Source organism: Actinophytocola algeriensis (assembly GCF_014203735.1).
Classification (GTDB): Bacteria; Actinomycetota; Actinomycetes; order Mycobacteriales; family Pseudonocardiaceae; genus Actinophytocola; species Actinophytocola algeriensis.
Map to the genome: position 1 here is coordinate 168241 of NZ_JACHJQ010000004.1, position 114239 is coordinate 282479.

Genomic DNA, 114239 nt, shown 5'->3' on the forward strand with positions numbered 1-114239 from the left:
CTCGGAGACCAGTTCTGCGGCGGTCTGGATGGACAGGCGGTCGAGTTCCTCGGTGGTGGCGCCGTCGTACAGCCCGTTGATCGTCTTGGTGGCGACCCGCCGCGGCTCCACCGTCGGCAGCCCGGTGGCGCAGCGCGCGACCGCACGAATGATCTTGCCGACGTCGACCGGTTCGGTGTCCCCACTGCGTTTCCGGACGCGCATGGTGTCCTGGATCGTGGTCAAGAGTTCTCCTCGCTCTTTGGGCGCGCGAGAGAACCCCGATCCGGTGGGGTTGTCCCCGCGCGCCCTCCCTCGGGGCAAGCGCATGGCACCCGGCCGCGGCGCGGCCAGGGGAGCGGGCAGGTCTTCGGACTCACGGGCAGACTCCTACTGACCGTCGCTTCCCAGACTCGCGTCCAGTGCTTCGTGACGGCGTTCGTTCCCGTTCACCGCTGCGGGGCAGTCCCGGACTCCCACCGGGTTCCCTCTTGCGACGACCACCATGGCGCGGTGGCCGAACCAGCTCGCGATCACTATACATAGGGCCTTGATCGATAGTGGTGCCCATATGTTGTGTCGGCGTGTCGCGTCGTCGAAGTTGTCCACAGCCCACCCGGTTATCCACAGGCAAGATCGACAACCCCAGGACCGTCGGCCCCACCCGGTAGACTGGCTAGCGGGGTGCCCCCGGGATCGGGTGGGGGCTGCTCAGGTGACTGTCCTGGGGGAGACGAACCGTTTCGTGATCGCGCGGCGGTAGTCGTTCGGCAGGTTCAGGGTTGGGATTTCCCTTTCCAGGAACGGGTTTGCCGCCGTGTGCTCCTCCGGCCGGGTCGCTCGTCGTGCAGCGGTACGTGGCGATGAAGACGTGACGGTGCACCGCACTCCTCCGGTGTCTCGCCGATCTCCAGGCGCCCGCCCGGCAGTTCCCACTCGTCGCGATCGTTCCTCAGCAGCAGTACCTTGTCCGCGTGGATCACCACGCCCTTGATCGAGACGGGGAACGTCATGGCCGGATGCTGTGCGGCCTCTACGTGATGGAACCCCGCTGGTTCGACGACGTCTACGGGCCCGCCGAGCGCGCCTCGATCGAACGGCACCTCGACATCGCCACCCCGCCGCTCGCCGCCGCCGGCCTCACGCCCGACCTGCTCGCCGACGTCAACGTGCTCGTCACCGGCTGGGGTGCGCCTCGGCTCGACGCCGAACTCCTCGCCGCCGCGCCGAAGCTGCGTCTCGTCCTCTACGGGGCCGGGTCCGTTCGGCCCGTGGTCACGGCCGACTCCTGGGCGCGTGGTGTGCGCATCACCTGCGGCGCCGTCGCCAACGCCGAAGCCGTCGCCGAGTTCGCGCTCAGCCAGATCCTCTACGCGCTCAAGCACGGCTGGCGCTACGTCCTCGAGTCGCGGCGGGCCGGGCGTGCCGTGCCCCGCCGGGACGGGGAAGGTGTTGCCGGGGCACTCGTCGGGCTCACCTCGCTGGGTGCTGCCGGGCGGGCCACCGCGGTCCTGCTCGCCCGCCACGGCGTGCGACTCCAGGCCTACGACCCGCACGTCGATCCCGCTGTCGCCGCCGCACTCGGCGTCCGGCTCGTCGACGAACGCGCACTCGTCGACGTGCTGCGCCGCCGACCCGACCTCTTCGCGGTCCTCGACGTCACCGATCCCGAACCACCGCCGCCCGGGTCGCCGCTGTTCTCGCTCCCGAACGTCGTCGTCACGCCACACCTCGCGGGCAGCCTCGGGCTCGAGTGCCGCCGGATGGGGCAGGCCATGGCCGACGAACTCGACCGGTACGTCCGGGGCGAACCGCTGCGGTACGAGGTCTTCGAGTCCGCGATGGACACCACCGCCTGAGGCGTACATTCGATCCCGTGCGTGCGGTGGTGCTGAGCGAACCCGGTCCCGTGACCAACCTGTCCATCGAGGACCGCCCGGTGCCCGAACCGCCGGAGGGCTGGGTGCGCATCCGGGTGCGGGCCTTCGGGTTGAACCGATCCGAACTGCACACGCGCCTCGGGCTCGCCGAGGGCGTCACCTTCCCCCGCGTGCCGGGCATCGAATGCGTCGGCGAGATCGACTCGCCCTGCGACCTGCCGCCGGGGCAGCAGGTCGCCACCATGATGGGCAACATGGGCCGCACCTACGACGGCGGCTACGCCGAGTACACCGTCGTCCCGCGCGGCCAGGTCATCCCGTTCACGTCCGACCTGCCGTGGCCGGTTCTCGGGGCCGTGCCGGAAACCCTGCAGACCGCGTACGGGTCGCTCACCATCGGCGTCGGGCTCTCCTCGGGAGGCACAGTGCTGATCCGCGGCGGCACGTCGTCGGTCGGGCTCGCCGCGGCCGCGCTCGCCGTGGGCATGGGCGCGACTGTCCTGTCGACCACCCGCAGCGCGGACCGGCTGCCGGCCCTGGAAGCCGTCGGCGTGGCGCATCCGCTGGTCGACGACGGGAACGTGGCCGCGCAGGTGCGTGCGCGGTATCCGTCCGGTGTGGACGGTGCGGTCGAACTGGTCGGCACGCCGACCCTGCCGGACACGCTCGCCGCCGTGCGCGTGCGGGGCACCGTGTGTTTCACCGGGATGCTGTCCAACGAATGGATCGTGCGGGACTTCTACCCGATCGGGTACCTGCCGAAGGGTGTGCGACTGACCGGGTACGGCGGCGAGGCCGGCGACCTGCCCGCACCTGTCCTGCAGAAGGCGCTCGACGACATCGCCGCCGGACGGCTGACGCTCGGCGTGCCCACCGTGTACGCGCTGGACGACATCCGGCAGGCCCACGACGACATGGAGCACAACCGCGTCTACGGCAAGCAGGTCGTCAGCCTCGCGTGAGCCGGTGCACCGGCTTCGGGTACGACGGCTGGAACGCCGTGGGTGGCCCGGCCGCCGTGCTCGTCGTCCCGCATGCCTCGTCTGCCGCCCGGATGGCCTCGGCGCACGCCGCGTCCAACGTCGAGGGCGGTCACGCGATCCGCAGGTTGAACACCGCCCGGCCGCCTGACGCCGACAGCGGGCCGGGAAGGTCCAGCGCCGGCGCCGCACCCGCGGTCGTCACGCTGCCCTTCGCCAGGCCTTCCCCGGTTTCGACGGTCACCTTCGCGTGTCCCACCAGCGTGCCTGCCGCCGCGCGGGACAGGGAGGCGAGCGCCACCCGCGTCCACCGGCCCGGGCTGAACGGGCCGCTCACCGTGACCTCGTGGTTCAGCCACGCCAGTGCCGCCTCGGCCGCCGCGTACCGGTCGTAGTCCAGCGCCTCGTCGGCACGGTCCTCGACATCTCCCGCAGCCAGCCACATGTCGACAAGTCGTCCCACCGAGCCCGACCGCGCCGAGTACGGGACGACCCGCGCCGACGGGTTGCGCCGACCCAGGTCCGACAGCAGCGGTGTGAGGCCCGCGCCAAGCAGGTCCACCTTGTTCAGCGCCAGGACATCGGCCTCCGCCACCTGGTGCGCGTACAGGTATGCCGTGTCGTCGTCGTGTCCCGCCGCCCAGGAACGCGCGAACGCGCGGTACCGCAACGGGTCCACGACCGTCGTCAGCGGCGCGACCCGCAACGTGTCGCCGTGGTACTCGCGCAGCGGGCGCACCACGGTCGCACGCAGGTCGGTGCAACTGCCCACCGCCTCCGCCAGCACGACGTCCGCGCCGTCCGCGACCAGTGCCGTCGTCACGTCCGCGAGATCGGTGAAGCGGCAGCAGAAGCAGCCGTCGAGCACCTCGCCGACCGCGTCCGTCACCGTCCGCGCCAGCCGGGTGTCGACCAGGTCGCGGCCCTGGTCGTTGGTGACGATCGCGGGCCGGTGGCCGCGTGCACGCAGCTCACGCGCCGCGGCCAGGAGTGTCGTCGTCTTCCCCGCGCCGAGGAAACCGCTCACCGGAACGAAAGTGATCATGTAATCGATTACCCGGTGATGGTGATCGACAGGGTCGAACCGGCCCGCACGGTCGTCTCGGCCGCCAACGTGACCAGCACCCGCGAGCCGGTCACCTGGAACGGCACCCGTTTGCCGTGCGCGGTCACCGAGTGCACCGCACCGTCGACTTCGAACGACAGCGTCTTCAGCCGGACCTCGCCGAAGCGCACCTCGATGTCGCACGTCTGCTTGCCGGGACCGCGTTTCTGCCGGTACAGACCCCAGCCCTCGGCGGCCGTGAACGCCGCGCGGAAGTCCTCCGGTGTCACCTTCGGCGCGAACCCGAGGTGGCCGCGCGGGCCGTGGTACTCGTAACCGCACACCGCGAGGTACACGCCGTGGCTCATCATCGCCCGCGCGTAGTGGTCGCTGCACTCGATCTCGTTGTACGGGTTGCGCTTCGCCGCGTGGTGCCGGTCGTGCACAGCCCTGGTCACCGCCAGGCCCTCGGCCACCATGCCCGCCGCGATCAGCCCGGCCGCGAACTGGTACTCCTGCCCGGTCCACACCTCGTTGAAGTAGCCGACGACGCCGCCAACACCCGCCTCGGTCGAGCCGCCGTAGGGCCACGTGCACATCAGCGTGCCCGCCTCACCCGGCATCGCGTACACGCGTGGTGCGGGGATGCCCGGCGGCCGGTACGACGCCGCGTCCGGCACGAAGTTGTTCCGGAACACGTTCTCCAACGCCGTCCTCGCCTTGTCCTGGGAGAACACGCGCGGCAGGCCGAGCTGGTCGGTGTAGGTCTGCGCGTACAGCTGGTCGATGTGGCAGCCGCGGTTGGAGTTCGGTGCGGTCGCGTGCGCCGGGTCGACGCGCTGGAAGTAGTAGCCGTACTCGTCGCTCCACAGAGCGCTCTCCAGGTGGGCGGAGCCGCGCTGGGCGAGCTGCGAGTACCGGGCGGCCGACGCGGGGTCGCCCATCTCCTGTGCCATCGCGGCACCCGCGTGCAGTGCCGCGACGTACAGCCCGCTGATCCACGGGATCTCGCCCCACCACTGGGCGTCGAGGGTGTTCCACTGGCTGCCCTCGAGGATGCCGTCGGCATCACCGTCCTGCGTGATCACCCACTCGAGGGCCTTCTTGGCCGACGGCCAGACCCGTCGCAGGAACGCGGTGTCCGGTGACATCTGGTGCTCGCGGTAGACGCGCAGGATGGTGCCGCACTGACCGTCGGCGAACCAGCCCTCACCCGCCTCACCCCGGTTGCCGATCTCACCGTTGGCGCGCAACGCGATGCCGAGGTCGACGCGTTCGCGCGTGTCGCGTTCGAGGTCGGGGAACAGGCGCGCGACGGTCTGGGCGTAGTTCCACACGTGCCCGCAGGTGCCCGCGCAGCAGTAGATGCCCTCCCACGCGTAGAAGCGGCCGTTGTCGAAGCGGAAGCACGTGCTGGTGGCCAGAGTGGACGCCGGCGCCAGGGTGCGCTCCAGGAACCAGTGCGGCAGCGAGGAGTCCGCGTACCAGGTGCGCACCCAGTCACGGGTCTGCCCGCCGAGCCGGGACAAGTTCCCGATCGTGTACTCGACGACCGCGCGTGCGTCGCGGAACCGTGTCGCGTAGTGGTGGCGCAGCCGCGGGCCGTCCTGCAGCCAGCCGAACGCGGTCGGCTGCGGGGTGGGGAAGTGCCACGCCAGCACGAACTGCGCGGACCGTGACTGTCCTGGTGGGACGGTCAACGGCACGGTGACGGTCGCCGAGGCGCCGCCGTCGGTGGCCACCCGCGCGTGGTTCCCCGCCGCGGCCAGCGCGAACGTGCCGAACTCGGGGAGCTGCTCGATCGGGATCGAGCGCACCGGCCGGTCGCTGAACGCGATCCGGCCGACGTTGACGTGGCCCCAGCCCGCGGCGATCGAGTCGACGACCTCGATGTGCGCGGTCTGGCCGTGCCAGCGGCTCACGTCCACCGACATCGCGGTCAGCGGCTCGATCTCGCGACCGGTCAGACTCGCGACGATGTCGTTCCCCACCACCACGTTCACGCAGGTGCGGCCGAGGTGCGCGCCGCCGCCGACCCACGCCGTCACGTACCGTCTGTCCACCTGGAACGGCTGGCTCGTCAGCTTGCCCTGGTAGGCGTCGGCGTCGCCGGTGGCGCGGAAGTTGTACGAGGTCGCGAACCGGCCGTCGACCGCGTTCAGGTCGTTGATCTCACCGAACGGGCGGCGGAAGTCCGGCGGGCACTCGGCCGGGGTGACGTTGAGGAACGCGTCGCCCTCGACGGTCCAGCCGTCGAACGAGGCCCAGTCCTCGAAGACGATGTCCGGGCGGTCGGTGAACACGATCGCGTCGCAGTTCACGTGCGCCCACGCGCCGGTGGCCCGGTCGACGATCCGGATGCGGGCCGTCTTTCCCCGGTGCGCGCTGACATCCAGCATCGCGGCGACCATCGGCTCGCTGTCCCGGCCGGTCGCGCTCGCGACGACCTCGCCGCCGAGCACCACCTCGACACCGGTCTCGCCCGGCCGGTTGCCGCCGCCGACACCGACCGCGATGTGGCTGCGTTCGATGGTGAACTCGGCGCTGGTGAGCGTGCCGAGGTAGCCGTCGGGGTCGCCTGCCGCGCGGAAGTTGTGGGAGGTGACGAACGTGGTGCCGTGCACGAGGAGATCGCCGAAGCGGCGCATGTGCGCCGGTAGCTCGGCCTGGGTCGCGATGGTGAACGCGTCGCCGTCGACGGTCCAGTTGTCGAGGGATTCCCAGTTCTCGAACAGGATGTCGGTGCTGCCGGGTTCGTCGCCCGCGCGGGCGGCGAACTGGACACCGCCCCGGAACGGGGTCGCGAGCAGCTCGGTCGGCTGCTGGTCGCGGGAGGTGAGGCAGACGGGGTTGTCGGACGAGCCGATGAGCTCGACGGCGACCGCGCGGCGGCTGGTGTTGCGCACGGTGAAGCGGACGGTCGTGGCGGGGATGGTCGAGTCGGCGGTGTTGAGCGGGATGAACGGGGAGAACGCTTCGGCGGTGACGACGACCGGGCAGTCGGGCGCGCGGTAGGTGATCGTGCCGATGGGGTACTGGCCGACGAACCGGATGTCGGGGAAGCTGTCGAGGGTGCGGACCGTTCCGTTGACACGTAAGGAAAATTCCTGCGCGAACGGAGAGGTGGCGGTGAGCGGTCGCGCGTAGTGCGGGCCGCCGCCGGTGGCGCCGCCGAGGGGGAAGGTCGACGGGTTGAGGATGTCCCACGCCCAGAGCTTGCCGTCGCCCGCGAGGTAGACCTGGCCGCTGCACCCGCCGCCGACGGGCATGCCGATGTGCTGGAGCGCGGCACCGGTGTACTCGGTGGGGGTACCGCGGCTGAGGAGGCTGCCGGGATCGAGGTCCTTGTCCGGCGGGACGGCGACGAGCCCGTCCGGGTCGAGACCGAGCTCGGCCGCGGCGGCGGTGGGGGCGGCCAGCATGCCGACGCCTGCCATGCTCATGGCGAGGAACGACCGCCGGGAGTGGCCTGTGGGTTCGCAGCAGCTGCCGTCGGCACAACAATCGAACGCAGTCGCCATCGAACGCCTCCGGTAATCGATTACTCGACGACAGCCTAGGCGTAGGTGTGGCGGGGAATCCAGCCTTGACTCAGAACCGGAAGTCCCGTAACGGGGTGAGTCCCGCTGTGGACGACCGGCTCAGCTGGGGCCCGGGTGGGTGGGCATCTGGCCGGTGCTCACGAACTCGATGCGCTTCGCCGCCGAGACCGCCTGGTCCGCGTAGCGTTCGTAGAAGCGGGCCACCAGGGCGAGGGTCGTCGCCGTCGGGACGCCGTGGGGCCACGTCGGCGCGGTGATCGTGTGGAGTACCTCCGCGTGCAGGTCGTCGACCTCGTGGTCGGTGGCGTTGAGTTCGGCGAAGGCGCCCACGCGTGGCTCCGTGACGTGCGACACCAGCTGCGTGGCCATGGTCGTGGTGACCGTGCCCAGCCGGGCGAACACCTCGCGGAGCGAGTCCGGGACCACCGGATCCGGATGCACCCGGCACGTCGCGTTCGCGATGTGCTCGGCCAGGTCGCCCATGCGCTCGAACTTCTCGGCGCAGTAGATCGCCGACAGCACCACGCGCAGGTCGGTCGCCACCGGGGCCTGCAGGGCCAGCATCTGCTGGGCCATGTCCTCGCACTCGTCGCGCATCCGGTCTAGCTCGGCGTCCGCCGCCAGGACCTGTTTCGCCGCGTCGAGGTCGGCTGACAGCAGCGCCTCCGACGCGTGCCGCATCGCGGTCGCCGCCTGTTCGCACATCCTGGCCAGCAGTTCGCGCAACGCCGCCAACTCGCTGTGGAACGTCTCCCGCATCGAAGCCACCTTTCCCACGGAGCGGACATACCCCGGCGACATGATCGTCATGCAGGCGGGGAAGCCCGCTACCAGACTTGAAACATGCGCGTGATCACACAGAACCTGCTCGGCCACCACCAGGACTGGCCACGCCGCCTGCCCGCGGCGGCGAGCATGTTCCGGCGCCTGGACCCGGACGTGGTGACGCTGCAGGAAACGATCGCGACCGACGGCGATGACCAGGCTATCGAGGTGCTCGGAGACGGCTACCACGTCACCCACCACCCGCTGCGCGAACCGGACGGCTCCGGCATCACGATCGCGAGCCGCTGGCCGATCGGTGCGGTCCGGGAGCTGGACCTGCAGGTCGGGCCGCGCACGGCCGACTTCCGAGCGAGCGCCCAGATCGCCGACATCCACTGGCCCCACAGCGACGTGCCACTGCTGCTCGTGAACCACAAGCCGTCGTGGGCCACCAACCTCGAGTACGAGCGTGGCAGGCAGGCGGTCCTCACCGCGGGCTTCATCGAGGAGCTGGTCGAGCGCACCGGGCAGCACGTGATCGTCGCGGGCGACATGGACGCGGTGCCGGACGCCGACAGCATCCGGTTCTGGCGCGGCCTGCGGGCGCTCGACGGCACCAGCGTCAGCTACCGCGACGCGTGGGAACTGGTGCACGGCGCCGAGCCGGGACCGACGTTCGCGCCGTCGCTGACGCCGATCATCGAGGACCACTGGCGGACCGATCTCGACCGCCGGATCGACTACGTCTTCGTCCGTTGCGGCCGGGCGGGACCGTCACTGCGCGTGACAAACTGTTGTCGCACGTTTGAGGGACCCTTGGACGGGGTATGGCCTAGTGACCACTGCGGGGTGGTCGCAGACCTCGATCCTGGCCGGGCGACGTGAACGGCGGTAACAGTAATGCTCGAAAAGGCGACGTACGGGTTCGTGGAGCCGACAGAATCCCAGCTCATCGCCATTTTCGAGGCGTGGCGCCAGGACATCGACTCCGAGCCGTTCGCCCACGAACACGAATGGGCCGGCTTGGACGCACCTCGGTTTCGCACGTTCCCCGCCTGGGCACACAAGGATCATGGACCACAGTCGTGCGCCTGTCCTGGAGGCGCTCCAGGCGTTCCGTGACCGTGGTTTCACGCCGTTCAACCCGCCGGGACACCGGCAGGGCCGGGGTGTGGACCCGAAGGTCCTCGACATCGTCGGCCGTGCGGTCTTCGAGAGCGACGTCATCTCGATCAACGGACTCGACGACCGGACCGTCTCGCAGGGAGTGCCGGCGCAGGCCTGTCGCACCCGACGGCCGCCGACGAGGTGCGGCGGCGGTTCGCCGAGGAGCCTGACGCGAAGGGCATGCTGCTCGTCACCCCGACCGACTACGGCACGTGCGGGGACATCGAGGCGGTCGCCGAGGTGTGCCACGAGTTCGGCAAGCCGCTGATCGTCGACGAGGCGTGGGGCGCGCACCTGCCGTTCCACCCCCAGCTGCCGCCGTGGGCCGTGGACGCGACTGCTGGGCACGCCCTGGCGCTCGCGCGCGCGACCCGCGCGCTGACCTGCCCAACCGCGGCCGGTGGACCTGCCGTCGCCGGACGACCTCGCGCTCGAGACGGCGATGCTGCCGTGGGACGCGTTCTTCGGCGAGACCGAGCAGGTCGGGGTCGCGGACGCGCCGGGCGGATCAGCGCGGAGATGATCACGCCCTACCCGCCCGGCGCGCCCGCGGCGCTGCCCGGTGAGGTGCTCACCAGGGAGGTGCTGGACTACGTGCGCAGCGGGCTCGCCGCGGGCATGCAGATCCCGGACCCGGTGGACCCCGAGCTGAAGTCGGTGCGGGTTGTCGTCAGGTGAACAGGGGCGCGTGCTCCTTCGCCCACTCGTCGAACGTCCGCGGTGGGCGGCCCAGGATCTCCGCGACGGTGTTCGTGACCGTGTAGGCGTGCGGCGGCGGGCTGCCCTGCCACGCGACGAGCGTGTCGATCATGTCGTCGGCCAGGCCCTGGTCACGCCACCGGTCCCGGGCCTGCGCCTCGGTCAGCTCGACGAACGTCAGCTCCCTGCCGAGCGCCGCGCTCACCCGGGCCACGCGCTGCCGCGCGGTCAGCGCTTCCGGGCCGGTCAGGGTGTACGCCTTGCCCGCGTGCCCGTCGCTCGTCAGCACGGCCGCCGACACCGCGCCCACGTCGGCCTCGTGGACCGGTGCGGCGGGGACGTCGGAGAACGGTTCCCGCACCTGTCCCTCCGCGCGGATCGACGGCGCCAGGTGCAGCGTGTTGCCCATGAAGTCGGTCGGCTGCAGGCGTGTCCACGCCAGCTCGCTCGCCGCCACCGCCTCCTCCACCGGGCCGACGTCCCCGTTCCACAGCACCGCGATCCGCCGGACGCCGGCGTCCTGTGCGCGCTTCACCAGCTCCGGGCCGGTGGTCAGCGTCGCGTAGTCGTCCCCGCCGATGGTCAGCAGGTGGACGCCGGTGACGCCGTCGAACGGGACCGTGGCCGGGTCGGTCAGGTCGCCCGCGACCACCTCGACCTCCGGCGGGAGAGCGCTCTCCGCCGGGTTGCGGGTCAGTGCGCGCACACGCTCTCCCGCGGCCAGTAGCGCGGACACCACGTGCCTTCCTGCTTTGCCGGTTGCTCCGGTCACCAGATACGTCATGGTCACGACGCTAGAAGCTCGACAATTGTCGAGGTCAAGCCCGATCGTGGCTCAGTGGGTATCCGCTCTCCGCCTCACGCTCAGGATCAGCAGTGCGATCGGGAGCAGTACGGCCAGGGCCAGTGCGATCGTCTGGGCTGTCGCCGAGCCGGTCGGGTAGTGGTCGAGGTGGGTGGCGTGGAAGATGAAGTGCGGCACGGTGAACATCAGGTTCGCCGCCAGCGCCACCCGGACCAGCTTGGGTTCCGGCCAGATCGCCGCCGCGGTCAGCACCAGTACGTACGCGAGCGTCAGTGCGCCGACGTCGCGCATGAGGTGTTCGTTGTACGGCGGCAGCAGCGACACCCAGGGGGTGGCCGAGGTGGGGAAGTCGTCGTAGAAGAACTTCGGGGCGAACAGTTGGATCAGGCCTGCGGCGCCCTGGGTCACGGCAAGGAAGATCAGTCCGGCACGGATCATGACGTGAGGAACCTTTCGAACGTGATGGTGCCCGCCGGGTTGCCCGGGACGAGGTTGCCGCCTTCTCGACAGGCGCGGAAAGCCTTGCCTGGCAGCGAGAACTCCACCGTACGGCGACGTTTTCCGTTGGCGCGCAGGTACTCTGCGGCCAGCGCTCGCAGCGGTTTGACTTCTGGCCCGCCGATGTCCGCCACCCTGCCTCGCGGGTCGCCGGTCGCCAGTTCGGTCAGGCGGGCCGCCACGTCGCGGACGTCGATGGGCTGTGCTCGCAGCCGGGGGATCGGCATGAGCGGCAGCATCGCCGCGCCTGCCAGGACGGTGCGGATCAGGTCGTGGAACTGGGTGGCGCGCAGGATCGTGTGCGGTCGCTCGGCGACGATGCGTTCCGCGGCCAGCTTGCCCCGGTAGTACCCGATGGGGATGCGGTCGATGCCGACGATCGAGATGAACACCAGGTGCCGGATGCTCGTGCCGGCGTTGACGAGGTTGCGGGTGGCGGTCACGTCGCGGCGGCCGCGGAGTGTGGTGGCGAGGTGGACGACGGTCTCGACGTCGGCCACGGCCGCGGCAACGCCGCGGCCGGTGACCAGGTCGCCGCCGGTGCCGCGGCTCAGCACCCGCACGTCGCGGCCCGTCGCGGTCAGCTCCCGCACCACGGCGCGGCCGAGCGTGCCCGTGCCGCCGGTGACAAGAATCGGTGTCATGCACTCATGAACCGGCGAGCCCCTGCATGTGTGACAACTTGGCCGGGTTGGCGACGATCCGCACACCCGCGATCGTGGCGCCGTCGAACTCGAGCGCCACGACGCCCATCGTCGTGCCGTGCACCGTCGCGATGATCGCGGTACCACCGTTGACCTCGGCGAACGTGAAGTCGACGCCGTCGGGCAGCTTGCGCCACGCGCCGGCGAAGTACCGCGCGACCCGGTCGCGGCCGGTGACCGGCCTGCGTGCCATGGGGAGGCGGCCGCCGCTGTCGGCCCACGAGGTGATGTCCTCGGCGAGCAGTTCCTCCAGCGCACGCAGGTCGCCGTGCTGGGCGGCGGCCATGAACCGGCCTGCGAGGCGTTCGCGCTCCTCGCGGGACGGCTGGAAGCGGGGCTTGTGGTCGGCGAGGTGCTGGGCGGCGCGGCGGTACAGCTGGCGGCAGTTGGCCTCGGAGAGCTCCATGACGTCGGCGATCTCGCGGTGCCCGTAGCCGAAGGCCTCCCGCAGGACGAAGACGGCGCGTTCGGCGGGAGTCAGGCGTTCGAGCAGCACCAGCACGGCGAGTGACACGGAGTCGCGTTGCTCGGCGGTCTCGAGCGGACCGAGCAGGTCGGTCGGCACCGGGTCGGGCAGCCACTCGCCGACGTACTGCTCGCGGGTGGCGCGGGCCGAGGTCAGGCGGTTGAGGCAGAGGTTGGTGACGACCTTCGCGAGCCACGCGCCGGGGTGGGTGATGGCGGCGCGGTCGGCCCGGTCCCAGCGGAGGTAGGCGTCCTGGACGGCGTCCTCCGCTTCGGCAGAGGAGCCGAGCAGCTGGTAGGCGAGTCCGAACAACCATCCTCGCCGCGTTTCGAACTCGGCCACCGGTGCCATGCCCGCCAGTGTCTCAACTCGACCCCCGGAGCTGGGACGGGGTCGGCCGTGGACGACTCAGCACGTGGTCGGCAGCAAGGTGAAGGCGCTGCACACGTCCTGCTGGTACGGGTCGCCCTGCCACTCCGGCGGCTGCAGTACGCGTGACCGGTCGTACGGGGTGAAGGTCCACGGGCCCACGTAGACGTTGTCGCGCCACGTGTTCTCCTGCTCGAACGTGATCGCCTGCTGTACGGCCTGGCCCATGTACGGGGACCACTCCGGGTACGTGCCCCAGTTCGACAGGACCGCCATCCGGCCGCACAGCGTGTCGCAGTTCAGGGCGGCCGGATCGAACGTGAATCGGTTGTCGTGGATGTCCACGCGCTGGGTTTTCCAGCGGCAGTCGTCCAGTAGCGGCTTCTGCGCTATCGCGGGCTGGGTGCACTGGCCCGGCTCAGCCACCAGTTTCGTGCAGTGGCCCGTGGACGTGTTCGCCGGGCTGTTGCAGAAGCGGTCGGCGTTCTCCCACAGCGTGATCCCCGACCAGTTGTGTTCGAACGTGTTGTGCTGGATTTCCAGGCGGTCGGTGCGGGCAGGCACCCTCGGGTCGCCGCCTGATTCCGACACGTACACCGTGCCGACCGGGAAGTCGTCGCCGCGGCCGGCGAAGGCCCTGCCCTGGACGATGGTGTTGCCGCGGAAGACGTTGTCGCGGATCACCGCGTTGTAGCTCGTCTCGTAGAAGAAGGCTTCCGCGTCGTTGTTCTCGAACAGGTTGCGTTCGACGAGGAAGTCGTTGTTGTTGGTGTCGGCCCACAGGCCGGCGCCGCGGTTGTCGTGGACCCAGTTGTCGCGGATGTCGGCGCCGTCCACCGCCCAGAACTTCGCACCGCCCGTGCAGCCGCAGCCGGGGGTCTGCGACTCCCAGTCGTCCGTGTTGTTGCCCGTGATCTCGTTGCCCTCGACCACGAGGGAGGCCAGGCCGCCCGGCTTGTAGGCGTTGATGCCGTACTGGCCGTTGTCCCGCAGGCAGTTTCCGCGCACAACCTGCCCCACGCCCGCCATGAGCGCCGCACCGCCGTTGTTCTGGATCGTGTTGTGCTCGATCACCCAGCCGTCGCCGGAGTCGTGGTTCACCACGCCTTCGTCTCGTGGGGCCACGAAGTTCACGACGGTCAGGTTCCGGAGCACGACGTCGTCCGCGTCACCGGTGAACGCGTACCGGTTGCGGTCGCGGCCGTCCAGGATCGCGTCCCGCGCACCGAGGTACACGTTGCCGTCCTTTGGCATCACCTGGCCGAACTCGTCCTCGCCCAGCGTGTGCGTGCCGGGGGCGAGCCAGAACGTCGTACCTGCCGGGTGTTCGGCCGTCGCTCCCTGCACACCGCCGTCGACGGGCTCCACCACCACCGCGCCCGCCGGTGGGGTCGGGTGGTCCGTGGTTATCCGGTCGCACACGGCCCACTGGTCGTCGGCCACGTCCGTTCGGGACATCTGCGCTCCGGCCACCTGCGCTCCGGCCGCGGTCGCCGCGACCACAGAGGACAGTTCAACCAGGACGACAGCAGCCGTCAGTGCGAGGGCAGAACGAGCCATGCGGTCAAGCTAGGCACCGGGTGGGTCCGTGTCGTCACCCGGAAGCGTTGTCCTTCGGGCGAATCTCGGCGAACAGGGCCATGATGTTCGCGCACCCGACAAGATCGACTGTGGAGAACCATGCTGAAGATCGACCGTGACCGCTCCGGAGCCGTGCGCATCACCTTCGTCCTGCGACCGAACACGCCACGCGGGCGGGTGAGCGTCGTCGGCGACTTCAACGACTGGCGGCCTGGCGAGCACGAACTGCGCCCCCGCAGCAACGGCATGCGCTCGGTGGCGGTGACCGTGCCCGACGGCGCCCAGGTGCGCTTCCGCTACCTCGGCGAGGGCGGGCACTGGTGCAACGAGACCGAGCACCCTGACGTGCGTCAGGTAGGTGAGGACAGCTTCCTCGTCGCGATCCCGCCCACACGGAAATCTCGCTGACCCTGTCGAGATCGGGCATGCTGGTTCGTCATCCTCTGTGTGCACACGTGAGGAGGAGACGTGCAGTACCTGCTGCTGATCTACAACTGCGATCGTCCGGAGCCGGGTGACCCGGGCTTCGAGGACGCCCTGGCCAGGGTGAACGCGTTCGCCGACGAGTGCCGTCGGCGGGGCGCTTTCGTGGCGGGCGACCCGCTGACCAGGGAGGGTGCCGCCACGACCGTGGCCGTCCGCGACGGGAAGACCTTGATCACCGACGGGCCGTTCGCGGAGACCCACGAGCACCTGGGCGGCTACTACGTCCTCGACTGCCGCGACCTGGACGAGGCGCTCGAGCTGGCCGCGCTGTGCCCGCTGGCGGCGGTCGGGTCGATCGAGGTCCGGCCGGTCGTGCGCGTGCCAGGTGTCGACCACGTCCGCTGAGGTCGAGCGGGTCTACCGCGAGCACCGCGCACGCATGCTGGCGGCACTCCTGCGTGCGGTCGGTGACTTCGAGCTGGCCGAGGACGTGCTGCAGGACGCGTGCGCCCTCGCGCTGCGCCGGTGGGCGGACGGCGTGCCCGACGACCCGGTCGCGTGGTTGCTGACCGTGGCCCGCAACCGGGCCGTCGACCGGCTGCGCCGTGCGCGGCTCGGCCGGGAGAAGGAGGCGGTGGCCCCGGTGCCCGACTTCCCCGCCGAGGAACGGCTGGTCAGCGTCGGTGACGAGCGGCTGAGCCTGATCTTCACCTGCTGCCACCCGGCGCTCGCGGAGGAGGCACGGGTGGCGCTGACGCTGCAGGCCGTCGTCGGGCTGACCGCCGCGCAGATCGCCCGGGTGTTCCTCGTCGGCGAGGCCACGCTCGCGCAGCGGCTGGTGCGGGCGAAGCGCAAGATCCGCGACGCCGGCATCTCGCTCGCCGTACCGCCCGACCACCTGCTGACCGACCGGCTGGCCGGGGTGCTCGCGGTCGTCTACCTGATCTACACGCACGGCTACCCCGCCGACGACGACCTGCGCGGCGAGGCCGTCCGGCTGGCGAAGCTGGTCGCGGCGCTCATGCCGGACGAGCCGGAGGCGATGGGGCTCGTCGCGTTGTTGTCGCTGCACGAGTCGCGGTCCGCGGCGCGCCGGTCGCCGGCCGGTGACGTCGTGCTGCTCGCCGACCAGGACCGGTCGCGGTGGGACGGTGCGCTGGTCGCCGAGGCGGTCGGGGTGCTGGACCGGGCGCTGCGGCACGGCACGGTCGGCCAGTACCAGCTGCAGGCGATGATCGCGGTGCAGCACACGCGGCAACCGTCCGACTGGGCGCGGATCGCGGCCCTGTACGAGGCGCTGCTGACGGTGGCGCCGACGCCGGTGGTGGCGCTGAACCACGCGGTCGCGGTGGCCGAGACGGCCGGGCCGGCGGCGGGGCTGGCGCTGGTCGACCGCATCGACGGCCTGACCCGGTACCACCTGTGGCACGCGACCCGGGCGGACCTGTTGCGCCGCCTCGGCCGCCGGGCCGAAGCCGCCTCGGCGTACCGGCAGGCACATGACCTGGCGACGGACCCGGCCGACCGCCGGTTCCTCGCCGGCCGACTACTGGAGACCACATGAGACTGTCCTGTCTGGACGGCGGGCACCGGGCGCGGGCCCGCCTCTTCCTCCGCCTGACCTCCGGCGACGCGCCGGACGTGGTGCGGATGTTGTTGTACCGCCCGGAGTTCTTCGCACGGCCGTTGCTGGCGCTGACCGTGCCCGCGATGCGCGGGCCGTCGTACTGGACGGTCGGGGAGCGGGAGGACATGGCCCGCCGGGTCGCGGAGCGGCACCGGTGCGCGTTCTGCCTCGACTCGCACACGGAGATGACCCGGCTGGTGGCGCACGACCCGGCGTCGACGCGGTCGCTGGCCGACGCGCCGCCGGACGCGGTGCGGGACGCGGCGCGGGTGACGCTGGTGTGGGAGATCGTGAACCGGCTGGGGAACGCGTTCGGGTTCGCGCTGCGGGGCGACCAGGTGCACACGGGGACGCGCGCGCTGCACCGGTTCGGGTACAAGTTCCCCGCGTTCCTGCTGGCGGGTGGCTCGGACGGCGGGTTCGACGATCCGGTCGACGAACTGCGGCACGCCGTGTTCGAGGCCCCTGCCGTGACAGCTCCGGAACAGCGCCGGGGTGCGGCGTCGGGTGACCTGGGCGAACCGTGGCGGTCCTACACCGCGATGGTCCGCGACGCGTCGTACCGGATCACCGACGCGGACATCGCCCGGCTGCTCGCGGAGCACACCGAGGACGAGGTCTTCGAGATGACCGTGGCCGCGGCGGTCGGCGCCGCACTGGCGGACTACGACGCCGACCGCGGCTGAGTCAGGTCGCGCGGCCCAGGAACGCCAGCATGCGGGTCTGTGCGTCGGCGTCGGCGGCGGGTGTCAGCTCCGGGCCGAAGAACCCGGGGCGCCGGACCACGTGCTCGCGGGCCCAGCCGAACGACGCCGTCACCAGGCCGCGAGGTAGGTCGACCGGCAGGCCCAGCGCCCGGCCGATGTCCCACGTGTGCGCGGTGAGGTCGGTGACCAGCAACGACAGCAGCGCCGCCACCGGCACCTCGCCCATGCCGGTGATGGCCACCGTCCTCGAGAGTTGGGTGGGTGCCGGGACCGTGCGGGCCGCGCGCCACGTGGCCAGCGGGTCGTCGCCCGTCATGACGGCCGGGGCAGGCATGCCCGGGGCGCCGTCCCGGGCCGGGTCCGGGCCGCCCGTGGCCCAGGCGTGCAGTTGCAGCTGGCCCCAGATCGCGTGGCCCGCCACGTCGCGGACCGTCCAGTCCCGGCACATCGACGGCCTGGACCAGCCGGCCGCCGGCACCGCGGCCAGCACCTTGTCGAACTCGTCCTGTGCTTGTGTGTACAGCTCCATGCGCCAAGGACGAACGGGTGGTGCCCGACTCGACATGTGACATCGTGGTCGGGTGACCGATGACGTTGCCGCGCTCGCGCGGCACTACTCCGACGCCGCGGACACCTACGAGCGCACCTGGGCCGGGGCACTCCACCCCGTCAGCCGCAAGCTCATGGAGCGCCTTCCGCTGGCGGGTGCGCGTCGTGTCCTCGACATCGGCACCGGGGTGGGGACGCTCCTGCCCGCACTGCGGGACGCGGCGCCGGACGCGCTCGTCGCCGGGATCGACCGGGCACCCGGCATGATCGCCAGGGCGCCCGCCGACTTCCCCCGGGTGATCACCGACGCGGCCCGGCTGCCGTTCGGGGACTGCACGTTCGACGTCGCCGTGGCCGCGTTCATGTTGTTCCACCTGCCCGACCCGCCCGCCGGGCTGCGGGAGGCGCACCGCGTGCTGGCCGGCGGCGGTGTGCTCGGGCTCGCGACGTGGGGGCCGGACCAGCAGGTGAAGGCCGTCGACGTCTGGTTCGAGGAGCTGGACCGCCACGGTGCGCCTGCCGAGGAGTCGCTGCTCGCCAACCACGACGTCGTCGACTCGCCGGACAAGGTCGCCGAGCTGGTCACGGCCGCCGGGTTCACCGGCGCGGACCTGCGACCCGTCGACTGGGAGTTCCGGCCGACGCCCGACGAGTTCGTCGTGCGCTACACCGGGCTCGGGCACCCCGCGCGCCGGTACGCCGGGCTGTCGCAGGCGGCACGTGCCGAGTTCCTCGCCGCCGCGCGGGCCCGGCTGGCGCAGCTGGGTCCGGAGGACTTCGTCCAGCGCCGCACGATCGTCGCCGGAGTCGCGACCGCACGACATTCGGCGGATTGACCGGTTCCCTACTCACGGGTAGATCTGAGAGACGGCCGCACCAACGGAGGTCGCCATGCGCCGTCGTCGCCTGCTCGGACCACTCGCCGCGGTGCTCACCGTCGCCGCGCTCGGCATGCCTGTGCCCGCCGCGCAAGCCGTGCCACCGGACGTCGCCGCGCTCGACGGCGCCTGTGTCGCGCTCAAGGCGCCGAGCGGCAAGTTCGTGGTGCGGGGCGCGCTCGGCGGCTACCAGGCCACCGGCGGCGCCGCGTCGCAGCCGTTCCGCCTGCAGGAGACCGGCGCCGCGACCTACCTGCTGTACGGCACCGGCAACGACTTCCTCGGACAGGGCCTCGGCACGCTCGGCGTGCTGTCCGCGCGGGCCGCGAGCGCCGACACGAACTGGCGGCTGACCGCCGCCGGCGACGCGGTCACGATCACGGCCGTCGCCGCGAACCGGCAGCTCGCCGTCGACCCGCTGCTGAAGACGCTCGCGCTGCGGTCCACCGCGACACCGTTCACGCTGGTGTCCGCGACCGGCTGCGCGACCGCGCCGGAGGCGGAGCTGAACATCGCGGGCGACCCGTTCACCGGCACCGTGAACGGCGAGGTGCGCGGGCTCGCCGACCTGCACAGCCACCTGACCGCGTACGAGTTCATCGGCGGCGACATCCACTGCGGCGCGCCGTTCAGCGAGTACGGCATCACCGCCGCGCTCGTCGACTGCCCCGACCACGAACCGCACGGCCTCGGCGCGTGGTGGGAGAACCTGGCGGGCGGCGGCTATCCGACTTTCACGCACGACACGACCGGCTGGCCGACCTTCAAGGACTGGCCGAAGCACAACTCGTGGACCCACGAGGCCATGTACTACCGCTGGCTCGAACGCGCGTGGCGCGGCGGCCTGCGCGTCTACACCAACCTGTTCGTGAACAACGAGGCCCTGTGCCAGATCTACCCGATCAAGTCCAACCCGTGCGACGACATGGCGTCGATCCGCCTGCAGGCGCAGCGGATCCACGAGCTGGAGGACTTCATCGACACCCAGTCCGGTGGGCCGGGTCAGGGCTGGTTGCGGATCGTGCGCGACCCGGCGCAGGCGCGGTCGGTGATCGAACAGGGCAAGCTCGCCGTCGTACTGGGCGTCGAGGTGTCGCAGCCGTTCGGGTGCGGGGTCCGCAACGGGACACCGCTGTGCGACCGCGCCGACATCGACGCCGGGCTCGACGAGCTGTACGACCTCGGCGTGCGGCGGATGTTCGTGTGCCACAAGTTCGACAACGCGCTGTGCGGCGTCCGGTTCGACGAGGGGGTCGCCGGGACGATCATCAACGCGGCGAACTTCGCCTCCACCGGGCGGTTCTGGCAGGTCGAGAAGTGCCCGACCGCCGCGCACGACAACACGATCCAGTTCGAGAGCGACCTGCTGTCCGGGCCGCTGTCGGCACTCCTGCCGCCGGGCGTGACGCTGCCGGTCTACCCGAGCGCCCCGCACTGCAACGTCAACGGGCTCACCGACCTCGGCGAGTACGCCATGCGGGGCATGATGGACCGCGGGATGCTCATCGACATCGACCACATGAGCGCCAAGGCCACCGACCAGGCGCTGGACCTGCTGGAGTCCAGTGACTACCCGGGTGTCGTGTCGAGCCACTCCTGGGTCGACCCGAGCTACTACCCGCGGATCTACGCACTCGGCGGCATGGCGGTCCCGTACGGCTGGGGCACCGAGAAGTTCCTCGGCGAGTGGCGGTCCATGAAGGCCGCGGCAGGCGCGGGCACCGACTTCGGCTTCGGCGCCGGCTTCGACACCGGCGGGTTCGGCCACCAGCCGCCACCGAGGTCCTCCTCGGCGGTCCAGTACCCGTTCACCACGTTCGACGGCGGGGCCACAGTGGACCGGCAGCGGACCGGGGAGCGGGTGTTCGACGTGAACACCGACGGCCTCGCCCACTACGGCCTCCTGCCGGACTGGCTGGAGGACCTGCGCATCGTGGCCGGGCCGGACGGGCAGGCCGTCGTGGCCGACATGAGCAGGGGCGCGGAGGTGTACCTGCGCACGTGGGGCCGCGTAGCCGGGCCCTGATTCGGGTAAGCATGGAGTATGTCTGTCACCTCCCACGCCGAGACCGAACGCAAGTACGAGACCGCCGCGGACACCAAACTGCCCAAGTGGTCGGACATCCCGGGCGTCACGGACGTGCACGGGCCGAGGTCGGAACACCTGTCGGCCGTCTACTTCGACACCGCCGACCAGCGGCTCGCCCGGTACGGCGCGACGCTGCGCAGGCGCACGGGTGGCGCTGACGCGGGCTGGCACCTCAAGGTGCCCGCCGGTGCGGACTCGCGCACGGAGCTGCGGGTGCCGCTCGACGACCGGCCGGAGGATGCCACCAACGCGCCGCCGGACGAGCTGGCGAACCTGACGCTCGCCATGACCCGCGGCGCCGCGCTCCGCCCGATCGCCCAGCTCAAGACGTCCCGCCGGGTGTGGGAGCTGGCGGGCGACGGGGGCAGGCCCGTCGCCGAGGTGACCGACGACCGCGTGACCGCGACCCGGCTCGACGGCTCGTCCAATGTGGACGAATGGCGGGAGCTGGAGGTCGAGCTGGCCGACGCCGGCGCGACCGGCGTGCTGGCCGGCGCGGAGAAGGTCCTGCGCAAGGCGGGCATCCGGCGGGCGGGCCACAGCTCCAAGCTGGCGCGGGTCGTGCCACCGCCCTCGGTGGCCATCCCGGACGCGAAGGGCACCGCGGGGGAGGCGGTGCTCGCGTACCTCGGCGGGCAGTTCGACGCGCTGGTGACCCAGGACCTGCTGGCCCGCAGGGACGCGCAGGACGCCGTGCACCAGCTGCGGGTGGCGGCGCGGCGGCTGCGGGCCGCGCTGCGGGTGTACGAGCGGCTCCTGCCGGACACCGAGCAGCTGCGGACCGACCTGCGGTGGCTGGGGCGGCAGCTCGCCGACGCGCGCGACCTGGAGGTGCAGGAGGAACACCTGTCCGCCTCGGTGGGGACGCTGCCGACGGAACTGGTCGTCGGGCCGGTTGCCGCGCGGCTGACCCGGCACTTCTCACCGGCCGCCGCCGCGGCCCGCGAGACCGTGATCGCCACGCTGGCCTCGAAGCGGTACCGCCGGGTGCTCGACGGCCTGGCCCGGCTGCTGGCCCAGCCCGACCTGCCGCGGCGGGCGTCCCGGCCCGCGGCGAAGGAGCTGCCGAAGCACGTGCGGCGGGCGTACCGGAAGACGAAGCGCCGCCTGTCGGACGACACGCTGCACCGGGCGCGGAAGGCGGCGAAGCGGTACCGCTACGCACTGGAGGTCGCCGAACCCGCCATGGGCAAGACCGCGAAGAAGGCGCGGAAGCGGGCGAAGGACTTCACCAAGGTGCTCGGCGCGCACCAGGACGGCACGGTCGCCCAGCCCGTACTGCGTGACCTGGGCATGCAGGCCCACATGGCGGGCGAGAACGGGTTCACCTACGGGTTGCTGCTGGAGCAGGAGCGGGCCCGGTGCGCTCTGGTCGAGGAGGTGTACCCGGCGTTCTGGCGACGTTTGGCGAAGGCTCGTCCGTGGCATGCATGAGGCATGCATGAGTCACGCCTGGCGAACCTGCTCGGCGCGTGCGGTCTGGCGGTCGCCGACCTCACGCTGCGGAACGTCACCGGCGGGCTGAACGCGAGCAGCGCCGCCGCGGTCGTGGTGCTGGCGTCCGGTCCGCTCGGTGGCACCGAGCTGGGCAGGCAGGTCGGGCTGACGCAGTCCGCGGCCACCAGGCTGGTGGACGGCCTGGTCGGCGCGGGTCTGGCCGAACGGTCGCCGCGGGCGGGCCGGGCGGTGCTGGTGCGCCTCACCCCGGCGGGCCGCGCCGCCGCGCAGGACGTGCTGGCGGCGCGTGCGCGGACCCTGCGCGAGGTGCTGTCGGCGCTGTCGGCCGCCGAGCGGGAGCGGCTCGGGGTGGTGCTGGAGAAGCTCCTCACCAGTCTGTACGGGGACATCGGCAGCGCGGATCTGATGTGCCGCCTGTGCGACCGGACCGCGTGCACGGCGGACGCGGTGTGCCCGGTCGGCCAGGCCGCCCGGGAGAGCGAGCGCTGACATGGGCGCGTTGCTCGCGCTGGCCTCGGCGCTCGTGTACGGGGTCGCGGACTACGCGGGCGGGGTGCTGTCCCGCCGCGTGCACTTCGGGACGGTCGCGTTCGTCGGGCAGGTCGGCGGGCTGGTGTTCGCGCTGGCCGCGGCGCCGTTCGTGCCCGCAGAGGTGAGCCTGGCGGGACTGGGCTGGGGTGCGCTCTCCGGGGTCGGCACCGGGCTCGGAATGTTGTTCCTGTACCGGGGCATCAGCCGCGGTGCGATGAGTGTCGTGGTGCCGGTCAGTGCGGTCGGCGGGGTGGCGATCCCCGTCGTGGTGGGGGTCGTCCTGCTGGGGGACCGGCCGTCGGTGCTCGCGTGGGCCGGCATCGCGGTGGCGGTGCCCGCGCTGTGGCTGGTCGCGCGCACCGGGGGCCCCGCGAAACCGGACGGGGTCACGGACGCGCTGGTCGCGAGCGTCGGCATCGCCGTGCAGTACCTGGCACTCGCGCAGGCCGACGCCGGGCTGTGGGCGGTCGTCGCGGGACGGGTCGCGGCGGCACTCGTCGTGCTGCCCGCGGTGCGCAGGCCCGTGACGGCGGTGGTCCCGGCCGCCGCCGTCGGGGCGATGGCCGCGGTCGCGCTGATCTGCTACCTGCTCGCCACGTGGCAGCAACTGGTGACCGTCGCCGTCGTGCTGTCTTCGCTCTACCCGGCCATCCCCGTGCTGCTCGGCATCACGTTGCTCCGGGAACGGCTGAGCGGCGCCCAAATAGCCGGACTTGTCTGCGCAGGCGCCGCGACCGGTCTCCTCGTCCTCGGGTGACAGGGGCGCTGACCAGCGAAATGTCCAGAATGTAGTGAGGACTTAGCCTTGTGCCCGATCATCAGCCCCGGTGTGCCGGGGCCCTGGGGGTGCCCCGGCACACCGTTTTCTGCCGGTGGCCCGTGACACAGTCGGTGACATGCCGAACGCCTATGCCATCCCGGGCCGGATGACCGACGCCGCCATCCTCGCGGACCTGCCCGCCGACGTGCGCGCCCTCACCGAGATCGGGCACGGGTTGCTGCTGCACGAACACTGGGCGGGCGCGTACGGCGTCACGTTGGACGAGACCACGCGGATGACGGTGCACATCCGGGAGGTCGGCCGGTTGCTCGAGCGGGTACTGGCGGCCTCGCCCGAACCCCTGACGGCAGCACGACCGCCCGGGCAGCGGGTGGCCGTGAACTGCAGGCACTTCACCGTGCTCATCGTGTCGGCGTTGCGTGCGCACGGGGTGCCGGCGCGCGCCCGTTGCGGCTTCGGCGGCTACTTCACGCCGGGGTTCTTCGAGGACCACTGGGTGTGCGAGTACTGGACGGGCGACCAGTGGCGCCTGGTGGACGCACAACTCGACGCGAAGCAGCGCGAGGTACTCGCGATCGACTTCGACGTGACCGACGTGCCACGGGACCGCTTCGTGATCGCCGGGGACGCGTGGCGGCAGTGGCGCGCGGGCACGGTGTCGCAGGACGACTTCGGGCTGTCGGTGACGAAGGAGTCCGGCGCGTGGTGGATCGCGGGCAACCTGATGCGCGACGCGGCCGCGCTGCTGAAGGTCGAACTGCTGCCGTGGGACGAGTGGGGTGCGATGCCCGAGCCCAGTGCGCCGGTGGCGGGCGAACAGGCGGAGCTGTTCGACCGCCTCGCGGCGGCGACCCTGGACCCGGACGCCACGGACGTCGCGCCGGTGATGGCAGATCCCCGGCTGCGGCTCCCGGCGAAGGTCCGCAACGCCGTGCTCGAGAGGGAGGAAGCGATCTGACGGGTGGTCCGCGCTGTCGGCTGATATTTGGGTGCGGGGGAACGGGAAGCACGCGATCATCAGTCACAGGAAGGGGGCGTCGCACCAACGGGATGTCCTGAGGACGCAGGAGGTTCCACCGTGCACGCCACGAAGACGGTCACGCCCGCGCAGTTGCCCGAGGTGCTGCTGAACGTCGCCGTCGTGCGGCCCGTGTTCCTCTGGGGTGCGCCCGGGATCGGGAAGTCGTCGCTCGTGCGGCAGTTCGCCGCGTCGCTCGGGCTGGACTGCGTGTCGCTGATCGGTACGCAGCTCGCGCCGGAGGACCTCATGGGGGTGCCGCGGATCGTCGACGGGCGCAGTCAGTTCTGCCCGCCCGTGGAGATCGCCAGGGAGACGCCCTACGTGTTGTTCCTCGACGAGCTGAACGCCGCCGCACCCGATGTGCAGAAGGCGTTCTACTCGCTCATCCTCGATCGGCGCATCGGGTCCTACGAGCTGCCCGCCGGGTCGGTCGTGGTGGGTGCCGGGAACCGCGCCACCGACCAGGCGCTCGCGCGGCCGATGGCGTCGGCGCTGGTCAACCGGCTCGTGCACATCCACCTGCGCGCCTCGGCCGCCGACTGGCTCACCTGGGCGGTCGACAACGGCATCCACCCGTGGATCGTCGAGTACCTCACCCAGCGGCCGGACCACCTGTGGAGCCAGCCGCCCAAGACCGAGGAGCCGTTCTCCACGCCCCGGGCCTGGCACATGCTGTCCGACGTGCTGATCTCCTACGGTGATGACGCGTTGAACGACGACACCGTCGCGTTGCTCGGGCACGGCACCCTCACCCCGAAGCACGCGAGCGCGTTCCTGGCCTACCTCAAGGTCGCCCGCCACGCCTACGACCTCGACGCGATCATCAAGGGCGACCGGCGGTGGCCGCACGCGCCGGAGGACCGCGACCTGCTGTACTTCCTCGCCGAGACCTTCCGTGCGCGGCTCGCGAAGGAGCTGCCCGCCGACCGGCGGCACGCGTCCGGCGGGGTGCGCCAGTTCGCGTTCCGCGCGAAGGCACTGCTCGTCGAACTGGCCGAGCTCTCGCTCGAGATGGCGCAGCTCGTCATCGCGGAGGACGCCGAGGGGACGCCGCTGCCCGCGTGGTTCCTCGTCGAGGCCGCGAGGGACATGCCCCGGCTGGTCGCCGCCCGGTCATGAGCAAGAAGACGTCCGAGGCCGAGCGGCGGGAGCGCAGGGCGAAGGCGCGGGCGGCGGGCTGGGCGGCGGTCCGCGACCACGCGGTCCTGCGCAGGCTCGCCGACGCGGTCCACCTGCGCCCCGAGGTGAGCCTGACCGGCGTCGACGCGTGGGCGGTCGTCGACGCGCACGGCATGGTCACCGTCAACGCCGAACGCGACGGGGAGCCTGCCGAGTGGGCGTGGGTGTTCGCGCACCTCCTGCTGCACCTGGGCCTCGGCCACGCCGAGGGGGACGACCACCACGACCGCGTCCACACCGTCGCGTGCTGCGTGGCGGTCAACCGGTTCGCGCAGACCGTGCGCGTCGGCCGCGCGCTGGTGCTGATGCCGGAACTGCCCGGTGACAACGAGGACGCGCTGGCCAGGCGCTGGCGCGACACCGGGGTGCCACCCGAGTTCGCGGCACTGGGCACCAACGGCGACCACCCGTGCCTCGTGCCGTCGTCGGCCACGGACTGCCGGCCCGTGAAGAAACCCCAGTGGGACCAGCACTTCGCGCTCGGGCTGACCGACGCGGCCACCGAGGCGATCACCCGTGCCGCGGAGTCCCGAGGGCAGACCGCGCACCTGCGGCCGCGTCGCGAGTGGGACCGGGCGCTGTCGTGGTTCGTCTCGTCGTTCCCACTGCTCGGCGCGGTGGCCAGCGGGTTCACGATCGTGGTGGACGCCGACGTCGCGCGGGCGTGGAACATCAGCGTCGCCGCGGTGTCGGCCGAGCACGGCGAGATCTACGTCAATCCGCACACCTCGCTCACGGCGGAGGAATGGCGGTTCGTGCTGGCCCACGAGATGCTGCACGCCGCGCTCGGCCACGACCGCCGCGCGCAGGGCCGCGACCCGTACCTGTGGAACGTCGCCTGCGACTTCGTGATCAACGGCTGGCTCGTCGCGATGGCCGTCGGGCACCTGCCCGACGGCGGGCTGTTCGACCAGCAGCTGACCGGGCTGTCCGCCGAGTCCGTGTACGACACGCTCGTCACCGACCTGCGCAGGGCGCGGCGGCTGCGCACGTTCGGCACGCCCGACGGGGACGTGCTCGGCGACTGGCTGTCCGAGCCGGACGCGGCCGCGCGGCGGAGCTCCCGGCGCACGACGGGCAGGCCGATGCCGTGGGACCGCGCGAAGAACGTGGACCTGGACGACTTCTACCGCCGCGCCCTGTCGCAGGGCCTGGAGTACCACCACACCAGCGGCCGCGGCCTGCTGCCCGCCGGGCTGGAGGAGGAGATCCGGGCGCTGGACCACCCGCCGCTGCCGTGGGACGCACAGCTCGCGCGCTGGTTCGACGAGCACCTGCGCACACCGGAGCCGAAGCGCACCTACGCCCGTCCGTCCCGCCGCCAGGCCGCGACACCGGACATCCCGCGGCCGGGCAAGCTGCGCCCGGAGGAACTGACGCCACGGCACACGTTCGGCGTCGTGCTCGACACGTCCGGCTCCATGGACACCGAACTGCTCGGCAAGGCACTCGGGGCGATCGCGTCGTACGCGCTCGCCCACGACGTCCCGGCCGCACGGGTCGTGTTCTGCGACGCCGTCGCCTACGACGCGGGCTACCTGGCGCCGTCGGACATCGCGGGCCGGGTGACGGTCCGCGGCCGCGGCGGGACCGTGCTGCAGCCGGGCGTGCGCCTCCTCGAACACGCGCCGGACTTCCCGCCGGACGGGCCGATCCTGGTGATCACCGACGCCGAGTGCGACGTGGTGCGCGTTCGCCGCGAGCACGCGTTCCTGGTCCCGGCTGGTGCGCGGCTGCCGTTCACCCCGAGGGGCCCGGTTTTCCGCGTCCGCTGAACCGTGCCGCTGAACCGTGCCGCTGAGCCGTGCCACCGAGCCCGTGCGATCACGACCGCGTGTTCCCCGTGCCGCACCGTCCGGACTGGACAAATCATGGACACATTGCCCTATTCGCCGAACCGGCCCCATGGCGGCTTGCCCAGGTGAAATGGCGTAGGCATCCTTGATTGACAGCGAGTTGGGGGTGAACAGGATGGCTGAGGACGAGCACACGACGATCTGTGCGGTCGACATCGCCGGTTTCGGCGGGATGTCGCGTACCCGGGTGAACTACGTCGCGCTTCGTGAAGGTATGTACCAGGCTGTTGAACAGGCCTTTCTCCAGTCCGGAATTCCGTGGGCGGACTGTTACCAGGAAGGTGCGGGGGATGGCATCCTCGCGCTCGCACCGGCCACCGTCGGCAAGAGCGCGTTCGCGGAGAAACTGCCCCTGGCCGTGGTTTCCGCACTTCAGGCGCACAATGCCGCGCACCCGCCGGAAGAACGGATGCGGCTGCGGCTGGTGCTGCACGCCGGCGAGATCACGCGCGACAGGCGGGGCGTGACCGGGCCGGCGATCATCCACGCCTTCCGGCTGCTCGACTCACCACCGCTCAAGGAAGCGCTCGCCGAATCCACGGGCGTGCTCGCGGTCATGGTGTCGGCCTGGTTCTACGACGAGGTCATCCGGCACCGCCCCCAGTACGCGCCGGACGAGTACGACCAGGTCACCGTGGATGTCAAGGAGACCAACGGGTTCGGCTGGATCCGGCTCCCCGACGGTGCACGCCGCGCACCGGACAGGCCGCGTGAGGTCGAGCGGCGGTGGCCGAACGCCCCGGCCGGCCGGGGGAAACCGGTCGTCCTCACCCCGCCGGTGCTGCCCGCGTCGCCGGAGTTCTACCAGGTGGTCGACGCGATCGAGGCCGTGCCCTGCATGCAGGACGAGCACCGGCGTGGTCTTGTCGTCGAACAGCTGCGGTTCGCGGGCTCGGTCCGCTACTTTGCCAACCGCAGGGCGCACGTGACGTCGATCTTGCGCACCTGCCTCGACTTCGAGGATGGTGTGGTGGAACTGGTCACGGCGATCTCAGGCCAGGAACCGAGTGGTTCGGCTCCGCTGAACCGGCTCGTGGCGCTGCTCACCGGCGCCGCGTGAACGTTGTTCCGGCCGGAATGCGGGAGAGGAGCGGCCTCGTGGCGTCGAGCGGAGCGGGTGGCGTCGGTGGCCCGCTGTGGCCGCTGGTCCGCGCGTTGCAGGACCTGCCGTGCCTGGCTTCCCAGCAGGACCGGAATTTTGTCGTCCGCCTGTTGAACGACCGCCTCGGTCATCTGCCCATCGAGGAGAGCGCGCGGGTCGAGCAGCACCTGTTCAACATCGTCGAGGTGTGCGAACGCCGGTCCGACGGGCTCGCCGCGCTGCTCGAAATTATAGGTGAACTCGACAAGGGCACGATTTACTTGCGGGAGGTCGAGCGGATCGTCGCGGAACGCGATGCGGATGTGCTGTGGCCGGAAGAGGAGCGCGAACGGCTGTTCGGCTTGTTGTCCGGGATGATCTTCAAGGACCTCGTGGAGCTGTACCACCAGGTGGCCGGTGCGAACGGACCGGAACTGCCGGCCGAAACGACGTATCGCGAGGTATTCCTCACCTTGGAGACTTTGAACGCCGACGCGACCGGTCTGCCCAAGCCGATCGTGTTCGTCGAGTACCTCGCACACGGGCGGCGGCCCGAGCTGTCCACGGAACTGCGGCGGTGGTCCGACCGGCAGGCGAGCAGGCTCAGCGTGATCACCGAACTGCAGGCGCTCCGGCGCGCTTTCCGTGCCCCGCCACCGGGTCCCGCGCCGAACGAGCCCGCGTACCTGGTGCTGTTGCTGCGCCGCGTCGGGCTGGCGGGCGAGTTGTACCAGCTCGACCACTGGTCGCAGATCGACCTTTCCGAAGGGTGGCACCCCAAGCGGGGCACCGACTTCACCGGCACACTGGACGAGGTGAAACGCCAGGTGGCGGTGTTGATCGAGGAAGTGGAAACCAAATGGGCGAAGTACCAGCCGGACATCCGGATCGAAGTAGTTCTTTCGAGTGAATTGTTGAACCTCGACATCGACCAGTGGTCCTGGGAAGTGGAAAGCATGCTTCCACCGGTACCCATCGGTTGTCGTTACTCATTTGCAATTCGCTCACTGGAGCGAATGCAGACAGGGCACTGGCATCGGCACTGGCACGCGCGCTGGAGCGTTCTGACTGGTCAGCTGCAGCTGTACGGCGCGGTCGACGAGGACTCCGCCCAGCACTCCGAGGGGGGTGACGGTATCCGTAGGCTGGTGGCCGATTTCGAGAACAACGCCAAGCTGGTGTCGCTCACCCTCAGTGCCCCGCCGGACGGCTCGGAAGCCGGTGGGGCAGAAGTCGCTGTCGGTCTGCGCGCCGGCGTGCCGATCATGGTTTGGCATCGCGAGCATTGCGATTCGGAGGAGTTCTTGGCGGCCGCGCGCGAGGTGTTGCACGGTGATGGTGCGGGTGTTCTGGAGCGCGTGAAGCAGGTGCGGAACACCGCGTACAAGTCGCACGCGGGGCACGTCGGTCACTGCCTCGCTCTCCTGTGGGACGACCCGATGCGGTTGGTCGTGCCGCCGGACCTCGGCGCGCCGAGGGAGGCCGTGGCATGAGTGCACAGCCGATCGAGACGTCGCGTGCGGACTGGCACGTCTACCGCGGCACGGGGTTGCCCGGGACCGTCGACAAGCTGCCGGATCCGCCGCCGTGGCGCCGGTTCTCCGGGGAGCCCGTGCGCGAGGTGCCCGCCGACGACAGCGGTGAGGCCGACCGCAGGATCGGCAGCAGGCGTGTCGCCGGGTGGGTGCCGAGCCAGCACGAGGTCGCGATGGTCAACGCCGCGATCTACCTGCGGCGCCCGTTGCTGGTGACCGGCAGGCCCGGCACCGGGAAGTCCAGCCTGGCGTACCTGGTCGCGCGGGAGCTGGGACTGGGTCCGGTGCTGCGGTGGCCCGTCACGAGCCGCACCGCGCTCAAGGACGGTCTGTACCTGTACGACGCGATCGGGCGGGTGCAGGAGATCAACGCCCGGCAGGGCGAGGAGCCCGACATCGGGGAGTTCGTGCACCTCGGTCCGCTCGGCACCGCGCTGCTGCCCTACGAGCGGCCCAGGGTCCTGTTGATCGACGAGCTCGACAAGTCCGACATCGACCTGCCCAACGATCTGCTGAACGTCTTCGAGGACGGCGAGTTCGAGATCCCTGAACTGTCCCGGCTCGCGGCCCGTCATGATGAGGTGACGGTGTTGACCGACGACCGCGAGGGCGCCGCGGTGGTGCGCAGGGGCCGGGTCCGCTGCCGGTCGTTCCCGCTCGTGATCATCACGTCGAACGGGGAGCGCGAGTTCCCGGCGCCGTTCCTCCGCCGGTGCCTCAAGCTGCACGTCGACCCGCCGACGTTCGCGCAGCTCGGCGCGATGGTGGCGGCGCAGTTCGGGGAGACCGACGGCGTCGACATCTCCCGGCTGATCACCGAGTTCATGGAGCGCAGCGAGGCAACGGGCGGCCTCGCGTCCGACCAGTTGTTGAACGCCGTGCACATGGCGATGCAGCTGTCCACGTCCGGGGCCTACCAGCCGGACGGGGACTGGAACGAACTGCTGACCGCGATCTGGCATCCGCTCTCGTCGTCCGCGGAGGGGTGATCCCATGCGCGGAGCTTGCGGAGCGGATCACAAGGCGCAGGGCGACCGCGAGCGGCCGCTCGGAGCCCGCGAGGAGCCGTCGTGAGCGGTCTGCCACTGGATCCGCCTGGCGGCGGACCCGGACTCGACTCGGGAATCTTCCCGCATCTGGACGACCGGGAGTCCGGCGGCGAGCCGCGACTGGGTACCGGCGACCTCGAGTGGCGTGAGATCCGCGACGCGCTGTGGCTCGCGCGGGCGATCCACCCCGGTGGTGCGCCGCCGCCGCGAACCGCGGACCCCCCGGCCCAGCCGCGTACGGAACCGCCCCGGTCGTCGACACCGCCGCGGCCACCGGACCCCGCGCCGGACCAGCCCGAGCCGCCGGAGCCCGGCGAGCCGGCACCGGAACCGGTCGGCGAACAGCAACGGGAGGACTGGACGGTCGGCCGCTCGCACCCGGTGCGCGCCGCCGTGTACGACCGCCACGCCTCGGGGGAGACCGCGCCCCTGGTCTGGCCGACCACCCCGGCGTTGCCCAACCGGCGCCTGATCGCGAAGGCCCTTCGCGTCCTCAGCAGGCGGACCGCCTCCCCGTGGCAGGTGGAGCTGGACGAGGAGGCCACCGCGGAGCGCGCCGCGGTGGACCGGTTGTGGCTGCCCGCGTTCCGGCCCGCGTCCTGGCACGAGTTCGAGCTGGTGCTGGTGATCGACACCGCCGGTGCCGCGGACGTGTGGCAGCAGATGGTCCGCGAGCTGTGCGACCTGTTCCGCCGCCAGGGCGCGTTCCGCAACGTCCGCACCCTCCTGCTCGACGGCACCGACGGCGCGGGCGAGGGCATCGTGCTGCGTACCGACGGCCCCGACGGCGCCGTGCGCGGGTGGCGCGACGAGGCCGACCCGACCGGCAGGACCCTCTTCCTCGTCCTCACCGACGGCATCGGCGAGGCGTGGCGCACCGGCGCCGCGCCGCGCGTGGTGGCGTCGTGGGCGCGGCACAGCCCGACCGCGCTGGTGAACCTGCTGCCCGACCGCCTGTGGCACTGGAGCGGTCTCAGCCCCGTGCGGGTCCGGCTCCGCGCCGACCGGCCGGGCGTCCCCAACACGCGGCTGCGGGTGCGCACCGAGGCCGGGGTGTCGGTCAAGGACGAGTCGGCCGTGCCCATCCCGGTCCTGGGGCTCGCGCCCGACTGGTGGTCGAGCTGGGCGCACCTGCTCGCCGTCCCCGGTGCGGGCTGGGTGAACAGCACGACGGTTTTCGTGGAACCGGACGCCGTGGTCGAGGAACCGCTGGTCGCGCCGGTCGACACACCCGAGGAAATGCCGCCGAAGGAACGCGTCCTGCGTTTCCGCACTTTCGCTTCCGTGCCCGCGTTCCAATTGGCCCTTTTGCTGGCCGCGGTACCGCTTTCCATGCCCACGATAAAACTCGTGCAACGGGTGTTGTTGCCGAGTGCGGACATTTCCGCGATCGCCGAGGTACTGCTCGGCGGTTTGTTGCGGAAAACGCGGCTGCGGCCCGATGTCGGCGACGGCGTCGACTACGAGTTCTACGGCGGTGTGCGCGAGGAACTGCTGGCCAGCGGCCGTCGCGGGGACACGGTGCGGGTGGCCCGCCTCGTCGGTGAGCAGCTCGCCGGACGTAATCCGATCGTGCGAAATTTCCGGGACGCGCTGTCCGACCCGGACAACACACCCGAGCCCGATCCGACACCGGAAGCACGACCGTACCTTCGGGTGCAGGAGGCCGTGTTCCGCGCGCTGTCGGGCCGGTACGCCCCCAAAGCCCGCCGCCTGCGGCTCAAGCTGGGAAGAAGCGGAGTTGTGCCGGGCACCGGGACGCAGCTTCCCGGCGTCGCTACGATCACCGGGCCCGCATCGGAGTCCCTAGACTCACAGGAACGACCATTGACGGCTACTGAATCGCGACCTTTGTCCGAAGGAGGCCAGATGACCACGTCCGGAGTGAGTCATTCGGAAAGCACTGGCACTGGTCGGGCTATGTCGCGGCAACCGCAGATCTGGGGTTCGGTGCCGTTGCGGAACCCCGACTTCGTCGGCCGGGAGGAACTGCTCGAACAATTGCGGGTCCGCCTGATGCAACCCGGCGAGGCGACCGCGGTGCTTCCAGAGGCCTTGCACGGAATGGGTGGTGTCGGTAAATCCCAGACCGTCGTCGAGTACATCTACCGGCACGCGACCGAATACGACGTCGTCTGGTGGATCCCGTCGGAACACACCACCCAGATCCGGTCGAGTTTCGTCGACCTCGCCAAGAGGCTCGGCATCAAGGCGGGCAGTGCGGAGACGGCCGTGCCCGCCGTGCTCGAGGTGTTGCGGTCCGGCATGCCGGACCGCAGGTGGATCCTGGTGTTCGACAACGCGGAAGATCCCGCGGTCGTGCGCCATTTCCTGCCGAGGGGCCTCGGGCACGTGGTGGTGACGTCGCGGAACTCCGAATGGGGGACCGTGGCCCGCACCGTCGAGGTCGACCTGTTCACCCGCTCGGAGAGCAAGGAACTCCTGCGCCGCAGGGGCGGCGGCAACATCACCGACGAGGACGCCGACCGCTTGGCCGAGGCGCTCGGCGACCTGCCGCTCGCGGTGGAGCAGGCGGCGTCGTGGCGTGCGCAGACCGGCATGCCGGTCGGTGAGTACGTCGGCCTGCTCGACAAGAACAGCGCCGAGTTGCTGAAGGCCGGCGGGACGAGCGAGTACGAGCTCCCTGTCGCCGCCGCGTGGAACGTCCCGCTCAACCGACTCAAGGACGACCGCAGGGGAGCACTCGAACTGCTCCAGGTCTGCGCGTTCTTCAGCCCAGAACCCATCGCTCGCAGCCTGTTCACAGGCGTGCGCGGCGCTCCGGTCCCGGACGCGCTGGCAGCGGCCTTCGCGGACCCGATCCAGCTGAACCACGCGATCCGGGAGATCAACCGCTACAGCCTGGCGAAGATCGACCACAGCCGGAACACCATTCAGCTTCACAGACTAGTTCAGGCTGTTCTCCGTGATCAGCTGGACCGCACCCAGTGGGACAACATGCGTCACTCTGTTCACCTCATGCTCGTGAACGGCGACCCGGGAGACCCGGACAACGCCGTCAACTGGCCGGTATACGCCGACCTCCTGCCTCATGCGATCAACTCCAAAGCGGTCGACTGCCAGGACAGCTGGGTCCGCAGCCTCGTCACGAACCTGGTCCGCTACCTGCTCGCCTCCGGCGACTACCACGGCGCCCTCAACCTGGCCGAGTCCGCACGGGACGCGTGGACCACCGCCCTGGGCGCTACGCACGTGGACACGCTCACCATGGGCCGCCACATCGGCAGCGCGCTGCGCCGTGTCGGCCGCGTGACCGACGCCCGGGAGACCAGCAGTGAGGTCTACCAGCAGATGCGCGAGAGCCTCGGCGACGAGCACGAGGCGACCATCGCCATGGCCGACGTCCTGCTGGTCGACGACCGGGCCGAGGGCAGGTTCAAGGACGAGCAGGTCAAAGCCACGAGCACGCTGGAGCTCGCCAGGAGTGTCCTCGGTGAGGACGACCCGGCGACGCTGCGCTACGCCAACAACTACGCGGCCACACTGCGTCTCGTGGGTGACTACTTCAAGGCTCGTGACCTCGACCAGGAGACCCTGCGGCGCAGGATCGCGATCCTGGGCGCCAACCACGCGGCGACCCTCAACACCCGCAGCTGCCTCGCCATGGACATCCGTGAGTGCGGGCTCTACGTCGAGGCCTGCGAGATGCAGGAGGACACGAGCACACTGGCCACCGAGGTCCTCGGCCGCGACCACCCGACGACCATCGGTGGCGACCGGTGCCTCGCGGTGGCCCGGCGCAAGGCGGGCCTGCACGAGAAGGCCATGGAGCTGACCGAGGACTGCTACAACCGCTACCGCCTGCGGCACGGTGAGGGCCACCTCGACACGGTGACCGGTCTGATGGACATGACCACCGAGCTGCGCCACATGGGTGATCTGCAGAAGTCCCTGGAGCTCGGGCTGCGCAGCGTGCGGGACTTCGAGAACATCTACTACTCCGAGCACCCGTTCGTCATGATCGCCGCGACGAACCTCGCCGTCACGCGCCGCCTCATCGGTGACGTCGACGAGGCACGCGCGCTGAACGAGCGCGCCATCGCCGGTTTCCTCGAGCGGCTGAACGAGGACCACCCGTACGTGCTCGTGGCGCGGGCGAACCTGGCGAGCGATCTCGCGGAGCTGGGAGAAACCGAGAAGGCCCGACAGCTGGACGAGGACACCCGCGAACGCAGCGTTCGGGTGCTGGGCGCCGAGCACCCGACGACCCTCGCGGTGTCGCACAACCTGTCGATGGACCTCAACCTGCTGGGCAACGGCAACGAGGCCGCGATCCTGCACACCAACACGTCGGCGAGCTTCCGCAAGGTGCTGGGCGACGACCACCCGGCGACGCTGGCCGCCAACCAGAACGTGCGTGCGAACTGCGACACCGACACGATGCAGATGTGAGTCAGAGCGCCGCGCTGAGCCAGGTGCTCAGCGCGGCCGGGTCGGGCGCCCGGTCGTCGAGCGCCCGCACCCGGCGGTGGACCGCGACCGTCACTTCCGGGTGCTCCAGCAATGCCCTGGCGGCGCGGCCTTGCGCACGCAGTGCCAGCCCCAGTCCTGCCCAGGCCTGGGTGTCGTCGGGATCGATCCGGAGCCTCTCGCGGTAGTCCTGGGCCGCGTTCTCGGCATCACCGGTACACAACGCGGCATCCGCGCGCGGCGTGGTGCCCGACAGCGACGCGGGCCTGCGGGCGAGCGCGGCGAATGTCTCCGGCTCGATCGCCTTGGCACGCAACAGGTTCCGTCGGTTGGCGGGCAGCCGCCGCTCGTCCTCGGCCACGATGTGGCTCTGCCAGGGAAGATCGGATGGCGGGGCGGCGCCGTCCAGCCATGCCGCGGTGAGCGCCGCGACGGTCTCGGTGTCCGGTCGTGCGTGGCGCAACCGCCACAGGGCACGGTGATCGTCGACCAGGGTGGTGACGATGTGGGACAGCGCCGGGTCGACCGGAGCCTGTTCACACCTGGTGAGACGCTTCGACACCGCGTCGACCAGTGCCATGCCCGCCGGTGTGAGGCGGTCCGACGAGGTCAGCGTGTGCACCGCACGCCGCACCTGCAGACGCCGGTACGCGATGTCGAAGTCGATGCGCCGCGTCTCGGTGCCGTCCGCGAGGACCCCGTGCCGCACCCAGAACTCCACACCGCACGTGAACGCGTAGATACCGTGCACGACACCGATCAACGGGCGCGGGTCGTCCCGCCAGGGTGCGAGGTGACGCCGCACGTTGTCGTCCTGGGTGAGCTGTACGAGGCCCAGCAACGCGTTCAGCTTCGAGTGCTGCATCTCGTGCACCATCGCCTCGGCGAACTCGGTCGCGGAACCGTTGGCGGACAGACGGATCCCACCGAACGCGGCGGGCGAGGAGGCACCGACGGTGTCGGTGTCCGGTTCGATCGGCACGAGCCCGCGTAGCCCGGCGGCCAGCTCCTGTGCGTAGGCCGGGTGGTTGAGCGCGAGCACGTCCCACGCCTCGTCCAGGACCTTGCGCCATTCGGCGGCGTCGGAGTCGGCGAGGTCGGCGGGTGGGCGTGGCTCACCGAAGCCGTGGTACGGGTCCTGGTCGTCGAGCCGCGCCCGCAGTGTGTGACCGTGGCTCGTGCACGTGTGTTCGCAGGCCGCGGCGAAGGCCGTGTTCGTGCCGTCGAGCGGGATGGACATCGCTGTGCCGACCTGGATTCGCGACTCCCGCCCTGCGCTGTGCACCTCGACCGAGCCGATCGGGAACGTGCCGGGAAGGCGGACGTGCCCGACGGTCGGCAGCGACACGGCACCGTGCCACACCGGCACTCGGATGACGCACGGCACCCCGCAGCGGACCGCGGCCGCGGCGGCCACGTTGTTGAGGTAGCCGAGTTCCCGCCACGGCCCCGTCGATGCCGGCCTCGTGTAGTGCAGTGCACGAGTGAGCCAGACGCCGACCGCCGGGTAGAGCAGGATGTCCGCGAGCGCACCGGGATCTCGCTGTTCGGCGTCAGCGAGCGTGCGCCAGGCCACCTCGGGGTCGACCAGTTTTCCGACCGCGCCGGGGTTGGCTCGTAATTGGTCGAGCAACGCACGCAGGCCCAGTCTGCGGTGACTGTGTTGCGACTGCTCGAGGAAGGCCATGGTGGCGCCGGTGATCGGACCGGCGCTCAGCTCGTCGAACCCTGCCCGGGTCAGTCGGTGCGTGGACAGCGCTGCCCCTATTGGTTCTGTTCCTGCAGCTCGTTGCCTGTGTTGTGCTCTGCGGCGGCGTACGTGCGCTCCAGGGCCGCGACCAGCTCTGATGTGGTGAGATCGCGCAGTTCGGCCAGGGGGACCGTGGTCAGATCGACCAGTTGCGAGCCGAGATCAGCCTCCGTGAGACTTGCCATGTGCCCTCCCCGATCTTCACCATTCTGCACTGATAGTACCTGCTGACAACGAAAATCCCGGGTGCTCGCGGGAACCCGGAACGGGTGTGGGGCAGGTTGTCCTGTTTTTGTCAGGTGGTTCCTGGGGCTGCCGGGCCGCTCATCTGCGGTTTTCAGTTCACGCAGGGGATTCCGCCCGCCGTGATGGGCTGGTCGGGGGATTCCTGGGCGAGCTTCCGCACGACCACCTCGCCGGTGCCCGCCGGGGACGTCTGGCTGCTCGGCGGGGGACCGGTCAGCACAGTCCGCACGTACGCCCGCACCTGCTCCGGGTCGACCTCCACCGCGCTGCCGTCCGACGGGGTCTGGAGGTCGATGCTGCCGGTGGGGATGGTGGAGAACTCGATGTGGTCGCCGGTGAGGGTGGAGACCTGGGCCGCGAACGACATCAGGTCCCAGTTCTTGTCCAGCACCACCGACTTCGTCAGTGCGTCGACCAGCGCGCTGATCCTGGTGGGCGACGTCAGCGTGCCGGAGCTGAACAGCTGGTTCGCCACGCCCGCCAGGAACGCCTGCTGCCTGCGCACGCGGTCCAGGTCGCCGTTCTGCAGGCCGTGGCGCTGCCGCACGAACTTCAGCGCGTCCACGCCCTGCAGCGTCTGCTGCCCGGCGGGGAACACGGCACCCGAGTACGAGTCGTCCACCGGTTCGTTCAGGCACACCGGCACGCCGCCTACGGCCTTCGTGATCTCGCTGAACCCGAACAGGTTGATCTCCGCGTAGTGGTCGATGCGCAGGCCGGTCAGTGCGGACACCGTGGCGATCAGGGTGCGCCTGCCCTCGGTGGTCGACTCGCGTTCGACGGCGGCGTCGTCGGCGCCCTCGCCGCGGAGGCGGGACGCGGCGGCGTTCTTGCCGCGTGCGTAGGCGGAGTTCAGCTTGTGCGTGCCGAACCCGCCCGCGATGTCCACATAGGAATCGCGGGGGAGCGACACCGCGAACGCCTTCTTCTCCGGGTCGGCCGGGAGGTGGACCACCATCATGGTGTCGGTGTTCTGCTCGCCGCTCGCCTCGCCGGCGCGGAGCTCGTCCAGCACGTCCTGGGGCAGCGGGTTGCCCTGCGTGTCGGAGCGGGAGTCGAGGCCCACCAGCAGGATGGTCTGCTCCGTGCGGGGGAGGTCCCGCGCCGAAGGCGGGTCCGCCGGGTCGGCGGCCGTGATCACGTCGTCGCGGACCACGTCACCCTCGGCCGTGCGGTAGGTGTACCAGCCGAACCCGATGGTGGCCAGCACCGCCGCCGACACCAGCGCCACCAGCGCCCTCCCTGCCCACACCAGCATGATCTCGACGTTATGGACGGATTGCGCCCACCGTCCCTCGGTTCTGTAACAGCCACCCGGCGACCCGTGCGCGGCCACGTAACAGCCCGCCGGACCCGTGTGGCCGGGTCACCTCGGGCGTGGTCTCCTGTGCTCAGGCTCATGCGCGGAAGGGAGAACGGGATGCGGCGGCCGGTGGCAGTGCTGTGCGGTCTCGCGCTGCTCTGCGCCGCGGGCTGCGCCGAGCAGGGCGGCGGCGTCGAGATCGCGGGCCGTGCGAGCCAGGTCAGCCCGCCGCCGTCGGCGCCGACGCTGCCCAGCGGCACCCCCAACTCCGCCGACCCGATCGCGATCCTGCGGGCGGATCCGCAGGTCAACCCCAAGATCAAGAACAGCCTGCTGCCGTGCGACGGCGGCCAGTACCCCGCCGACGACCGGTACGTGGACCTCACCGGCGACGGCGAGGCCGAGCTGGTCGTCCTGCTGCTCAACTGCCCCGACGGCATGTTCGCCAAGCAGGGCCTGCCTGGCGAGCCCGGCGCGGCCAGGTACTACTCGGGGTATGCGGCCTACGTGTACGACCTCGCCACGGAACCGCCTGCGCGGCTGCTCGGTGTCGAGGGCGCGGCCATCGACCTCGTGCCGTACACCGGCGAGCACAACGAGCTGGTGCTGATCCGCAGCACGTGGGCCGAGCGGGACGACCCGTGCTGCCCGTCGGACCAGTCGTTGGTGCTGTACCGGTGGAACGGGACGAAACTCGTCGAGGTGCCGAGGTGAGAGTTCTGCTGGTCGAGGACGACGACGTCATCCGGGAGGCGACGCAGCTCGCGTTGGAGCGCAACGGGTTCACGGTCGAGGCGGCCGCCGACGGGCTCACCGGGCTGGCCGCGTTCCGGGAGCGGCCGCCCGACGTCGCGCTGCTCGACATCATGCTGCCCGGCATGAACGGGGTCTCCCTGTGCCGCCAGATCCGCGAGGAGAGCCCCACCCCGGTGATCATGATGTCGGCCAGGGCGGACCCGGTCGACGTCGTGCTGGGCCTGGAGGCGGGCGCGGACGACTACGTGACGAAACCGTTCGACAGCACCGTGCTGGTGGCGCGGATCCGTGCCGTGGTGCGGAGGATGAGCCGCGCGGCCGCGCCCGCGGCGGCCGGGAACACCTTCGGTGAGCTGGAGGTCGACCGCGACGCGCTCGAGGTGCGGCTGAAGGGGCAGCCGGTGGAGCTGACCCCGACCGAGCTGCGGCTGCTGCTGTGCTTCGTCGACTCGCCGGGCACCGTGCTGACCAGGGACGTGCTGCTGGAACAGGTGTGGGACTACCAGTGGGGCGGTGACTCGCGCGTCGTGGACGTCCACGTGCAGCGGCTGCGCGCGAAGATCGGCCAGGACCTGATCGAGACCGTGCGGGGCTTCGGGTACAAGCTGAAGAACGGGGCATGAGGGTCTTCCCGCAGTCGCTGCGGTGGCGGCTGTCCGCGGTGATCGCGCTCGTCAGCGTGGCGCTCGCGGTGGCGCTGTCGCTGCTGGTGCGGTCGGAGTTCAGCCGGGTGCAGCTCGCCGACGCGCGGCGGGTGCAGGACGAGCGGATCCAGCTCGTCGTCCGCGACTACGGGCTGACCGGCCGCGCGGCGCTCGGCGCCCGGCTCGACGCGGCCGACGTGCCCCGCGAGCTGCTCGACGCGGTCGTCGGCGGCCGCCGCGCGACCTACCTGGAGCGGACGACGGCCGGGACGTGGATCTGGGCGGCGGCCGAGACGAACGGGCACGTCCTGTCGCTGCGCAGCACCTACGCCGACCGCGACGAGGCGTCGAAGCAGCTGGACAACGTGCTGATTCTGGGGTCGGCCGCGGTGCTGGTGCTGGCCACCGTGCTCGGCATCGTCCTCGGTGGACGGCTGTCGCGCAGGCTGCGGCACGCCGCGGTCGTGGCGCGCCGGGTGGCCGAGGGCGACGCCATGCTGTCGGTCGGCTTGTCGGTCAGCGCTGAGATCGGTGCCCGCCCCCGGGACGAGACGACCGAGCTGGCACAGGCCGTCGACGCGATGGCGGCGGCGCTGCGGGCCCGGCTGGTGGCCGAGCAGCGCGTGACGGCCGACATCGCGCACGAGCTGCGCACACCGGTGACGGGGCTGGTGACGGCGGCGGAGCTGCTGCCCCCGTCGCGGCCCGCTGAGCTGGTGCGGGACCGGGTGACGGTGCTGCGGTCGCTGGTGGAGGACATCCTGGAGGTGGCCCGGCTCGACGCGGCGACCGAACGGGCGGAGCTGGTGGACGTGCCGCTGGGCGAGTTCGTGTCCCGCCGGGTGCCGTCGGCCGTCGTCACCGGCGCGGAGACGGTCCGCACCGATCCCCGCAGGCTGGAACGGGTGCTGGTGAACCTGATCGACAACGCGGAACGGCACGGCGCGCCGCCGGTGTCGGTGGTGGTCACCGGCACCACGCTCGTCGTCCGCGACCACGGCCCGGGTTTCCCGCAGGAGATCCTCGAGGAGGGACCGAGCCGTTTCCGCACCGCCGACCCCAACCGGTCCGACGGTCACGGGCTCGGACTGACCATCGCGTTGGCGCAGGCACGCGTCCTGTCGGCCGAACTGACACTCGAGAACGCGACCGATGGTGGAGCTGAAGTCCGAGTGGTACTACCGTCTGCGCCGTGAGCGACCGTGAAGAGCTGTTGGCGCAGCTGGAGTTCTACTGGGATCACAACCTGTGGCCGCGCCTGCGCGGGCTCACGGACGAGGAGTACTTCTGGGAGCCGGTCCCGGGTTGCTGGTCCGTGCGCAGGCGTGAGGACGACACGTGGTCGATGGACTGGGAGTGGCCGACGCCCGAGCCGGCTCCGGTCACGACGATCGCCTGGCGCCTTGCGCACATGGGCATACAGACGCTGGGCATCAGAGCCAGCGCGCTGTTCGGTGACGGCTCGCTGACGGTCGAGTCCGTCCGCTGGCCCCGCACCGCGGCGGAGGCGCTGCGCGCACTGGCGACCCACTACGAGCACTGGCGGCGTGGCGTGCGCGCCCACCAGCCGGCGGACGAGGACGCCTTCACCACGCTCATCCTCCACATGAACCGCGAGGTCATCCACTACGGCGCGGAGGTCGTGCTCATGCGTGACCTGTACCGGGCGGCCCGCCGCCCGGCGACGGCGGCCAGTTCGCCCGCCTAGCTCTCCCGCCTGAGCGGATCCCGGCCGGTGCCCGCCGGTCGCCGGAATGTTCCTGCCGTGCCACGGTGTGGGGAACCGGGGGAGCGGGTGCCGCGTCAGCGGGTTGGCAGTCCGGGACAGAGGGAGCAGCGCGATGCAGCCACAGGTGCTTGTCCAGCAGTCGCCGCGGGGGGCGGACGGCGGTGTGGTCGCCAAGGTGGTGGGGGTGCTGCTGCTCCTGCCCGCGGCCGTGCTCACCATCATCACGCTCGTCGTGCCGACGGGGCGGACCGTGGGGACCAGCATGCGGGCCGAGTCGTTTCTCGCCAGGGGTGAGGCGGAGTACGTCGGGTTCGACAACTTCGACGCCGTGGTGGAGGGCGGGTTCTGGTCGGCGCTGGGGTTCGCGGTGTCGCTCGTGTTGCTGCCGATCGTCGTCGCTGTCGTCATCGCGCCGCTGCTTGCGGCTGCCTTCGAGTGGGCAGGCGGCTGGGCCCGGGTGACCGCGCGGGTGGTGCTGTCGCTGGCGATCGTGGTGTTCTCGCCGGTGGCGTTGGCCATCGCCTGGCAGCGGGCGCTTCGGGAGGAACCCGAGCTGCTGGCCGATCCCGACCTGGCCGGTGGCGTCGTGTGGTCGAGTCTGGCGTTCATGACGTTCGGGGTGGTGTGCGCCGTGGGGGTGATGGTCTTCCTGCCCGCCTTCCGCGCCCGGCGCAAGCTCTTCCCGACGCTGTTCACCATCGCGGGGCTGGTCGTGCTGGGGCTGCTGGCGGTCGGGCTGCAGCAGTTCACGGTGCCGTTCGCGATGACCGGGTTCGGGCCGGCGGACGCCACGATGACGCCGGCCGGGATGATGTTCACGACCGCGTTCGCCAACGGGCGAATCGGCGCGGGCGCCGCCGTGGCCACGTTGCTGCTCCTGTTCCTGGCCGTGCTCGGGATCGTCGCGGTGCTCGTCGTCATCCTCACCAGGTTGCGGGTCAGTGTGCGGCCGTGGCGGTCTTCTGGTTCGGGGGCGCCGGTGAACGCCGGTGCGATCGTGGTGGCCGTGCTGGCGTTGGTCGCGGTGCTCGTCGTCGCCTGGATCACGATGGCGCCCTGGTTCGACGCGCTGGGCGGGCCGGAGCCGGAGGGACCGGCCGGGGCGGATGGCCGCACGTGGCCGCCCGCGCTCCTCGCCGCGCTCGTGTCGGTGGGGGTTGCCTACTTCGGTGCCCTCGGGGTCAGCGGGCTGCGGCCGCTGGGCAGGCACAGCGAATGGCTGCTGATGCCGTTCGCGCCGTGGCTGTTCGTCGGGGTGGCGCCGCTGGGCATCGAGTTCTTCAAGTCGCTGCGGGACGAGGGAAAGCTCGACGGCTCCGTGTTCCCGCCGATTCTCGTCAGCCTGGTGTCGCTGCTGGTACTGGCCGTGCTGTGCCGGGGGCAGGCGGAACGCTGGCAGCAGCAGACGGCGGCAGGCGCCCCCGTGGCCGGTTCGTTCTTCCGCACGGTCGTGCTGCCCACGCTGCCGCCCGCGGTGCTCCTCTTCGTGGTGACCGCGTTCCTCAACGCACAGGACCTGTTCTGGGGCCTGCTCACGGCGCAGTCACCGGAGAACGTCACCACACCGATGCTGCTGTTCACCGCGAACGCGGACCTGACCGGGGAGACCTACTCCGTCGCGTCGGCGACTCCGCTGGTGGCGGTCGTGCTCGGGTTCGTCGCCCTGGGCGCCATCCAGGCACTGCACCTGGACCGGATGACCGCGACTGTCGGCAGGGTCGACGACCCTACGGGGCCGATCCGGCTGCCTGTCAGTCAGTGATGGCAGGCAGCTTCGGGGGTGGTGTCTGAAGCTCACGCCGCGGGGCGGAGCTGCTCGTTCATCTCGGGTCGTCGGTCAGGGACTTGCCGGTCCAGATGGCGTGGGTGCACGCGATGCCGCTGCCGCCCTTGGGGCGCAGGACGTCGTAGATGTGCATGCGCGGGATCTTCTCCGACAGGCCCCAGCCGCTGGGCCACGTGATGATCCAGTCCATGTCCAGGTCCACCAGCAGGCCGAGCATCCTGGCGATGGTCGGCTCGTCAAGGCGTTCGAACGCCTCGTCCAGCAGCACCAGGCGTACCGGGGGCTGGTCGGCCGCGGTGCTGACCGCGTCGTAGAACGCCGACGCGGCCGCGAACAGGGTCACGTACGAGATCAGGCGGGTCTCACCCGAGGACAGCTGGCGCATGCGGCGGGTGCGCGGGCTGCCGTCCGGGCCCAGGTCCTTGACCCGCACCGTGAAGCGGTACCACGTGCGGTAGTCCAGCGCCCTGGCGAGGACCTCCGCGTAGTCGCCGGAGTGGCCGTCGCGTTCCGCGGTGATGCGTTCGGTCAGCGCGGTGCGCAGTGCCTCGTCCTGGCCATCGCCGCGTTTCGCGAACGGGGTGCGGATCAGGTGCATGGCCTGGCGCATGTCGTCGTCCAGGTCCGGGGCCGGCTGCCAGTCCAGCTGTACGTGCACGCCCTGGCTCGACCGGGCCACGTCGAGGGTCTTGTTCATGCGGCGGCACAGGTCGTCCGCGACCTCGATCTGGGTGGCGAGCTTGTCGGCCAGGTCGCGCAGCATGAACGCGTCGAAGATCTGCTGGTACTCCTCCGACAACAGATCCCGTTGCGCGGTCAGGCGTTCCGCCACCTCGCGGGCCGCCACCGCCACCGGCTGCGGGCCCTGTGCACCGGTCACCGTGACCGTCAGGATGTCGGCCGACCGCTGGGCGATCACGTCGTGGCTGCCCGCGAGCGTCGACTGGAGGGTCTGCAGGTTGCCAAGGACGGTGTCCTCGCTGACTCCGTCGCGCGGGTGCGCCGTCAGGACCTGGAACGCCTCCGCCAGGTCCGCCGGCATGTCCTCGGAAACCGCGGCGGACCACACGCCGTCCGCTGCCAGCGCGTCGCGGAAGCGTTGCTGGAGAGCGGTTTCCCGTTCGGCCAGCTCCGCGACCTTCGACTGCTTCGTGTCGATCTGCGTCTGTGTCTTGCCCGCCTTCACCCGCGCGGCCGTCGCCTCCTGGCGGATCTCCGGCAGGCGCGTGCGCACCGACGCGCGCTCCTCCTCGGCCGCCGACAGCTCGCGTTCCAGCTGCTCGGCCGCGCCGCCGATGGCGCGGACGCGCTCCTCGTACCCGGCCTGCTCGTTTCGGTAGTCCAGGCACGCGCGGTCCGCGCCCGCCTGCACGTCGGCCAGTTCCGCGTCCACCCGTGCGTGGTTGTCCAGCGACCTGGTGAGGCTGTCCACGCCGCCAAGGCAGCGCTTCGTCAACGCCGTGGCCAGCTGTTCTGCCGTCGTGCGGGCCTCCAGCGCGGAGGCCCTGGCCAGCTGCAGCGACTCGGCCGTCGCGTCCAGACCCGCCGCGCGCGCGTCGGTGAGCAGCGCGTCCTGGCGGGCGCGGTAGCGGTCGCCGGTGCCGGAGTGCTTGTCCCGCAACGAGAACGCCTTGCTGCTCGCGTCGTCCGCCGACGCGGCCGCCGCCCGCAGCGTCACGTGCGCGGCCAGCACCTCGCGGTCGTCAGGGAACTCGTCGGTGTGCCGCTCCCATGCGGCAACGGCCTCCTGCGCGACCGTCAGCGCCTTCACCGCCAGCTCGCGCTCGTCCGCGAGCCGCGCCAGGTCCGACGACAGGTCGCCGATCCGCTTGTGGCGCGCGGTCTCCCGCGCACCAGCGCCGACGAACTCCGCCGCCGGCTTGGTCATCGCACCCGTCAGCACACCCGCGCGCCAGCGGCCGTCCAGGGAGATCGACAGCCCGGCGCCGGTCCGGTCGCCGGCACCGTCCAGGCCGACCCGCGTCAGCACCCGCGTCACCAGGTCCGCCGACACCGGCGAGCCCGGCGGCACCGCGGGGACCAGCACGTCCGACAACGACGGCGACACGGTCGGGCCCGCGACGATCGCCGTCAGGTCCCGCGACGTCGCGCCGGTCGGGCTCGCGGAGCGAGTCGTCGGTTCGGTGCCGCCGGCGGTCACCCACGCGTTCAGCAGGCCGGACGACTCCAGCGCCGCCTCGCAGCCCGCCCGCTCGTCCTCCGACAGCGACGGGGCGAAGTCCACGAGCCGGTAGAACGCGGCCCCCGCCGCCGGGTCACGGTCCACATCGGACACCGGAAGCGCGGGCTCCGGGTCGACACCGGCCCGCAGCGCGTTCAGCTCGTCCTCGGCCCCGGCCATCCGCCGGTCCAGGTCGTCGACGCCGCGGGACGCCCGGTCCACGTCCGCGTGCAGCACCGGCAGCCGCCCGCGCAGCCACGCCGCCGCCCGCTCGGTCGCGCCACGGGCCGCGTCCACGTCGGCCGCCAGCTCGGCGAACGCGGGCGGCACCAGCTCCTCCGCACGCTCGAGCGTGGCGAGGGGACCGGCCGACGACCACTGCAGCACCGCCGCGTGCCAGGTCGCCGCCACGTCCTCGAGCCGTTGCGCGGCCTCGTTGCGCCGCCCGACCGACTCGGTCGCCTCCAGCTGCGCCTCGCGGGCCTCCCGCTGCAGCCGCTCCACCTCGGACCGCTCGGAGTCCAGCTCACGGGCCCGTTCCAGCAGCGTCAGCGTGACCGCGCACCGCTCCCGCAGCGCCGCCACCGCCTCCGCGGCCTGCGCGCCCGCACCCTCCAGCGCGGCACGCAGCGAGTGCGGCTGCAGGTCCGGCGGGGTGCGGCGGGTCGCCTCCTCGGGCTCCGCCTCGGGGTCCAGCGACAGGCGCACGAACTCGTGCACCTCCGTCGCCGCCGCCTCCGGCACCGCCGGGACCTGCGGGCACAGGCGCGGGTCCAGCCCGGCCTCCCGCATCCGGGACCGCACCGAGTCGGACAGCTCGGCGGCCTGGTTGGTGTCGTCGACGAACCGGGCCAGCTCGGACACGACCGAGTCGACGAGCTGCTCGGTGTGCTCGCGCTGGGTGCGCAGCTGCTTGAGCGCGCTCACCGCCGCCTGCCGCGCCGAGGACACGACCCGCTTGCGGTCGGCCAGGTCCCGGACGCTGTCGTAGGCGGGGCTGCTCTTCAGCGAGTCGATCTTCGACTCGAGCGTCAGCTCCTGCTCCTCCAGCTGCGCGACCGCGACCTCGGCCTTCTCGGCCGACGCCTCCTCGTCCCGCAGCCGCACCACGAGCTTCGTGATCTCGTTGCGTGCGGCGGAAAGCTCCTTGCTCGCGTCGACGCCGCGCTTGCCCGCCGACCGCAGCGAGCTGTACGCGTAACCCGCGTAGCTGGACAGGAAGCGCTGCAAGGCGGTGTCGGCCGCGCCCAGCGTGCGGATGTTGTCGCGGATGGACTCCAGGTCCTCGAACGACCGCGCCAGCTGCTCGACCACGGCCGGGTCCAGCGGCGGCAGCGAGTCGGACAGGATCTGCTCCAGCTGCCCTTCGAGGACCTTCAGCCCGACGTCCGGGTTGCGCAGGGTCCGTTGCAGGTGCAGGAGATCGGCGTACCGGACGGCCGGGATGCCGTACACCAGCTCGGCGATCTTCGCGCGGAACGGTTCCTCGTCGTGCAGGCAGTCGGCGCCGAGCAGGTCGCGCAGCTGGGTCGGGCCGACCGGGGTGCCGTCGAAGACCAGCTGGAAGTCGTCGGCGTCGTTGCCGACGCGCCGGTCGGTGACGAACCGCCACGAGTCGCCGATCTGCTGCGAGTTGGCGGACGCCTTGATGCCGATGCCGGAGGTCAGGAACTCCTCCGTGACACCGGCAGGACCGGTCACCTCCCGGCGCAGCTCGATCCACGCGTACCCGATGCGGTTGGGGCCGCCGGTGTAGTCGTCGAGCATGAGTCGCCGCATGCTGACCGTGTCGTAGCCCTTGGAGCCGATCTGGCGCAGGTCGCCGTCGAGGCACAGCGGCAGCAGCAGCTCGAGCGTGCGGGACTTGCCGGAACCGTTGGTGCCCTGGAAGATCGCGCGGCCGCCGGAGAGGTCGAACTCCTCGACCGCGTACTGCCAGACGTTGACGATGCCGCCGCGGTGCAGCTTCCAGCGGGTGCAGCCCGCCTCCCCGGATTTGAAAGTGTTGGTCGCGTCGGGAAGCGGGCCCGCGGTTTTGGTCACGTTCTCGTGGCTGATTTGCGTCACGTTCCCCTGAGGTGCGGTCATCGAGTCTTCCCCTCATGATCAAACAATGACCAGCCAGGTTCTGGTTCCGGCACGGGCTCCTCGTCCTGCTTCGGTGCCCCGTCCGGCTCCGGCGCCCACCGGTGCGCCGCCGGGCTGAGCAGCCAGGCACCGCCCGTGTCGTCCGCCGGTTTCGCCAACCCCAGTGACAGCAGCAGGTGCAGGACGTCGTCGACCAGCTTCGGGATGCTCGCCACCATCAGCTTCGACCAGGCGGCGGGGTAGGCGTCGACCAGCTCGTCACAGACCGTCGTGACGCGCTCGACCGGTACCGCCACCCAACCATCCCGCACCTCACCGGACGACAGCAGGTCCGGCAACGCGAGCAGCGCCACCCGCGCGACCGTCGACTGGCCGGGGAAGGACACGTCGGTCAGGTAGTCCTCGGGGTCGGTGACCGCGATGCCCTCGCGGCGGACCTCGGCGACCAGCCCGAAGCACCGCTCGATCAGCCGCGACTCCTGACGCGCGCGTTTGCGCAGCCAGGCGGCCTCGTCGTCGGTGAGGTCGGCGTAGTGGGTGACCGGGTTCTCGACGAGCCTGCGGCGCAGCGCGTGCTCGATCCCGCGAGGACCGGGGCGGGCGGCGAGCGTGATCAGCTCGGTCGGCGTGGTCGCGACACCCAGCGGGCCCGCGACGAGCTGGCCGAGCAGCGTCGTGTCGATCGTGAGGAGCGCTTCGTCCTCGCCGGTGACCGTGCCCTCGGTCTCGGTGAGCACGCCGAGCGACACGAGGTGGCGCAGCGCGGACGCGATCGCGCGCAGCTCGCCGAGGTCGTCGGACACCTCGATGCCGGCGTCCGCCGCGGCCGAGCGGATGTCGGTGACCAGGCGGGACAGGAGCGTCTGCTGCCCGACACCGGTGAGGGAGGCGAGGGTGAGGGCCAGGTAGGCGTAGCCGCGCGGGGTGAGCGTGGCCTCGCCGCGGGTCGCGTCGTGGCCGGGGCCGGACTTGTAGAGGCGGGCGAACCGGCGCTCCACGACGAGCCGGTAGCCGAGGACACCCGCGAAGAGTTCGGACAGGACCGCGCGGTGGCGGTAGATCAGCGGCAGCAGCTCGCTCTCCGGGCCGCCGGTGCGCAGCAGCGGGCGACGCAGGAGGACGCGGGCGCACCGCACCGCGTCGGCCTGGTCGATCTCACTGAGCCGCTCGAGTACCTCGGTGTTCATGTGATGCCCGTGCTGAACTCGACGGCGGTGTTCTGCAGTTCGAGCACGCCGCCGTCGGTGTGGATGACGGCCGTCCCGCCCTTCTCGGGCCGCAGTTTCAGCGTCAGGCCGCCGACGGGGTCGATGGCCTCGCCCGGGTCGGAGGCGCGTTCGCGCTGGGCCATCGCGTCGGTGAGCAGGCCGCACAGGGTGCCCAGCGCGTCGGCGGACAGGGTCACCTGGTCGAGCCGTCCGCCTGCCTCCTCCGCCAGCACGGCCAGTTCGGCGACGGCGGCCGTGTGCCGGGCGTCGGCGTTGCGGGCCTCGGCGAGCAGCTGCTCGCGGCCGAGCGGGTTGTCGAGGATGCGGGACGTGCGGCCGCGGGTGCGCTCGCCCCGGCCGCGCACGGTGACCAGCACGTCGACGACCGGCCCGTCGGCCCACGGGGTCTGCTCGTCGTCGCCGTCGTGCTCGGGCGCGGGGGCGATGTGGCGGGCCGAGTGCAACCCGAACGCGGCGGCGGCCAGCGTGTGCGCCTGGTCGGGGGTGGACTCGTCGAACCACGCGGCGAGCTGGAGGAGCTCCGCCCGGCGCCCTGGTTCCGGCCCGCCGCCGGAGGTGGCGCGCTTGACGGTGGCCAGCAGCGTGCCGATGGCCCGGGCCGTGGCTTCGCGCAGCGCCGTGACCTGCGACGGGCGGCCGGGCCGGTCGACGAACCAGTCGGTCAGCTCCCGCCAGTCGGCGGCGGCGCGACCGCGGGCGCGCTCGACGTCCCGGCCCAGCGAGCCGGACGGGGTGAGCAGGCGCAGCAGGTGGCGGGTGGCCCCGGCGAACTCGTCGCGGGTGAGGATCTCGGCGATGGCGGGCGTGTAGCGCAGCACGTCCTCGACCACCATCTGGATGTACTCGACGAGCAGGTTGCGGAAGCCGGAGATCTCGGCGGAGGCCATCTGGTAGCGGGTGACGACCTGGCCGAGGTAGGCGTAGAAGTCGCGGACCGTCGCGGCCAGCTCGCCGTGCTGCAGGAACAACGTCGTGACCTGCTCGGCCATCCGCTCGACGGCTTTCTGGGCGGTGTCGGAGCCGGGATCGCGCGCGTGCTCGTGGGCGGCGCGGGAGAGGCGGACCAGGAGCTCGTCGAGGCCCGCGGCGATGGCGGGCAGCAGCTCGCGGGAGACCTCGCGGGCGCCCTCGGTGGTGCGCAGCAGCTCGTCGACGTCGCGCTGGACGCGGACACCCAGCTTGCTGACCTGGTACCGCACGCTGCCGTGCTGGAACTCGGCGATGGAGGAGGCGACGACTTCCCGTCGGCCCGCGACCAGGTTCCCCCACTCGACGAGCTGCTTGAGCCGGGTGATCACGTTCTCGACCCGCGACTCCCCGGTCGCGATGTCGCCGCGGCGCTCGGCAGGGGACAGCGCGGCCGACACCTCACCCGCGGACAGGTCCGCGAGCAACGTCGACGCGAACAGCCGCATGATCCACAGATAGGTGCGCCGGTGCTCGCGCGCGTCCAGGTAGGCGTACAGCTTGAGCCGGCGCGCCTCGTCCGCCGCCAGGTCGGCCGCAGCGTCCGAAGACGGTTCCGATGACACGGTCGGTCACCCTACCCGCGCTCCCCGGCGATGCCGGGCGACGTGCCCCACCCGGCCGGGGGACCCGCGCGGCACGCCAGGGTGGGCCGGGCGTGGCACGCGCGGCCCACCACACGATCAGCAACGGCCGACGCGGCTCGTGATGGCGTCCGTCCCCCAGCCGTCGGCGTCCAGCGCGTCGTACAGGCGGACCACGTACTGCTGGCCCTCCGGGCAGCTGTCGTCGAACACCCGGATGTCGACCGGGTCACCGAGGAAGCAGCCGTTGCCGCAGGGGGACGCGACTCGCGCCGGCTGCCGGGCGGATGCAGGCGATCCTGCTGGGTGTCCTTCTCGCACGCGTGAACACCACCGTGCCCGTGGACGTCCTGATCGAGGCCATGTGGGGCACACCGGACCCCCGCGGCGCGCAGCGCCTGCAGCTCCACGTGCACCGCCTGCGCCGCGCGCTCGACGACCCCGACCGGCTCGCCTTCCACGCCGACGGCTACCGGCTGCGGGCCGACGTCGACGAGGTGGACGCGACCCGGTTCGAACGGCTCGTGTCCGACGGGGGGTCCTCGGCGCTGCGGGAAGCGCTCGAGCTGTGGCAGGGCGACCCGTACCAGGGGCTGGACGTCCCCCTGCTCACCGACGAGGCCGCCCGCCTGTCGCAGCGGCGGCTCGCCGCCGAGGAGGACCGCCACGCCGCCGAGCTGGCCGAGGGCCGGGCCGCCTCGGTCGTCGGCCAGCTCGCCGAGCTGGTCCGCGCCCACCCGCTGCGGGAACGGGCGCACCTGCTGCACGTCACCGCCCTGTACGAGGTCGGAAGGCGGGCAGAAGCGCTCGCCGCCTACCGCGCGGCGCGGGACGTGCTCGTCGTCGAGCTGGGGGTGGAGCCCGGGTTCGAGCTGAGGGCGCTGGAGGCACGCGTGCTCGCCGGGGGAGCCCGTCAGCACCCCGGTCGGGCCCGCGCAGCTGCCGAAGGACGTGCCCTCGTTCGTCGGCAGGGACGACGTCCTGGCGTTCATGGACGACACCTGGGCCAGGCGCGCCGGGCCGGTGGTCATCGCGGGCACGGCCGGGGTCGGCAAGACCGCGCTCGCCGTCCGCTGGGCGCACCGCAACAAGGACGCCTTCCCGGACGGGCAGTTGTACGTGGACCTGCACGGGTTCGGGCCGGGCCTGCCGCTCGAGCCGGAGGAGGTGCTCGCCGGGTTCCTCCGCGCGTTCGGGGTGCCGGGTGCCGCCACGCCGACCGGCCCGGTCGAGCGGGCCGCGCGGTTCCGGTCACTGGTGCACGACCGGAAAGTCCTCGTGGTGCTGGACAACGCACAGGTGCGGCCGCTCCTGCCGGGCGGGCGGGACTGCCTCGTGGTTATCACGAGCCGCGACTCGCTGGCCGGGCTCGTCGCCCGCGACGGTGCCACGCGGGCGGACCTGGACCGGCTTGCGCCCGCCGACGCGCTGGACCTGGTGCGCCGTCTGCTCGGCGCGCGTGTGGACGCCGAGCACGCCGCGGTCGTCGAGCTGGTCGACCGGTGCGCGCGGCTGCCGCTCGCGTTGCGGATCGCGGCGGAGGCGGTCGGCATCCGGGCCGGGCTGCGGGTCACCGACGTGGTCGCCGACCTCGACCTGGACGTGCTCGACGCGACCGGCGACCCCGACACCGACATCCGTGCCGTGTTCTCGTGGTCCCACCGCCACCTCGACGACAGCTCCGCGCGCCTGTTCCGCCTCATGGGCCGCCACCCGTGGGACGCGTCGCCGGACGCGCTCGCGGCGCTGGCCGGGTTCGACGGCCGGACCACGCGGCGCGCGCTGGCGTCGCTGGCGCGGGCGCACCTCGTCGAGGAGGCCGCGGGCGGCCGGTTCGGCATGCACGACCTGCTGCGCGCGTACGCGGCCGAGCAGCAGGAGCCCGACGACGGGGCGAGGCGGCGGCTGTTCGCGTGGTACGTGCGGACCGCGGCGGCGGCCAGGAAGGCGGTCGTGCCGCAGGTCCCGCCGATCCCGCTGACCGGCGTGCCAGACGGCGGCGGCGACTTCCCGGACGCGGCGGAACGGCCGGTGCTGGTGGCGCTGGTGCTGAGCGGCTCCGACGACGACCTGGCGTGGCGGCTCGCCGCCATACTGCTGACGTACTTCAACATCGGCCGGTACTGGGGCGACTGGCTCACCACGCACGAGGCCGCGCTGGCGGCCGCGCGCCGCGAGGGCTCTGAGCTGGGCGAGGCCGTGGCGCTCAACGGACTCGGCGTCGTCCACGACGACCTCCTGCACGACGACGAGGCGGTCGACTGCCACCTCCGGGCCGCGACACTGTTCGCGCGGCTGGGGCAGACGCACTTCGCCGCGTGGAACCTCAACAACCTCGGTGTCGTGTACGACCGGCTCGGCCGCTTCGACGACGCCGTCGCCATGCACCACGAGGCCCTCGAGCTGTTCAGCCAGGTCGGCGACGAACGCGGGGTCGGCTACAGCCTCAACAACGTCGGCGACGTGCTCCGGCAACGCGGCGAGTACGCGGAGGCGGAGACGAACCTGTTGCGGGCACTGGCGCTGCAGACCGAGATGCGTGAGGTCGACGGGCTGCGTTACACCTACGCCCACCTCGCCGACCTGTACTCGGACATGGGCAGGCACGCTGATGCCCGCGAGTGGTACGACAAGGGCGTCGCGGCCAGCCTCGCCGCGGGTGACCGCTGGCTCGCGGCCACGATGCTCACCCGCCTCGCCGCGCTGGACCACGAGCCGGGCGCCTGTGTGCGCCAGGCGCACGCGCTGTTCGACGAGGTCGGCGACACCGAGTCCGCGGCCGAGGTCCGGGAGCTGCTGGGAGCGGGCTGACGTGGTGGCCGCGGCGATGTCGAAATCTCCCGGCCGGCTTCTACCTCTTGGTAGACGAGAGGAGAGCAAGATGAACTGGCTGGCCGTCGTGGTGGCTGTGGTGTCGGCGTTCGTGGTGAGTTCGGTGTACTACTCGGTGGCCGGGCACGAGGCGGGGGACGGGACGCGGCCCGCGCCGTGGCAGGTCCTCGCCGAGCTGGGTCGCAGCGCACTGGTGGTGATCATGCTCGCCGTGCTGGTGGCCCGCATGGATCTGGGGTTCGGTGGCGCGGTCCTGCTCGGGCTCGCGGCGTGGGTCGCGTTCCCGTTCGTGTTGCTGTCGGGGTCGGTCATGTGGGACAAGGTCGCGGTGCGGGTGGCCGCCACCCACGCGGGCGACTGGCTGCTGAAACTGCTGGTTGTCACCGCGATCGTGGGGCTCTGGCGGTGAGTTCCTGCCCCGGCGCGATGAAGGGGCCCTTCGTAACACCCGGCGCGATGAAGGACCCCTTCGTTGTGCTCACAGTGATGAAGGACCCCTTCGTAACGTCCGGCGTGATGAAGGACCCCTTCGTTGTGCTCACAGTGATGAAGGGGCCCTTCGTAACGTCCGGTGTGATGAAGGACCCCTTCATCACACCGGGCCGCGTCCAGAGACCTGCCCCTCCGGCGAGGAGCCCCCGGAGGGCACACCCACCCCCCGAAGGCACCCCAGCAACCGAGAAAAGGTCCATCAGCGCCGAAGGGAATCCGAGGTGTTACAGCCGGACCACCATCTTGCCGGTGTTCTCCCCGCGCAGCATGCCGAGGAACGCGGCGGGCGCGTTGTCGAGACCGTCCGCGAAGGTCTCCTCGGCCACCAGCTTGCCGGTGGCCAGCCACTGCCCGACCTCCTCGGCCATCGCCCTGAACCGGTCGTAGTGGTCGAGGATGATGAAGCCCTGCAGCTTCAACCGCTTGCCCACCAGCAGGTGCATGTTGTGCGGCCCGGGCGGCGGTTCCTTCTCGTTGTACATGGAGATCGATCCGCACACGGCCACGCGGCCGTTCGTGTTCAGCGCGGCGATCGCCGCTTCGAGGTGGTCGCCGCCGACGTTGTCGAAGTACACCTCGATGCCGTCGGGCGCGGCGTCCGCCAGCAGTTCGCGGACGTCGCCGTCGCGGTAGTTGAACGCCGCGTCGAAGCCCAGCTTGTTCGTCAGGTGCGCGACCTTGTCGGCCGACCCGGCGCTGCCGATCACCCGGCCCGCGCCCTTCAGCCGCGCGAACTGCCCGGCGAGGCTGCCGACCGCACCCGCGGCACCGGACACGAACACCGTGTCGCCCTGCTTGAACTCCGCGATGTCGAGCAGCCCGACGTACGCGGTCAGCGCGGGCATGCCCAGCGCGCCGAGGAAGTGCGACGGCGACACGCCCGCGATCGGCGTCAGCGCCGTGTACTCCGACACCAGCGCGTGCGACCGCCAGCCGAGGCCGTGCAGCACCAGGTCACCGGGCGCCACACCGTCCACACCGGACTCGACGACCTCGCCGACGGCGCCGCCCTCGAGTGCCTTGCCCAGCTCGTAGGGCGGGGTGTAGGACTTCACGTCGTTCATCCGGCCCCGCATGTACGGGTCGACGGACATGAACGTGTTGCGCACCAGCAGTTCCCCGGCGCCCGGCGAGGGCAGCTCGACGTCCGCGAACGCGAAGTTCTCGTCGGTCGGCCAGCCGCTGGGGCGGGACGCGAGCCGGATCTCCCGTGCGGTGACCGACATCAGGCCACCCGCAGGTTCACGTCGATGTTGCCGCGGGTCGCGTTGGAGTACGGGCACACCTGGTGCGCCGTGTCGACCAGCTTCTGCGCGGCTTCGCTCTCGAGGCCCGGCAGCGCCACGACCAGGTCGACGACCAGCCCGAAACCCTCACCCTGCTTGCCGATGCCGACCTCGGCGGTCACCGACGAGTCGTGGACCGAGACCTTCTCCCTGCGTGCGACCGCCTGCAGCGCGCTGTGGAAACACGCGGCGTAGCCAGCGGCGAACAGCTGCTCGGGGTTGGTGCCCGCGCCGCCGGGGCCGCCCATCTCCTTCGGCATGGACAGGTCGTGCTCGAGCACGCCGTCCGAGGACGCGACGTGGCCGCGCCTGCCCGCGCCGGTGGACGTGGCTTTCGCTGTGTAGAGCGCTTCCATGGAATCCCTTTCTCAGTCCTGCTGTGCGGTGATCTCTTCGGTCAGTCGGACGAGGTTCTCCCGCAGTGCCTCGAGTTCCGCGAGGCCCATGCCCGTGGCACCGGAGAGCTTGCGGGGCACGCTCATCGCGCGGTCCCGTAGCGCACCGCCCTCGTCGGTCGGGTACACGCGGACCGCGCGCTCGTCCTCCGCGCACCGCTGACGGCGCACGAGACCGGCGGCCTCGAGTCGTTTCAGCAGCGGGGAGAGGGTGCCCGAGTCGAGGTCGAGCGCCTGGCCGAGTTCCTTGACCAGGACCGGACCGCGTTCCCAGAGCACGAGCATCACGAGGTACTGCGGATAGGTCAGGCCCAGCGCGTCGAGCGCGGGCCGGTAGAGACTGGTGACCGCCCGCGACGCCGCGTACAGCGCGAAGCACACCTGGTTCTCGAGCTTCAGTTCGTCGGCGGCCACGACAGCTACATTACGCACAACCAAGTTGTGCACAACTCAATGTGCCCAGGCTCACCCGGCTGTTGAGCAGGCTGCCAACAAGCCCTTTAGGCTCCCCGGCATGGGTCGTGTCCGATGGTGGTTGCCAGCTCTGCTCGTGGTCCTCTGGCTCGCCATCGGCGGGATCGGCGGCCCGTTCGCGGGAAAGCTCTCCGACGTCGCCACGAACGACAACGCCGCGTTCCTCCCCGAGTCGGCCGAGGCCACCGAGGTCGAGCACCTGCAGCGGCAGTTCAGCGACGAGCAGGTGTTCCCGGCCGTGGTCGTCGCGGAGCGCGCGTCCGGCATCACCGAGGACGACCTGCGGTTCCTCGCGGAACGCGGGGTGGCCCTCGCGGAGGTCGACGGCGTGGCGGGGCAGGCGTCACCGCCCGCGAAGTCCGAGGACGAGCAGGCGGCGCAGTTCGTCGTGCCGATCGCGGGGGACGGCGGCGAGCCGGACAAGGTCGTGTCCGAGGTGCGCGACGAGCTGGCGGCCGGCGCGCCTGCCGGGCTGACCGTGCTGGTCACCGGACCCGCAGGCCAGATCGCCGACCTGGTCGTCGCGTTCGGCGGCATCGACGGCCTGCTGCTCCTGGTCGCGGGCCTGGTCGTCGTGGTGATCCTGATCGTCGTGTACCGCAGCCCGCTGCTGCCGCTGCTCGTGCTGGTGTCCGCGGTGTTCGCGCTCGGGGTCGCCGCGTTCGTCGTGTACCAGCTGGCCGACCACGACGTGCTGAAGCTCAACGGCCAGAGCCAGGGCATCCTGTTCATCCTGGTCTTCGGCGCGGCCACCGACTACGCGTTGCTGATGGTGTCCCGGTTCCGCGAGGAACTGCGCGACACCGACGACAGGTTCACCGCGATCCGCACCGCGTGGCGCGCGACCCTCGAACCCATCGCCGCGTCCGCGGGCACGGTCGTGATCGGCCTGCTGTGCCTGCTGTTCAGCGACCTGCGCTCCAACCAGGGCCTCGGACCCGTCGCCGCCATCGGCATCGGCGCGGCGCTGATCGCGTCGCTCACGTTCCTGCCCGCCACGCTCGCACTCGTCGGCAGGGCCGCGTTCTGGCCGTTCCTCCCCAAGCACGGCTCGGAGAAGCCGGAGCACCGCGGCCTGTGGGGCTGGATCGCCCGGCACGTCGGCGCGCGGCCGAGGCTGATCTGGATCGTGACGACGATCGTGCTGCTCGCCGGGGTCGCGTTCGTGCCGCAGCTCAAGGCGAGCGGCACGGCGCAGTCCGACATCTTCCTGACCGAGGTGGACTCCGTGCGCGGTCAGGACGTCCTGTCCGCACACTTCCCCGGCGGCTCCGGTTCGCCGACGGTGATCATCGCGAAGTCCGCGCAGGCGCAGCAGGTCGCGCAGGCGGCCGAGGTGGACGGGGTGGCGAACGTGCGGCCCGCGGGGGAGAAGAACGGCCTGGTCCTCATGCAGGCCACCCTCGACGACCCGGCCGACTCCGAGGCCGCACTGTCCACTGTGGAACGCATGCGGGCGGCCGTGCACGCAGTGCCGGACGCGGACGCGCACGTCGGCGGCCAGACCGCGATCCAGCTCGACGTGCAGACCGCGTCGCAACACGACCGCACGTTGATCATCCCGATCGTGCTCGTGGTGATCTTCCTGGTGCTGGCGTTGCTGCTGCGGGCCCTCCTGGCGCCACTCCTGCTGATCGCGACCGTGGTGCTGTCCTTCGGCGCGACCATGGGCGTGTCCGCGCTGGTGTTCAACCACCTGTTCGGCTTCCCGGGCGCGGACCCGGCGATCCCGTTGTTCGGGTTCATCTTCCTGGTGGCACTGGGCATCGACTACAACATCTTCCTGATGACCCGCGTGCGCGAGGAGGCGCTGGAGTCCGGCACCCGCAAGGGCACGCTGCGCGGTCTCGCGGTGACCGGCGGCGTGATCACGTCGGCGGGCGTGGTGCTGGCGGCGACGTTCGCGGCGCTGGCGGTGATCCCGGTGCTGTTCCTGGCCCAGATCGCGTTCATCGTGGCGTTCGGCGTGCTGCTGGACACGATCATCGTGCGGTCGCTGCTGGTGCCCGCGCTGACCATCGACATCGGCAGGCGGATCTGGTGGCCTGCGAAGCTCAGCCGGCGAGCACCGTCAGAGTCCTGAGCTGTCCTTCCGCCGTGCCGTAGGGGACGGCGAGGAAGTCGGTGACGCCCGCGTCGCGCAGGCGGGCCAGGCTTGGTCCCGGCCTCGTCGTCGGTGACGCAGGTCAGCAGGCCCGCGACGACGCGCGGGTTCGGGTGGTGCCTGCCGATCGTGGGCACGATGTGGTCGGCGAGCGTGCGCACGCCGGTCATCCACGTGACCGTGCCGTCGGTCAGCTCGCCGGCGACCCGCAGCATGGCGGCCCGAGCGCCGCGAGCAGCGTCCCCGGTGGCTCCGCGCCGGGGCACGGTGACGGCGCCCGTCGCCACCAGCGTCTCGCCATCGTGGTCGACGGCCTCCCCGCGCAGCAGCGGGAGCAGGGGACCGGCACCGCCACTTCCCGAGCCGCCTCGCGCTGCTGGACGCCGTGTTCGCGGGACGCGTGGCGGCGTTGTGCGCCCGGGGTGAGTCGCCGCTGGCAGCACCGGATCCGGCCGAGGCGCTGACGACGTGGTCGCGGGAGGTGACCCGGCACGCCGCGGAGAACCGCGGTCTTGGCACGTCACTGCTCAACGGCACCGGCGAGTCGAGCCACGAGAAATCCTGGCCACGGCCACCGCGCTGACGGAAAAGGCGAAAACCGAGGGCGAGGTGAAACCGGAAGTGACTCCGGGCGATCTGCTGAAACTGGCGAACGCCATTGCGCTCGCGGCGGAAGAAACCCCGGAAGAAGCAGACCACCTGCTGAGACTGGCCCTGACCGGAATTCACTAGGGCGTGTTGCCAAACCTGATCCGGTAACTCACCGGCGGGGCTGGGAGTTGTGTCGCGTGATGTGATCTCGGATGCGTGGGGCGGCCTGCGCCTCTCCGCGACTCCGCACTGGTTGACGAGCGCGACCACCGCGGCGGGTCAATCCACAAGCGCGGCGACGGCCTCGATCTCAACCAGCTGATCGTCATAGCCCAGCACTGTGACGCCCATCAAGGTACTGGGCACGTCGTGGTGGCCGAACGCGTCACGAACAACCGCCCACGCCGCACCCAGGTCCGACTGACGAGAAGAAGCAACCAGGACGCGGGTGCTGACCACGTCTTCGATCGTCGCGCCAGCCGCCCGAAGCGCCTCCGTCAGCGTCTCAACGCACTTGGCGGCCTGCCCCGCGTAGTCACCGACAGCCGCTGTTGTCCCGTCCTTCTCGAGCGGGCACGCGCCCGCGAGGAAAATCAGGCGCGCTCCGCTCTCAACGGTCGCCGCATACGCGTACTCGGCAACATCACTCAGCGCAGCTGAACGGACAAGACCAACGGCGGTACCCACCCGGCCATCCTGTCATACACCTTTGGCAACACGCCCTAGCCCGCTTTGCTGCTCCGCGGGTCCAGCAGTGTTTCCGCGAACGAGCGCCACGCGTCCGCGCATTCGATCGCCATTCGGGCCACCGTGTCGCGCCAGTGCGAAGGTACGTTCGCCGCGATCGCCGCCCACTGGTCCGGTGTCACCGACCTCGCCTCCAGCAGCCGCAGCAGGGCGCGGCCCGTTTCCGAGAACCGGAGGGTCGGGTCCGAGCGCAGCCGCACCACCAGCGTTGCCGTGTCGGGGGCCGGAGCCGGGTCGGCCTCCGCCAGCTTCCGGCGCACCGACCGCGCCGTCTCCGGGGAGATGCCCGCCCGCCGCGCGACCTCCCGCAGCGACAGCCCCGGCTCGGTCAGCAGGATGGCCCGCGCCACCCGCCGCCGCTCCAGGCTGTTGACGGGCCGGAGCTTGCCGTCGTTGCCGAGCCGGACCTCCGGCGCGGGTTCCGGCCGCTCCCGGCGGAGCCGGGCGACAGTCGCCGCCGACAGACCGGCCACCGTGGCGATCATCCGGTCCGACCAGTGCGAGTGTGACGCGATGATGCGGGCGGCTGCCGCTTTCCGATCGGCAAGTGACAGCGGCAATCCGTGTGTCACGTTCGTGCGGACGGCCAGCACGAACGCCTCGTCGTCACCGCCCTCGAAGAACCGGACCGCGATCCGCTCCTCGCCGCGCAGGCGGGCCGCGCGCAGGCGGTGCATGCCGTCCACGACGCGCATGTCATCGCGCCGGACGATGATGGGTGGCAGTTCGCCGATGGTGTCGGCCAGAGTCCGGACGTGGTCGAGGTTCTCCCCGCTCTGGCGTGGCGAGTGGCCCCCGCGCACTTCGGAGACAGCGACCGTGGTGACAGGACCGTCGAGGTCGAACGGCATTGTCGGCCCCCTGGGTACGGCGGCCTGCGTGGCCGCGGTCGGACAACAACCACCCGTACCGTACGACGTTTCCAGCCGGGGGTCCCGCTGACCAGTGACGAATTCACGGAACGAGCGGGAAGAGTTCCCAGCCCCGCTCGCAGACAGCGATTAATGCGGTCCGACCTGCTGAAACAGGCCATTTCAGACCGTTTTGCCGCCCGGTTCGCACCTCACCCGTACAGGTGAGATCACCTGCTACGAAGTGTGTCAAGTCACTGTCCGGGTACAGGCTTCTTCCAACGCGCGTCCATCGGAGGGCGTGCCCGTCACGCCTGGAAGGGGGCGGTGGCGTTGCAGAGTTCCAACCTCGCGGCCGTCGATTTCGGTCAAGGCATCTCGAGCGCGTGGAGCACGATCGCCACGTTCGTGCCCAAGCTACTGGCGTTCCTGCTGATCCTGTTCATCGGCTGGCTGATCGCGAAGGCGCTCAGCAAAGTCGTCGACAAGGTCCTCGAACGGGTCGGATTCGATCGCGTGGTGGAGCGCGGCGGCATCAACCGCATGATGTCGGGGAGCAAGTACGACGCGTCGGACATCATCGCGAAGCTCGTGTACTACGCAGTGCTGCTGATCGCGCTGCAGATGGCGTTCGGTGTCTTCGGCTCGAACCCGGTGAGCACCATGCTGACCGCCATCGTGGCGTTCCTGCCGAAGGCAGTCGTCGCGATCGTCATCATCGTGGTCGTCGGCGCGGTCGCCCGTGCGGTCAAGGACCTGGTCACGAACGCCCTGGGCGGCCTGTCGTACGGCAAGCTGCTCGGCACACTCGCGTCGGTGTTCATCTGGGGCCTCGGCATCATCGCCGCGCTGAACCAGATCGGCGTGGCGACCACGGTGACCACCCCGGTGCTGATCATGGTCCTGGCCACCGTGGGCGGCATCGCGGTCATCGGCGTCGGCGGCGGCCTCGTCCGGCCGATGCAGCAGCGCTGGGAGGGCTGGCTGGACCGCGCGGAGAGCGAGTTCCCGCAGGCCAAGGCCGCCGCGGAGGCATACCAGCGTGGCAAGGAGGACGCCGGCCGCGCAGGCGGGCCGAGTCGCACGCAACAGATGGCCCACGCCGGTGGTGCCCGCACGGCGACCGGCCCGGTCCCGGGGACCGCGGGGGCGCAGGGCATGCAGGGACAGCACCAGCGGATGCCGCAGGGGTACGAGCAGCACCCGCAGGACCCCGGCTACCCCCGGCCGGGGCACACGCCGCCGGGACGGCAGCAGTAAGCGACAACACGACGGCGGCCGGGCTCTCGAACCCGGCCGCCGTCATGTTGTCCACAGCCGGGGGAGTTATCCACAGATCGGCCCACACGCGTGACAGCGCCGCCCGCAACTGGTAGACTGGCAAGGCGGGACGCCCCCGGGACAGGGTGGGGGTTGCGTACCGGCGGGTTCGCGCTTCTGCGAGTTGTTTCGCTGGTCAGGTGTGTTCGCGCCGTCGCTGACGTGGCGTTCGCGGCACGAGGCCGGGTGCCGCTGGAGCGGCTCTCGTCACGCCAGGGACGGCAGGTCGTCCGTCTTCGCGACCGGGTGGCCCGGGAGCATGTTCCTGGCCAGCGAGCAGACCGCCAGCAGGCGTACGTGGAACCAGGTCGCCGTGCGCCACTCGGTCGCGTCCGTGGGGATGGTGAGTGACAGGCCCCGCTCCCGCAGGTGGTCCTGGATGCCGCGCGCGTAGCCGGCCAGCAGCACCGTGCCCGCGACCGCCGCGCCGGACTCGACTCCCGTCGTCAGGATGTCGCGGACCGCGGCCTCGTGCTGGTCCAGTACCGCCGCCAGGCCCGGCACCGTCGCCGCGGCCACCAGGCCTGCTGTACCCAGCTGGTCGTGCAGACGGTCGAGTGCACGTCGCGCGGACCGTTCGAGGCGCCGGACCCCCATGAAATCACCCACTATCGTTTGAAACCACTCGCGTGTGTATCACGCCGGGTAGCCGGAACGAATGTGGAAGTGGTTCGAACCACACCAGGACACCAGTAGGGTTCCAGCGCATGAAACTTCTGCGAGGGATCGTCATCGTGGCCGTCGGCCTGTTCGGGCTCGCCGCGCCGGTGTCCACCGCCGCCGCTGAGCCCGCCGCGCCGCCGGTCAAGCAGTGCGAGTTCATCCCGACGCCGGACAAGCCGGCCGCCAAGCCCGTGCACCCGCCGAGGCCCGTCGCGTCGACGCGCGGTACCGCCACGGTCTACCTGCAGACGAACTACGGCCCGGTGGTCATCGACCTCGACCGGGGGAACGCGTCCTGCGCGGTGCACAACTTCACGCACCTCGTGCGCAGCCTGTTCTACAACGCGACGCAGTGCTTCCGGCTGACCCACTCCGAGCGGCTCGGCGTCCTGCAGTGCGGCGACATCTACCGCGTGGAGGAGGGCGGGCCCGGCTACCGGTTCGCCGACGAGGTGACGGGCGCCGAGACGTACCCGCGTGGCACGGTCGCCATGGGCAACCAGGGGCCGGGCACGAATGGCAGCCAGTTCTTCATCGTGCACTCGCACGCGAACATCGCGCCCGCGTACTCGGTGCTCGGCCGCGTCACGCACGGCATGGCGACCCTGGACCGCATCGTCGCCGCCGGTATCGCCGACGGTGCGACAGATGGCCTACCGAAGTACCCCGTGCGGATCTACTTCGCATTCCAGCTGCGCTGACCTCGAATGGGAAAAGTGAATTGTCGAGACGGTCGACCGCTTTTCCCATGATGTGGACGAGATTCGCGTCACATCGACGCGAATCCTCGTCTCTCCTGCGTCGTCGACTATGGACTAGTCACCGCGGCGCGGTTCGGGAAGGTGTGCGGCGTACTGCTCGGCCTCGTGCCGGTTCACGCTGACATCGCGCCACTCCCGGCGGTTCCCGTCGTACACGGAGTAGGTCCAGATGCAGTCGTCGTTCACGTAGCCCGATATCGCGCGGTGCGAGGGTTCGGACATCGCGTTCTCCTGGGGGAATCGGCGGAATGTGTGTCTCATGATGCGACATTCGGAACTCCGTCGCGAGAGATGTCACCCGGACGGCGGGCACCAGGATAACAGCATGACATTCCGTGTTCGCGTGTGCCGATGCAAGTGCGCGGGGCAATTGTCGAATCCAGTAAAAAGATACCGGCAATAGCCGACACGATTTACGAGCGTAACTGGATCAGGGTGCGACCGCGACTCCACCGGCATCTGCCGGAGCCGTCAGCGGGACCGGTCGCACCATCGCCGGCAGGGCGAAGCACGAGGTCAGACCACCGATGATCATGAGCGCGGTGATCCCGGTGCCGATCGACACGCTCGCCGGCAGGAATACCACCGCGGGCCACACCGGCATTTGCCGCCGTGCTGCCGCGATCAGTGCCAGTAGTGCGACGCCCGCGAGTCCGAGCGCGGGGACGGCGCCGTAGAAGAACGTCTCGAAACCCGGTAGCTCGTGGATGGAGCGGGAGATGGCCGACATCTCACTGCGCGCACCCGCCCGAAACCCGACAATCAGGTCGATCACCATCTGACCGGTCATCGCCACGGTCCCGACGAGCCCCGCGAACGCGATCACCCCGACGGCGATCCGCTCGGCCCGGTGGCGGGCGGCGTCCCTGGTCCACGTCCACAGGGTCGCGAGGACGGCCAGCATGGCGAGGTTGCCGATGATGTAGGCGAGGTGGGCGGCGGTCCAGAGGGGGAGGGCGACGGTCCAGTCCAGGTCGGGATTGGGTTTCCAGCCGAGCTTCATACCCAGCACGCCGAGCAGGAGGAAGAACGGGGCGGCGAAGAAGGCGGTGCGGATCATCGGTGGTTCTCCCGGGGATTTCGGTGGTGGGGGAACCGTGGCATCGGAGTGGGGATCGCCACATCGGGGTTGGGCCCTTGATCGACCCCTTAGGGGTGACCGTTATGCCGCGTTTTGTCCGGGCTGCGGACATGCGGCGGTGGTCGGGGCTGATCGCGCCCTCACGTCGGGTCCGGAAGCAGAGCCGGATCCACTGGGAGCCTGCCGTGGGCTCTGTCGCCTTCGAACGGTGCGGAGGTGCTGGTCACTTTGGGTGGGGATCCACTTCGGAGGGTTTCACCTCTTCGGTTGGGGGTACCCCCCGCCCGGTCAGTAACGCCCGTGTTCTGGTGGGGACGGGCGTTTTGCCAGGTCGGAGGGACAACATGACGTCGGCTCGTGCGGGCGGTTCTGCTGGTCGGGTGGCAGAACCCGACGCCAAGACATTGCGGCGGGCGATCTCCGCGTCCGCTATCGGCAATATGACCGAATGGTTCGACTACGGGGTCTACGCGTACACCGCCGTCTACATCGGTGACGCGTTCTTCCCCAGCGAGAACGAGACGGCGTCCACGCTGGGCAGTCTCCTCGTCTTCGCCGTGTCGTTCCTCATCCGCCCGCTCGGCGGCATGGTGTGGGGGCCGCTCGGGGACCGGCTCGGGCGACGGAAAGTCCTTGCCACCACGATTCTTCTCATGGCCGCCGCCACTTTCTGTGTCGGTATTCTCCCGGGCTATGTCTCGATCGGCATTCTCGCGCCCATCGGGCTCATCATTCTCCGGATGATCCAGGGGTTCTCGACCGGCGGTGAGTACGGCGGCGCGGCCACCTTCATGGCCGAGTACGCGCCCGACCGCAAACGCGGGCGCTTCGGGTCGTTCCTCGAGTTCGGGACGCTCGCCGGGTTCACCCTCGGTGCGACGCTGGTGCTCCTCACCGAACTCGCCGTCGGGGCCGAGAACATGGCCGACTGGGGCTGGCGCCTGCCGTTCCTCGTCGCCGCGCCCATGGGGCTGGTCGGGCTCTACCTCCGCAGCCGGCTCGAGGACACGCCCGTGTTCCGCGAGGCCGAGGCCGAGGGGAAGATCGACCACGAGGCCAAGTCGCACCTGCGTGACCTCCTCAAGTACTGGAAGCCGCTCGTCCTGTTGATGGGGCTCGTGGTCACGCTGAACATCGCCAACTACACGCTGCTCGCCTACATGCCGACCTACCTCGAGGGCGAGATCGGGCTCACCTCGCGGGCGTCGCTGATCCTGATCATCATCGGGCAGACCGCGATGATGCTCGTGATCCCGTTCTCCGGTGCGCTGTCCGACCGGGTGGGGCGCAAGACCATGTGGTGGATCAGCATCATCGGGTTGTTCGTGCTGTCGATACCGCTGTTCAAGCTGATGGGCTCCGGGTTCACGCAGGCCATCATCGCGTTCGCGATCCTCGGGCTCCTGTACGTCCCGCAGCTCTCCACGATCTCCGCGATGTTCCCCGCCATGTTCCCGACGAAGGTGCGGTACGCCGGGTTCGCCATCGCGTACAACATCTCCACGTCGCTGTTCGGTGGCACGGCACCCGCGGTGAACCAGGCGCTGATCAACAGCACCGGTGACAAGCTGATGCCCGCCTACTACCTGATGGCGGCGTGCGTCGTCGGTGCGATCGCGCTCTGGTTCGTGCCGGAGACCCGCGCGTGCTCGATCCGCGGCGACGGCATCCCGGGCATCGACACCAAGCCACAGCTGGAACCGGTGAAGAAGGTCGAAGCCTCGGTTTGATCTGGAGCGCGCTCCACGTCGTACCGTCGCGGTATGGCCATACCTGATCAGCACGAGATCGGCTCCGGGTTCGGGTTCACCAGCACCGCGGCCGAGGTCGTCGGCGGGATCGACCTGACCGGCAAGCTGGCGGTGGTCACCGGTGGGTACTCGGGGATCGGCATCGAGACGACGAAGGCACTCGCGGGAGCGGGTGCCTTCGTCGTCGTTCCGGCCCGGCGCACCGGCCCGGCGGCCGCCGCGCTCGCCGGACTGTCCTCTGTGGCGCCAGGGTGGTCGCGGTGTCCTCCGCTGCGCACCGGCACTCGGCGATGCGGTGGGACGACGTGATGTTCGACCACGGCTACGACAAGTGGCAGGCCTACGGCCAGAGCAAGACCGCGAACGCGCTCTTCGCCCCGCACCTGGACGAGCTCGCGAAGGACCGGGGTGTGCGGGCGTTCTCCCCGCACCCGGGCGGGATCCACACGCCGCCGCAGCGGCACCTCCCGCGCGAGGAGATGATCTCGCTCGGGATCCTCGACGAGAACGGCGACGTGGTGCCCGGCCGGTTCAAGACTCCCGAGCAGGGCGCCGCGACCCAGGTGTGGTCCGCGACCTCTCCGCAGCTCGCCGGCCTCGGCGGCCTGTTCCTCGAGGACTGCGACGTCGCCGGGCTCCGGGAGACCAACGAGATGTTGGGGAAGGGCGTCTACCCGTACGCGGTGGACCCGGACGAGGCCGCCCGGCTGTGGGACCTCTCCGTCGAACTGACCGGGGCCAACGCGTTCACACGCGGATGACCGCGAAGGTGTCCGGGGCGAGGGAAACGCTCCCGTCCCCGACCTCCGTCTGTCCTAAAAGGACTTCTGGACTGTCCACTGTGATGTCCGCGGTCTTCTCGCTCAGGTTCACCAGCACCCGCAGCGAGCCGCGGTGCAGCACGAGCGCCCCGTCCACGGTCTCCACGTGGTAGCGGTCCAGCCTCGGGTCGGACAGCTCGGGGTGCCTGCGGCGCAGGGCGATGAGCGAGCGGTACGTGTCGTACACCGACCGGTGCGCCGGGTCCGCCAGCTCACCCCAGGGCAGCGTCGACCGGACGACGGTCGCCACGTCCATCGGGTCCGGGACCTCCGAGGAACCCCACCCGTGCTCCGCGAACTCCTTGCGGCGGCCGTCGCGGACCGCCGTCGCGAGCCCCTCGTCCTCGAACGACGCGAAGAACTGCCACGGTGAACTGGCCGCCCACTCCTCGCCCATGAACAGCATCGGCGTGTACGGCGACGTCAGCACGATCGCCGCCCCGCACAGCTGACGTGCCGGGGAGATCGTCGCGGTGAGGCGGTCGCCCTGCGCGCGGTTGCCGATCTGGTCGTGGTTCTGCAGGTAGGCGAGGAAGCGGTGACCGGACAGCCTGCTCGGGTCGAACGGGCGGCCGTGGGTGCGCTGCCGGAACGACGACCACGTGCCCGAGTGGAAGAACGCGTGCGTCAGCGTCTTCTCCAGCGCGCCCGGCGCGGCGAAGTCGGTGTAGTAGCCCTCGGTCTCGCCGGTGAGCGCCACGTGCAGCGCGTGGTGGATGTCGTCGCACCACTGGGCGGCCAGGCCGTAGCCGCCCGCGTCCCGGGACGTCACCAGCTTTGCGTCGTTGAGGTCCGACTCGGCGATCAGCGTCAGCGGGCGGCGCACCGCGGCGGCCAGTGCGTCCACTTCGGACGCCAGCTCCTCGAGCACGTGCGTGGCGCGCTTGTCCACGAGCGCGTGCACGGCGTCGAGGCGCAGGCCGTCGAGGTGGTAGTCGCGCAGCCAGCCCAGCGCGTTGTCGAGCACGTACCGGCGGACCTCGTCGGACCGCGGCCCGTCGAGGTTGAGCGCGGGACCCCAGATGGTGCGCCCGGCGAAGTACGGGCCGAAGCGGTCGAGGTAGGCACCGGACGGGCCGAGGTGGTTGTACACCACGTCGAGCAGCACGCCGAGCCCCCGGTTATGGCACGCGTCGACGAACCGCTTGAACGCGTCCGGGCCGCCGTACGGCTCGTGCACCGCGCCCCACGCCACACCGTCGTAACCCCAGCCCGCGGTGCCGTCGAAGGCGTTGACCGGCAGCACCTCCACGACGTCGACACCGAGCTCGACGAGGTGGTCGAGGTGCTCCAGCGCGGCGTTGAACGTGCCCTGCTCGGTGAACGTGCCCACGTGCAGCTCGTAGATGACGCTGCCGGCGAGCGCGCGGCCGGTCCAGTGCTCGTCGGTCCAGTCGAACGCGTCGTGCGAGTAGCGGCGCGACGGGCCGTGCACACCGGCGGGCTGCCACGCCGAACGCGGGTCAGGCAACGGCTTCTCGTCGTCGTCGAGGAGGAACGCGTAGTCGGCGCCGTCGCCGGTGCCCGGTACGTCGGCGTGCCACCAGCCGCGGTCGTCGCGGGTCATGTCGTGGACGGCGGGCCCGAGCGCGAGGCGGACGCGGTCGCGTTCGGGGGCCCAGACGGAGAACTGGCTCAACGGTTTCCTCGCAGCAGCAGGGCGACGGGGTACTGGGAAAGCAGGTCGCCGAGGTGCGCGCAGCGCGGCTCGGGACCGGTGTCGACCGGCTTGCCGGTGAGCAGGTCGAACCAGTTGCCGGCGCCGGCCGGCAACGGGAGAACCGTGTCACCCCAACCGGTCCGCGCCAGCGTCACCGGCAGTCGGGTGGCGACGACGACCAGCTCCGGTGCGCGGCTGAACGCGAACGCGTGCCCGGCGGCCGGGCCCTGCGCGGCGAGTGGGCGGTAGCCGGTGAACAGGTCGGGGCGGTCGCGGCGCAGGCGCAGCACCTGGCGGACGACGTGCAGCTTGGCCGCGCCGGTGTCGTCGACGTCGGGGAGCCAGCCGTCCTCGAGGCGGCTCAGGAGCCGCTGCCGCTCGGCGTAGTCGACCGGCCTGCGGTTGTCGGGGTCCACCAGGGACAGGTCGAACAGGTCGGTGCCCTGGTAGACGTCCGGCACACCCGGCCCGGCGAGCTGCACGATCTTCTGGCCGAGAGCGTTGGACCAGCCCGGGGCGGCGATGCGTGCGACGAACGCCTCGACCTCGGCGCCGAGGTCGGCGATGACCCGCTCCGGCCACGCCGCCACCGACGCCTCGAACTCCTCGTCGTGGTCGACCCAGGACGTACGGATCTTCGCTTCCTTCGCCGCCTTGTCGAGGTAGTCGCGCATGCGGTCCGCGGTGACCGGCCACGCGCCGACGAGCGACTGCCACGCGAGGTCGTTCAGCGACGGCTCGTCGATGGCGTGGCTGCCGGACCACCGCGCGACCGTCTCGGCCCACTCGCCGGGCAGCTCCGACAGCACGGCGAGCCGCGCCCGCACGTCCTCGGAGCGTTTCGTGTCGTGAGTGGACAGTGTGGTCATCGTGTGCGGCCACCCGGCGGCGCGGGCGGTGGCCCGGCGGTGGAACTCCTCGGGTGTGACACCGAACCGGTCGGGCGCGCCGCCGACCTCGTTGAGCGCGGCGAAGCGGGTCCAGCGGTAGAAGGCGGTGTCCTCGACCCCCTTCGCGACGACCATCCCGGAGGTCTGCTGGACGCGGGTGGCCAGCTCGCCGCGCGGGTCCTTGCGCACTGCGTTGTCGACGACGTCGATGTCGGCGGCCAGGTGCGGGGTGGCGTGCTTGGCACCCGCGACCGCCGCGGCCCAGTCGTCGAGGCCCTCGGGCAGGTACGACCGGTAGACCGGGAACGCGACCATGATCTCGGCGATCGCCTCGGGGTCGACGTTCGCGAGCGCGGCGATGCGGCGCATCTCCGCGAGGAGCGACGTGCGGGTGACGAGGCGGCGGCACTCGGTCTCGACGTCGTGCAGCGAGCGGTCCGCGGGTGGCTCGCCCGCCGGGTCGACGAACAGGCCGCAGACCTCGCGGAGCGCGTCGTAGCCGGTCGTGCCGTCCACCGGCCACGACGCGGGCAGCGACTCGTCGACGGCCAGGATCTTCTCCACCACCAGCCACGCGTCCGGCGCGGCCGCGCGCAGCCTGCGCAGGTACGTGCCCGGGTCCGCGAGGCCGTCCGGGTGGTCCACGCGCAGCCCGGCCACCTCACCGGCGGCCACCCACCGCAGCACCTCGCGGTGCGTGGCCTCGAACACCGCGGGGTCCTCGACCCGCACCCCGGCCAGCGTGGTGATGTCGAAGAACCGCCGGTACGTCAGCTCGGCGTTGCCACGCCGCCAGTGCACCAGCCGGTAGTGCTGCCGCTCGTGCACCTCCCGCGGCGTGCCGCCCGCCGTGCCCGGCGCCAGCGGGAACTCGTGCTCGCAGTACACGAGCCGGTCGTCCCGCACCTCCAGCTCGTCCAGCGAGTCGGAACCCAGGACCGGCAACAGGACCGGGCCGCGCGACCAGTCCACGTCGAAGTACGTCGCGTACGGCGACTCCTGGCCGTGCGCCAGCACGTCCCACCACCACGGGTTCGCCGACGGCACCTCCACCGACATGTGGTTCGGCACGATGTCGACCACCAGCGACAGGCCTGCCGCGCGCGCGGCCGACACCAGCCGCTGCCGCGCCTCCTCGCCGCCCAGCTCGGGCGACGCCCGCGTCGGGTCCACCACGTCGTAGCCGTGCGTCGAGCCCGGCGCCGCCGTCAGCAGTGGTGACGTGTACACCGCGCCGACACCGAGGCGCGCCAGGTAGTCCACGAGCGATGCCGCGGCGTCCATGGTGAACGCCGGGCTGATCTGCAGGCGGTAGGTCGAGGTGATCACTCGCCGATCCCCGTGCGCTGCAACACGATCAGGGACCGCGCGGGCACCGGCAGCACCGTGCCGGCCTCGATCTCACGGCTGTCGGCCGGGCCGCCGTTCGGCTCGGCCACCGCACCGGTGGCCGTGTCGAGCACGACCGTCCACATCGAACCGTAGCTGCCGTTGGGCAGCGTCGTCTCGATCTCGTCGTCGTGCGCGTTGAAGCACATCAGGAACGAGTCGTCCGTGACCCGTCCGCCCCTGCGGTCCAGGTCGGGGATGCCCTCGCCGTTCAGGAACACCACGATCGACCGGCCGAAGCCCGACTCCCAGTCCTCGTCGGACATCTCCTCACCGGACGGGGTGAACCACGCGATGTCGCGCAGCTCCGCACCCTTGCGGATCGGGCGGCCCGCGAAGAACCGGCGGCGCCGGAACACCGGGTGGCTGTGCCGCAGGTCGACCACCGCCGCGGTGAAGTCGACCAGGTCGCCGTTGCGTTCCAGCAGCGACCAGTCCACCCAGGACAGCTCGTTGTCCTGGCAGTACGCGTTGTTGTTGCCGTCCTGCGTGCGGCCCAGCTCGTCACCGTGCAGCAGCATCGGCACGCCCTGCGACAGCAGCAGCGTCGCGATCAGGTTCCTGCGCTGCCGCGCGCGCAGGTCGTTGACCTTGTCGTCGTCCGTCGGGCCCTCGTGGCCGTGGTTCCACGACCGGTTGTCGTTGGCGCCGTCACGGTTGTCCTCGCCGTTGGCCTCGTTGTGCTTGTCGTTGTAGGACACGAGGTCGTTGAGCGTGAAGCCGTCGTGCGCGGTCACGAAGTTGATCGACGCGTACGGGCGGCGGCCGTCGTCCTGGTACAGGTCCGACGAACCGGTGATGCGGGACGCGAACTCGCCGAGCGTCGCGGACTCGCCGCGCCAGAAGTCCCGGACGGTGTCGCGGAACTGGCCGTTCCACTCCGTCCACAGTGGTGGGAAGTTGCCCACCTGGTAGCCGCCGGGGCCGACGTCCCACGGCTCGGCGATCAGCTTCACCTGGCTGATCACCGGGTCCTGCTGCACGAGGTCGAAGAACGTGGACAGCCGGTCCACGTCGTAGAACTCGCGGGCCAGCGTCGCGGCGAGGTCGAAGCGGAAGCCGTCGACGTGCATGTCGTTCACCCAGTACCGCAGCGAGTCCATGATCAGCTGCAGCGTGTGCGGGTTGCGCACGTTCAGCGAGTTGCCGGTGCCCGTGTAGTCCATGTAGTACCGCTTGTCGTCCTCGACGAGCCGGTAGTAGGCCTCGTTGTCGATGCCGCGCATCGACAGCGTCGGGCCGAGCTGGTTGCCCTCGGCGGTGTGGTTGTAGACCACGTCGAGGATCACCTCGATGCCCGCCTCGTGCAGGGTCCGCACCATGGCCTTGAACTCCTGGACCTGGTTGCCGGACTCCGAGTGCGTCGCGTACTCGTCGTGCGGCGCGAAGTACGCGATCGTGTTGTAGCCCCAGTAGTTCCGCAGGCCCTTCTCGGTCAGCCCGTGGTCGTGGAGGAACTGGTGCACCGGCATCAGCTCGACCGCGGTCACGCCGAGGGTGTTCAGGTAGTCGATCATCACCGGGTGGGCGAGCCCGGCGTACGTGCCGCGCAGCTCCTCGGGGATCTCCGGGTGCCGCATCGTCAGGCCGCGGACGTGCGCCTCGTAGATGACGGTCTCGTTGTACGGGATGTTGGGCGAGCGGTCGTTGGCCCAGTCGAAGAACGGGTTGACCACCACGCCGAGCATCGTGTGCCGGGACGAGTCGTCGTCGTTGCGGCTCTCCGGCTCACCGAAGGTGTAGCCGAACACCGCCTGGTCCCAGTCGACCGCGCCGGTCACGGCCTTAGCGTACGGGTCGAGCAGCAGCTTGTTCGGGTTGCACCGCAGCCCCCGGGCCGGGTCGTACGGGCCGTGGACCCGGTAGCCGTACCGCTGGCCCGGGTTGACGTTCAGCAGGTAGCCGTGGTGGACGAACCCGTCGACCTCCGGCAGGCGTACCCGGGTCTCGTTGCCGCTCTCGTCGAACAGGCACAGCTCGACCCGCTCCGCGACCTCCGAGAACAGCGCGAAGTTGGTGCCGGCGCCGTCGTACGTGGCGCCGAGCGGGTAGGGAGAACCTGGCCAGGGCTGCACGCGTGCTCCTCATGAGAACGAAATCGATTCTGTAGCGCCTACCACCGTAGAGCGCTGGGGTCGGGGCGCTACCGCCAACGGATCGTCAGTCGGGTGATACCCCACCTGGGCGTGCGTTACGCAACGCAGTGACGGCGGCGTGCAATCTCGGGTCGGCAAGCAGGTCGTCGACCGCCAGGGGGAGCGGAATTCGCCAGTTCGGGTACTCGTCGACCGTTCCGGGCAGATTGGGTTGACGTAGCTCGCCGAGTGCGTCCTGCGGTGAGGTGAGCAACAGGCGGCTCGCGGCGGTCGCCAGCAGCCGGTGGAGGGCGACGACGAGACCCTCCTCCCTCGGGTCTGCCGGCAGCAGTCCGTGTGCGTCCAGCGCCGCCAGCATCTCCTGCTTCGCGGCCTCGGCGCGGACGTACTCGCCGTCCGGGTCGGCCAGCTGACCCAGCTCGGCGCGGATCCGCACGTTCTCCAGGCGCAGGAAGCCGCTGGTCGTGGGCAGGTCGTGGGTGGAGATGCTCGCCATCGCGTCGACGGGCCAGCGCTCCGGCGGCAGCAGCGGCTCCGGCGTGCCGGGGTCGACGTCCGGGTCGCGCTCGAAGTACAGGACCGACGAGCTGAGCATGCCCCGGTCGTGCATGGCGTCGGTGACCTCGTCGGGGACGGTGCCGAGGTCCTCGCCGACCACCATGGCGCCCGCCAGGTGCGCCTCGAGGGCGAGGATGCCGAGCATCGCGTCGGCGTCGTAGTACACGTACGTGCCCTCGCTCGCCGGGCGGCCAGGTGGGATCCACCACAGGCGGAACAGGCCGGCGATGTGGTCGACGCGGATGCCGTCGGCGTGGCGCAGCACGCTGCGGATCACGTCGCGGAACGGCCGGTAGCCCTGCTCGGCGAGCTTGTCGGGGCGGAAGGGCGGCAGGTTCCAGTCCTGGCCCTGCTGGCTGAACGCGTCGGGCGGTGCGCCGACGGTGACGTCGGAGGCCAGCACGTCCTGCAGCGCCCACGCGTCCGCGCCCGCCGGGTCGACGCCGACGGGCAGGTCGTGGACGATCTTGGCGGTGGTGGCCGCCCTGGCGTCGGTGAGCTGCTGTTCGCACAGCCGCTGCAGCCACGCGTGGAAGGCGACGCGGTCGGCCAGTTCCTCGCGGACCGCGGCGACCGCCGGGTGGCCGGGGCGGCGCAGGTAGGAGGGCCACTTCCGCCAGTCGGGGCCGCGGCGTTCGGCCAGCACGCAGAAGGTGGCGAAGTCGCGCAGGTCGGCCGGCATCTCTTCGGTGGTGCCGGGCCAGAGGAGCTCCAGGGCGCGGAGCTTGGCGGTCCACACGGCGTCGTAGTCGATCAGGTCCGCGTGGGGCGGGGCGAGGGCGAGCACGGCGTTCTTCGTGGCCGCGTCGGCGCGGCGGAACTCGTCGGTCTCGGTGACGCGCAGGTAGATGGGGTTGGCGAAGCGGCGGCTCGACGGTGAGTACGGGGACCGCTGCACGGGCAGGGCGGGCGTGATGGCCTGGACCGGGTTGACGAGGACCACGCCCGCGCCGGACCGGTTCGCGAAGTCGCGCAGGTCGGCGTAGTCGCCGATGCCCCACGAGCCGGGGGAGTGCAGTGCGTACAGCTGCAGCATCCAGCCCCATGCCGGCTCGACCGGCGGCAGGCGACGCGGGGTGACGATCAGCTCCTGGCCGTCATCGAGCCGGTGATACCCGAGTGGGGGAGTGTCCGGGCCCTCGCGCACTACCCGCACCTTCGGGGGCGGCGGCGTGTGCTCGTCCACCCCCATCTCGGTGAGTACCGCACGCACGACATCGTCCGCCACCTCGACGCGGCGGCGGTCGGCGTTCTCGTACCAGGTGGCAACCCCGTGCGCACGCGCGAGCGCACTCAGCTGTTGATCCATCCGGTAAGGATGTCAGTGCATGCGCTGCTTCGGCACGACGTGCAGGCCGTCACGGGCGGCGATCAGCGCGGACCTGGCGTGCTCGGTGTCGCCGTGGACGAGGCTGGTGCGGGCGTCCCGCACCTGGCGCACGGCGGGTGCGATCCGGCAGGTGTCACCGGCGGCGGCGGTCCACGCGAGCGCGGCGCGCAGGGCGTCGTCCAGGCGGGCCAGGTCGGCGCCCTCGGTGCCGAGCCCGGCGAGCACGGCGTCCACGGCGCGCCGGAGGCGCTCACCAGGGATGGGTGCCGGCCGTTTCCGAGCGGGTGGGACGTGTCTTGGTGCGGACTGCACGGACAGTTGTTGCTTGGTCACCGCGACCCTCCAGCTAGTTCAGGTGAACGCCGACAGGGGCCCCTACAGTCCCGCGGCAAAACCCGAATGCCCTGATCCTCGCACTCTTGAACCCGAGAACCCAGTGTGAACCCGAAGGATTGACGAGCGACACAAAGAGTTAACGCACTTCACCGCGGTAGTCCACCTCGTCGGCGGTTCGGAAACGGTTCAGTGCGCCTGCTGCGCCCGCAATGTCCTGCGGGACAGGTGGTCGGCCTGACGGGTGGTCTCGGGGAGGCGGAAGCGGGTCGCCAGGGCGAGGACGAGGGTGCACGCCGTCGCGAGGTCGATCCGGTGGCCGATCGACACGAAAATCGGTTTCACGTTCGGTTGGGTGCGCAGGGCCGCGCCGACCTCGTCGCCGCCGTCCCACAGCGGGGTGGTCGAGCCGCGGGCGGGTCTGGGGGCCTCGTAGTCGGCCATCGGGGTCTTCGCCACGCCGATCGCCGGGAGGCCGGTCTCCACGCCGAGGTGGCAGGCCAGGCCGAAGCGGCGCGGGTGCGCCAGGCCGTGGCCGTCGGCGACCAGCAGGTCGGGGGTCGTGCGCAGGCGGTCGAGCGCTGTCAGCAGGGTCGGCAGCTCGCGGAAGGCGAACAGGCCCGGCACGTACGGGAAGGTCGCCTCGCCGATTGCCGTCGCCGACTCCAGCACCTCGCCCGTCGCGATGCCGACCGTCACCACGGCCGCCGCGACCAGTTCGGAGCCGGCCGCGTACGCCACGTCCAGGCCCGTCGCGGTGCGGGGCGCGAAGCCCGGCGGCGCCGTCCGGACCACCGAGGGCGCCAGCGCCGACTGCAGTGCGACGGCGTCCTCGACGGTCGACGGGATCAGCACGGCCGCGACGATATCGGCCTCACGCCACGTCGGGGTACAGGTTCGCCAGCGGCCCCGACAGCGCGGCCCGCACCGTGCGGGAGATGTCGTCCGCCACGACCTCCGGCGCGCCTGCCTCGACACCGTCCAGTGCCAGGTTCGCGATCACGAGCGGGTCGCTCTTCGGCCCGTCGACGTGCGCGGCCATGTCGGTGTCCATGTACCCCACGTGCAGGGCGGTGACCAGCGTCTTCTGCTCGGCGAGCGCGAGCCGGAGCGAGTTGGTGAGCGACAGCTCGGCCGCCTTCGCTGCGGAGTACGCACCGGTGGTGGGCAGTGCCGTCCACGAAAGGACCGACAGCACGTTCAGGATCGCGCCGCCGCCGTTCGTAGCGAGCACCGGCGCGAACGCGCGGGCCACCGACAACGTGCCGAAGTAGTGGGTGTCCATCTCCAGGCGCACGTCGTCGAGGTCGCCGTCGAGCAGCCCGGCGTGCGTGCTGGAGCCTGCGTTGTTGACCAGCAGCGCGACATCGGACGCGAGTGCCGCGGCGGCCGCCACCTGGGCGGGGTCGGTGATGTCGAGCCGCACCGGCACCACGCCGGGCAGGTCGACGGTCTCGGGGTTGCGCGCGGCGGCGTACACCCTGGCCGCTCCGCGGTCGAGCAGCGCCTTGGCGAAGCGCCTGCCGAGGCCGCGGTTGGCGCCGGTCACGAGTGCGGTGGTGCCTTCGATCTGCATCGGGATCTCCCTGGAAGCTGAGTTGGTATTTCCAAGTTAGCATGAGTTGGAAAAGCCAATCCAGGGGTATGATCGAGGTCATGGAAACGCCGTGCTCGATCGCCCGCAGTCTCGAAGTGCTGGGGGAGCGGTGGACGTTCCTGGTGGTGCGCGAGGCCATGTCCGGGACGACCCGCTTCGCCGACTTCCGCGCCACCCTCGGCGTCGCACCCGACATCCTCACGAACCGGCTGAACACGCTGGTAGAGGCGGGTGTGCTGGAGCGGCGGCCCTACCAGGAGGAGGGCAAACGCGCCCGGCACGAGTACCACCTGACCGAGGCGGGCGCCGACCTGCGGGTCGTGCTCGGCGCGCTGCAGCAGTGGGGCGACGAGCACCGGCCCTACTCGCTCGGCCCCACCTTGCTGCGCCGCTCGGCCGACGGTCGCCCGCTGCGCGTGGCGTTCGTCGACGACGAGGGCCGCGAGGTGCCGCGGTCCGACGTCAGATTCGTGCGGACAGCGGCCTACCCCGCGTGACCACTCTCGGTCCGGTTCTGGGCGCCTTCTTCGAGAACAGGCCGCGCAGCAGCGACGGGCGCTCGACCTGTGCGCGCAGCGCTCCGTCCTGAGCGCGCTCCATGCGGTAGCTGATCTCGGCGGCGATGGCTTCCTGCGTGGTGAACATGTCTCTTCTCCTCGTTTCGGTGACAAGGAGAAGACTCGTCCTGAGGCCCGGGTCCCGGCATCGGACGATCACGCACCAACACCCCTTACTTCGGGTGCCGAGGGGGGCATGGTGCCCTCAGTAAGGGGTCAGGCCCCGGGTAGGGCGATCCACTCCGCCCAGCTGAGGTCCCGGCCCGGGTACCTGGGCTTCTCGAACGGCCAGCCCTTCTCGATCCACCTCGGGACCAGGAAGTCGAGGGCGTCCTCCAGCGGTGTGCCGACCTTGTCGTCGACCACCCACCAGCTGATCTCCGCGTCCGCGCCCGCCCGCTCCGGCGGGTCGATGTAGACGCACCCGAACAGCTCGGTCTCGTCCAGGTTCAGCAGCGCGTAGTTGAACGACTGGTGCGCCTCGATCTCGCGCTCGTGCCTGGCGAGGTCCGCGCGGTCCTCCTCGGGCGTCATGGTGTCGGGCGGCCAGCCCCACGCGGGACCGAAGATGTCCCACAGCCGCTTCCGCGACCCCATGACCGCCGGGTAGTCGATCTCGGTGTCGGACGCCCGGATCGGCCGCAGGTGGAAACCGTCGAACACGGGCACGCAGGTCGGGTGCGAGAAGTCGCTGGGCAGCCAGGCCATGGAGGTCACCGTACCCGCGCGGGCCGCGCCCGGCCGTGCATCTTCTTGCCATGTTTCCCGAACAGGCTGAGGATCTCCACCGGCTTGTCGTCGGCGTGTGGGACCTGGTGCATGCTGTCGCCATGAGCCGTCTTCTGCTGGCCCGGCACGCGGAAACCGTGTGGCACGAGGAGAACCGGTACGCGGGCGGCCGCAGCGAACCCGAGTTGACCGACCGCGGCCTGCGGCAGGCCGAGCGGCTCGGCAGGACCGCGGTCGCGCTGGGGGTCGGCGTCGTGGTGAGTTCGCCGCAGCGGCGGGCTGTCGCCACCGCGACCCCTGCCGCGGCGGCCCTGGGGGTGTCGTTGCGTCTGCGGCCGGACCTGCGTGAGGTCGACTTCGGCGACCTGGAGGGCCACACGCTGTCCGAAATGGACCCCGAGGCCGTCCGGCGGTTCCGGGACGATCCCGAGGCGAACGGCTTCCCGAACGCCGAACCGCTGCGGGTGGCGGGAGAGCGGTGTGCCGCCGCACTGCGTGAGATCGACGGGGACCACGAGGGCACGGTGCTCGTCGTCGCGCACAGCAGCCTGTTCCGCATCGGCCTGTGCGTCCTGATGGGACTGCCGGTCGCCCGCTACCGCCACTGCTTCCCGCTGCTGGAGAACGCCGCGCTGACCGAGATCCGGTTGCCAGCGGACCCGTCCCTGCCTGCCGGCCTGCTTTCCCTGAACCGCTTGTCCTGAAAGGAAAACCGCTGCCGGGCAGGGCTAGCTGTGGCCGCGCGGGCAGCCTTGCGGGTACGCGCCGACGATCTGGGCCAGGGCCTCCCGGAGGTGCTCGGCAAGCCCCGGCGACAGCCCGGCGACGAGCTTGCGGAGTTCCGCCGCGATCTCGGCCTTGAACGCGAACGCGGCCTGGCAGCCGGTCTCGGTGGGGGACACGTGCAGCGCCCGGCGGTCCCCCGGGACGGCGGTGCGTTCCGCGAGCCCCCGGCGCTCGACCCGGTCGACGAGCCCGGTGAGGGCGGCGCGCTCGACACCGAAGTGGTTCGCGAGGTCGGCCATGCCACGCGGGCCGTCGGCCACCACGCACAGCAGCTTGGCCTGCACCGGCGTGAGGTCGTGCCGTTCGGAGACACGCGCGTAGATCTCCTGGACCAGGAACGACAGCCGCACCAGCCCGGCGGTGACGTCTATCCCTTGCGCGGTCTCCTCCACGGCCCTACGGTACCCGACGTAGATAGTTAATGCCGTGTACAGTTAGCATCATTGACAGTCAGGAGTGACGACGTGTCCTTCAGTGAGCAGGAGGTCGCCTACCTGCGTTCCCAGCAGCTGGCCCGCATCTCGACGGTCGCGCCGGACGGGCAGCCGGACGTGGCGCCGGTGGGCTTCGAGTTCGACGGCACCCACTTCTACGTCGGCGGCCGCGACCCGGTGCGGACCCGCAAGTTCCGCAACGTCGGCGCGGGCAACGAGAAGGTGGCGCTCGTCATCGACGACCTGAAGTCGGTCGACCCGTGGCGGCCGCGTTTCCTGCGGGTCTACGGCACGGCGGAGCTGGTGGAGCGCGAGGGCCAGTTCGGCGCCGGGCACTACCTGCGCATCACGCCGACGGTGTCGTGGAGCTTCAACCTCGACGGCGAGTCCCCGCCCTACGACGCCGAGTTCTCCCGCACGGTCCACGAGGCGGCCTGACCACGGGCTTCGACACGGGCTCAGTACTCGTCGTGGAAGCGGAGGTCCGGGCTGCCGGCCTGCACGCCGAACGCCGTGGCCCGGCCTTCCGGTTTCTCCCACGGTTCCTGCCGGCCCAGGGCCGTCATGTCGAGGTAGTAGAGGGTGCCGCCGACCTGCTCCAGCCCGCGCGCGAACGTCGAGTACGTGTGGAACACCCGGTCCCCGTCCCGCAGGAACGCCGACATCCCGGGGTAGTCGCCTCGGCGCGCGGGTGACCACTCGAACCCTTGCGCGGCCAGCTCGTCGACGGTCCGGTAGTTCAGCAGCACCGGCCGCACCCGCTCGTCGAGCGTCACGTGGTAGTCGTGGTTGAAGTCGCTGCCGTGCGAGGAGTACCAGGGGAACGTCCACCCCATCCGCTCCCGGAACGGGGCGATCTTCGCGAACGGCGCCCGCGACACCGCGACGAACGAAGTGTCCCGCTGGTGCAGGTGCACGAGGTGGCCGATGTTGTCGGCGTGCGCGGAACAGCTCGGGCAGCCCGTGTCGCGCGGGACCTCGTTGCCGTCCTCGTCGACGTCGTAGGCCCACATCAAGTGGTCGACGATCAGCTGGCGGCGTCCGTCGAACAGGTCGAGCAGGGTCGTGGGCCCGCCCGGTCCGTCGAACACGTACTCCTTCTCGACCGGCACCATCGGCAGCGAGCGCCGCGCGGCGGCCAGCTCGTCGCGAGCCTTGGTCAGCGCCTTCTCCCTGGTCAGCAGTTCCTTGCGGGCGTCGAGCCACTCTTCGCGGCGCACCACTTTCGGCAGGTTCATGGTGGGTAGACCGGACGGCGGCGCGAAAGTCATCGCGCCGCCGCCGGAAAGGGTCACTCAGAGGGGGTTGCGCCGGTTGCGGTCCATGCCCGCCGGGTTGTTCGGCACCGACTCGTCGGGGCCTTCCGGCGCGGGCTCGTTCGCGAACGTCGAGCTCGTGTGCTCGCCCGCGAAGTCCGGGTCGCCCTGCGGCGGTACGCTCTGTGCCGGGCTGCCACCGCGCGAGGCCATGCGCGACTCGCCCTGCTGCGGCGAACGGTCGACCTCACCGCGCCAGCCACCGGTCTCGGTGCCGCGGTGCTCGATGAACTCCTTGAACCGGCCGAGGTCGCCCTGGACGCGGTGGCCGACGACGCCGAGCGCCGCGCCCGCCTTCTCGGTCAGGTTCTCGGGCTCGAACTCCATCTGCAGGTGCACCCGCGTGGTGGCGTCGTCGATGCGGTGGAACGTCACGACACCGGACTGCTTCGGGCCACTGACGGAACGCCAGGCCACCCGCTCGTCCGGGTGCTGCTCGGTGATCTCGGCGTCGAACTCACGCGTGACGCCGCCGATCGTGGTGTGCCAGTGCGTTCTCGTCGCCGTGGTCTGCTCGATGCGGTCCACGCCCTCCATGAACTTCGGGAATGACTCGAACTGGGTCCACTGGTTGTACGCGGTCCGCACGGGAGCCTGCACATCCACCGACTTTTCAATGGTGGTCACTGGTTTTCTCCTCCTTCGATCGCGTGCATGGAAAGACGTTCCACGTCTCACCACTGCGAAACATGCTTGTCCTTGCGGCGTTTCCTGCCTGTGCCCGCGGTGAAGCCGTGCTTCACCAGCCGCGCTTCGGTCAGCTCGTCCGCGCTGGTGAGCGTGAAGTACAGGCTCATTCCCAGCGCCATCGCGAGCGCGCCGAACGTCCAGCCGACCGGCAGTGGTGTGAACAACGTCAGCACCAGGCCCGCCGCGATGAGCCACGGCAGTGCCTGCGCGGTCACCCGCAGTGCGAAACGCAGCAGCCAGCCGCGGTCGGTGGTGTCGTGCAGTACCCAGTCGCGGTACCGGTCCGGCAGGCGTCCGCCGTAGGCGTAGCGGACCCACCGCACAGGACCGGGTCTCGTCATAGCCATGACGTGGGGGTACCCGCCCCGCACCCGGATCAACGTGCTGTGGCCCGGAACTCCAGGTGGAAGTTGTCCAGTGTCCCGGGCAGGTGCGTGCGGTCGCGCAGACCGTGGTCACCGACCAGCTCGTACTCACGGTGCGTGCGCATGGCGGCGAGCATCGTGCTCGTCGTGTACAGCACCAGGTTCCGGCCAGGGCACTGGCCGGGGCCGCCGCTGAACGGCACCAGCGCGGGCTGTGACTGTGCGCGCCCGTCCAGCCACAGGTCCGGTTCGAACCGGTTCGAGACCGCGCGGTGGAAGTACGGCGCGAACACGAGCACCGTGGTGTTCTCCGGCAGACCCCAGATCTGTGTCGTGGTCTCGCGCAGTATGGCCGGTGTCGTCGGCCACAGCCGCAACGTGTCCAGCACGCACGCCCGCAGGAACGGCAGCCGCGCGGGCTCGCCGGTGTCGGTCTCGGCACGGGCGGCGGCGTCCGGGTGGGTGGCGAGCACGGCGAGCGTGCGCATGATCGCCATGCCGGCCGCGTCGAACGCGAACAGCCAGTGCGGCACCTGCCCGACCGGATCAACCTCGGTGTCGACGCCGTGTGACAACCCGGCGGCGACCGTGTCCGGGTCGGCACGCGCGACGTGCGCGCGGAGGCGTTCGGTGAACTCGGACAGCAGCCGGGGCCGCCTCGGCGCGAGCCAGGCCCAGTTCGCGGTGCGGCGCAAGCGGTCCAGCAGCTCGGTGAGCCGCACGTCGTCGCGCGCTGCGTCGCCGAGCACGATCCGGCGGACCACCCGTTGCCACGTGGCGTCGAACCTGTCCCAGTCGAGGGTGCTGCCGGACAGCGCCGCCGCCTCCTCGGTGACGACGCGGTGGATCGGCTCCGCGAGGTGGTGCAGCGGGCGCCCGGTGTCGAGCGCCTTCTCGTTGGCGGCACGGCGTTTCGCGCGTACCCGCTCGTCGCGGGTGATCAATACGGCGTGCGGCTGGAAGTGTTTCAGCGCACCGACCTTGTCCGTGCTCGCCGGGGTGAACGGGTCGGGCGTCCCGGCCAGCAGGGCACCGACGTCCGCCGGCGACAGCACGACCGCGACCTCCCGGCCGGGCACGCGCAGCGCGAGCGGCGCGTCGCCGTAGCGGTCGCGGAGCCGCGTGATCTCCCGGACCGCGCGCTCGTCGCCGCCGAGCAGCCCGACGAGCCCCATGAGCGGCGGCCGTCGCTTGATGACACCGCCCGCGATGATCGGCAGCAGCACGGCGGGCAGCAGGCGTGCCGTGTCGGCGGCGGACGCGCGGGTGGCTGTGGTCGTGCTGGTCACGTGCGCGTCACCCCATGCTCGAGAGCGCGGTCATCAGGCCGGCCACCACCTCGGGGTGGCCGAGCGGCAGGGGCGGTTCGACGCGGTCGGTCGGGCCGGGGTGGCTGCGCGCCACGACCCGCACCTCGATGTCGGTGTCCGCGGGCGGGTCCCCGTCGTCCGGCGGGTCGACCAGCAGCACCGACGTCACGATGTCGCTGTACTGGCGGGCGAGGGCCATGGCCGAGTCGCAGGCCTGTCCGCTCGCCACCAGGTTCGCCGTCGCGCGCCGCTCGGCGAGCGTCTCGAACACGTCCTCGACGTCCTCCACGGACCGCCTGCCCGCGGGGACGCGGCACCACGCCACCTGGAAGTGGTCGGCGAGCCGGTCCCAGGTCGGCGGCAGCTCGTCGTGCCGCGCCGTGCCAGCCGGGTCGATCACCACCAGCGCGGGACCGTCCTCACGTCCCGCCCACACGACGGGTGAGCCCTCCGCACGGGGGCCTTCCTTGTCGAACTCACGCACCGGTATCACCTCGGCGGTAGGGATACCGCCCGCCCACGTCGGCAAACGTGGTCACCGGGTTTCGCGGACGACCTCCGCCGGTGGCCGGTCGGTGCGCAGCCCGCCGAAGCGGGGGTGGCGCAGCCTGCCGTCCCGGGTCCACTCGCTGAAACCCACGTGCACCACCAGTTCCGGCCGGATCCAGTGCGCCGTCGGTTCCGGCACCGGGTCGGCGAACGGCGAGGAGTCCCGCGCCATGGTGTCCATGCGGGCACGCAGCGCACGCAGCGTGGCGTGGTCGTAGCCGGTGCCGACCTTGCCCGCGTACCGCAGCGCGCCGTTCTCGTGGTAGCCGACGATCAGCGCGCCGAACCCGGCCCGTGAGCCCTGCGGCTCGGTGAACCCGCCGACGACGAACTCCTGGCCGCGCACGCACTTGAACTTGAGCCAGTCGGCGGACCGTCCGCCTACATAGGGCGAGTCGGCGCGCTTGGCGATCAGTCCTTCCCAGCCGCTGTCGCACGCGTGCTGGTAGTACTCCTCGCCCTCGGCGTCGCGGTGCTCGGAGTAGCGCAGCGACCCGTCGTAGCGGAAGGCGGTGCGCAGGATCTCCTTGCGCTCCCGCAGCGGACGGCCGGTCAGATCGGTGCCCTCGAAGGACAGCAGGTCGAACAGGTAGTACCGGACGGCCCCGTCGTCCGCACGGACGATCTCGCCGTCGGTGATGAAGCGGTCCGTGCCCGCCCCGCCGAGTGCTTCCACCAGTTCGGGGTAGCCCTCGTCGAGGCGCTTGTGGGTGCGGGACCACAACTGTGGCCGCCACCCGTCACGGATGGACAGGGCGCGTACCCCGTCCAGCTTCCGTTCGAACAGCCAGTCGTCGTCGGAGAAACGGCGATCGGTCGGCGTTGCGAGCATCAACTCGGGCGGATCGATCATCTCTCGTCTCGGGGGGTGATCGGCGGGGAAGAATATGCAAATTGCATACCCGGGGTTGCGGATTGTAAACGCTCCGCGCCATCACGTCACTACCGCCCCAGGCGGCTTGCTGGTCAGGTTCGCCGGCCATGCGCGGAATGCCCCGGGAGACGCTGTCGAGACAGCTGCGATGCCATGAAGGACCCCTTCGTAACGCCCGCCTGCGATGAAGGACCCCTTCGTTGCGTTCACCGTGATGAAGGGCCCCTTCATTGCGTGCGGTGTGACGAAGGGCCCCTTCATTGCGTGCGGTGTGATGAAGGGGTCCTTCATGCCATCGGGCCACGTCCTGAAAGCGCCTTTCACGGCATGAAGGCCAACCGAGCACGGGGCGGAAGCCCGTAGGGAGGTCGACGGGATGGCAGGCAGACCCGCACCCAACCGCAGCCAAACAACGCCCCCGCCACCCCGGAGACCTGCCCCTCCGGCGAGGAGCCCCCGGAGGGCACAAGCCACCCATCGAAGACACCCCTCAGCAGACAACCCGAATCATCGGCGGCGCGGCGTTAGATTCCGGGGATCTGACCGCCGCGGAAGGCGTTCACGAACAGGCTGTGGTCTTCGCGGGTCTGGGCCGCGTACTTCATCGCGAACCTGGTCAGCGTCGTCGTGAACTCGTTCTCGTCCGTGAGTACCGACGCGATGGCCTCCTCGCTCTGGAAGTCGACCAGGGTCTGTTCCGAGTCGGAGTCCGAGACGCAGTGCATCTTGGCCGTCGCGCGGCCCAGGTAGTTCAGGACGGGAGCCATGTCGGCTGGTTCGGTCAGTTCCGACCAGTCCAGGTCGCTCGAGTACGGGGACAGCTCGGTCACCACGAAACCCGTGCCGTCGATGGACGTGTAGCCCAGCCACGGGTCCGCGTGCGCCTGCAGGGCCCGCTGCGACACCGCCGTCCGGTGGCCCTCGTTCTCGAAGTAGCCGTGGATGCGGGGCTCGTCGACGATGCGGCTCGGGGCGGGCACGTTGCCCTGCTTCATCGACAGGACCACGTCGTTCTCCAGGGCCTGCGTGTGACCCTCCACCAGCACGTTGTACGCGGGCAGCCCGGCCGACCCGATGCCGAAACCGCTGCGGCCCACCAGGTCCTTCACGCGGTACGTCCCCGCGTCGAAGCGTTTGCCTTCCGGGATGCTGTCGAGGTAGGACTCGAACGCCGCCATGGCCACCGACTGCTCGGACCGTGACAGCTCGCGGACGCCCGGACCGCGGGAGAAGCGGCGTTCGTAGTCCTCCACCTTCGTCATCGTCGACAGCAGGCCGGTGCGGGTGCGCAGGCGGGCCCGCAGCAGGACCTCGTGCAGCGTGCCTTCCGTGCTGTCCAGCTGCAGCCGCACGCCCTCGTCGCCCGGGTTGTCGGCGAACGAGCGGACCTGGTGAACGTAAGCCGTGAGAAACGTGCTGATCAGGTGGGCTATGTCGGCGTCAGAGATGGCCTTGCTCCACGCCATCAGTGCCACGCTCGCGGCCAGGCGTTTGAGGTCCCACGTGAAACAGCCGAGGTAGGCCTCGTCGAAGTCGTTCACGTCGAACACCAGCGTGCCGGACGAGTCCATGTAGGTGCCGAAGTTCTCCGCGTGCAGGTCGCCCTGGATCCACACCCTGCTCGTGCGTTCGTCGGCCCACGGGTCCACGTCCTCGGCCATGTCCGCGTAGAACAGGCACGCGCTGCCCCGGTAGAACGCGAACGGTGCCGCCGCCATCTTGCGGAACTTCCTGCGGAACGCCACCGGGTCCGCGCTCATCAGCTCGTCGAACGCGGCCACCAGCACGTCCACGATCCGCGTCTGCCGTGCCTCTTCGCCGCGTTCGGTGATGCGGTCGATGACGTCATCCATGTCTCAACCATGCCATCTCCCGGCGCCGTCTGTTGATCTTCGCGCCCCCGGCCGGGCCGCCCGGCTCAGTCCACAGTGGACTGATCGAGTGCGGCAGGCAGGTCCGGGCTGAGCCGGAGCACGTCCCGCAGCCCCGTGACCGTCACCGGCCGCAGCACCGCGGGGTTGTTCGCGACCACGGAGAGCCGCGCGCCGCGGGCGGTGAGTGCCGACCGCGCGTCGACGAGGATCGACAACCCGATGCACCCCAGGAACTCCACCTGCGACAGGTCGCACACGAGCAGTGTCGTCGTGGGGTCCGACAGGTGGGGCGACAGGCTGTCACGAAACGTGTCGGCCGTGACGAGGTCGATCTCACCGGCGACGGAGACGATCGCCACACCGCCGGTGACGGTTCTGCGGCGGATGCGAAGCATTGCCGAGCCAGCCAAAAGTGGCCTCCTGGGAACGAGGAAGCACGGCTGACTTCGTAACCGTGAAGATGGGCACACATTAGCAACACCGGAGGGAGTTGCCATCGACGCCCGCACCGCTCAGACTCCCTCCGTGCCAGACGACATCCTGAGCGTGGCGAGCGAGCTCGTCGAGATCACCAGACTGGTCGCCGACGACGATTTCAGTGCCACGATGGCCCGTTTCGTCACGCGGCTCGTTCGCACGGTGCCAGGCTGTGACGACGCCATCATCACGGTGCGGTCGGCGACCGGCGTCGAGACCGTGCACTCCAGCCGCGATCTCGGGTTCGACCCGCTCGTGCCCGGCCCGATCGTCGAGGCGGTGACCTTCGGCGAACCGCGCAGGCTCGACGACGTGGCGGTCGACCAGCGGTGGCCCTCGTTCGGCACGCAGTTCGTCAACGCCGGTTACCGCAGCTGCCTGTGCCTGCCGGTGTCCACGCCCGGCGAGGAGACCGCGGTGCTCACGCTGATCTCCAAGGACGCCGACCGGTTCGGCGAGTCCGCGTACGACCTGGTGCTGCTGCTGACGTTGCACGCCGGCGTCGCGTTCGAGAACGCGGCGCTGTTCCACGACTCCCGGGAGCTCGTGACCCAGCTGCGGACCGCGCTGCGCACCCGGTCTCTGGTGGGCCAGGCGCAGGGACTGCTGATGCGGCACTACACGTACGACTCGTCGCACGCGTTCGAGGTGCTGAAACGCGCGTCGCAGAACAGCAACCGCAAGCTGCGCGATCTCGCGGCGCTGCTGGTGAAGGCACACGAGGACAGGACCTTCGAGACCGCGCTCGCGGACCTCGGCATGGCCGAGCAGGACGTGACCTCGCCGTCGCACTGACTCAGGCGGCCTGTGCGAGCGGCGGTGCCGCGAGGAGCCCCTCGACGCGGTCCGCCGCGGTCGCCGGTGCGCCTGCGGCGGCCACCAGCTCACGGAGCCGTCGCGCGGTGGCGCGCGCGGGTTCGTCGACCCGCAGGTGCTCCACGAGCCTGCGCAGGTCCTCGGCGTGCGCGTCGTCGAACGAGGCGACGACCTTGGCGACACCCAGCCCGGCGACCTGCTCGGCGCAAGCGGTCTCCTCGGCCGACTTCGGGGCGAGGACCATCGGCACGCCGGCCCGCAGGCCCGCGCTCACGGCGGCGAGGCGGCCGTCGGTGAGGAAGACGTCGGCGTGCGGAAGTTCCGTGTCGCTCACGACCACCTGCCACTCGGTGTGGCCGAAGGCGCGCACCAGTGGCCCGAGCGCCGGGCCGTCGACCAGCAGCACCGGCCTGCGGCCGTGGCGGCGCCACGGGTTGTGCACGGCGCCGCGCGCGCCGGGGACGGTGAACACGTACGACTCGTACGCCCGCTCGTGCGGCCAGCCGTGCGGCGACTCGGGCAGGTTCTCGCCGGCCACGAGCAGTGGCAGGTCCCAGGCGCGGGCCATGTCGGAGGCGACGGCCGCCGTGCGCGGGTCGGCGACGACGGCGTCGAGGAAGAGCGGCGCCTCGAGCAGCTGTCGCTCGCTCCTGCCGAAGCTGATCGCCCGCACACCGGACCCGGCCTGCTCGTCGAGGTGGGGATCCCCGGACGCGAACGTGACCTCGTGGCCGCGTGCCCCGAGCTCCTCGGCGAGCCGCAGGGTCGGGTACAGGTGGCCCGGCGCGGGTCGGCTGAGGAAGAGGAGGTGCATACAGTGACGCTAGATCGGCTGGGTGGAGCTACGGTCCAACATCGGTCACACACGCCGCGCCCTGGTCAACCCGCCGCACGACCTGCGAGTCCGGCCGGCGCGCGCCGGCGACCTCCCGGTGTGAGAAATCGGACTATCCGGACTGGTCAGTCGGCGCGACGGCGGTCAAGGTCGTTAGGGTCGGGATGTGGGAGCGAACGGGCGTAGTGCGTGGTTGTCGTGGACTCGCGTCGTGCCCGTGCTCGCTCTTCTCGCGCTCGCCGGCACCTGGGGCCGGGACCTCGGCGTCGTCGTGGTCGTCATCGTCGCGCTCGTCCTCGCCGCGGCCGTGCTGGCCGCGGTGCACCACGCGGAGGTCGTCGCACACCGGGTCGGGGAGCCGTTCGGGTCGCTCGTGCTCGCGGTGGCGGTCACGGTCATCGAGGTCGCGCTCATCGTGACGCTCATGGTGTCCGGCGGGCCCGAGTCCGCGTCGCTCGCCAGGGACACCGTGTTCGCGGCGCTCATGATCACCACCACGGGCATCGTCGGGTTGTCGCTGTTGCTCGGTGCCCAGCGGTTCCGCGTGACCCTCTTCAACGCGGAGGGCTCCGGCGCCGCGCTCGCGACCGTCACGACGCTCGCCGCGCTCAGCCTCGTCCTCCCCACCTTCACGACCAGCCAGCACGGTCCCGAGTTCTCGTCCTCACAGCTCGCCTTCGCGGCGCTGGCCTCGCTGGCCCTGTACGGGATGTTCGTGCTCACGCAGACCGTGCGGCACCGCGACTTCTTCCTCCCCGTGGCCCAGGAGGGCCAGCGGGAACAGGAGGACTGCGACGAGCACGCGGCCCCGCCGAGCAACCGCGAGGCGCTGGTCAGCCTCGCGCTGCTGCTCGTCTCACTGATCGCGGTCGTCGGTCTGGCGAAGGTCGAGTCGCCCGCGATCGAGGAGGCCGTGGCCGGGGTCGGGTTCCCGCCGTCGTTCGTCGGCGTGGTGATCGCGCTGCTCGTGCTGCTGCCCGAGACGCTCGCCGCCGCGCGCGCCGCCCGTCGCGGCCGCATCCAGACCAGCCTCAACCTCGCCTACGGCTCCGCCATGGCGAGCATCGGTCTCACCATCCCGACGATCGCGCTCGCATCGTTCTGGCTCGAAGGCCCGCTGGTGCTGGGTCTCGGCTCCACCCAGCTGGTGCTGTTGGCGCTGACGGTCGTGGTCAGCGTGCTCACGATCGTGCCGGGCCGGGCCACGCGCCTGCAGGGCGGCGTGCACCTGGTCCTGCTGGCGGCGTTCCTGTTCCTCGCGGTAAACCCCTGAGCAACGCGGTTGTGTTAACGGGAAATCATGGTCCTCGCCGGACGGGCCTCCTCGCCGGAGGGGCAGGTCTCTGGGATGGCAGGCAACCTCGGGTGGGGTGTGGGGCTGGCGCCCCCTTCTGCGCCTTTCACGGCCAACCCGGAGCGCGGGGGCCGTCAGGCGCACACCGGCTTTGTAGGACACGCCCGGGAGGTATCGCTCCCACACGTCCTCCGCGACCGTCCGGCTGTGCGCGACTGTGCGCGCTGTGCGGGGTCAATCCCTGAGCAGCGCCCGCACGGCCGCGACGACGACCTCGCGCCGCCGCTCGTGCGGGATGTCCTCGGTGAGCAAGCCCATCTCGGGTGTCACCGCGAACCACAGCGACGACAGGTGCACCACGAGCGCCAGCACCTCCACCGGTGTGAACCGGTCCGGGATCAGGCCCTCTTCCTGCGCCTTGGTCACCGCGGCGAGCTTGTCGCGCGTGCTCGCGACCACCAGGTCGACCGCCGCGTACCCGCTGCCCTCCAGCCGGTACCAGTTGGCGAGCCGCGCCATCACCGGGTCGGCGGCGAAGCGGTCGTACAGCCTGCCCGCGTACTCCGGGAGGTCGGCCGCGTCGATCGGTGCCTCGCGCACCGTGTGCCCGGCCAGCTCGCGCATGACCGCGTCGAACAGGCCGTCCTTGTTCGTGAAGTAGTGGTAGATCTGCGCCTTGTTGCTCTGCGCCGCGGCTGCGATCCGGTCCACCCGCGCGCCCGCGATCCCGTACTCGGCGAACTCCTTGGCGGCCGCGTCGAGCAGCCTCCTCCTGGTCGCCTCCGCATCACCAGCCATGTGATCCACCGTACCTGACTAACCGTCTAGTTGACAGCGCCGCCATGGGGTGCTTCTCTGGAGACAGGAGCTAACCAACCAGTCAGTTAGAAGGTGTGAGAACCATGGCGAAGGTCTTCCTGGTCACCGGCAGCTCGCGGGGCCTCGGGCGTCAGATCGCGGAGAAAGCCCTGGCCGCGGGGAACGAGGTGGTCGCGACCGCGCGCACTCCGGAGCAGCTGTCCGACCTGGTCGAGCGGTACGGGAAGCAGGTGCGGACGGTCCAGCTGGACGTGACCGATCCCGAGGCGGCGCGTGCCGCGGTGGCCACCGCGGTCGCCGAGTTCGGCAGGCTGGACGTGGTCGTGAACAACGCGGGCTACGCCAACACCGCGGCCGTGGAGGACATCACCGACGCCGACTTCCGCGAGCAGGTCGACACCAACCTGTTCGGGGTCGTCAACGTCACCAAGGCCGCGGTGCCGATACTGCGCGAGCAGGGCGGCGGCCACATCATCCAGGTCTCGTCGCTCGGTGGCCGCATGACGACGCCGGGCATGTCCGCCTACCAGGCCGCGAAGTTCGCGGTCGGCGGCTTCTCGGAGGCACTGGCACAGGAGGTCGCGCCGCTCGGCATCAAGGTCACGGTGCTCGAGCCGGGTGGCATGCGCACCGACTGGGCAGGCTCGTCGATGAGGATCCCGCCGATCTCGGCCCCCTACGAGCAGACGGTCGGCCGGGTCGTGACCATGCTGCGCGGCAGCATCGTCACGCAGGCCGTCGGCGACCCCGCGAAGGTCGCGGACGTCGTGCTGACGGTCGCCGACCTCGTCGAGCCGCCGGTCCGCCTTCTGCTCGGCAGCGACGCCGTCAACTACGCCGCGCAGGTGGCGCGGGTCCGCGCGGAGACCGACGCGAAGTGGCGCGACCTGTCGGTGTCCACCGACCACGACGACGCCACGCAGGTCGACATCGACCCGCTGGCGGCGCTGTGACGTGACCATCCACCCGCGCGGGGCCGAAAAGTGTCGGTCCCGCGCGTTATCGTGCGCGCCATGGTCTACATCGCTCTGTTGCGTGCCATCAACCTCGCCGCCAAGAGGCGCGTGGCGATGGCCGATCTGCGCGCGTGGCTGACCGGCCTCGGGTACGACGACGTGCGGACGCTGTTGCAGAGCGGCAACGCGGTGTTCAGCACGAAGAAGAAGCCCGCGACCGTGCGCAAGGAGGTGGAGGCCGTGCTGGAGGAAGGTGCCGGCTTCCACATCGACTGCGTGCTGCGGACGGCCAACGAGTTACGCGCGGTGGTCGCCGCGGACCCGCTGGGTGCGGTGGCCACCAACCCATCCCGATACTTCGTGTCCTTTATGGACGTGGCACCGGCGTGGCCGGAGATCGACGCGGCCGCCTACGAGCCGGAGCGCGTGCACCTCGCCGAGCGCGAGGCGTACTTCTGGGTGCCGGACGGCACGCAGAACTCCAAGCTCCTGGCGGCGTTCCCGGCGCGCAAGGGTGCGATCGCGACCATGCGCAACTGGAACACGGTGACGAAACTCCTTGCGATGGCGGAGAAATGAGTCAGCTGTAGTGGCGGATCTCGGGCCACAGCGCCGCCCACGTCCGGACCGGACCGGAGCACAGCAGGATCGGCTTGCCCTGTTCCTCGTTCCACGAGCCGACGCCGTCGTCCACCGTGGCCTGGCGTTGGCAGGAGCTGAACAGCTGCCGCGTGCGTGGTGAGTCGGTGGCGATGATCACCGTGGCGACGTGTTCTTCCGGCATGGCACGCCACCACAGTTCGTTGTGCCCGCTGTAGACCGGCGGCAGGTCGTACTGGTCCGACCACCGGTCCACCGCACCGGCCTGTCCGTAGTTCTCGGCGAGCACGATCGTGTGCACCCGCTCCTCCGCCGAGATGGTGCTCGCGACCTCACCGATCTGCTCGGCGAACCGTTGCCATCCGATGGACTCGGGAGCGGTCTCGTTCACCTCGCCGATCGGCAGGTCGTCCAGCGCGGACACGGGGAGCACAGGGAGCCCCAGCGGCACGGACACGACCGCGGTGGCCACGAGCCCGAGCACCACCACGGTCTGCCGCACGGCCGTGGTCATCCAGGCCGCGACGGGCACGGACCCCGCCGCGCACAACGCCATCAGGAAGCCCACGACGTAGTCCGCGCGTCCACCCGAGTAGATCGTCGCCGCGCACGCCACCGGGTAGGCGATGACGAGGAACCGGAACGTGCGCCCCCGCCACAGCGACACCAGCCCGGCGACCGCCAGCACCGATCCGAACCCGAGCAGCCCGAACTGCAGCGGCCCGAACATGATCCGGTTGTCGGCACCGTCGTCGAGGTCGAGCGCCGTGGCCATCTGGGCCTGCGGCCAGTCGTGCGACGACTGGTAGAGGAGGTTCGGCAGCGCGATCGCCAGCGCCAGCACCGCACCGACCCACAGCCACTTCGACCCGAGCACCGAGTACGGACCCGCGAGGAGGATGCCGACGGCGATCCCGACCACGAGCAGGGCGATCAGCTGCCGGTTGTAGGTGGCGGCGCCGACCACCGCGCCGAACGCGAGCCACCAGCGGCTGTCGAGCTCGATCGCCTTGCACATGAACAAGATCGCCGCGGCCCACAGCGGCAGGTCGATGGTGAGCGTCAGCAGCATGTGGCCTGCGATGAGCGCCATCGACGACACCGCGATGGCGACCGCGGTGAGCACCTGCGCGCCGCGCGTGCCACCCAGCTCCCGGCAGATCTGCGCGACCAGCACGACGGTCACCGCGACCGCCAGCGCGGGCACGACCCGCAGCGCGACCACGTTGTCGCCGAACAGCGCGACCGAGAGCCGCGCGATCATCGGCGTGAGCGGGGGCGTGTCGAAGTACCCGGTGGCGGGCTGTTCACCCAGGAGACGGAAATACAACTCGTCCCGGTGGTAGCCGTACCGGGTGCTGACGGCCATGAGGGCGGCGAACAAGACGGTGGCGACCAGCGTGACTGGTGCCGCGGCGAAGATGGGCCTGGTGGGGACCGGGGCGTCAATCACGGGCGGGATTCTTCCGCAAAGATCCGCTCTCTACCATCACTTCTCATGTCCGGTCTCAGCATGCTGACCCTCAACATCGGCAGCCCGTCAGAAGAACGCGCCCACCGCCAGCTCGCGTGGCTCGCGACCAGGGACGAGGACGTGCTGGTGCTGACCGAGACCAGGACCAGTGACGGCTGCAAACACCTCGCCGACGCCTTCCGCACGGCCGGCTACGCGGTGCTCTACCCCAAGCCGGCCCCCGCCGAGTACGGCGTCATGATTGTCAGCAAGCTGCCAGTCCAGGCCGACCCGATCGGCAAAATGCTGTCGTACCTACCCAATCGGGTGACCGGGGCAATGATTTCCACCCAGATGGGTCTGATTCGCATACTGGGCACTTACGTTCCGACACGAGACGCAACGGCCGAGAAGACGGAACGCAAGCGCCGCTGGCTGTCGGAGTTCTCGTCGGCACTCGGTGCGGCAGGCCTGGCGGACGCGGGCGCGCAGACAGTGGTCCTGGGCGACCTGAACGTGATCGAACCGGACCACGACCCGGCCTACACGACGTTCCGCTGGTTCGAGTACGACTTCTACCGCGGCCTGACCGACAAGCACGGCCTGGTCGACGCGTACCGCCACCTGAACCCGGAGCGGGTGGAACACAGCTGGATAGGCCGCACGGGCGACGGCTACCGCTACGACCACGCCCACTGCGGCAAGGAACTGGCCGAGGAACTCGTCGAGTGCGAGTACGTACACGAGCCGAGGACGATCCGCCTGACCGACCACTCAGGACTGTCACTCCGCTTCTCCTGCGACGCGGGCACCCGCCTGGACACGTACGACGCCTTCGAGGCGGCAAGCCCACCCACGCTGTTCTGAGGAAGCGCGGTTCGCCGCGCCAGTGCTGTGTCCGCCAACGGTTGCCGGGTCCTCCGGCGGATTCGGCCGAGCCGACGGTGATGGGCGTGCCGGGGTGGGCTGGTTTGCCGTGAAAGGCGCGTTGGGGACGTTGAGTGCCCCGAAGGCGCCCTTCAGGGCATGGCCAGAACCCTGCACGGCGCAACGAAGCCACTAACCCACCGCGGACACCGAGACCAACTCATCGGCATGATCCCGAGCCAGATCAGCCAGTGCCTGCATGCGGGTGGCTTCCACACCTGAACCGCCGCTGGCCAGGTGGTCCAGGAGGTCCGCCTTGCGGCGGTACCAGTCCGCGACCTCGTGAGCGTCCGCGCCAGGACCGGGGGCGGTCCGCATCACCTGGCCCATCTCTTCCAGCGTGGTCATGTCTCAAGTGTGAGCGGAGTCACGCGTTCGCGGCCAGTGCGGTCATCAGTGATCGGGCCATGAGATTCTCACGCCGCCAGATGGGGGTTCGTGCGCAGCAGGTGGCTGACGCGGGTCCACCACGCGTCCAGGGTGAGGTCCTTCGCGAGGTCGGCATAGGTCACCGGGAGGCCGCGGATCCGAAGCATGTTCACGATTCGCATGACGTCCACCGAGGACAGCGGGAGCACACCGTCCTCATGGGACACTCCGGTGACGCGGGCGATCTCGTCCGCCAGGGCCTCGCGGGTCATGGTCGAGAGAGTGTCAGGGCCCGGTGGAGCGGTGCATGACTCTCACCCGTTTCATACCGTGCGGGGGTATAGTAGGTTTGACGCTAGCGCGGCCGGGTACGCCGCGAACGGACACGAGGAGTGACTGGTGGCTACGAACACGTACACGGTGACCGGGATGACCTGCGACCACTGCGTCGGCGCGGTGCGTGGTGAGGTCTCCCAGATCCCGGGCGTCACCGACGTCCAGGTCGACCTCTCCAGCGGGCAGGTCACCGTGACCAGCGACGCCCCCATCGACGTCGAGACCATCCGCGCCTCCGTCGACGAGGCCGGTTACGAGCTGGCGAGCTAGGCCGTGAACACCGCGGCGGTGAAACTCGGCGGCCTCGTCCTGGTCGTGGTGGCGGTGTTCGGCGCCGCCTACGGGATCGGCAACGTCGTCGGGCCCGTCGCGGAACCGGCACCCGTCGCGGCGGCGGAGCACGAGGGCATGGGGGAGACCACGAGCGGGCACGGGGACAGCCACGATGCCGCAGGGCCGCCCAAGGGGCTCCAGGTCAGTGAAGGCGGAGTCACGCTGGACGTGCTGACGCACGGCCTCGTCGCGGGCACCCCGGCCGACTTCGCGTTCCGCATCCTCGACGACGAGGGCCACGCGGTCACCGACTTCCAGCCGACGCACGACAAGCTGATGCACCTGGTCGTCGCGCGGCGCGACCTGTCCGGGTTCCAGCACGTGCACCCCGAGATGGCCGCCGACGGCACCTGGCGCGTCCCGATCACGTTCCCCGCCGCCGGTGACGTCCGCGTGTTCGCGGACTTCCAGCGCGAAGGCGAGGACGAGGGCCACACGCTCGGCATCGACGTTCCCGTCGACGGCGCCTACACGGCCACCCCGCTGCCGCCCGCTGCGCTGACGGCGGCCGTCGGGGAGTACCGGGTCACGCTGAGCGGAAAGCTCACGCCGGGCACCACCAGCAAACTGACGCTGTCGGTCGACAAGGGCGGTGTGCCGGTCACCGACCTGCAGCCCTACCTCGCGGCGTACGGCCACCTCATCGCACTGCGGCAGGGCGACCTCGCCTACCTGCACGTGCACCCGGACGGCGAGCCCGGCGACGGCACCACCAAGCCGGGACCGAACATCGTGTTCTACGCCGAGGTGCCGACCGCGGGCACGTACCGGCTGTACCTGGACTTCAAGCACGGCGACGTCGTGCGCACCGCCGAGTTCACCGCGGTCGCGGGCGGACACGGGCACTAGGAGGCGAACATGGCCACCGACCAGGTCGAGCTGGTGATCGGCGGCATGACGTGTGCGTCGTGCGCCGCCCGGATCGAGAAGAAGCTCAACCGCATGGACGGCGTCGAGGCCTCCGTCAACTACGCGACCGAAAAGGCGCTGGTCAACGGCACGGCGGCGACGGCGGACCTGATCGCCACCGTCGAGAAGATGGGCTACACGGCCGCCCTTCCCGCGCCGCCAGCGGAAGAGGACGAGGAGCCGCACGACGCCGAGGTCCGCTCGCTGCGCACCCGGCTGCTGGTGAGCGCCGTGCTCACGATCCCGGTCGTGGTCATGTCGATGGTGCAGGCCTTCCAGTTCGAGTACTGGCAGTGGGCGGCGCTGACGCTCACCGCGCCGGTCGTCGTCTGGGGTGCGCTGCCGTTCCACCGCGCCGCGTGGCTGAACGCGCGCCACGGCGCCGCGACGATGGACACCCTGATCTCCATGGGCACGCTGACCGCGTTCGGGTGGTCCCTGTACGCGCTTTTCCTCGGCACGGCAGGCATTCCCGGCATGGAGCACCCGTTCCGCATCACCATCGAGCGCACCGGCGGGACCGGCAACATCTACCTCGAGGTCGCCGCGGGTGTCACGACGTTCATCCTCGCCGGCCGGTACTTCGAGGCACGCGCGAAGAGCCGCGCCGGGTCCGCGCTGCGTGCGCTGTTGTCGTTGGGCGTCAAGGACGTCGCGGTCCTGCGGGACGGTTCGGAGACCCGGATCCCGATCGACGGGCTCGCGGTCGGCGACCGGTTCGTGGTGCGGCCGGGGGAGAAGGTCGCGACGGACGGCGTCGTCGAGGACGGTTCGTCGGCCGTGGACGAGAGCATGCTGACCGGCGAGTCGGTGCCCGCCGAGGTGTCGCCCGGCTCGGCCGTGGTCGGCGCGACCGTGAACGTCGGCGGGCGGCTCGTCGTGCGGGCCACCCGGGTCGGCGCGGACACCCAGCTCGCGCAGATGGCGCGGCTGGTCGAGCAGGCGCAGACCGGCAAGGCGCAGGTCCAGCGGCTCGCCGACCGGGTGTCGGCGTGGTTCGTGCCCGCCGTGATCGTCCTCGCGGGCGGGACGCTGGGCTTCTGGCTCGGCACGGGCGCGACCCCGTCGGCGGCGTTCACCGCGGGTGTCGCGGTGCTGATCATCGCGTGCCCCTGTGCGCTGGGCCTGGCGACACCGACGGCGCTGCTGGTCGGCACCGGCCGGGGCGCGCAGCTGGGCATCCTCATCAAGGGCCCCGAGGTCCTGGAGTCGACGCGCCGGGTCGACACCGTGGTGCTGGACAAGACCGGCACGGTGACGACCGGGCAGATGACGCTGGTGGACGTGGTCGCGGCCGACGGCGTCACCGAGGACGAGCTGCTGCGGTACGCGGGTGCGCTCGAGGACGCGTCGGAGCACCCGATCGCGAAGGCGGTCGCGGACGGCGCGCGGGAGCGGGTCGGCGCGTTGCCGCCGGTGACCGGGTTCGTGGCGCGCGAAGGGCTCGGTGTGCGGGGCACGGTCGACGGTCACGAGGTCGCCGCGGGCCGGGTGGTCGACGCGGGCCGGGTGGTCGACGGCGACTGGCTGCCGGACCTGCCGGACGCCCTGGCCGACGCGAAGGAGAAGGCCGAGGCCGACGGGAAGACCACGGTCACGGTCGCGTGGGACGGCGCGGCCCGTGGCCTCCTGGTCGTCGCCGACGCGGTCAAGCCGACCAGCGCGGCCGCGGTGGCACAGCTGCGGGCGCTGGGGCTCACGCCGGTCATGGTGACCGGTGACCACGAGGCGGTGGCGCGGTCGGTGGCGGCGGAGGTCGGCGTCGACGAGGTCATCGCGGGCGTCCTGCCCGCCGACAAGGTCGACGTGGTCAAGCGGCTGCAGGACGAGGGCCGGGTCGTCGCGATGGTCGGTGACGGCGTCAACGACGCGGCCGCGCTCGCGCAGGCCGACCTGGGACTCGCGATGGGCACGGGCACGGACGTGGCGATCGAGGCGAGCGACCTGACGCTCGTCCGCGGCGACCTGCGTGCCGCAGCGGACGCCATCCGCCTGTCCCGCCGCACCCTCGCGGTGATCAAGAGCAACCTGTTCTGGGCGTTCGCCTACAACGTGGCGGCGATCCCGCTGGCCGCCGCCGGGTTGCTCAACCCGATGCTCGCCGGCCTGACGATGGCCGCCAGCTCGGTGTTCGTGGTGACGAACAGCTTGCGGCTGCGGGGTTTCAGGGCCCTGTGAGGTAGCCGACCGACAGGCGGCCGGTCGCGTCCCTGGTGATGTCCAGGGACCGGATCGCGGCGGTCAGCATCAGCAGGACGCCGAGGTTCTCGCCCAGTTCCTCGGCGTGCAGCACCAGCACGTACAGCGGGCCGCTCTCGCCCTCGGCGACCAGCAGGCCCTGGATCAGCTCCATGCCCATGGCGGAGCCGAGCAGGAGCGCGAGGCCGCCGATCATGCACCAGCGGGTCACGCCCTGGAGCTTCACGGCGAGCAGGCCGAGCGCGGCCGCGACCGCGATGCCGGCGAAGATGCCCGGCACGAGCCAGTAGCCGGGGAAGCGCTCGAAGGTCACCCAGGACTGGCCGATCCGCTCGAGGCGTTCGTGCAGTGAGGTGTGGTCGTCGAGTGACAGCGCGGCCAGCACGGCCGCGGAGATGAACCAGGCGAACTTGAACCGCGGGGCGAGCGCACCGGTCACGGCGTGCGTGACCGCGGTCAGCACCAGCAGGCCCACGCTCCACCAGGTGGGCAGGTTGCCTTCGGAGAAGACGTCGAAGTAGACGCGCACCTCACCGCGTTCCGTGGTGAGCGGGTGGTCGATCAGCGCGGGGATGGCCATGCTGAGCACGGAGAGCGTGACGCTCACCCCCAGCAGCCACCACCCGATCGGCCGCAGTCGCACCGGTCTCGGCCGGACGATGTCGATCGTGGTCTCCGCAACCATGCGCTACTCCTCGCGTCCCCGTGCACATTAAAGGGTGATTAAAGACACTTGGCGTTCACCCCTTGATAACCACAAGGACGCCGTGGGCGGGGGATGAGGGCCCCCGCCCACGGCTGTTCCCTTACTGACCGGCTCGGGCGTCAGTCGGCGCTTCCCGCGCTGCCCGCGCTCGAGCCGCTGTTCCCGCTGTCCCCGGAGTGGACGCGCGGCTGCACCGGCGCGGGGGCCGGGCTGTCCGCGGAGGCCACGTTCGCGGGCGCGGGAGCCGGGGCGGGTGCCTGCTTCGCCGGGGCGGGCGGCGGAGCGGGTGCGGGCGGCGGGGCCACCGCCTCGCCGGGGGAGTCGGCCGCGGAGTCGGCGCTGCCGCCGGCACCAGGACCCTGGTACCCGGCCGCACCCGGTGAGTCCGCCGCCGAGTCGGCGCTGCCGCCCTGGTGCACCGGGGCACCGGGGGCGTTGGGCGAGTTCGCCGAGTCACCTGTCAGCTGCACCACCGGTGCATGTCCCGGATCCCGCAGCTCCACGTCGTCCGAGGCCATCGCGATGCCCGCACCCGCGAACCCCGCCACTCCGATCGTCGCGCCCACCACTACCCACGTGCGCTTGATGTTCATACCGATTCTCCTTCTCTCACTGTTGGTGCAGCCACTGCTCGGCGAGCGCGATCCGCCCGCCCGTCGCACGCCGCCACCCCGGGTCCGCGACCCGGTGCGGTCCGGTGGCGAGCGACAGCACGACCGCGGCCGTCCGCCGCGCCAGTGCCGCCGCGTCCAGGTCCCGTTCGAACCGTGCCCGCAACGCCGTGCCCGGGTGCGCCAGCCCGGGATGGATCTGCACCAGCACGTCCAGGTGCGCGAGCAGGCACGCGGCGTCGTCCAGCCGTTCACCGCGACCCGCGGTGTCGATGTCCAGCAGCCCGGTCACCCGCCCGGCGTCGACCATGAGCTGCGCCTCGTAGAAGTCGCCGTGCACGGGCACGTGCGGTCCCTCGGGTTCGCGGTGGTCGACCGCGGCGGCGACCGCCCGCGCCCGGCGGGCCAGCGCGGGTTCGACCGCGGCCACGACTTCCGCGTAGTGGCCGGCTTTCTGGCCCCAGGTGCGCCGGGCGGACCCACGGGCCAGCGGGGCCGGCAGGGCGTCGAGGACCGCGACCACGTCGTCGGCCACCACGTCCGTGTCGCCCGCCAGCAGTGCTGCACGCAGGGTGCGGCCGGGCAGTGCGGACAGGACCAGCAGGCCGTCCGGGGTCCAGCCGAGCGGGGCGGGGACGGGGGCGCCCGCCGCGCGGAGGTGCACGTCGTGCACGTGCTCGACGCGGTCCGGGCGCAACACCTTCACGAACACGGTGCCGACGGACGTGGTCACGGAGACCACCGCGCGCCGCCGGGGCCGGTAGGTCCGCACCTCGAGCCGCGGCGTGCCGCCGAGACCCAGCCGGGCCGCGAGCCGTCCCATGCGGACCGGGTCGCAGGCGGCGGCGAGGCCGGGGAGGTCGGGGTCGAACGGGAAGCGCCACATGCCGACCTCGGTGCGCCCGTCGGTCAGCCGGGTCACACCGTCTGGCACCGGGCCCCCGGCGGCGCCGAGCGTCTCGTGCGAGACCGACCCGTCCGGCCACTCGACGCGGGCCGCGTACGACACCGTCGTGTGGTCGTGGTCGACCTGCGTCACCGTCCAGTCCAGCGGGCGCCCGCCCGCCGGGCCGAGGACCGCGGCCAGCAGGTCACCGGCGTCCGGTCCGGACAGCAGTTCCAGTTCCGTGCTCACACCATGAAGACTGGGCGCCGCAGGTGAGTGCTTCCTGAGCTGTCGATGAAAGAACCTTCACGTCGGCGGCGACCTGACCGGCCGCCGCCGACGGAGCTAGTGTCCCGCGCCGGAAATCAGGCAACTGATTCGGCGGCCCAGCTTCCTGCTGGCGGCGTTGCCGGTCCGCCCAAGTACGATCCAGTACGAGGACGAACCGGCGCCTTGCCAGCAGAAACCTGGATCCACCGACTCAATCACCGCATTTCCGGCGCGGGACACCAGTGCTGTGGCCACCTACGGTGGCCGGGGTGGGTTCGTCTTCTGGTGGTGCCGTGAAAGGCGCTTTCGCAGCGCTGGCCATGCCAGAAGGACACGCGTCAGTGCCCGCGTGCGCGGCGGACGGTGTCCCGGTACCAGAGCGCGCTCTGCTTGGGTGTGCGGACCTGTGTCTCGTAGTCCACGTGCACGAGCCCGAACCGCTTCGCGTACCCGTAGGACCACTCGAAGTTGTCCATGAGCGACCACGCGAAGTAGCCGCGCACGTCCGCGCCCTGCTGCCGTGCCGCCGCCACCGCCGCGATGTGCGACGACAGGTAGGAGGTGCGGTCGTGGTCGGCGACGTAGCCGGACTGGTCCGCCTCGTCGTCGAACGCGGCGCCGTTCTCGGTGATCACCATCGCGGTGCCCGGGTACTCCTGGGACAGCCGCACCAGCAGCTCGGTGAAGCCCTCCGGCACGATCTCCCAGTCCATCGCCGTCACCGGACGCCCGAGCGGCACGTTCACCGAGATCGGGTTGCCGTCCTCGTCCTCGGTGCGGCCCGCCGCGTCCACCCCGGAGAAGCGGTGGCTGGAGTAGTAGTTCACGCCGAGCACGTCGATCGGCTCGCTGATGATCGCGAGGTCACCGTCGACCACGGGCATCTTGATGCCGCGCACGGACAGGTCGTCCATGATGTCGCCCGGGTACTGGCCGCGCAGCAGCGGGTCCAGGTAGATCCGCGCGCCGAGACCGTCGGCCCGCCGCGCCGCCTCCTGGTCGGCGAGGCTTTCCGTGGCGGCCATGGCGGTGCCCATGTTCAGCGTGATGCCCAGCTCGATCGGCTGCGTCGCCGCGGCGCGCATCCGTTGTGCGGCAAGGCCGTGGCCCAGCAGCAGGTGGTGCACCGCGTCCATCGCGTCGGCGAAGTTCTGCCGCCCGGGAGCCTGCCTGCCCTCGTAGTAGCCGAGCATCGCCGAGCACCACGGCTCGTTGAGCGTGGTCCACGTGCGCACGCGGTCCCGCAGCCGGTCGAACACCAGCATCGCGTAGTCCGCGAACCGGTACGCCGTGTCCCGCTCCGGCCAGCCGCCCTTGTCCTCCAACGCCTGCGGCAGGTCCCAGTGGTACAGCGTGACCCACGGGTCGACGCCCGCGTGCAGCAGCTCGTCGACGAGCCGGTCGTAGAACGCGAGGCCCTTCTCGTTCGCCGGGCCGGTGCCGTCCGCCTGGATCCGCGGCCAGGCCACGGAGAACCGGTACACGTCGACGCCGAGCGACTTGATCAGCGCCACGTCCTGCGGCATGCGGTGGTAGTGGTCGCACGCCACGTCGCCGTTCTCGCCACCCTCGACCATGCCCGGCGTCCGGCAGTAGGTGTCCCAGATGGACACCCCGCGGCCGTCCTCCTGGTACGCCCCTTCGATCTGGTAGGCCGAGGTCGCCACCCCCCACCGGAAGTCCGAGGGCAGGCTCGCGATGAGCTCCGCCTCGGACGCCGGTGCAACTGTGGTATCCAAGAGATCCATCCTCCGTAACTCGAGACGTCGGGTCAGGTGTTGACCCGCTCGACCGCGTGCAGCCAGCAGGCCACGGTCCGGTTGTCGGTCGCCGATGACGTGCCGGGTGGTGCCGCCAGGACCGGCGACCGGTCGGCGCACGGCTCGAACGCCTTGGGACAGCGGGGATGGAACGCGCACCCCGACGGCATCGCGCGCAGGTCCGGCGGCGAGCCGGGGATGCCGGTCAGCTCCCGGCGCGGCCCCCGCAACGCCGGGAACGAGTGCAGCAGGCCGTCGCTGTAGGGGTGCAGCGACTCCCGGTAGAGGTCCTGTGCCGGCGCGGACTCCACGATCCGGCCGCCGTACATGATCGCGATCCGGTCCGAGAACTCCACGAGCAGCGACAGGTCGTGCGTGATGAACAGGACCGAGAACCCGATCCGCTCCCGCAGCTCCACCAGCTGGGCGAGGATCTGCCGCTGCATCACCACGTCCAGCGCGGTGGTCGGCTCGTCCATCACCACCACGCGCGGCTCCAGCGCGAGCGCCATCGCGATCATCACGCGCTGCCGCATGCCGCCCGACAGCTGGTGCGGGTAGCTGTTCAGCCGGTCGGCGTTGATGCCCACCAGCTTCAGCAGGTCCTTCGCGCGGGCGCGTTGTGCGGCCCTGCTGGTCCTCGGCTCGTGCGCGGCGATCACGTCGCACAGCTGGGCCGCGATCGTGTGCACCGGGTTGAGCGAGTTCATCGCGCCCTGGAACACGATCGAGATCTCCGACCAGCGGAACCGGCGGAGGTTCGCGGTCGACAGCGTCATCAGGTCGAGGGGCTCGCCGTCGCGCGGGTGGTACAGCACCTGCCCGCCGGTGATCACCCCCGGCGGCGGCAGCAGCCGCAGCATCCCGTAGGCCAGCGTGGACTTGCCGCTGCCGCTTTCCCCTGCCAGGCCGAGGACCTCGCCGCGGTGGAGCGTCAGGCTGACGTCCCGGACCGCGTGCACGGCCTCGTCGCCGAGGCCGTAGTTCACGTCGAGGTTCCTGATCTCCAGAACGGGATCGCTCACGTGCTGTCCCCCTTCCCGGAGAGGACCGGCGTGAAGCCGACCCGCATCTTGACCCCGCGCACCTTCGTGCCCGCGCTGCTGCGCAGCCGGGGGTTGACGTACTCGTCGATGCCGAAGTTCAGCAGCGCCAGCCCGGTGCCCAGCAGCGCGATCGCGAGCCCCGGCGGCACGAACCACCACCACGCGCCCTGCGCCAGCGCCTGCTGGCTCTGCGCCCAGAACAGGATCGCGCCCCAGTTCCACTCGGACACGCCGGGCACGCCGATGAACGCGAGCGTGATCTCCGACAGCACCGCGAAGATCACCGTCCCGATGAAGCTCGCCGCGATCACCGCGGTCAGGTTCGGCAGGATCTCGAACCCGATGATCCGCCAGGTCGACTCACCCGTCGCGCGGGCCGCCTCGACGTAGTCCCTGCGCCGCAGCGACAACGTCTGCGCACGCAGCACGCGCGCGCCCCACGCCCACGACGTGCAGCCGATCACCAGCGCGATCGTCATGTCGTTGGTGTCCGGCAGGGACAGCGTGATGATGAGGATCAGCGGCAGCGCCGGGATCACCAGGAACACGTTGGACAGGGCGGAAAGGCTCTCCGAACCCAGGCCGGACAGGTAGCCGGAGGTCACGCCGATCAGGACACCGAGCACCGTGGCCACCACACCGGCGATGAGCCCGACGAGCATGACGCTGCGGGAGCCGTCGAGCATCTGGCTGAACAGGTCCTGGCCGAGGTGCGTGGTGCCGAACCAGTGGTCGCCGTTGGGGCTGGCGAGCAGCTGGTCGCCGCGCTCGCCCGGGTCGTACGGGGCCAGCATCGGCCCGAAGATCGCCAGCAGGACGAAGAAGCCGAAGAGGACCATCCCGATCCTGGCCTTGCGGTTCCCGAGGAACCGCGGCCGCCTGCGCTTCCTGGTCGGCGTCGGTGCGGCGGGGGGCACGGCCGTCATGACCTCCGCGGTGGGCAGTGCCACGGCTCAGCCCTCCTTCCTGGTGCGCGGGTCCAGCAGGAGGTAGATGAGGTCCGCGAACAGGTTCGCGACCAGCACCGACAACGTGATGATCAGGAAGATGCCCTGCACGAGCGGGTAGTCCTTCGCGCCGACCGCCTGGAACAGCTGGAACCCGACGCCGGGATAGGAGAACACGATCTCCACGAGCAGCGTGCCGCCGACGATCAGGCCGAGCGACAGTGCGAACCCGGACACGTTCGGCAGCAACGCGTTCCGCGCCGCGTAGCCGATCATCACCCGGCGCTCGGACAGGCCCTTCGCGTGCGCGACGGTGATGTAGTCCTCGGAGGACACCGTGAGCATCATGTTGCGCATCGACAGGACCCAGCCGCTCATCGACGAGATCAGGATCGTGATCGCGGGCAGCAGGCTGTGGTAGACCGCGCTCCACACGAAGTCCATGTCCCAGCTGGGCACCACGCCGGGGTCGTAACCGCCGGACGAGGGGAACGCGCCGCCCGCGTCGGCGAGCAGCGTGATCGCGATCAGGCCGAGCCAGAAGTACGGGATGGACGACAGGAACGTCGTCACCGGCATCAGCATGTCCGCCCACGAGCCACGCCACCAGCCGGCGAGGACACCCATGAACGTGCCGAGCAGGAAGCTGATGACGGTCGTGATCCCGACGAGCCCGAGCGTCCACGGCAGCGAGTCGGACAGCACCTCCGACACCGGGGTGGGGAAGAACGTGAACGAGAGACCGAGGTCGCCGCGGAACAGCTGCCCGATGTAGTCGAAGTACTGCTCGACGATGCCCGTGTCGGTGTCGAGCCCGAAGAGGATGTACAGCGACTGGATCGCGTTGGCGTCGAGCTGCCCACGCGAACGGGCGATGAGCGCCTGGACCGGGTCACCGGGGATGAGGCGGGGGAGAAAGAAGTTGATCGTGATCGCGGCCCACGCGGTGAACGCGTAGAACCCGATCCGGCGGAGGAGGTACCCCATCAGCGCACCTCCCCGGACCCCGGCGTGATGAGGGACCCCTTCGTGGCGCCTGGCGTGATGAGGGACCCCTTCGTGGTACCCGGCGTGATGAAGGACCCCTTCATCGCATCGTTCTGCCGCCTCATCGAGCCGCCTCCACCGTGTTGGCGTCGTAGAGCCAGCACGCGGCCCAGTGCGGACCGTCACCGTTGGACTCGACGGTCAGCCGCGGCGGGGCGTCGGTCTCGCAGCGGGCCATCGCGTGCGGGCAGCGCGGGTGGAACCGGCAGCCCGACGGCGGGTCGATCAGGCTCGGTGGCTCACCGCCGCCGACCTCCTCGACCTCGGACTCCGCGCCCGCGATGCGGTCCGGATCCGGGGCCGACGCGATCAGCAGCCGCGTGTAGGGGTGCGCGGCGTGCTGTGTCACCGCCTCACCGCCGCCGCCCTCCACGACCTGACCCGCGTACATCACCAGCACCTCGTCGGCGAAGTACCTCGCCGAGGCGATGTCGTGCGTGATGTACAGGATCGCCAGGTTGAGCCGGTCCCGCAGGTCCCGCAACAGGTTCAGCACGCCGAGGCGGATCGACACGTCCAACATGGACACCGGCTCGTCGGCCAGCAGCGCCTCCGGGCCCGCGGCGAGCGCCCGCGCGATCGCGACGCGTTGCCGCTGCCCGCCGGACAGCTCGTGCGGGAACTTCGACAGGAACCGCTCCGGCGGTGTCAGCGACACCCGGGTCAGCAGCTCCTCCGCGGTCGCCTCGCTGTGGTGGATCTTCAGCGCGCGCGTGAGGTGGTAGCGCACGGTGTGGATCGGGTTCAGCGAGGCGAACGGGTCCTGGAAGACCATCTGCACACGCCTGCAGTACGCGCGGAACCGGCGCCCGCCGGTCGCGTGCACCACGTCGCCGTGCAGCAGGATCTTCCCGTCCGTCTGCTTGACCAGCTGTGCCAGCAGCCGCGCCACGGTCGACTTGCCGGAGCCGGACTCGCCGACCATCGCGGTCACGCGGCCCTTGCGGAGCACGAGGTCGACCTGTTCGACGGCGTGGACCGCCCGCTGCTTCGTGAACAGCGTCCGCAGGCGGCGGCGGATGGGGAAGTGCTTGGTGAGGCCCACCGCCTCCAGCACCACGTCGGTGGCACTGGGGGCGGTGGGCGCTGACCCTGGGGCTGTGGAGGCCGTCATCGGTATCGCTTACGACGCCGGCTTCAGGTGCAGGATGATGTCGAGCGCGTTGGGCTGCGTCGGCTGGGCGGGCGCGTACTGGTTGTCCTCGTCGGGCCAGCCGACCCAGTTCTTCGTGCTGTACTCGCCACCGGCGTTGGCCGCGCCGGTGATCAGCACCGGCGCCTGCTCGACGTAGATCTTCTGCAGCTCGTCCATCGCCTCCTTGCGGACCGTGTCGTCCGCCGCGTTGGCGTACTGGTGCAGCGCCTCGGTCGCCTCCGCGTTGCGGAACCGGCCCCAGTTGCCGTTCACGCCCGCCGTGCCCTGTGGCTTGTACAGCGCACCGTCCATAATGGACTGGTACAGGTCGTACGGGGTGGCGCCGTTGTTGGTCCAGTGCATGGCGGCCTCGAACTGGCCGGTGTCGACGTTGGTGGTCCAGGTGTCCTGGTTGGCCTTGTCGACGGTCGCCGCGATGCCGAGGTCCGAGAAGTTGTCCTTCAGGATCTCGAGCGTCGTGATGTAGTCCGACCACCCGGCCGGGTTCGACATGGTCAGCTTGACCGGCTTGCCGGTCTTGTCCATCAGCGCGTCGCCGGAGTAGGTGTAGCCGTTGTCGGTCAGCAGCTGCTTCGCGCCCTTGACGTCGACTTCGAACTCCTTGCCCTTGTACTCGTCGGCGAGGAACGAGTCACCCGCGGGTGTCGGGATGCCGGTGATGTTCTTGATCTCCGGGTAGAAGTAGCCGGCCTCGCCCTGCATGAACACGTCGTTGCGGTTGATGACCATGTTCATCGCGCGGCGCAGCACCGGGTCGTCGAACGGCTTCAGCTCGGTGTTGAGGAACAGGCCGTGCGCGGCGAGCACCGGCGGGAACCACAGCTTGTGGTGCTCCGGGTCCTTGTTGACGTAGACCGCCTTGTAGTTCGAGATGAACGTGAAGGCCCACTCGGACGAGCCGTTCGCGAGCGCGGTGGTCTGCGCGTTGTTGTCGTTGTACGACGTGTAGCGCAGTTCCTTGACCTGCGGCAGGTCCTGCCAGTAGCCCTTGTCCCGCACGGTCAGCGTGACGGTCTGCGGCGTGAACGACTTCAGCGTGTACGGACCGGAGCCGACCGGGTCCTTCACGGTGTCGGTGGCCGGGTCGGCGAGCTTGGACCAGACGTGCTCGGGCACCATCGGGGTCTGGGTGAGGATGTCCATCTGGTTCACGAACTGGGAGCTCGTGAACGTCACCGTCACCTTGTTCCCGTCGGCCGTGGCGTCGGAGTACGGGATGGCGTTGATGTTCAGCGCGGGAGTGCTCTTCAGCAGCGTGAACGTGTAGGCGATGTCCGCGCCGGTGACCGGCTTGCCGTCCGACCAGGTCGCGTTGTCCCGGATGGTCAGCTCGAGCTTGCGGAAGTTGTCCGACCAGGTCCACTCGGTCGCGAGCCAGGGCTTGCCCTCCTCGTCCGGCTTGACCTGGTTCGTCATCACGAGCGGCTCGTAGAGCGCCCACCGGTAGCCGAGCGAGTTGCTCGAGCTGGACGGGAGGAACGGGTTGTGGTTCTCGGTCTGCGGTCCGTTCGGCATGCCGATGTTCAGCACGCCGCCCGAGTTGCCGCCGCTGCCCGTCTGGCCATCGCCACAGGCCGCCAGTGAAGCGGTGAGAAGTAACGCCGCGGCGACGGCCACGGCCTTTCGCCTGAGTCGCATCGAACCGGACTCCTTTGTCGGGGAAAGGGAACGCGAGCGTGCACGCCGCCTGTTGGCTGGGAGTCAACCGGGTGAGCGAGGTCACGTCAATAACGGACAGGTAACGAACTTAGCCTTATTTAAAGATGCGAATAAAGTCTGCGCATGAACTATGGTTCCGCCTCGTTAGGCTGACGCGACCAGGTCGGGAGAGGACGGTGCTCATGCAGCCGAGACGTGCGACGGTCCGTGACCTGCGCAGGCGCAACCGGTCGACGCTGCTGTCCACGCTCTTCTTCGAGGGGCCGCTCTCGCGCCACGAGCTGGGCGGCCGCACCGGCCTGTCCGCCGCGACCGTGAGCAACGTGGTCGGCGAGCTGATCGACGACGGCCTCGTGATCGAGGCGGGCCAGGTCGAGTCCGACGGCGGCCGCCCCCGCGTGCTGCTCCGCGTGGACCCGACGTTCGGCAACGTCGTGGGGATCGACGTCGGCGAGACCGGCGTGACCATGGAGCTGTTCGACCTGTCGATGACCCGCCTCGCGACGGTCGACCACCCGCTGGCGACGCCGCAACCGGATGTCGCGATCGTCGGTGAGATCATCGCGGCGGGCTTCGGCACGCTGCTCGCCGAGGCGGGCGTGACGGAGTCCTCGCTGCTCGGGGTCGGCATCGGGGTGCCGGGGACGGTCGAGCAGGGCGCGACCGTGCGCGTGCACGCGCAGACGATCGGCTGGGACGGTGTCGCACTCGCGGATCTGGTGCACGCCAAGGGAATCACGGCACCGGTCTTCGTCGAGAACGGTGCGAAGACCCAGGGTCAGGCCGAGATGTGGTTCGGCGCGGGGCGTGGGGCCCGGCACGCGGTGATCGCGCTGATCGGGTCCGGCATCGGCGCGACGGTGATCACCGACGGCACCACGTACCGCGGCGCGACGAGCAGCGCCGGGGAGTGGGGGCACACGACGCTCTCCTACGGCGGCAGGCTCTGCCGGTGCGGCGCGCTCGGCTGCCTCGAGGCCTACGTCGGCGCCGAGGGCATCCTCGACCGGTTCCGGAAAGCCCGTGGCGGCAAGGCGGTCCCGCGCGACGACGAACAGTCCCAACTGGACTTCCTGCTCGACGCGGTGGACCGGTCCGACATCGCCGCGGCCTTGGTGGAGGAGACCGTCGGCTACCTCGGCGCGGGCATCGCGAACCTCGTCAACCTGTTCAACCCCGAGCGGATCGTGCTCGGCGGGTGGGCCGGCATGGCGCTGGGTTCCCGGCTGCTGCCGGAGATCCGCACCGCGACGGCCGCCCACGCACTGCGCCACGCGTACGACCAGACGTCGATCGTCCTTTGTGAACTCGGGCCGGACGCGGTGGCCGTCGGCGCGGCCACCCTCCCGGTCGAGGCACTGCTGAGCCTTGGGGCGGACCCGAGGATCCGCCCCAAGGCTCAGATATTGCAGGTGTCGCAGGGGAAAGGTCACGGATAGTTGGTCACGTAGCTCACCTGGTGCGGTTGGTTCGCCACCTCACCCGTGTCGTTGATGACGCGGTTGATCGTGCCCACGCCACCCAGCGACACCGTCACCAGACCGTGGAACCGCACACCCGGCTTGTTCGGGACCTCGAAGCCGCGGCTCGCGACGACCGCCGGGTTGGTGTTGAAGAAGCAGTACGCCCCGACGCCCCACGCCTCGTGGTTCGTCACCGAGTCCGCCACCTTGTACGCCGCCCAGCCCTGGGCTCCGCCGCCACTCGAACCCCACGCCGCGTTGCTCGGCGGGTCGTAGGGCATCTCGTTCTGGTAGAAGTACGTCCGGCCGTTGTCGCCGTTCCAGATGGTGTTGTACTGCTGGTAGTGCTCGACGAACAGGCCGTACATCGTCACGTTGTCACCGTTGACCACCAGGCCGTTCTGCGCGGTGTTGATGTTCCACCCGATGCCGGTCCCGTGGTCGCCGCGCCACAGCCACATGTGGTCGCCGATCACGTCCTTGCTGTTGATCCGCAACGACACCGTCGCCTTGCCAGCGTGCTGGCCGCCGACGCGGAAGAACACGTCGTGCAGTGACGTCGGGTTCGCCGCGTGGCTCGCCGACGAGCCGGACGGGCCGATCTCCGCCAGCACCGGCGAGTTCTGCGGGCCGGCGTCGATCAGCATGCCCGCGAGCTTCACGCCGTCCACGTCGGCCACCGTGATGGCCGGGAGACCGGTGTCCGGGGTGAGCGTCGCGAGGCCGAGGCCCAGCACGACCGTGTTCGGGTTGGTGACGCGGATCGTGTCGTTCAGGTGGTGGATGCCCGGCGTGAACAGCAGGTGCTTGCCCTGCGCCAGCGCGGCGTTGATCGTCGCGGCCGGGGTGCCGGCCTGCACGACGTAGAAGTCCGCCAGGGAGATCGACGAGCCTGCCGGGTTGCCGCTCGCCCACGACGTGCCGCGCGAGTTCTCGCGGATCGCGGGGACGAACACCCGGTACTCGCCGCTGCCGTCGATGTACAGGAACGGCTTCTCGCGGATCTTCGGCGTGTTGGTGACGACCGTGTGCGACGGGTTGGGGAAGTTCTGCGCGGGCGCGCCGTTGGTGCCGGTGAACACCATGTTCCACACCGAGCCGTTCCAGCCACCGCGCAGGTCGCTGTTGCGGGTGAAGAACTGTTGCTGCGAACCGGAAACCGCGACGCCGTCAATCTGCGAGTCGGCGATCAGGCCGCCGGACGCCCAGCCGTCACCGCCGTTCCACAGCTGGACCTGGCCGCGCAGGTGCATGCGCCGATAGGGAGCCGCTTGGGAAACAGCCCAGCGCTCGATCTGCCCGGCGGGGAGCGTCACCGACAGGTTCTCCGCGGCGCGCCAGAAGTTCTGCGTGGCGTTGCCGAGGTTGTTCGGGTTGTCGCCCTGCTGGAGCCAGTCGGCCTCGACGCGCACGTGACCGTTCAGGTTCACCTGGTCGGGCAGCAGCCCGAGACCCGCGACCTGCGTGTAGAAGCGGAGGTCGACGTCGGCGTTGTACGAGCCCGGCTTGAACAGGACCGCGTACCGCTGCGTGCCGAACTGGTTGGTCCGCATCTGGGCCGCGATCGTGTTCAGCCGGGACTGGATCGTCGACTGCGGCGTCGAGGGGTCGAAGACGAACGTGTTGGGGCCGAGGTTCGGGTTGCGCGGGTCGGTCGGCGGGATCACCGGGCCGGAGCCGCCGCCGTCGGTGAACACGGACAGCTCCCAGAGCGAGTAGCCGTACTGCGTGGCGCGGGTGGTGCCGTAGACGCGCAGGTAGCGGCCGGTGCCGGTGACGTCCAGCGTCTGGTTGCCACCGGTGCCGGTCGTCGTCGAGTAGATCGTGGTCCAGGGGTTGGCGCCGGTGCCGGAGACCTGGATCTGGAACGAGCGCCCGAAGGCCGCCTCCCAGTTCAGGCCGACCCGGCAGATCTGCTGGGTCGACCCGAGGTCGACCTGCAGCCACTGCGGGTCGGAGAAGGCACTGGCCCAGCGGGTGCCGGGGTTGCCGTCGACGGCCGCGCTCGCCCGTGTGCCCGCGTTCTCGGTGGAGGAGGCGGTGGCGGTCTTGCCCTGCGCCACGTTGGTGGTCCCGCAGGCGAGCGGCGCGGCCTGGGCCTGCGGGATGGTGAGGAGAGCCGCGGCCGCGAACACCGTGGTCGCGGCAGCGAGGATGCGTTTCATAGGCCTACCTGTTTCGATCCAGAAGAGTGCAGGGATGGATCAAACGGTGGCTCGGAACCGGTACCGGAACCGATTCCGAGCCTGTGATGCATTTAACAAGCGCGTCACAGGGCCGTCAAGATGCGAACGGGTGTCAGCTCTGCGGCGGGACCTGCACCCAGCTGCGGTAGGTCTGGCCGCCCATGCGCAGGCGGGGCAGCGGCAGGAAGGTCTCGGCCTCGATGCCGTCGTACCCGTGCTTGACCACGGACCGGTAGAACCGCTCGGTCACGCCGAGGATCAGCGGCGCGGTGCTCTTCTTCAGCCGCGCCTTGAGTTCGGGGCAGTCGAGGAGCCGGACCATGAGGTCGATGTCCTCGCCGAACCGCCCCCGGCTGTCGTTGTGCACGTCCCCGAAGTGCATGGCGACACGCAGCCGGAACTCCTGCGCGTACAGCTCGTCCCGCAGCACGGGGATGAACGTGTTGACCAGGACCGGCTTGGGCACCTCGTCGACGGGCTGGATGAACACGATGGCCCCGTCGCCGCGGTCGAGGAGTGGCTCCCGGCGCTCCTCGGTGATACCGCTGGCGATCAGACTCTTCTCGAGCACGTCGTACATCGCGGCGCGGATCCGCGCCCGCTGGACGTTGTTCAGGTCCGTGGACCCCTCGACATCAACCCCTACGACTGTCCGCTGTACCGGGAACGGGGTGCTCATGTTGGCCGCGCATGCTTCATCACAGGCTCCCGTCTCTCCGGAGCTGCGTGGTCTCGAGTGATACTTCAGTAAAGTTCAGTGATTGTGGGTATCATCACTTGAGATGAGTTTAGATTGTCAGAACCCGCTGAACAAGCTGATGCTTCATCACGGAGTTACCACTCGAGGCCTGACAGTTGCTGTCGCAGGGGCTGTCACTGCGTCAAATGCCGTGGCACTATAGTGCGCTCGGCGCTAACATCGCACCACTGGCTGAACTTCGCTGAAAGACGTTGAAATCCAATGGCGAATCTTGCGAGGCGGTTGAGGTCCCTCCGGACCGGTATGTGGCCGAGCATGCGCGTGACCCAGCTCCAGCTCGCGGCCGCGCTGGACGTCAGCCCGGCCCTGATCTCGTCGTGGGAGAGCTCGAAGAGCTCCGCGGTCCCGCCGACGCACCGGCTGGAGGCGTACGCGCGGTTCTTCGCCACCCGGCGGTCGGTGGCCGGGGAGCAGTACCGCCTCCTCCGGATCGACGAGCTGACGGCCGAGGAGAACGCGGACCGCGAGGAGCTGCTCGACGAGCTGCTGGCACTCGTCGCCCCGGAGCCCGCGGGCCGACAGACGCCCGGCCTGCCGTTCGACGGCACGATGTTCCGCTACCCGGCCGACGAGGACATCACGATCGTCTGCTCCGAGCTGCCGCAGGAGCGGCGCAGCAAGTTGTCGTACGCGGCCCCGGACTCGCCGGACTACATCGAGGCGTACAAGTACGCCGACCTCGACGCACTGCTGGAACTGCACGGTCACGTCCGGGCCGCCAACCCGCTGTCGAGGGTGAACATCCGCGTCGCCCCGCTGATGGCGGACGAGTACGCCACCCACCTCATCCTGCTCGGCGGCGTCGACTGGAACCCGGTCACCAGGGAGCTGATGTCGCGGGTCGACATGCCGGTGCGGCAGAGCAGGCGAGCCGAGGACGAGACCCTCGGCGCCTTCGAGGTCGGTCCGGAGGACGACGCCACCGTCCTCACGCCGTCGGCGCGGACGCTGGGCGAGCAGGCGGTGCTCACG

The 114239-nt window shown here is 70.7% G+C and carries 104 protein-coding genes, 4 pseudogenes and 1 riboswitch (2 of these 109 only partly in view); of the genes and pseudogenes, 48 read left to right on the plus strand and 60 right to left on the minus strand.

Annotation, left to right across the window (positions count from 1 at the left end; translation table 11 throughout):
• On the minus strand, positions 1-225 hold the beginning of the coding sequence (locus FHR82_RS18645) for a ribonucleoside-diphosphate reductase subunit alpha (RefSeq protein ID WP_225944074.1). Its footprint begins 2115 nt before the window's first position; the window shows 225 of its 2340 coding nt (coding positions 1-225); the start codon lies at positions 223-225; its stop codon lies beyond the left edge, outside the window.
• A gap of 98 nt (positions 226-323) precedes the next feature.
• A riboswitch (cobalamin riboswitch) is annotated at positions 324-521 on the minus strand.
• Between the two features lie 234 nt (positions 522-755).
• On the minus strand, positions 756-992 hold the full coding sequence (locus FHR82_RS46195; RefSeq protein ID WP_225944075.1) for an NUDIX domain-containing protein: 237 nt from the start codon (positions 990-992) through the stop codon (positions 756-758).
• A 6-nt stretch (positions 993-998) separates the two neighbouring features.
• Between FHR82_RS46195 and FHR82_RS18655 the strand changes: the two genes are divergently transcribed.
• A complete protein-coding gene (locus tag FHR82_RS18655) occupies positions 999-1838 on the plus strand; it encodes an NAD(P)-dependent oxidoreductase (RefSeq protein WP_184811743.1) in 840 nt (279 codons plus the stop codon).
• A 17-nt stretch (positions 1839-1855) separates the two neighbouring features.
• Positions 1856-2821, plus strand: a complete 966-nt coding sequence (locus FHR82_RS18660) for a zinc-binding dehydrogenase (RefSeq protein ID WP_184811744.1) — start codon at positions 1856-1858, stop codon at positions 2819-2821.
• A 130-nt stretch (positions 2822-2951) separates the two neighbouring features.
• Here the strand turns inward: FHR82_RS18660 and FHR82_RS18665 are convergent, their stop codons facing one another.
• The 3 genes from FHR82_RS18665 to phoU all read right to left on the minus strand — a co-directional run bounded on the left by FHR82_RS18665 (position 2952) and on the right by phoU (position 8185).
• Positions 2952-3884, minus strand: coding sequence for a GTP-binding protein (locus FHR82_RS18665; protein ID WP_221463995.1), 933 nt, complete (start codon positions 3882-3884; stop codon positions 2952-2954).
• An 8-nt stretch (positions 3885-3892) separates the two neighbouring features.
• Positions 3893-7327 (minus strand): GH116 family glycosyl hydrolase, encoded by a 3435-nt coding sequence (locus tag FHR82_RS18670; RefSeq protein ID WP_225944076.1) that lies wholly within the window; start codon positions 7325-7327, stop codon positions 3893-3895.
• A gap of 198 nt (positions 7328-7525) precedes the next feature.
• On the minus strand, positions 7526-8185 hold the full coding sequence (phoU, locus tag FHR82_RS18675) for a phosphate signaling complex protein PhoU (RefSeq protein WP_184811745.1): 660 nt from the start codon (positions 8183-8185) through the stop codon (positions 7526-7528).
• Positions 8186-8269: 84 nt separating this feature from the next.
• Between phoU and FHR82_RS18680 the strand changes: the two genes are divergently transcribed.
• Positions 8270-9076, plus strand: a complete 807-nt coding sequence (locus tag FHR82_RS18680) for an endonuclease/exonuclease/phosphatase family protein (protein ID WP_184811746.1) — start codon at positions 8270-8272, stop codon at positions 9074-9076.
• A 423-nt stretch (positions 9077-9499) separates the two neighbouring features.
• Positions 9500-10036, plus strand: a complete 537-nt coding sequence (locus FHR82_RS47490) for an Orn/Lys/Arg family decarboxylase (protein WP_311771159.1) — start codon at positions 9500-9502, stop codon at positions 10034-10036.
• Here FHR82_RS47490 and FHR82_RS18690 read toward each other — a convergent pair.
• The 5 genes from FHR82_RS18690 to FHR82_RS18710 are packed head-to-tail and all read right to left on the minus strand — an operon-like array spanning position 10029 to position 14459.
• A complete protein-coding gene (locus tag FHR82_RS18690; RefSeq protein WP_184811747.1) occupies positions 10029-10841 on the minus strand; it encodes an NmrA family NAD(P)-binding protein in 813 nt (270 codons plus the stop codon). The two genes, FHR82_RS47490 and FHR82_RS18690, sit on opposite strands and share 8 nt — an antisense overlap.
• Before the next feature lie 51 nt (positions 10842-10892).
• A complete protein-coding gene (locus tag FHR82_RS18695; RefSeq protein ID WP_184811748.1) occupies positions 10893-11300 on the minus strand; it encodes a hypothetical protein in 408 nt (135 codons plus the stop codon).
• Positions 11297-12004 carry an SDR family oxidoreductase gene (locus FHR82_RS18700; RefSeq protein ID WP_184811749.1) on the minus strand — a complete coding sequence of 236 codons (708 nt, stop codon included), beginning with the start codon at positions 12002-12004 and terminating at the stop codon, positions 11297-11299. The genes FHR82_RS18695 and FHR82_RS18700 overlap by 4 nt, the downstream gene beginning before the upstream one ends.
• A gap of 4 nt (positions 12005-12008) precedes the next feature.
• Positions 12009-12881, minus strand: coding sequence for an RNA polymerase sigma-70 factor (locus tag FHR82_RS18705; protein WP_184811750.1), 873 nt, complete (start codon positions 12879-12881; stop codon positions 12009-12011).
• Between the two features lie 57 nt (positions 12882-12938).
• Positions 12939-14459, minus strand: coding sequence for a right-handed parallel beta-helix repeat-containing protein (locus FHR82_RS18710; protein WP_184811751.1), 1521 nt, complete (start codon positions 14457-14459; stop codon positions 12939-12941).
• 120 nt (positions 14460-14579) lie between these two features.
• Here FHR82_RS18710 and FHR82_RS18715 point away from each other — a divergent pair, with 120 nt between their 5' ends.
• The 4 genes from FHR82_RS18715 to FHR82_RS18730 are packed head-to-tail and all read left to right on the plus strand — an operon-like array spanning position 14580 to position 17219.
• Positions 14580-14888: an early set domain-containing protein gene (locus FHR82_RS18715; RefSeq protein ID WP_184811752.1), complete on the plus strand. Its 309-nt coding sequence runs from the start codon at positions 14580-14582 to the stop codon at positions 14886-14888.
• Positions 14889-14948: 60 nt separating this feature from the next.
• Positions 14949-15311, plus strand: coding sequence for a YciI family protein (locus tag FHR82_RS18720; RefSeq protein WP_184811753.1), 363 nt, complete (start codon positions 14949-14951; stop codon positions 15309-15311).
• Positions 15292-16470: an RNA polymerase sigma factor gene (locus tag FHR82_RS18725; RefSeq protein WP_311771160.1), complete on the plus strand. Its 1179-nt coding sequence runs from the start codon at positions 15292-15294 to the stop codon at positions 16468-16470. The genes FHR82_RS18720 and FHR82_RS18725 overlap by 20 nt, the downstream gene beginning before the upstream one ends.
• Positions 16467-17219 carry a hypothetical protein gene (locus FHR82_RS18730; RefSeq protein ID WP_184811754.1) on the plus strand — a complete coding sequence of 251 codons (753 nt, stop codon included), beginning with the start codon at positions 16467-16469 and terminating at the stop codon, positions 17217-17219. Before FHR82_RS18725 ends, FHR82_RS18730 begins: the two co-directional genes overlap by 4 nt.
• A gap of 1 nt (position 17220) precedes the next feature.
• On the opposite strand, the gene FHR82_RS18735 is transcribed toward FHR82_RS18730, so the two are convergent.
• The gene (locus FHR82_RS18735) at positions 17221-17769 is read right to left on the minus strand and encodes a TIGR03086 family metal-binding protein (protein WP_184811755.1); all 549 of its coding nucleotides are present in this window, start codon (positions 17767-17769) and stop codon (positions 17221-17223) included.
• Between the two features lie 52 nt (positions 17770-17821).
• On the opposite strand from FHR82_RS18735, the gene FHR82_RS18740 reads away from it, so the two are divergent.
• The 12 genes from FHR82_RS18740 to fxsT all read left to right on the plus strand — a co-directional run bounded on the left by FHR82_RS18740 (position 17822) and on the right by fxsT (position 35660).
• Positions 17822-18625 carry a class I SAM-dependent methyltransferase gene (locus FHR82_RS18740; RefSeq protein ID WP_184811756.1) on the plus strand — a complete coding sequence of 268 codons (804 nt, stop codon included), beginning with the start codon at positions 17822-17824 and terminating at the stop codon, positions 18623-18625.
• A 55-nt stretch (positions 18626-18680) separates the two neighbouring features.
• A complete protein-coding gene (locus FHR82_RS18745) occupies positions 18681-20693 on the plus strand; it encodes an amidohydrolase family protein (RefSeq protein ID WP_184811757.1) in 2013 nt (670 codons plus the stop codon).
• 18 nt (positions 20694-20711) lie between these two features.
• Complete coding sequence (locus FHR82_RS18750) at positions 20712-22190, plus strand: CYTH and CHAD domain-containing protein (RefSeq protein ID WP_184811758.1); 1479 nt, start codon at positions 20712-20714, stop codon at positions 22188-22190.
• A 3-nt stretch (positions 22191-22193) separates the two neighbouring features.
• Positions 22194-22703: a MarR family winged helix-turn-helix transcriptional regulator gene (locus FHR82_RS18755; protein WP_184811759.1), complete on the plus strand. Its 510-nt coding sequence runs from the start codon at positions 22194-22196 to the stop codon at positions 22701-22703.
• Position 22704: 1 nt separating this feature from the next.
• Positions 22705-23502, plus strand: a complete 798-nt coding sequence (locus FHR82_RS18760; protein WP_184811760.1) for an EamA family transporter — start codon at positions 22705-22707, stop codon at positions 23500-23502.
• A 139-nt stretch (positions 23503-23641) separates the two neighbouring features.
• On the plus strand, positions 23642-24484 hold the full coding sequence (locus FHR82_RS18765) for a transglutaminase-like domain-containing protein (RefSeq protein ID WP_184811761.1): 843 nt from the start codon (positions 23642-23644) through the stop codon (positions 24482-24484).
• Positions 24485-24604: 120 nt separating this feature from the next.
• Positions 24605-25666 (plus strand): AAA family ATPase, encoded by a 1062-nt coding sequence (locus FHR82_RS18770; RefSeq protein ID WP_184811762.1) that lies wholly within the window; start codon positions 24605-24607, stop codon positions 25664-25666.
• Positions 25663-27501, plus strand: coding sequence for a vWA domain-containing protein (locus tag FHR82_RS18775; protein ID WP_184811763.1), 1839 nt, complete (start codon positions 25663-25665; stop codon positions 27499-27501). The genes FHR82_RS18770 and FHR82_RS18775 overlap by 4 nt, the downstream gene beginning before the upstream one ends.
• A 196-nt stretch (positions 27502-27697) precedes the next feature.
• Positions 27698-28642, plus strand: a complete 945-nt coding sequence (locus tag FHR82_RS18780; RefSeq protein WP_184811764.1) for an effector-associated domain 2-containing protein — start codon at positions 27698-27700, stop codon at positions 28640-28642.
• Between the two features lie 38 nt (positions 28643-28680).
• Positions 28681-30156, plus strand: coding sequence for a VMAP-C domain-containing protein (locus FHR82_RS18785; RefSeq protein WP_184811765.1), 1476 nt, complete (start codon positions 28681-28683; stop codon positions 30154-30156).
• On the plus strand, positions 30153-31187 hold the full coding sequence (locus FHR82_RS18790) for an AAA family ATPase (RefSeq protein WP_184811766.1): 1035 nt from the start codon (positions 30153-30155) through the stop codon (positions 31185-31187). The genes FHR82_RS18785 and FHR82_RS18790 overlap by 4 nt, the downstream gene beginning before the upstream one ends.
• 81 nt (positions 31188-31268) lie before the next feature.
• Positions 31269-35660 (plus strand): FxSxx-COOH system tetratricopeptide repeat protein, encoded by a 4392-nt coding sequence (fxsT, locus tag FHR82_RS18795; protein ID WP_184811767.1) that lies wholly within the window; start codon positions 31269-31271, stop codon positions 35658-35660.
• A 1-nt stretch (position 35661) separates the two neighbouring features.
• Here the strand turns inward: fxsT and FHR82_RS18800 are convergent, their stop codons facing one another.
• From FHR82_RS18800 to FHR82_RS18810, 3 genes are all read right to left on the minus strand, one after another.
• Entirely contained in the window at positions 35662-37365 is a 1704-nt protein-coding gene (locus tag FHR82_RS18800; protein WP_184811768.1) for an HEXXH motif domain-containing protein, read from the minus strand.
• 77 nt (positions 37366-37442) lie between these two features.
• A complete protein-coding gene (locus tag FHR82_RS18805) occupies positions 37443-37613 on the minus strand; it encodes an FxSxx-COOH-like cyclophane-containing RiPP peptide (protein ID WP_184811769.1) in 171 nt (56 codons plus the stop codon).
• A gap of 152 nt (positions 37614-37765) precedes the next feature.
• Positions 37766-38932 carry an LCP family protein gene (locus FHR82_RS18810; RefSeq protein WP_184811770.1) on the minus strand — a complete coding sequence of 389 codons (1167 nt, stop codon included), beginning with the start codon at positions 38930-38932 and terminating at the stop codon, positions 37766-37768.
• A gap of 141 nt (positions 38933-39073) precedes the next feature.
• Here FHR82_RS18810 and FHR82_RS18815 point away from each other — a divergent pair, with 141 nt between their 5' ends.
• The 5 genes from FHR82_RS18815 (at position 39074) to FHR82_RS18835 (ending at position 43868) form a co-directional block, all read left to right on the plus strand.
• Positions 39074-39691, plus strand: a complete 618-nt coding sequence (locus FHR82_RS18815; protein WP_184811771.1) for a hypothetical protein — start codon at positions 39074-39076, stop codon at positions 39689-39691.
• On the plus strand, positions 39688-40356 hold the full coding sequence (gene cseB / locus FHR82_RS18820) for a two-component system response regulator CseB (protein ID WP_184811772.1): 669 nt from the start codon (positions 39688-39690) through the stop codon (positions 40354-40356). The genes FHR82_RS18815 and cseB overlap by 4 nt, the downstream gene beginning before the upstream one ends.
• On the plus strand, positions 40353-41573 hold the full coding sequence (locus tag FHR82_RS18825) for a sensor histidine kinase (RefSeq protein ID WP_184811773.1): 1221 nt from the start codon (positions 40353-40355) through the stop codon (positions 41571-41573). The genes cseB and FHR82_RS18825 overlap by 4 nt, the downstream gene beginning before the upstream one ends.
• The gene (locus FHR82_RS18830; RefSeq protein ID WP_184811774.1) at positions 41570-42085 is read left to right on the plus strand and encodes a DinB family protein; all 516 of its coding nucleotides are present in this window, start codon (positions 41570-41572) and stop codon (positions 42083-42085) included. Before FHR82_RS18825 ends, FHR82_RS18830 begins: the two co-directional genes overlap by 4 nt.
• A 133-nt stretch (positions 42086-42218) precedes the next feature.
• Entirely contained in the window at positions 42219-43868 is a 1650-nt protein-coding gene (locus FHR82_RS18835; protein WP_184811775.1) for an ABC transporter permease family protein, read from the plus strand.
• 58 nt (positions 43869-43926) lie between these two features.
• Here the strand turns inward: FHR82_RS18835 and FHR82_RS18840 are convergent, their stop codons facing one another.
• Genes FHR82_RS18840 through FHR82_RS18850 form a run of 3 tightly spaced genes read right to left on the minus strand, consistent with a single transcriptional unit; the run spans position 43927 to position 50923 of the window.
• Entirely contained in the window at positions 43927-48162 is a 4236-nt protein-coding gene (locus FHR82_RS18840; protein ID WP_184811776.1) for a TIGR02680 family protein, read from the minus strand.
• The gene (locus FHR82_RS18845; RefSeq protein WP_184811777.1) at positions 48159-49349 is read right to left on the minus strand and encodes a TIGR02678 family protein; all 1191 of its coding nucleotides are present in this window, start codon (positions 49347-49349) and stop codon (positions 48159-48161) included. Before FHR82_RS18845 ends, FHR82_RS18840 begins: the two co-directional genes overlap by 4 nt.
• On the minus strand, positions 49346-50923 hold the full coding sequence (locus tag FHR82_RS18850) for a TIGR02677 family protein (RefSeq protein WP_311771161.1): 1578 nt from the start codon (positions 50921-50923) through the stop codon (positions 49346-49348). Before FHR82_RS18850 ends, FHR82_RS18845 begins: the two co-directional genes overlap by 4 nt.
• A gap of 380 nt (positions 50924-51303) precedes the next feature.
• Here FHR82_RS18850 and FHR82_RS47495 point away from each other — a divergent pair.
• The 3 genes and pseudogenes from FHR82_RS47495 to FHR82_RS18860 all read left to right on the plus strand — a co-directional run.
• Positions 51304-51780, plus strand: a pseudogene (locus FHR82_RS47495) (AfsR/SARP family transcriptional regulator); the annotation flags it as partial.
• A 112-nt stretch (positions 51781-51892) separates the two neighbouring features.
• On the plus strand, positions 51893-53752 hold the full coding sequence (locus tag FHR82_RS47500; RefSeq protein WP_311771162.1) for an ATP-binding protein: 1860 nt from the start codon (positions 51893-51895) through the stop codon (positions 53750-53752).
• A gap of 70 nt (positions 53753-53822) precedes the next feature.
• Positions 53823-54182 carry a DUF1761 domain-containing protein gene (locus FHR82_RS18860; RefSeq protein ID WP_184811778.1) on the plus strand — a complete coding sequence of 120 codons (360 nt, stop codon included), beginning with the start codon at positions 53823-53825 and terminating at the stop codon, positions 54180-54182.
• A 307-nt stretch (positions 54183-54489) separates the two neighbouring features.
• Here the strand turns inward: FHR82_RS18860 and FHR82_RS18865 are convergent, their stop codons facing one another.
• The 3 genes from FHR82_RS18865 to FHR82_RS18875 are packed head-to-tail and all read right to left on the minus strand — an operon-like array spanning position 54490 to position 56360.
• The gene (locus tag FHR82_RS18865) at positions 54490-55491 is read right to left on the minus strand and encodes an NADP-dependent oxidoreductase (RefSeq protein ID WP_184811779.1); all 1002 of its coding nucleotides are present in this window, start codon (positions 55489-55491) and stop codon (positions 54490-54492) included.
• Positions 55491-55907 carry an organic hydroperoxide resistance protein gene (locus FHR82_RS18870; RefSeq protein WP_184811780.1) on the minus strand — a complete coding sequence of 139 codons (417 nt, stop codon included), beginning with the start codon at positions 55905-55907 and terminating at the stop codon, positions 55491-55493. Before FHR82_RS18870 ends, FHR82_RS18865 begins: the two co-directional genes overlap by 1 nt.
• A 12-nt stretch (positions 55908-55919) precedes the next feature.
• Complete coding sequence (locus tag FHR82_RS18875; RefSeq protein ID WP_311771163.1) at positions 55920-56360, minus strand: MarR family winged helix-turn-helix transcriptional regulator; 441 nt, start codon at positions 56358-56360, stop codon at positions 55920-55922.
• Positions 56361-56460: 100 nt separating this feature from the next.
• Between FHR82_RS18875 and FHR82_RS18880 the strand changes: the two genes are divergently transcribed.
• Positions 56461-58503: an MMPL family transporter gene (locus tag FHR82_RS18880; RefSeq protein WP_184811782.1), complete on the plus strand. Its 2043-nt coding sequence runs from the start codon at positions 56461-56463 to the stop codon at positions 58501-58503.
• A 92-nt stretch (positions 58504-58595) separates the two neighbouring features.
• Here FHR82_RS18880 and FHR82_RS48310 read toward each other — a convergent pair.
• Positions 58596-58967, minus strand: a pseudogene (locus FHR82_RS48310) (hypothetical protein); the annotation flags it as partial.
• On the opposite strand from FHR82_RS48310, the gene FHR82_RS46220 reads away from it, so the two are divergent.
• Positions 58910-59107: a hypothetical protein gene (locus FHR82_RS46220; protein ID WP_225945324.1), complete on the plus strand. Its 198-nt coding sequence runs from the start codon at positions 58910-58912 to the stop codon at positions 59105-59107. The pseudogene FHR82_RS48310 and the gene FHR82_RS46220 sit on opposite strands and share 58 nt — an antisense overlap.
• Positions 59108-59133: 26 nt before the next feature.
• Positions 59134-59256 (plus strand): hypothetical protein, encoded by a 123-nt coding sequence (locus FHR82_RS46225; protein ID WP_260418079.1) that lies wholly within the window; start codon positions 59134-59136, stop codon positions 59254-59256.
• Between the two features lie 138 nt (positions 59257-59394).
• Here the strand turns inward: FHR82_RS46225 and FHR82_RS18890 are convergent, their stop codons facing one another.
• Both FHR82_RS18890 and FHR82_RS18895 read right to left on the minus strand, forming a co-directional pair.
• Positions 59395-59802: a RidA family protein gene (locus tag FHR82_RS18890; protein ID WP_184811783.1), complete on the minus strand. Its 408-nt coding sequence runs from the start codon at positions 59800-59802 to the stop codon at positions 59395-59397.
• 35 nt (positions 59803-59837) lie between these two features.
• Complete coding sequence (locus FHR82_RS18895) at positions 59838-60713, minus strand: ParB/RepB/Spo0J family partition protein (protein ID WP_184811784.1); 876 nt, start codon at positions 60711-60713, stop codon at positions 59838-59840.
• Between the two features lie 333 nt (positions 60714-61046).
• Here FHR82_RS18895 and FHR82_RS18900 point away from each other — a divergent pair, with 333 nt between their 5' ends.
• A complete protein-coding gene (locus FHR82_RS18900) occupies positions 61047-61973 on the plus strand; it encodes a mechanosensitive ion channel family protein (protein ID WP_184812447.1) in 927 nt (308 codons plus the stop codon).
• A 267-nt stretch (positions 61974-62240) separates the two neighbouring features.
• On the opposite strand, the gene FHR82_RS18905 is transcribed toward FHR82_RS18900, so the two are convergent.
• Positions 62241-62630, minus strand: coding sequence for a DUF6401 family natural product biosynthesis protein (locus FHR82_RS18905; protein ID WP_184811785.1), 390 nt, complete (start codon positions 62628-62630; stop codon positions 62241-62243).
• Between the two features lie 110 nt (positions 62631-62740).
• On the opposite strand from FHR82_RS18905, the gene FHR82_RS18910 reads away from it, so the two are divergent.
• Positions 62741-63397 (plus strand): peptidylprolyl isomerase, encoded by a 657-nt coding sequence (locus FHR82_RS18910; RefSeq protein WP_184811786.1) that lies wholly within the window; start codon positions 62741-62743, stop codon positions 63395-63397.
• Between the two features lie 114 nt (positions 63398-63511).
• Here the strand turns inward: FHR82_RS18910 and FHR82_RS18915 are convergent, their stop codons facing one another.
• On the minus strand, positions 63512-63679 hold the full coding sequence (locus FHR82_RS18915) for a hypothetical protein (RefSeq protein ID WP_184811787.1): 168 nt from the start codon (positions 63677-63679) through the stop codon (positions 63512-63514).
• A gap of 208 nt (positions 63680-63887) precedes the next feature.
• Positions 63888-64517 (minus strand): hypothetical protein, encoded by a 630-nt coding sequence (locus FHR82_RS18920; protein ID WP_184811788.1) that lies wholly within the window; start codon positions 64515-64517, stop codon positions 63888-63890.
• Positions 64518-64978: 461 nt separating this feature from the next.
• Between FHR82_RS18920 and FHR82_RS18925 the strand changes: the two genes are divergently transcribed.
• The gene (locus tag FHR82_RS18925; RefSeq protein ID WP_225944077.1) at positions 64979-66268 is read left to right on the plus strand and encodes an MFS transporter; all 1290 of its coding nucleotides are present in this window, start codon (positions 64979-64981) and stop codon (positions 66266-66268) included.
• A 33-nt stretch (positions 66269-66301) separates the two neighbouring features.
• Positions 66302-67050, plus strand: a pseudogene (locus tag FHR82_RS18930) (SDR family NAD(P)-dependent oxidoreductase).
• Here FHR82_RS18930 and treZ read toward each other — a convergent pair.
• From treZ to FHR82_RS18965, 7 genes are all read right to left on the minus strand, one after another.
• Complete coding sequence (gene treZ / locus FHR82_RS18935; RefSeq protein ID WP_184811790.1) at positions 67037-68749, minus strand: malto-oligosyltrehalose trehalohydrolase; 1713 nt, start codon at positions 68747-68749, stop codon at positions 67037-67039. The pseudogene FHR82_RS18930 and the gene treZ sit on opposite strands and share 14 nt — an antisense overlap.
• Positions 68746-70986 carry a malto-oligosyltrehalose synthase gene (treY, locus tag FHR82_RS18940; protein ID WP_184812448.1) on the minus strand — a complete coding sequence of 747 codons (2241 nt, stop codon included), beginning with the start codon at positions 70984-70986 and terminating at the stop codon, positions 68746-68748. Before treY ends, treZ begins: the two co-directional genes overlap by 4 nt.
• Positions 70986-73124 (minus strand): glycogen debranching protein GlgX, encoded by a 2139-nt coding sequence (gene glgX, locus FHR82_RS18945; protein ID WP_184811791.1) that lies wholly within the window; start codon positions 73122-73124, stop codon positions 70986-70988. Before glgX ends, treY begins: the two co-directional genes overlap by 1 nt.
• An 85-nt stretch (positions 73125-73209) precedes the next feature.
• Entirely contained in the window at positions 73210-75012 is a 1803-nt protein-coding gene (gene malQ, locus FHR82_RS18950) for a 4-alpha-glucanotransferase (protein WP_184811792.1), read from the minus strand.
• Positions 75013-75024: 12 nt separating this feature from the next.
• A complete protein-coding gene (locus FHR82_RS18955; RefSeq protein ID WP_184811793.1) occupies positions 75025-75366 on the minus strand; it encodes a hypothetical protein in 342 nt (113 codons plus the stop codon).
• A 189-nt stretch (positions 75367-75555) separates the two neighbouring features.
• Positions 75556-76221, minus strand: coding sequence for an endonuclease V (locus FHR82_RS18960; RefSeq protein WP_376706424.1), 666 nt, complete (start codon positions 76219-76221; stop codon positions 75556-75558).
• A 19-nt stretch (positions 76222-76240) separates the two neighbouring features.
• Entirely contained in the window at positions 76241-76942 is a 702-nt protein-coding gene (locus FHR82_RS18965; RefSeq protein ID WP_184811794.1) for an SDR family oxidoreductase, read from the minus strand.
• An 80-nt stretch (positions 76943-77022) separates the two neighbouring features.
• On the opposite strand from FHR82_RS18965, the gene FHR82_RS18970 reads away from it, so the two are divergent.
• Positions 77023-77460 carry a winged helix-turn-helix transcriptional regulator gene (locus FHR82_RS18970; protein WP_184811795.1) on the plus strand — a complete coding sequence of 146 codons (438 nt, stop codon included), beginning with the start codon at positions 77023-77025 and terminating at the stop codon, positions 77458-77460.
• Here the strand turns inward: FHR82_RS18970 and FHR82_RS18975 are convergent.
• Together FHR82_RS18975 and FHR82_RS18980 are read right to left on the minus strand one after the other, a co-directional pair.
• On the minus strand, positions 77426-77608 hold the full coding sequence (locus FHR82_RS18975; RefSeq protein WP_184811796.1) for a hypothetical protein: 183 nt from the start codon (positions 77606-77608) through the stop codon (positions 77426-77428). The genes FHR82_RS18970 and FHR82_RS18975 overlap by 35 nt on opposite strands.
• A gap of 128 nt (positions 77609-77736) precedes the next feature.
• Entirely contained in the window at positions 77737-78228 is a 492-nt protein-coding gene (locus FHR82_RS18980; protein WP_184811797.1) for a GNAT family N-acetyltransferase, read from the minus strand.
• 122 nt (positions 78229-78350) lie between these two features.
• Between FHR82_RS18980 and FHR82_RS18985 the strand changes: the two genes are divergently transcribed.
• On the plus strand, positions 78351-78953 hold the full coding sequence (locus tag FHR82_RS18985) for a histidine phosphatase family protein (protein WP_184811798.1): 603 nt from the start codon (positions 78351-78353) through the stop codon (positions 78951-78953).
• Positions 78954-78977: 24 nt separating this feature from the next.
• Here the strand turns inward: FHR82_RS18985 and FHR82_RS18990 are convergent, their stop codons facing one another.
• Positions 78978-79427, minus strand: coding sequence for a MarR family winged helix-turn-helix transcriptional regulator (locus tag FHR82_RS18990; RefSeq protein WP_184811799.1), 450 nt, complete (start codon positions 79425-79427; stop codon positions 78978-78980).
• Positions 79428-79499: 72 nt separating this feature from the next.
• Here FHR82_RS18990 and FHR82_RS18995 point away from each other — a divergent pair, with 72 nt between their 5' ends.
• The gene (locus tag FHR82_RS18995; RefSeq protein ID WP_184811800.1) at positions 79500-79907 is read left to right on the plus strand and encodes a PPOX class F420-dependent oxidoreductase; all 408 of its coding nucleotides are present in this window, start codon (positions 79500-79502) and stop codon (positions 79905-79907) included.
• Positions 79908-79927: 20 nt separating this feature from the next.
• Here the strand turns inward: FHR82_RS18995 and FHR82_RS19000 are convergent, their stop codons facing one another.
• The 8 genes and pseudogenes from FHR82_RS19000 to FHR82_RS19035 form a co-directional block, all read right to left on the minus strand.
• On the minus strand, positions 79928-80707 hold the full coding sequence (locus FHR82_RS19000) for a DUF899 domain-containing protein (protein ID WP_184811801.1): 780 nt from the start codon (positions 80705-80707) through the stop codon (positions 79928-79930).
• A gap of 255 nt (positions 80708-80962) precedes the next feature.
• Positions 80963-81412: pseudogene (locus tag FHR82_RS19005) on the minus strand (SRPBCC family protein); the annotation flags it as partial.
• A gap of 47 nt (positions 81413-81459) precedes the next feature.
• Entirely contained in the window at positions 81460-81822 is a 363-nt protein-coding gene (locus FHR82_RS19010) for a DUF5313 family protein (protein ID WP_225944078.1), read from the minus strand.
• Between the two features lie 29 nt (positions 81823-81851).
• Positions 81852-83129 carry a cytochrome P450 gene (locus FHR82_RS19015; RefSeq protein WP_184811803.1) on the minus strand — a complete coding sequence of 426 codons (1278 nt, stop codon included), beginning with the start codon at positions 83127-83129 and terminating at the stop codon, positions 81852-81854.
• Positions 83130-83136: 7 nt separating this feature from the next.
• Positions 83137-83634: a hypothetical protein gene (locus tag FHR82_RS19020; RefSeq protein ID WP_184811804.1), complete on the minus strand. Its 498-nt coding sequence runs from the start codon at positions 83632-83634 to the stop codon at positions 83137-83139.
• A 51-nt stretch (positions 83635-83685) separates the two neighbouring features.
• Positions 83686-84552: a non-homologous end-joining DNA ligase gene (gene ligD / locus FHR82_RS19025; RefSeq protein WP_225944079.1), complete on the minus strand. Its 867-nt coding sequence runs from the start codon at positions 84550-84552 to the stop codon at positions 83686-83688.
• Positions 84553-85097: 545 nt separating this feature from the next.
• Positions 85098-86426: a DUF2252 domain-containing protein gene (locus FHR82_RS19030; RefSeq protein ID WP_184811805.1), complete on the minus strand. Its 1329-nt coding sequence runs from the start codon at positions 86424-86426 to the stop codon at positions 85098-85100.
• A gap of 65 nt (positions 86427-86491) precedes the next feature.
• On the minus strand, positions 86492-86842 hold the full coding sequence (locus FHR82_RS19035; RefSeq protein WP_184811806.1) for an anti-sigma factor antagonist: 351 nt from the start codon (positions 86840-86842) through the stop codon (positions 86492-86494).
• 130 nt (positions 86843-86972) lie between these two features.
• On the opposite strand from FHR82_RS19035, the gene FHR82_RS19040 reads away from it, so the two are divergent.
• Positions 86973-87719, plus strand: a complete 747-nt coding sequence (locus FHR82_RS19040; RefSeq protein WP_311771164.1) for a GAF and ANTAR domain-containing protein — start codon at positions 86973-86975, stop codon at positions 87717-87719.
• 1 nt (position 87720) lies between these two features.
• Here the strand turns inward: FHR82_RS19040 and FHR82_RS19045 are convergent, their stop codons facing one another.
• Positions 87721-88554 carry a glycosyltransferase gene (locus tag FHR82_RS19045; RefSeq protein WP_184811807.1) on the minus strand — a complete coding sequence of 278 codons (834 nt, stop codon included), beginning with the start codon at positions 88552-88554 and terminating at the stop codon, positions 87721-87723.
• A 214-nt stretch (positions 88555-88768) separates the two neighbouring features.
• Between FHR82_RS19045 and FHR82_RS19050 the strand changes: the two genes are divergently transcribed.
• On the plus strand, positions 88769-89848 hold the full coding sequence (locus FHR82_RS19050) for a calcium:cation antiporter (RefSeq protein WP_221464001.1): 1080 nt from the start codon (positions 88769-88771) through the stop codon (positions 89846-89848).
• Positions 89849-90103: 255 nt separating this feature from the next.
• Here FHR82_RS19050 and FHR82_RS19055 read toward each other — a convergent pair whose 3' ends face one another.
• Positions 90104-90667: a TetR/AcrR family transcriptional regulator gene (locus FHR82_RS19055; protein WP_184811809.1), complete on the minus strand. Its 564-nt coding sequence runs from the start codon at positions 90665-90667 to the stop codon at positions 90104-90106.
• Between the two features lie 104 nt (positions 90668-90771).
• Here FHR82_RS19055 and FHR82_RS19060 point away from each other — a divergent pair, with 104 nt between their 5' ends.
• Positions 90772-91641 carry an SDR family NAD(P)-dependent oxidoreductase gene (locus FHR82_RS19060; protein ID WP_184811810.1) on the plus strand — a complete coding sequence of 290 codons (870 nt, stop codon included), beginning with the start codon at positions 90772-90774 and terminating at the stop codon, positions 91639-91641.
• Between the two features lie 60 nt (positions 91642-91701).
• The gene (locus FHR82_RS19065) at positions 91702-92223 is read left to right on the plus strand and encodes a DUF1697 domain-containing protein (RefSeq protein WP_184811811.1); all 522 of its coding nucleotides are present in this window, start codon (positions 91702-91704) and stop codon (positions 92221-92223) included.
• 1 nt (position 92224) lies between these two features.
• Here FHR82_RS19065 and FHR82_RS19070 read toward each other — a convergent pair whose 3' ends face one another.
• Positions 92225-93697 (minus strand): glycosyltransferase family 39 protein, encoded by a 1473-nt coding sequence (locus FHR82_RS19070; RefSeq protein WP_184811812.1) that lies wholly within the window; start codon positions 93695-93697, stop codon positions 92225-92227.
• A 45-nt stretch (positions 93698-93742) separates the two neighbouring features.
• Between FHR82_RS19070 and FHR82_RS19075 the strand changes: the two genes are divergently transcribed.
• Entirely contained in the window at positions 93743-94564 is an 822-nt protein-coding gene (locus FHR82_RS19075) for an endonuclease/exonuclease/phosphatase family protein (RefSeq protein ID WP_184811813.1), read from the plus strand.
• Between the two features lie 192 nt (positions 94565-94756).
• On the opposite strand, the gene FHR82_RS19080 is transcribed toward FHR82_RS19075, so the two are convergent.
• Complete coding sequence (locus FHR82_RS19080) at positions 94757-94972, minus strand: hypothetical protein (protein WP_184811814.1); 216 nt, start codon at positions 94970-94972, stop codon at positions 94757-94759.
• Between the two features lie 68 nt (positions 94973-95040).
• On the minus strand, positions 95041-95265 hold the full coding sequence (locus FHR82_RS19085) for a hypothetical protein (RefSeq protein ID WP_184811815.1): 225 nt from the start codon (positions 95263-95265) through the stop codon (positions 95041-95043).
• A 127-nt stretch (positions 95266-95392) separates the two neighbouring features.
• Between FHR82_RS19085 and FHR82_RS19090 the strand changes: the two genes are divergently transcribed.
• Genes FHR82_RS19090 through FHR82_RS19100 form a run of 3 tightly spaced genes read left to right on the plus strand, consistent with a single transcriptional unit; the run spans position 95393 to position 98749 of the window.
• Positions 95393-95599 (plus strand): heavy-metal-associated domain-containing protein, encoded by a 207-nt coding sequence (locus tag FHR82_RS19090; protein WP_184811816.1) that lies wholly within the window; start codon positions 95393-95395, stop codon positions 95597-95599.
• A 3-nt stretch (positions 95600-95602) separates the two neighbouring features.
• Complete coding sequence (locus FHR82_RS19095) at positions 95603-96511, plus strand: DUF8832 domain-containing protein (protein ID WP_311771165.1); 909 nt, start codon at positions 95603-95605, stop codon at positions 96509-96511.
• A gap of 9 nt (positions 96512-96520) precedes the next feature.
• Positions 96521-98749: a heavy metal translocating P-type ATPase gene (locus FHR82_RS19100; RefSeq protein WP_184811817.1), complete on the plus strand. Its 2229-nt coding sequence runs from the start codon at positions 96521-96523 to the stop codon at positions 98747-98749.
• Here FHR82_RS19100 and FHR82_RS19105 read toward each other — a convergent pair.
• From FHR82_RS19105 to FHR82_RS19145, 9 genes are all read right to left on the minus strand, one after another.
• Positions 98736-99455 carry a DUF8692 domain-containing protein gene (locus tag FHR82_RS19105; protein WP_184811818.1) on the minus strand — a complete coding sequence of 240 codons (720 nt, stop codon included), beginning with the start codon at positions 99453-99455 and terminating at the stop codon, positions 98736-98738. The genes FHR82_RS19100 and FHR82_RS19105 overlap by 14 nt on opposite strands.
• Before the next feature lie 140 nt (positions 99456-99595).
• Positions 99596-100069, minus strand: coding sequence for a hypothetical protein (locus tag FHR82_RS19110; RefSeq protein WP_184811819.1), 474 nt, complete (start codon positions 100067-100069; stop codon positions 99596-99598).
• Between the two features lie 16 nt (positions 100070-100085).
• On the minus strand, positions 100086-101222 hold the full coding sequence (locus FHR82_RS19115; protein ID WP_184811820.1) for a phosphotransferase: 1137 nt from the start codon (positions 101220-101222) through the stop codon (positions 100086-100088).
• A 359-nt stretch (positions 101223-101581) separates the two neighbouring features.
• Positions 101582-102991 carry a GH1 family beta-glucosidase gene (locus tag FHR82_RS19120; protein ID WP_184811821.1) on the minus strand — a complete coding sequence of 470 codons (1410 nt, stop codon included), beginning with the start codon at positions 102989-102991 and terminating at the stop codon, positions 101582-101584.
• A 23-nt stretch (positions 102992-103014) separates the two neighbouring features.
• Positions 103015-104028 (minus strand): ABC transporter ATP-binding protein, encoded by a 1014-nt coding sequence (locus tag FHR82_RS19125; RefSeq protein ID WP_184811822.1) that lies wholly within the window; start codon positions 104026-104028, stop codon positions 103015-103017.
• Positions 104025-104999, minus strand: coding sequence for an ABC transporter permease (locus tag FHR82_RS19130; protein WP_311771166.1), 975 nt, complete (start codon positions 104997-104999; stop codon positions 104025-104027). Before FHR82_RS19130 ends, FHR82_RS19125 begins: the two co-directional genes overlap by 4 nt.
• A gap of 3 nt (positions 105000-105002) precedes the next feature.
• Complete coding sequence (locus tag FHR82_RS19135; protein WP_184811823.1) at positions 105003-105983, minus strand: ABC transporter permease; 981 nt, start codon at positions 105981-105983, stop codon at positions 105003-105005.
• Positions 105984-106104: 121 nt separating this feature from the next.
• Positions 106105-107157 carry an ABC transporter ATP-binding protein gene (locus FHR82_RS19140; protein ID WP_184811824.1) on the minus strand — a complete coding sequence of 351 codons (1053 nt, stop codon included), beginning with the start codon at positions 107155-107157 and terminating at the stop codon, positions 106105-106107.
• A gap of 9 nt (positions 107158-107166) precedes the next feature.
• Positions 107167-108837 carry an ABC transporter substrate-binding protein gene (locus FHR82_RS19145; protein ID WP_184811825.1) on the minus strand — a complete coding sequence of 557 codons (1671 nt, stop codon included), beginning with the start codon at positions 108835-108837 and terminating at the stop codon, positions 107167-107169.
• A gap of 203 nt (positions 108838-109040) precedes the next feature.
• On the opposite strand from FHR82_RS19145, the gene FHR82_RS19150 reads away from it, so the two are divergent.
• Positions 109041-110297, plus strand: coding sequence for an ROK family transcriptional regulator (locus tag FHR82_RS19150; protein WP_184811826.1), 1257 nt, complete (start codon positions 109041-109043; stop codon positions 110295-110297).
• On the opposite strand, the gene FHR82_RS19155 is transcribed toward FHR82_RS19150, so the two are convergent.
• Together FHR82_RS19155 and FHR82_RS19160 are read right to left on the minus strand one after the other, a co-directional pair.
• The gene (locus FHR82_RS19155; protein WP_184811827.1) at positions 110288-112486 is read right to left on the minus strand and encodes a discoidin domain-containing protein; all 2199 of its coding nucleotides are present in this window, start codon (positions 112484-112486) and stop codon (positions 110288-110290) included. The two genes, FHR82_RS19150 and FHR82_RS19155, sit on opposite strands and share 10 nt — an antisense overlap.
• Positions 112487-112619: 133 nt before the next feature.
• Positions 112620-113186 (minus strand): hypothetical protein, encoded by a 567-nt coding sequence (locus FHR82_RS19160; RefSeq protein ID WP_184811828.1) that lies wholly within the window; start codon positions 113184-113186, stop codon positions 112620-112622.
• 336 nt (positions 113187-113522) lie between these two features.
• On the opposite strand from FHR82_RS19160, the gene FHR82_RS19165 reads away from it, so the two are divergent.
• A protein-coding gene (locus FHR82_RS19165; protein ID WP_225944080.1) for an XRE family transcriptional regulator crosses the window boundary here: on the plus strand, positions 113523-114239 show its 5' portion. The gene runs 285 nt beyond the window's last position; the window shows 717 of its 1002 coding nt (coding positions 1-717); it begins with the start codon at positions 113523-113525; its stop codon lies beyond the right edge, outside the window.

Coding starts and splice junctions, on each gene's coding strand:
- FHR82_RS46195 (WP_225944075.1), bottom strand. CDS start 992: ATGACGTTCCCCGTCTCGATCAAGGGCGTGGTGATCCACGCGGACAAG.
- FHR82_RS18655 (WP_184811743.1), top strand. CDS start 999: ATGCTGTGCGGCCTCTACGTGATGGAACCCCGCTGGTTCGACGACGTC.
- FHR82_RS18665 (WP_221463995.1), bottom strand. CDS start 3,884: ATGATCACTTTCGTTCCGGTGAGCGGTTTCCTCGGCGCGGGGAAGACG.
- FHR82_RS18670 (WP_225944076.1), bottom strand. CDS start 7,327: ATGAGCATGGCAGGCGTCGGCATGCTGGCCGCCCCCACCGCCGCCGCG.
- phoU (WP_184811745.1), bottom strand. CDS start 8,185: ATGCGGGAGACGTTCCACAGCGAGTTGGCGGCGTTGCGCGAACTGCTG.
- FHR82_RS18680 (WP_184811746.1), top strand. CDS start 8,270: ATGCGCGTGATCACACAGAACCTGCTCGGCCACCACCAGGACTGGCCA.
- FHR82_RS18690 (WP_184811747.1), bottom strand. CDS start 10,841: ATGACGTATCTGGTGACCGGAGCAACCGGCAAAGCAGGAAGGCACGTG.
- FHR82_RS18695 (WP_184811748.1), bottom strand. CDS start 11,300: ATGATCCGTGCCGGACTGATCTTCCTTGCCGTGACCCAGGGCGCCGCA.
- FHR82_RS18700 (WP_184811749.1), bottom strand. CDS start 12,004: ATGACACCGATTCTTGTCACCGGCGGCACGGGCACGCTCGGCCGCGCC.
- FHR82_RS18705 (WP_184811750.1), bottom strand. CDS start 12,881: ATGGCACCGGTGGCCGAGTTCGAAACGCGGCGAGGATGGTTGTTCGGA.
- FHR82_RS18710 (WP_184811751.1), bottom strand. CDS start 14,459: ATGGCTCGTTCTGCCCTCGCACTGACGGCTGCTGTCGTCCTGGTTGAA.
- FHR82_RS18715 (WP_184811752.1), top strand. CDS start 14,580: ATGCTGAAGATCGACCGTGACCGCTCCGGAGCCGTGCGCATCACCTTC.
- FHR82_RS18730 (WP_184811754.1), top strand. CDS start 16,467: ATGAGACTGTCCTGTCTGGACGGCGGGCACCGGGCGCGGGCCCGCCTC.
- FHR82_RS18735 (WP_184811755.1), bottom strand. CDS start 17,769: ATGGAGCTGTACACACAAGCACAGGACGAGTTCGACAAGGTGCTGGCC.
- FHR82_RS18745 (WP_184811757.1), top strand. CDS start 18,681: ATGCGCCGTCGTCGCCTGCTCGGACCACTCGCCGCGGTGCTCACCGTC.
- FHR82_RS18750 (WP_184811758.1), top strand. CDS start 20,712: ATGTCTGTCACCTCCCACGCCGAGACCGAACGCAAGTACGAGACCGCC.
- FHR82_RS18755 (WP_184811759.1), top strand. CDS start 22,194: ATGCATGAGTCACGCCTGGCGAACCTGCTCGGCGCGTGCGGTCTGGCG.
- FHR82_RS18760 (WP_184811760.1), top strand. CDS start 22,705: ATGGGCGCGTTGCTCGCGCTGGCCTCGGCGCTCGTGTACGGGGTCGCG.
- FHR82_RS18765 (WP_184811761.1), top strand. CDS start 23,642: ATGCCGAACGCCTATGCCATCCCGGGCCGGATGACCGACGCCGCCATC.
- FHR82_RS18775 (WP_184811763.1), top strand. CDS start 25,663: ATGAGCAAGAAGACGTCCGAGGCCGAGCGGCGGGAGCGCAGGGCGAAG.
- FHR82_RS18780 (WP_184811764.1), top strand. CDS start 27,698: ATGGCTGAGGACGAGCACACGACGATCTGTGCGGTCGACATCGCCGGT.
- FHR82_RS18790 (WP_184811766.1), top strand. CDS start 30,153: ATGAGTGCACAGCCGATCGAGACGTCGCGTGCGGACTGGCACGTCTAC.
- FHR82_RS18800 (WP_184811768.1), bottom strand. CDS start 37,365: ATGGCCTTCCTCGAGCAGTCGCAACACAGTCACCGCAGACTGGGCCTG.
- FHR82_RS18805 (WP_184811769.1), bottom strand. CDS start 37,613: ATGGCAAGTCTCACGGAGGCTGATCTCGGCTCGCAACTGGTCGATCTG.
- FHR82_RS18810 (WP_184811770.1), bottom strand. CDS start 38,932: ATGCTGGTGTGGGCAGGGAGGGCGCTGGTGGCGCTGGTGTCGGCGGCG.
- FHR82_RS18815 (WP_184811771.1), top strand. CDS start 39,074: ATGCGCGGAAGGGAGAACGGGATGCGGCGGCCGGTGGCAGTGCTGTGC.
- FHR82_RS18825 (WP_184811773.1), top strand. CDS start 40,353: ATGAGGGTCTTCCCGCAGTCGCTGCGGTGGCGGCTGTCCGCGGTGATC.
- FHR82_RS18835 (WP_184811775.1), top strand. CDS start 42,219: ATGCAGCCACAGGTGCTTGTCCAGCAGTCGCCGCGGGGGGCGGACGGC.
- FHR82_RS18840 (WP_184811776.1), bottom strand. CDS start 48,162: ATGACCGCACCTCAGGGGAACGTGACGCAAATCAGCCACGAGAACGTG.
- FHR82_RS18845 (WP_184811777.1), bottom strand. CDS start 49,349: ATGAACACCGAGGTACTCGAGCGGCTCAGTGAGATCGACCAGGCCGAC.
- FHR82_RS18860 (WP_184811778.1), top strand. CDS start 53,823: ATGAACTGGCTGGCCGTCGTGGTGGCTGTGGTGTCGGCGTTCGTGGTG.
- FHR82_RS18865 (WP_184811779.1), bottom strand. CDS start 55,491: ATGTCGGTCACCGCACGGGAGATCCGGCTCGCGTCCCGCCCCAGCGGC.
- FHR82_RS18870 (WP_184811780.1), bottom strand. CDS start 55,907: ATGGAAGCGCTCTACACAGCGAAAGCCACGTCCACCGGCGCGGGCAGG.
- FHR82_RS18880 (WP_184811782.1), top strand. CDS start 56,461: ATGGGTCGTGTCCGATGGTGGTTGCCAGCTCTGCTCGTGGTCCTCTGG.
- FHR82_RS18895 (WP_184811784.1), bottom strand. CDS start 60,713: ATGCCGTTCGACCTCGACGGTCCTGTCACCACGGTCGCTGTCTCCGAA.
- FHR82_RS18905 (WP_184811785.1), bottom strand. CDS start 62,630: ATGGGGGTCCGGCGCCTCGAACGGTCCGCGCGACGTGCACTCGACCGT.
- FHR82_RS18910 (WP_184811786.1), top strand. CDS start 62,741: ATGAAACTTCTGCGAGGGATCGTCATCGTGGCCGTCGGCCTGTTCGGG.
- FHR82_RS18915 (WP_184811787.1), bottom strand. CDS start 63,679: ATGTCCGAACCCTCGCACCGCGCGATATCGGGCTACGTGAACGACGAC.
- FHR82_RS18920 (WP_184811788.1), bottom strand. CDS start 64,517: ATGATCCGCACCGCCTTCTTCGCCGCCCCGTTCTTCCTCCTGCTCGGC.
- FHR82_RS18925 (WP_225944077.1), top strand. CDS start 64,979: ATGACCGAATGGTTCGACTACGGGGTCTACGCGTACACCGCCGTCTAC.
- malQ (WP_184811792.1), bottom strand. CDS start 75,012: ATGGATCAACAGCTGAGTGCGCTCGCGCGTGCGCACGGGGTTGCCACC.
- FHR82_RS18965 (WP_184811794.1), bottom strand. CDS start 76,942: ATGCAGATCGAAGGCACCACCGCACTCGTGACCGGCGCCAACCGCGGC.
- FHR82_RS18970 (WP_184811795.1), top strand. CDS start 77,023: ATGGAAACGCCGTGCTCGATCGCCCGCAGTCTCGAAGTGCTGGGGGAG.
- FHR82_RS18975 (WP_184811796.1), bottom strand. CDS start 77,608: ATGTTCACCACGCAGGAAGCCATCGCCGCCGAGATCAGCTACCGCATG.
- FHR82_RS18980 (WP_184811797.1), bottom strand. CDS start 78,228: ATGGCCTGGCTGCCCAGCGACTTCTCGCACCCGACCTGCGTGCCCGTG.
- FHR82_RS18985 (WP_184811798.1), top strand. CDS start 78,351: ATGAGCCGTCTTCTGCTGGCCCGGCACGCGGAAACCGTGTGGCACGAG.
- FHR82_RS19000 (WP_184811801.1), bottom strand. CDS start 80,707: ATGAACCTGCCGAAAGTGGTGCGCCGCGAAGAGTGGCTCGACGCCCGC.
- FHR82_RS19010 (WP_225944078.1), bottom strand. CDS start 81,822: ATGGCTATGACGAGACCCGGTCCTGTGCGGTGGGTCCGCTACGCCTAC.
- ligD (WP_225944079.1), bottom strand. CDS start 84,552: ATGATCGATCCGCCCGAGTTGATGCTCGCAACGCCGACCGATCGCCGT.
- FHR82_RS19030 (WP_184811805.1), bottom strand. CDS start 86,426: ATGGATGACGTCATCGACCGCATCACCGAACGCGGCGAAGAGGCACGG.
- FHR82_RS19035 (WP_184811806.1), bottom strand. CDS start 86,842: ATGCTTCGCATCCGCCGCAGAACCGTCACCGGCGGTGTGGCGATCGTC.
- FHR82_RS19045 (WP_184811807.1), bottom strand. CDS start 88,554: ATGCACCTCCTCTTCCTCAGCCGACCCGCGCCGGGCCACCTGTACCCG.
- FHR82_RS19055 (WP_184811809.1), bottom strand. CDS start 90,667: ATGGCTGGTGATGCGGAGGCGACCAGGAGGAGGCTGCTCGACGCGGCC.
- FHR82_RS19060 (WP_184811810.1), top strand. CDS start 90,772: ATGGCGAAGGTCTTCCTGGTCACCGGCAGCTCGCGGGGCCTCGGGCGT.
- FHR82_RS19065 (WP_184811811.1), top strand. CDS start 91,702: ATGGTCTACATCGCTCTGTTGCGTGCCATCAACCTCGCCGCCAAGAGG.
- FHR82_RS19075 (WP_184811813.1), top strand. CDS start 93,743: ATGTCCGGTCTCAGCATGCTGACCCTCAACATCGGCAGCCCGTCAGAA.
- FHR82_RS19080 (WP_184811814.1), bottom strand. CDS start 94,972: ATGACCACGCTGGAAGAGATGGGCCAGGTGATGCGGACCGCCCCCGGT.
- FHR82_RS19085 (WP_184811815.1), bottom strand. CDS start 95,265: ATGACCCGCGAGGCCCTGGCGGACGAGATCGCCCGCGTCACCGGAGTG.
- FHR82_RS19100 (WP_184811817.1), top strand. CDS start 96,521: ATGGCCACCGACCAGGTCGAGCTGGTGATCGGCGGCATGACGTGTGCG.
- FHR82_RS19105 (WP_184811818.1), bottom strand. CDS start 99,455: ATGGTTGCGGAGACCACGATCGACATCGTCCGGCCGAGACCGGTGCGA.
- FHR82_RS19110 (WP_184811819.1), bottom strand. CDS start 100,069: ATGAACATCAAGCGCACGTGGGTAGTGGTGGGCGCGACGATCGGAGTG.
- FHR82_RS19120 (WP_184811821.1), bottom strand. CDS start 102,991: ATGGATCTCTTGGATACCACAGTTGCACCGGCGTCCGAGGCGGAGCTC.
- FHR82_RS19135 (WP_184811823.1), bottom strand. CDS start 105,983: ATGGGGTACCTCCTCCGCCGGATCGGGTTCTACGCGTTCACCGCGTGG.
- FHR82_RS19140 (WP_184811824.1), bottom strand. CDS start 107,157: ATGACGGCCTCCACAGCCCCAGGGTCAGCGCCCACCGCCCCCAGTGCC.
- FHR82_RS19145 (WP_184811825.1), bottom strand. CDS start 108,837: ATGCGACTCAGGCGAAAGGCCGTGGCCGTCGCCGCGGCGTTACTTCTC.
- FHR82_RS19150 (WP_184811826.1), top strand. CDS start 109,041: ATGCAGCCGAGACGTGCGACGGTCCGTGACCTGCGCAGGCGCAACCGG.
- FHR82_RS19155 (WP_184811827.1), bottom strand. CDS start 112,486: ATGAAACGCATCCTCGCTGCCGCGACCACGGTGTTCGCGGCCGCGGCT.
- FHR82_RS19160 (WP_184811828.1), bottom strand. CDS start 113,186: ATGAGCACCCCGTTCCCGGTACAGCGGACAGTCGTAGGGGTTGATGTC.